General features: G+C 72.5%; 96 protein-coding genes and 3 pseudogenes (1 of these 99 only partly in view). 50 read left to right on the forward strand and 49 right to left on the reverse strand.

Annotation, left to right across the window (positions count from 1 at the left end; genetic code table 11):
• The coding region (locus tag ABT403_RS17975) for an adenosylcobinamide-GDP ribazoletransferase (RefSeq protein ID WP_351649275.1) at positions 1–593 on the reverse strand (593 nt) is incomplete at its 3' end.
• Positions 594–663: 70 nt separating this feature from the next.
• Here ABT403_RS17975 and ABT403_RS17980 point away from each other — a divergent pair.
• Positions 664–1,479, forward strand: coding sequence for a hypothetical protein (locus tag ABT403_RS17980; protein ID WP_344153734.1), 816 nt, complete (start codon positions 664–666; stop codon positions 1,477–1,479).
• A 70-nt stretch (positions 1,480–1,549) separates the two neighbouring features.
• Here ABT403_RS17980 and pspAA read toward each other — a convergent pair whose 3' ends face one another.
• The gene (gene pspAA / locus ABT403_RS17985) at positions 1,550–1,828 is read right to left on the reverse strand and encodes a PspA-associated protein PspAA (protein WP_045946913.1); all 279 of its coding nucleotides are present in this window, start codon (positions 1,826–1,828) and stop codon (positions 1,550–1,552) included.
• Between the two features lie 14 nt (positions 1,829–1,842).
• Entirely contained in the window at positions 1,843–2,637 is a 795-nt protein-coding gene (locus ABT403_RS17990) for a PspA/IM30 family protein (RefSeq protein WP_344153725.1), read from the reverse strand.
• A gap of 261 nt (positions 2,638–2,898) precedes the next feature.
• On the opposite strand from ABT403_RS17990, the gene ABT403_RS17995 reads away from it, so the two are divergent.
• Positions 2,899–3,498, forward strand: coding sequence for a DUF3043 domain-containing protein (locus ABT403_RS17995; protein WP_344153722.1), 600 nt, complete (start codon positions 2,899–2,901; stop codon positions 3,496–3,498).
• Between the two features lie 77 nt (positions 3,499–3,575).
• Positions 3,576–4,319 carry a class I SAM-dependent methyltransferase gene (locus tag ABT403_RS18000; protein WP_344154819.1) on the forward strand — a complete coding sequence of 248 codons (744 nt, stop codon included), beginning with the start codon at positions 3,576–3,578 and terminating at the stop codon, positions 4,317–4,319.
• Positions 4,320–4,373: 54 nt separating this feature from the next.
• Here the strand turns inward: ABT403_RS18000 and ABT403_RS18005 are convergent, their stop codons facing one another.
• Complete coding sequence (locus ABT403_RS18005; RefSeq protein ID WP_344153718.1) at positions 4,374–4,583, reverse strand: hypothetical protein; 210 nt, start codon at positions 4,581–4,583, stop codon at positions 4,374–4,376.
• Between the two features lie 93 nt (positions 4,584–4,676).
• Between ABT403_RS18005 and ABT403_RS18010 the strand changes: the two genes are divergently transcribed.
• From ABT403_RS18010 to ABT403_RS18030, 5 genes are all read left to right on the forward strand, one after another.
• On the forward strand, positions 4,677–5,891 hold the full coding sequence (locus ABT403_RS18010; RefSeq protein ID WP_344153715.1) for a bifunctional adenosylcobinamide kinase/adenosylcobinamide-phosphate guanylyltransferase: 1,215 nt from the start codon (positions 4,677–4,679) through the stop codon (positions 5,889–5,891).
• 54 nt (positions 5,892–5,945) lie between these two features.
• Positions 5,946–7,025, forward strand: a complete 1,080-nt coding sequence (gene cobT, locus ABT403_RS18015; protein ID WP_344153712.1) for a nicotinate-nucleotide--dimethylbenzimidazole phosphoribosyltransferase — start codon at positions 5,946–5,948, stop codon at positions 7,023–7,025.
• Positions 7,026–7,106: 81 nt separating this feature from the next.
• A complete protein-coding gene (locus ABT403_RS18020; protein WP_344153708.1) occupies positions 7,107–9,002 on the forward strand; it encodes a phosphatidylglycerol lysyltransferase domain-containing protein in 1,896 nt (631 codons plus the stop codon).
• A complete protein-coding gene (locus tag ABT403_RS18025) occupies positions 8,999–9,742 on the forward strand; it encodes a hypothetical protein (RefSeq protein WP_344153705.1) in 744 nt (247 codons plus the stop codon). The genes ABT403_RS18020 and ABT403_RS18025 overlap by 4 nt, the downstream gene beginning before the upstream one ends.
• 194 nt (positions 9,743–9,936) lie before the next feature.
• Complete coding sequence (locus ABT403_RS18030; RefSeq protein ID WP_344154816.1) at positions 9,937–11,112, forward strand: sensor histidine kinase; 1,176 nt, start codon at positions 9,937–9,939, stop codon at positions 11,110–11,112.
• A 473-nt stretch (positions 11,113–11,585) separates the two neighbouring features.
• Here ABT403_RS18030 and ABT403_RS18035 read toward each other — a convergent pair whose 3' ends face one another.
• Positions 11,586–11,843 (reverse strand): hypothetical protein, encoded by a 258-nt coding sequence (locus tag ABT403_RS18035; RefSeq protein WP_344153702.1) that lies wholly within the window; start codon positions 11,841–11,843, stop codon positions 11,586–11,588.
• Positions 11,844–12,137: 294 nt separating this feature from the next.
• On the opposite strand from ABT403_RS18035, the gene ABT403_RS18040 reads away from it, so the two are divergent.
• The gene (locus ABT403_RS18040) at positions 12,138–13,412 is read left to right on the forward strand and encodes an NsdA family TPR-like regulatory protein (RefSeq protein WP_344153699.1); all 1,275 of its coding nucleotides are present in this window, start codon (positions 12,138–12,140) and stop codon (positions 13,410–13,412) included.
• On the opposite strand, the gene ABT403_RS18045 is transcribed toward ABT403_RS18040, so the two are convergent.
• The 6 genes from ABT403_RS18045 to ABT403_RS18070 all read right to left on the reverse strand — a co-directional run bounded on the left by ABT403_RS18045 (position 13,409) and on the right by ABT403_RS18070 (position 21,630).
• Positions 13,409–14,227, reverse strand: a complete 819-nt coding sequence (locus ABT403_RS18045; protein ID WP_344153697.1) for an alpha/beta hydrolase — start codon at positions 14,225–14,227, stop codon at positions 13,409–13,411. The two genes, ABT403_RS18040 and ABT403_RS18045, sit on opposite strands and share 4 nt — an antisense overlap.
• Before the next feature lie 648 nt (positions 14,228–14,875).
• A complete protein-coding gene (locus tag ABT403_RS18050) occupies positions 14,876–15,700 on the reverse strand; it encodes an endo alpha-1,4 polygalactosaminidase (RefSeq protein ID WP_344153695.1) in 825 nt (274 codons plus the stop codon).
• Positions 15,697–16,377 carry a spherulation-specific family 4 protein gene (locus ABT403_RS18055; protein WP_344153692.1) on the reverse strand — a complete coding sequence of 227 codons (681 nt, stop codon included), beginning with the start codon at positions 16,375–16,377 and terminating at the stop codon, positions 15,697–15,699. The genes ABT403_RS18050 and ABT403_RS18055 overlap by 4 nt, the downstream gene beginning before the upstream one ends.
• Positions 16,374–17,966 (reverse strand): hypothetical protein, encoded by a 1,593-nt coding sequence (locus ABT403_RS18060; RefSeq protein WP_344153689.1) that lies wholly within the window; start codon positions 17,964–17,966, stop codon positions 16,374–16,376. The genes ABT403_RS18055 and ABT403_RS18060 overlap by 4 nt, the downstream gene beginning before the upstream one ends.
• Positions 17,963–19,492: a GT4 family glycosyltransferase PelF gene (gene pelF / locus ABT403_RS18065; protein WP_344153686.1), complete on the reverse strand. Its 1,530-nt coding sequence runs from the start codon at positions 19,490–19,492 to the stop codon at positions 17,963–17,965. Before pelF ends, ABT403_RS18060 begins: the two co-directional genes overlap by 4 nt.
• 110 nt (positions 19,493–19,602) lie before the next feature.
• Positions 19,603–21,630, reverse strand: coding sequence for a hypothetical protein (locus ABT403_RS18070; RefSeq protein ID WP_425580128.1), 2,028 nt, complete (start codon positions 21,628–21,630; stop codon positions 19,603–19,605).
• 357 nt (positions 21,631–21,987) lie between these two features.
• On the opposite strand from ABT403_RS18070, the gene ABT403_RS18075 reads away from it, so the two are divergent.
• From ABT403_RS18075 to aceE, 5 genes are all read left to right on the forward strand, one after another.
• The gene (locus ABT403_RS18075) at positions 21,988–23,517 is read left to right on the forward strand and encodes a leucyl aminopeptidase (RefSeq protein WP_344153680.1); all 1,530 of its coding nucleotides are present in this window, start codon (positions 21,988–21,990) and stop codon (positions 23,515–23,517) included.
• Between the two features lie 341 nt (positions 23,518–23,858).
• Positions 23,859–25,247: a dihydrolipoyl dehydrogenase gene (gene lpdA, locus ABT403_RS18080; protein ID WP_344153677.1), complete on the forward strand. Its 1,389-nt coding sequence runs from the start codon at positions 23,859–23,861 to the stop codon at positions 25,245–25,247.
• Between the two features lie 53 nt (positions 25,248–25,300).
• Positions 25,301–27,097 (forward strand): 2-oxoglutarate dehydrogenase, E2 component, dihydrolipoamide succinyltransferase, encoded by a 1,797-nt coding sequence (sucB, locus tag ABT403_RS18085; RefSeq protein ID WP_344153674.1) that lies wholly within the window; start codon positions 25,301–25,303, stop codon positions 27,095–27,097.
• A 188-nt stretch (positions 27,098–27,285) separates the two neighbouring features.
• A complete protein-coding gene (locus tag ABT403_RS18090) occupies positions 27,286–27,912 on the forward strand; it encodes a GntR family transcriptional regulator (RefSeq protein WP_344154813.1) in 627 nt (208 codons plus the stop codon).
• Between the two features lie 291 nt (positions 27,913–28,203).
• Positions 28,204–30,885: a pyruvate dehydrogenase (acetyl-transferring), homodimeric type gene (gene aceE / locus ABT403_RS18095; protein WP_344153671.1), complete on the forward strand. Its 2,682-nt coding sequence runs from the start codon at positions 28,204–28,206 to the stop codon at positions 30,883–30,885.
• A 61-nt stretch (positions 30,886–30,946) separates the two neighbouring features.
• Here aceE and ABT403_RS18100 read toward each other — a convergent pair whose 3' ends face one another.
• On the reverse strand, positions 30,947–32,416 hold the full coding sequence (locus tag ABT403_RS18100; RefSeq protein WP_344153668.1) for a serine/threonine-protein kinase: 1,470 nt from the start codon (positions 32,414–32,416) through the stop codon (positions 30,947–30,949).
• Positions 32,417–32,543: 127 nt separating this feature from the next.
• Here ABT403_RS18100 and ABT403_RS18105 point away from each other — a divergent pair, with 127 nt between their 5' ends.
• Positions 32,544–33,062 (forward strand): DUF4240 domain-containing protein, encoded by a 519-nt coding sequence (locus ABT403_RS18105; protein WP_344154810.1) that lies wholly within the window; start codon positions 32,544–32,546, stop codon positions 33,060–33,062.
• A 6-nt stretch (positions 33,063–33,068) separates the two neighbouring features.
• On the opposite strand, the gene ABT403_RS18110 is transcribed toward ABT403_RS18105, so the two are convergent.
• Positions 33,069–33,839 carry an SDR family NAD(P)-dependent oxidoreductase gene (locus ABT403_RS18110; RefSeq protein ID WP_344153665.1) on the reverse strand — a complete coding sequence of 257 codons (771 nt, stop codon included), beginning with the start codon at positions 33,837–33,839 and terminating at the stop codon, positions 33,069–33,071.
• 87 nt (positions 33,840–33,926) lie between these two features.
• Here ABT403_RS18110 and ABT403_RS18115 point away from each other — a divergent pair, with 87 nt between their 5' ends.
• Positions 33,927–34,580 carry a TetR family transcriptional regulator gene (locus ABT403_RS18115; protein ID WP_344153663.1) on the forward strand — a complete coding sequence of 218 codons (654 nt, stop codon included), beginning with the start codon at positions 33,927–33,929 and terminating at the stop codon, positions 34,578–34,580.
• Between the two features lie 45 nt (positions 34,581–34,625).
• Here ABT403_RS18115 and ABT403_RS18120 read toward each other — a convergent pair whose 3' ends face one another.
• Together ABT403_RS18120 and glnA are read right to left on the reverse strand one after the other, a co-directional pair.
• A complete protein-coding gene (locus ABT403_RS18120; RefSeq protein ID WP_344153660.1) occupies positions 34,626–34,892 on the reverse strand; it encodes a hypothetical protein in 267 nt (88 codons plus the stop codon).
• 183 nt (positions 34,893–35,075) lie between these two features.
• Positions 35,076–36,485, reverse strand: a complete 1,410-nt coding sequence (gene glnA, locus ABT403_RS18125) for a type I glutamate--ammonia ligase (RefSeq protein WP_344153657.1) — start codon at positions 36,483–36,485, stop codon at positions 35,076–35,078.
• 186 nt (positions 36,486–36,671) lie between these two features.
• On the opposite strand from glnA, the gene ABT403_RS18130 reads away from it, so the two are divergent.
• Positions 36,672–37,139, forward strand: a complete 468-nt coding sequence (locus ABT403_RS18130; protein ID WP_344153654.1) for an RDD family protein — start codon at positions 36,672–36,674, stop codon at positions 37,137–37,139.
• Between the two features lie 79 nt (positions 37,140–37,218).
• Here the strand turns inward: ABT403_RS18130 and ABT403_RS18135 are convergent, their stop codons facing one another.
• The 5 genes from ABT403_RS18135 to ABT403_RS18155 all read right to left on the reverse strand — a co-directional run bounded on the left by ABT403_RS18135 (position 37,219) and on the right by ABT403_RS18155 (position 40,677).
• A complete protein-coding gene (locus ABT403_RS18135) occupies positions 37,219–37,911 on the reverse strand; it encodes a DUF4191 domain-containing protein (RefSeq protein WP_344153651.1) in 693 nt (230 codons plus the stop codon).
• Between the two features lie 10 nt (positions 37,912–37,921).
• Positions 37,922–38,119, reverse strand: coding sequence for an SCO2195 family GlnR-regulated protein (locus tag ABT403_RS18140; RefSeq protein ID WP_030233071.1), 198 nt, complete (start codon positions 38,117–38,119; stop codon positions 37,922–37,924).
• A 223-nt stretch (positions 38,120–38,342) separates the two neighbouring features.
• Positions 38,343–39,290, reverse strand: a complete 948-nt coding sequence (gene lipA, locus ABT403_RS18145) for a lipoyl synthase (protein ID WP_344153645.1) — start codon at positions 39,288–39,290, stop codon at positions 38,343–38,345.
• A gap of 110 nt (positions 39,291–39,400) precedes the next feature.
• Positions 39,401–40,210, reverse strand: coding sequence for a lipoyl(octanoyl) transferase LipB (gene lipB / locus ABT403_RS18150; RefSeq protein ID WP_344153642.1), 810 nt, complete (start codon positions 40,208–40,210; stop codon positions 39,401–39,403).
• 77 nt (positions 40,211–40,287) lie between these two features.
• Positions 40,288–40,677 carry a hypothetical protein gene (locus ABT403_RS18155; RefSeq protein ID WP_344153639.1) on the reverse strand — a complete coding sequence of 130 codons (390 nt, stop codon included), beginning with the start codon at positions 40,675–40,677 and terminating at the stop codon, positions 40,288–40,290.
• A gap of 174 nt (positions 40,678–40,851) precedes the next feature.
• Here ABT403_RS18155 and ABT403_RS18160 point away from each other — a divergent pair, with 174 nt between their 5' ends.
• Positions 40,852–42,291, forward strand: a complete 1,440-nt coding sequence (locus tag ABT403_RS18160) for an NsdA family TPR-like regulatory protein (RefSeq protein ID WP_344153636.1) — start codon at positions 40,852–40,854, stop codon at positions 42,289–42,291.
• Between the two features lie 173 nt (positions 42,292–42,464).
• On the opposite strand, the gene ABT403_RS18165 is transcribed toward ABT403_RS18160, so the two are convergent.
• From ABT403_RS18165 to ABT403_RS18175, 3 genes are all read right to left on the reverse strand, one after another.
• A complete protein-coding gene (locus tag ABT403_RS18165; protein ID WP_344153633.1) occupies positions 42,465–43,691 on the reverse strand; it encodes an FAD-dependent oxidoreductase in 1,227 nt (408 codons plus the stop codon).
• Positions 43,692–43,903: 212 nt separating this feature from the next.
• Positions 43,904–44,794, reverse strand: a complete 891-nt coding sequence (locus ABT403_RS18170) for a TIGR01777 family oxidoreductase (RefSeq protein ID WP_344153630.1) — start codon at positions 44,792–44,794, stop codon at positions 43,904–43,906.
• An 85-nt stretch (positions 44,795–44,879) separates the two neighbouring features.
• A complete protein-coding gene (locus ABT403_RS18175) occupies positions 44,880–45,569 on the reverse strand; it encodes a VIT1/CCC1 transporter family protein (protein ID WP_344153627.1) in 690 nt (229 codons plus the stop codon).
• A gap of 198 nt (positions 45,570–45,767) precedes the next feature.
• On the opposite strand from ABT403_RS18175, the gene ABT403_RS18180 reads away from it, so the two are divergent.
• The gene (locus ABT403_RS18180; protein WP_344153625.1) at positions 45,768–46,787 is read left to right on the forward strand and encodes a PP2C family protein-serine/threonine phosphatase; all 1,020 of its coding nucleotides are present in this window, start codon (positions 45,768–45,770) and stop codon (positions 46,785–46,787) included.
• 52 nt (positions 46,788–46,839) lie between these two features.
• Entirely contained in the window at positions 46,840–47,802 is a 963-nt protein-coding gene (locus ABT403_RS18185; RefSeq protein ID WP_344153623.1) for a nuclease, read from the forward strand.
• 42 nt (positions 47,803–47,844) lie between these two features.
• Here the strand turns inward: ABT403_RS18185 and ABT403_RS18190 are convergent, their stop codons facing one another.
• Positions 47,845–48,102, reverse strand: coding sequence for a hypothetical protein (locus ABT403_RS18190; protein WP_344153621.1), 258 nt, complete (start codon positions 48,100–48,102; stop codon positions 47,845–47,847).
• A 106-nt stretch (positions 48,103–48,208) separates the two neighbouring features.
• Here ABT403_RS18190 and ABT403_RS18195 point away from each other — a divergent pair, with 106 nt between their 5' ends.
• On the forward strand, positions 48,209–48,580 hold the full coding sequence (locus ABT403_RS18195) for an ArsC/Spx/MgsR family protein (RefSeq protein WP_344153618.1): 372 nt from the start codon (positions 48,209–48,211) through the stop codon (positions 48,578–48,580).
• A 10-nt stretch (positions 48,581–48,590) separates the two neighbouring features.
• Here the strand turns inward: ABT403_RS18195 and ABT403_RS18200 are convergent, their stop codons facing one another.
• The 3 genes from ABT403_RS18200 to ABT403_RS18210 form a co-directional block, all read right to left on the reverse strand.
• Entirely contained in the window at positions 48,591–49,454 is an 864-nt protein-coding gene (locus tag ABT403_RS18200) for an alpha/beta fold hydrolase (protein WP_344153615.1), read from the reverse strand.
• Between the two features lie 211 nt (positions 49,455–49,665).
• Complete coding sequence (locus tag ABT403_RS18205; RefSeq protein WP_344153612.1) at positions 49,666–50,790, reverse strand: Fic family protein; 1,125 nt, start codon at positions 50,788–50,790, stop codon at positions 49,666–49,668.
• The gene (locus ABT403_RS18210) at positions 50,790–51,536 is read right to left on the reverse strand and encodes a DUF6426 family protein (protein ID WP_344153609.1); all 747 of its coding nucleotides are present in this window, start codon (positions 51,534–51,536) and stop codon (positions 50,790–50,792) included. The genes ABT403_RS18205 and ABT403_RS18210 overlap by 1 nt, the downstream gene beginning before the upstream one ends.
• A gap of 327 nt (positions 51,537–51,863) precedes the next feature.
• On the opposite strand from ABT403_RS18210, the gene ABT403_RS18215 reads away from it, so the two are divergent.
• Positions 51,864–52,391 carry a hypothetical protein gene (locus ABT403_RS18215; protein WP_344153607.1) on the forward strand — a complete coding sequence of 176 codons (528 nt, stop codon included), beginning with the start codon at positions 51,864–51,866 and terminating at the stop codon, positions 52,389–52,391.
• On the opposite strand, the gene ABT403_RS18220 is transcribed toward ABT403_RS18215, so the two are convergent.
• Positions 52,384–53,340, reverse strand: coding sequence for a Gfo/Idh/MocA family protein (locus ABT403_RS18220; RefSeq protein ID WP_425580140.1), 957 nt, complete (start codon positions 53,338–53,340; stop codon positions 52,384–52,386). The two genes, ABT403_RS18215 and ABT403_RS18220, sit on opposite strands and share 8 nt — an antisense overlap.
• A gap of 186 nt (positions 53,341–53,526) precedes the next feature.
• Between ABT403_RS18220 and glnII the strand changes: the two genes are divergently transcribed.
• Positions 53,527–54,546: a glutamine synthetase gene (gene glnII, locus ABT403_RS18225; RefSeq protein ID WP_344153604.1), complete on the forward strand. Its 1,020-nt coding sequence runs from the start codon at positions 53,527–53,529 to the stop codon at positions 54,544–54,546.
• Between the two features lie 453 nt (positions 54,547–54,999).
• Positions 55,000–55,614, forward strand: coding sequence for a winged helix-turn-helix domain-containing protein (locus tag ABT403_RS18230; RefSeq protein WP_344153601.1), 615 nt, complete (start codon positions 55,000–55,002; stop codon positions 55,612–55,614).
• 58 nt (positions 55,615–55,672) lie between these two features.
• Here the strand turns inward: ABT403_RS18230 and ABT403_RS18235 are convergent, their stop codons facing one another.
• On the reverse strand, positions 55,673–57,187 hold the full coding sequence (locus ABT403_RS18235) for a PepSY-associated TM helix domain-containing protein (protein WP_344153598.1): 1,515 nt from the start codon (positions 57,185–57,187) through the stop codon (positions 55,673–55,675).
• A gap of 79 nt (positions 57,188–57,266) precedes the next feature.
• Entirely contained in the window at positions 57,267–58,430 is a 1,164-nt protein-coding gene (locus ABT403_RS18240; RefSeq protein ID WP_344153595.1) for a TrbL/VirB6 family protein, read from the reverse strand.
• Positions 58,431–58,495: 65 nt separating this feature from the next.
• Here ABT403_RS18240 and ABT403_RS18245 point away from each other — a divergent pair, with 65 nt between their 5' ends.
• From ABT403_RS18245 to ABT403_RS18280, 8 genes are all read left to right on the forward strand, one after another.
• Positions 58,496–59,119 (forward strand): rhomboid-like protein, encoded by a 624-nt coding sequence (locus tag ABT403_RS18245; RefSeq protein ID WP_344153592.1) that lies wholly within the window; start codon positions 58,496–58,498, stop codon positions 59,117–59,119.
• Between the two features lie 121 nt (positions 59,120–59,240).
• Entirely contained in the window at positions 59,241–60,035 is a 795-nt protein-coding gene (locus tag ABT403_RS18250) for a tyrosine-protein phosphatase (RefSeq protein ID WP_344153589.1), read from the forward strand.
• Positions 60,036–60,145: 110 nt separating this feature from the next.
• A complete protein-coding gene (locus ABT403_RS18255) occupies positions 60,146–62,068 on the forward strand; it encodes a hypothetical protein (protein WP_344153586.1) in 1,923 nt (640 codons plus the stop codon).
• A gap of 105 nt (positions 62,069–62,173) precedes the next feature.
• The gene (locus tag ABT403_RS18260; RefSeq protein WP_344153583.1) at positions 62,174–63,070 is read left to right on the forward strand and encodes a metal-dependent hydrolase; all 897 of its coding nucleotides are present in this window, start codon (positions 62,174–62,176) and stop codon (positions 63,068–63,070) included.
• A complete protein-coding gene (locus ABT403_RS18265; RefSeq protein WP_344153580.1) occupies positions 63,067–64,110 on the forward strand; it encodes a PDR/VanB family oxidoreductase in 1,044 nt (347 codons plus the stop codon). Before ABT403_RS18260 ends, ABT403_RS18265 begins: the two co-directional genes overlap by 4 nt.
• Before the next feature lie 38 nt (positions 64,111–64,148).
• Entirely contained in the window at positions 64,149–64,865 is a 717-nt protein-coding gene (locus tag ABT403_RS18270; RefSeq protein WP_344153577.1) for a TetR/AcrR family transcriptional regulator, read from the forward strand.
• 54 nt (positions 64,866–64,919) lie between these two features.
• Entirely contained in the window at positions 64,920–65,444 is a 525-nt protein-coding gene (locus ABT403_RS18275; protein WP_344153574.1) for a GNAT family N-acetyltransferase, read from the forward strand.
• A 160-nt stretch (positions 65,445–65,604) separates the two neighbouring features.
• Entirely contained in the window at positions 65,605–66,204 is a 600-nt protein-coding gene (locus ABT403_RS18280; RefSeq protein ID WP_344153571.1) for a polysaccharide deacetylase, read from the forward strand.
• Positions 66,205–66,270: 66 nt separating this feature from the next.
• On the opposite strand, the gene pulA is transcribed toward ABT403_RS18280, so the two are convergent.
• Complete coding sequence (gene pulA / locus ABT403_RS18285; RefSeq protein ID WP_344153568.1) at positions 66,271–71,661, reverse strand: pullulanase-type alpha-1,6-glucosidase; 5,391 nt, start codon at positions 71,659–71,661, stop codon at positions 66,271–66,273.
• An 83-nt stretch (positions 71,662–71,744) separates the two neighbouring features.
• Positions 71,745–73,451, reverse strand: coding sequence for a carbohydrate-binding module family 20 domain-containing protein (locus ABT403_RS18290; RefSeq protein WP_344153565.1), 1,707 nt, complete (start codon positions 73,449–73,451; stop codon positions 71,745–71,747).
• A gap of 354 nt (positions 73,452–73,805) precedes the next feature.
• On the opposite strand from ABT403_RS18290, the gene ABT403_RS18295 reads away from it, so the two are divergent.
• Positions 73,806–74,525, forward strand: a complete 720-nt coding sequence (locus ABT403_RS18295) for a hypothetical protein (protein WP_344153562.1) — start codon at positions 73,806–73,808, stop codon at positions 74,523–74,525.
• A gap of 56 nt (positions 74,526–74,581) precedes the next feature.
• Here the strand turns inward: ABT403_RS18295 and ABT403_RS18300 are convergent, their stop codons facing one another.
• Positions 74,582–76,147, reverse strand: a complete 1,566-nt coding sequence (locus ABT403_RS18300; RefSeq protein ID WP_344153559.1) for a M4 family metallopeptidase — start codon at positions 76,145–76,147, stop codon at positions 74,582–74,584.
• Between the two features lie 254 nt (positions 76,148–76,401).
• On the opposite strand from ABT403_RS18300, the gene ABT403_RS18305 reads away from it, so the two are divergent.
• The 3 genes from ABT403_RS18305 to ABT403_RS18315 all read left to right on the forward strand — a co-directional run bounded on the left by ABT403_RS18305 (position 76,402) and on the right by ABT403_RS18315 (position 78,120).
• On the forward strand, positions 76,402–77,586 hold the full coding sequence (locus tag ABT403_RS18305; RefSeq protein WP_344153556.1) for a helix-turn-helix domain-containing protein: 1,185 nt from the start codon (positions 76,402–76,404) through the stop codon (positions 77,584–77,586).
• 110 nt (positions 77,587–77,696) lie between these two features.
• On the forward strand, positions 77,697–77,870 hold the full coding sequence (locus ABT403_RS18310) for a hypothetical protein (RefSeq protein ID WP_344153553.1): 174 nt from the start codon (positions 77,697–77,699) through the stop codon (positions 77,868–77,870).
• On the forward strand, positions 77,863–78,120 hold the full coding sequence (locus tag ABT403_RS18315) for a hypothetical protein (protein ID WP_344153550.1): 258 nt from the start codon (positions 77,863–77,865) through the stop codon (positions 78,118–78,120). Before ABT403_RS18310 ends, ABT403_RS18315 begins: the two co-directional genes overlap by 8 nt.
• 487 nt (positions 78,121–78,607) lie before the next feature.
• Here the strand turns inward: ABT403_RS18315 and ABT403_RS18320 are convergent, their stop codons facing one another.
• From ABT403_RS18320 to ABT403_RS18340, 5 genes are all read right to left on the reverse strand, one after another.
• Positions 78,608–79,615: a LacI family DNA-binding transcriptional regulator gene (locus tag ABT403_RS18320; protein WP_344153547.1), complete on the reverse strand. Its 1,008-nt coding sequence runs from the start codon at positions 79,613–79,615 to the stop codon at positions 78,608–78,610.
• Entirely contained in the window at positions 79,603–81,225 is a 1,623-nt protein-coding gene (locus ABT403_RS18325; RefSeq protein ID WP_344153544.1) for a glycoside hydrolase family 13 protein, read from the reverse strand. Before ABT403_RS18325 ends, ABT403_RS18320 begins: the two co-directional genes overlap by 13 nt.
• A gap of 74 nt (positions 81,226–81,299) precedes the next feature.
• Complete coding sequence (locus tag ABT403_RS18330) at positions 81,300–82,169, reverse strand: sugar ABC transporter permease (RefSeq protein ID WP_344153541.1); 870 nt, start codon at positions 82,167–82,169, stop codon at positions 81,300–81,302.
• 2 nt (positions 82,170–82,171) lie between these two features.
• A complete protein-coding gene (locus tag ABT403_RS18335; protein WP_344153537.1) occupies positions 82,172–83,239 on the reverse strand; it encodes a carbohydrate ABC transporter permease in 1,068 nt (355 codons plus the stop codon).
• Positions 83,240–83,247: 8 nt separating this feature from the next.
• The gene (locus ABT403_RS18340) at positions 83,248–84,522 is read right to left on the reverse strand and encodes an extracellular solute-binding protein (protein ID WP_344153534.1); all 1,275 of its coding nucleotides are present in this window, start codon (positions 84,520–84,522) and stop codon (positions 83,248–83,250) included.
• Positions 84,523–84,755: 233 nt separating this feature from the next.
• Between ABT403_RS18340 and ABT403_RS18345 the strand changes: the two genes are divergently transcribed.
• From ABT403_RS18345 to ABT403_RS18355, 3 genes are all read left to right on the forward strand, one after another.
• Positions 84,756–86,462: a glycoside hydrolase family 13 protein gene (locus tag ABT403_RS18345; protein ID WP_344153531.1), complete on the forward strand. Its 1,707-nt coding sequence runs from the start codon at positions 84,756–84,758 to the stop codon at positions 86,460–86,462.
• 26 nt (positions 86,463–86,488) lie between these two features.
• The gene (locus ABT403_RS18350) at positions 86,489–87,523 is read left to right on the forward strand and encodes a LacI family DNA-binding transcriptional regulator (RefSeq protein WP_344153528.1); all 1,035 of its coding nucleotides are present in this window, start codon (positions 86,489–86,491) and stop codon (positions 87,521–87,523) included.
• A 102-nt stretch (positions 87,524–87,625) separates the two neighbouring features.
• Positions 87,626–88,540, forward strand: a complete 915-nt coding sequence (locus tag ABT403_RS18355; RefSeq protein WP_344153525.1) for a phosphatase PAP2 family protein — start codon at positions 87,626–87,628, stop codon at positions 88,538–88,540.
• Here the strand turns inward: ABT403_RS18355 and ABT403_RS18360 are convergent, their stop codons facing one another.
• Positions 88,541–91,528 (reverse strand): bifunctional [glutamine synthetase] adenylyltransferase/[glutamine synthetase]-adenylyl-L-tyrosine phosphorylase, encoded by a 2,988-nt coding sequence (locus tag ABT403_RS18360; RefSeq protein WP_344153522.1) that lies wholly within the window; start codon positions 91,526–91,528, stop codon positions 88,541–88,543. It abuts the gene before it with no gap.
• Between the two features lie 198 nt (positions 91,529–91,726).
• Here ABT403_RS18360 and ABT403_RS18365 point away from each other — a divergent pair, with 198 nt between their 5' ends.
• Both ABT403_RS18365 and ABT403_RS18370 read left to right on the forward strand, forming a co-directional pair.
• Positions 91,727–94,174: a PIG-L family deacetylase gene (locus ABT403_RS18365; RefSeq protein ID WP_344153519.1), complete on the forward strand. Its 2,448-nt coding sequence runs from the start codon at positions 91,727–91,729 to the stop codon at positions 94,172–94,174.
• A 341-nt stretch (positions 94,175–94,515) separates the two neighbouring features.
• Positions 94,516–96,594, forward strand: coding sequence for a PIG-L family deacetylase (locus tag ABT403_RS18370; protein WP_344153516.1), 2,079 nt, complete (start codon positions 94,516–94,518; stop codon positions 96,592–96,594).
• Positions 96,595–96,659: 65 nt separating this feature from the next.
• Here ABT403_RS18370 and ABT403_RS39045 read toward each other — a convergent pair.
• Positions 96,660–96,746, reverse strand: a pseudogene (locus ABT403_RS39045) (glutamine synthetase); the annotation flags it as partial.
• A gap of 136 nt (positions 96,747–96,882) precedes the next feature.
• Positions 96,883–97,248, reverse strand: coding sequence for a DUF6009 family protein (locus ABT403_RS18375; RefSeq protein WP_344153513.1), 366 nt, complete (start codon positions 97,246–97,248; stop codon positions 96,883–96,885).
• A 473-nt stretch (positions 97,249–97,721) separates the two neighbouring features.
• Here ABT403_RS18375 and ABT403_RS18380 point away from each other — a divergent pair, with 473 nt between their 5' ends.
• Together ABT403_RS18380 and ABT403_RS18385 are read left to right on the forward strand one after the other, a co-directional pair.
• Entirely contained in the window at positions 97,722–98,894 is a 1,173-nt protein-coding gene (locus tag ABT403_RS18380; protein ID WP_344153511.1) for a hypothetical protein, read from the forward strand.
• Between the two features lie 1,671 nt (positions 98,895–100,565).
• Entirely contained in the window at positions 100,566–101,012 is a 447-nt protein-coding gene (locus ABT403_RS18385; protein WP_344154804.1) for a DUF4231 domain-containing protein, read from the forward strand.
• Between the two features lie 20 nt (positions 101,013–101,032).
• On the opposite strand, the gene ABT403_RS18390 is transcribed toward ABT403_RS18385, so the two are convergent.
• The 4 genes and pseudogenes from ABT403_RS18390 to ABT403_RS18405 all read right to left on the reverse strand — a co-directional run bounded on the left by ABT403_RS18390 (position 101,033) and on the right by ABT403_RS18405 (position 103,031).
• Positions 101,033–101,485, reverse strand: coding sequence for a cytidine/deoxycytidylate deaminase family protein (locus tag ABT403_RS18390; protein ID WP_344153507.1), 453 nt, complete (start codon positions 101,483–101,485; stop codon positions 101,033–101,035).
• Positions 101,482–101,628, reverse strand: coding sequence for a hypothetical protein (locus ABT403_RS18395; RefSeq protein WP_344154918.1), 147 nt, complete (start codon positions 101,626–101,628; stop codon positions 101,482–101,484). Before ABT403_RS18395 ends, ABT403_RS18390 begins: the two co-directional genes overlap by 4 nt.
• Before the next feature lie 62 nt (positions 101,629–101,690).
• Positions 101,691–102,163: pseudogene (locus ABT403_RS18400) on the reverse strand (RibD family protein); the annotation flags it as partial.
• 43 nt (positions 102,164–102,206) lie between these two features.
• Positions 102,207–103,031: an NsdA family TPR-like regulatory protein gene (locus tag ABT403_RS18405; protein ID WP_486388778.1), complete on the reverse strand. Its 825-nt coding sequence runs from the start codon at positions 103,029–103,031 to the stop codon at positions 102,207–102,209.
• On the opposite strand from ABT403_RS18405, the pseudogene ABT403_RS18410 reads away from it, so the two are divergent.
• Positions 102,933–103,466 (forward strand): annotated as a pseudogene (locus ABT403_RS18410) (tyrosine-type recombinase/integrase); the annotation flags it as partial. The gene ABT403_RS18405 and the pseudogene ABT403_RS18410 overlap by 99 nt on opposite strands.
• Positions 103,467–103,541: 75 nt before the next feature.
• Here the strand turns inward: ABT403_RS18410 and glnA2 are convergent.
• On the reverse strand, positions 103,542–104,903 hold the full coding sequence (gene glnA2 / locus ABT403_RS18415) for a gamma-glutamylpolyamine synthetase GlnA2 (RefSeq protein WP_344153501.1): 1,362 nt from the start codon (positions 104,901–104,903) through the stop codon (positions 103,542–103,544).
• 174 nt (positions 104,904–105,077) lie between these two features.
• Between glnA2 and ABT403_RS18420 the strand changes: the two genes are divergently transcribed.
• From ABT403_RS18420 to ABT403_RS18430, 3 genes are all read left to right on the forward strand, one after another.
• Entirely contained in the window at positions 105,078–105,485 is a 408-nt protein-coding gene (locus tag ABT403_RS18420; protein ID WP_344153498.1) for a hypothetical protein, read from the forward strand.
• 70 nt (positions 105,486–105,555) lie between these two features.
• Positions 105,556–106,218 carry a thioredoxin-like domain-containing protein gene (locus ABT403_RS18425; RefSeq protein WP_344153495.1) on the forward strand — a complete coding sequence of 221 codons (663 nt, stop codon included), beginning with the start codon at positions 105,556–105,558 and terminating at the stop codon, positions 106,216–106,218.
• Positions 106,215–106,931 carry a DUF305 domain-containing protein gene (locus tag ABT403_RS18430; RefSeq protein ID WP_344153493.1) on the forward strand — a complete coding sequence of 239 codons (717 nt, stop codon included), beginning with the start codon at positions 106,215–106,217 and terminating at the stop codon, positions 106,929–106,931. The genes ABT403_RS18425 and ABT403_RS18430 overlap by 4 nt, the downstream gene beginning before the upstream one ends.
• On the opposite strand, the gene ABT403_RS18435 is transcribed toward ABT403_RS18430, so the two are convergent.
• Together ABT403_RS18435 and ABT403_RS18440 are read right to left on the reverse strand one after the other, a co-directional pair.
• Positions 106,900–107,835 carry an alpha/beta fold hydrolase gene (locus tag ABT403_RS18435; RefSeq protein ID WP_344153491.1) on the reverse strand — a complete coding sequence of 312 codons (936 nt, stop codon included), beginning with the start codon at positions 107,833–107,835 and terminating at the stop codon, positions 106,900–106,902. The two genes, ABT403_RS18430 and ABT403_RS18435, sit on opposite strands and share 32 nt — an antisense overlap.
• Complete coding sequence (locus tag ABT403_RS18440; RefSeq protein WP_344153488.1) at positions 107,832–108,551, reverse strand: DUF998 domain-containing protein; 720 nt, start codon at positions 108,549–108,551, stop codon at positions 107,832–107,834. Before ABT403_RS18440 ends, ABT403_RS18435 begins: the two co-directional genes overlap by 4 nt.
• A 288-nt stretch (positions 108,552–108,839) precedes the next feature.
• On the opposite strand from ABT403_RS18440, the gene ABT403_RS18445 reads away from it, so the two are divergent.
• Together ABT403_RS18445 and ABT403_RS18450 are read left to right on the forward strand one after the other, a co-directional pair.
• A complete protein-coding gene (locus ABT403_RS18445) occupies positions 108,840–110,513 on the forward strand; it encodes a DUF4352 domain-containing protein (protein WP_344153485.1) in 1,674 nt (557 codons plus the stop codon).
• Between the two features lie 80 nt (positions 110,514–110,593).
• Complete coding sequence (locus ABT403_RS18450; protein WP_344153482.1) at positions 110,594–112,348, forward strand: NAD+ synthase; 1,755 nt, start codon at positions 110,594–110,596, stop codon at positions 112,346–112,348.
• A gap of 58 nt (positions 112,349–112,406) precedes the next feature.
• Here the strand turns inward: ABT403_RS18450 and ABT403_RS18455 are convergent, their stop codons facing one another.
• A complete protein-coding gene (locus ABT403_RS18455) occupies positions 112,407–113,456 on the reverse strand; it encodes an endonuclease/exonuclease/phosphatase family protein (protein WP_344153479.1) in 1,050 nt (349 codons plus the stop codon).
• A 306-nt stretch (positions 113,457–113,762) separates the two neighbouring features.
• On the opposite strand from ABT403_RS18455, the gene panB reads away from it, so the two are divergent.
• Positions 113,763–114,012, forward strand: partial view of a 3-methyl-2-oxobutanoate hydroxymethyltransferase gene (gene panB / locus ABT403_RS18460; protein WP_344153476.1) — the start only. 611 nt of this gene lie beyond the right edge of the window; the window shows 250 of its 861 coding nt (coding positions 1–250); its start codon is at positions 113,763–113,765; its stop codon lies off the right edge, out of view.

The following is a 114,012-nucleotide window of genomic DNA, read 5'->3' on the forward strand; positions in this document are numbered from 1 at the left end:
GCGCGGCGCGGGACCACGCCCGCGACCGCCGCGCCGAGCCCTCCGGGGCGGGCGGCGGGGACGCCCTCGCGGGAGGCGAGGGTCATCGCGAGCCGGGCGGTGACGGCGGCGGTGACGGCGGCGAGCGCGCCCCGGGCCCAGGAGTCGGCGTAGGCGTTCGCGAGGGCGGCGGCCTGGACGAGGAGGACGAGGAGCAGGGAGATGACGCCGAAGGGGCCGATGTCGGACTGCTTCATGATCCGCAGGGCGTCTTCGGCGGGCTTGGCGCTGCCGAGTCCGTCGGCGGTGTCGGCGAGCCCGTCGAGGTGGAGGCCGCGGGTCAGGGCGGCGGGGACGGCGACGGTGACGGCGGCGGCGAGCAGGGGCCCGCCGCCGAGCAGGAGCAGCAGGGTGGCGGGTACGGTGGCGAGCAGGCCGACGGCGAGGCCGGCGAGCGGGGCGCAGGCCATGCCGGTGCGGGCGGCGGGCCGGTCCCAGCGGGTGATGCGCGCGGGCAGGACGGTCAGCGTGCCGAAGGCGAAGCGGATCCCGTCGGCCAGCGTGGCGCGCTCCTCGGGCGGGAGCGGCGGTCGATCATCGGTCGAATCTGTCATCGGCGCGAACGCTACCCGCTTACGGTGGACGGTAAATTGCTCATTACGTGTCATATCGGGAGCGGGTGTCGTGGGTCACTGGTGGGAGCGGAACATCGTCGATCCGGGGAAGCTCCCGCTGCTGCTCGCCCTGTTGTCGTTCGTGTTCTCGTTCCTGGTCACACGGGTGATCACCCGGCTGATCCGGGCGGGGCGGGGGCCCTTCAAGAACATCACCCCGGGCGGTCTGCACGTCCACCACGTGGTGCCCGGCGTGGTCCTGGTGATCATCGGCGGGTTCGGGGCGGTGGGCAGCGGCGGGCACACGTTCGGCGCGGGCCTGTCGGCCGTGCTCTTCGGGCTGGGCGCGGGGCTGGTGCTGGACGAGTTCGCGCTGATCCTGCACCTGGACGACGTCTACTGGAGCGAGCAGGGCCGCAAGAGCGTGGAGGTCGTCGTACTGACGGCCGCGATGGTCGCCCTGGTGCTGGGCGGCTTCCTGCCCTTCGGGGTGAACGAGCTGTCGCCCGGGGAGCGGCACAGCCGGGGACTCGTCGTCATGAACACCGCCACCAACTTCTTCCTGGCGCTGATCGCCCTGTGGAAGGGCAAACCGCGCACGGCCGTCTTCGGGACGGTCATCCCCTTCGTCGCGCTGATCGGCGCGATCCGGCTGGCCCGGCCCGGGTCCCCCTACGCGAAGCGGTTCTACGCGCACCGGCCGCGCGCCCGCGCCAAGGCGGGGCTGCGGGCCTTCCACCACGACCGGCGCTGGGCCCGGCCGCGCCGCCGGTTCGAGAACTTCATCAGCGGCCTGTCCGATCCCGACCGCGAGCGGGAACGGGAACGGGAACGGGACCGGCAGCGGAGCGGCGGCGGGGGCGGTCCGGGGCACGGCTGCGGATGACACGAAGGGTCCGCCCCCTGTGACGGGGGCGGACCCTTCGCGTGGATCGGTGTCCTGTGCGCGGGCGCGGTCAGCCCGGGATGAGGCCGTCGTCGCTGAGCATGTCCCGGACCTCGTCGAGGGTCGCGTCCGGGGCGGGCAGGATCAGCTCGGAGGGCTCCAGGGCGTCGTCGGGCAGGGGGGTGCCCAGCCGCCGTACGGCGTCGAGCAGGGCGCCCAGCGTGCGCCGGAAGCCCGCCTCGTCGCCCGACTCCATCTCCTCCAGGAGTTCGTCGTCCAGCTTGTTGAGCTCGGCGAAGTGACCGTCGGCCACCTTCACCTGACCTTCCCCCATGATGCGGACAATCATGACGGGCCCCTGTCCTACTGCTTGTCGAACCGGTGCTGGGTCTGCTGCGGCTGGGCGGTGCCCGGGGCGCCGCCCTCGATGGCCTGCTGCTGCGCGGACGGGCCGCCGGCCAGCTCCGCCTTCATCCGCTGGAGCTCCAGCTCGACGTCGTTGCCGCCGGAGAGGCGGTCGAGCTCGGCCTGGATGTCGTCCTTGGAGCCGAGGCCGCTCTGGTCGTCCAGGGCGCCGGAGGCCAGCAGCTCGTCGATCGCGCCGGCGCGGGCCTGGAGCTGGGCGGTCTTGTCCTCGGCCCGCTGGATCGCCAGGCCGACGTCGCTCATCTCCTCGGAGATGCCGGAGAAGGACTCCGCGATCCGCGTCTGCGCCTGGGCGGCGGTGTAGGTGGCCTTGATGGTCTCCTTCTTCGTCCGGAAGGCGTCCACCTTGGCCTGGAGGCGCTGGGCGGCCAGCGTCAGCTTCTCCTCCTCGCCCTGGAGGGTCTGGTGCTGCACCTCCAGGTCGCTGACCTGCTGCTGGAGCGAGGAGCGGCGGGACAGGGCCTCGCGGGCCAGGTCCTCACGGCCCAGGGCGAGGGCCTTGCGGCCCTGGTCCTCCAGCTTGGCGGACTGGCTCTGCAGCTGGTTGAGCTGGAGCTCCAGCCGCTTGCGGGAGGTCGCCACGTCGGCGACGCCTCGGCGCACCTTCTGCAGCAGCTCCAGCTGCTTCTGGTAGGAGTAGTCGAGGGTCTCGCGCGGGTCCTCGGCCCGGTCAAGGGCCTTGTTCGCCTTCGCGCGGAAGATCATCCCCATACGCTTCATGACACCGCTCATGGGCTGCGCGCGCCCCCTTCTAGACGGACTGTGCTCCAGGTCACCGACAGGACCCACAGTACGGGCCCTGCTTCCATTACCGCACTGTTCGAGTACGGATGCGCTCCTCCTCCAGGACGAGTACCCCCGCGCCGTATCAGGCGTAAGGAGTAGGTGATCCCCGAGGACCTCAGGAGCCTCGTACGGGGAAGACGCCCGCCGTTGCCGGATCGTTCCCCGCCGAGGTGGGCCGCCCGCCCTCGACCACGTAGGGTTGTGTCTGTGTTTGGTAGCCGCTCCTCCAAGGAAGAGAAGGCCTCCGCCACCGAAAAGGTGAGCGCCGGCCCCTCGCAGCCCCGTGACCCGCAGGCCCCCAAGGGCCGCCCGACGCCGAAGCGTGCTGTGGCCCAGTCGCAGCGCAAGGCCGTCGTGGCCTCGACCGGCAACCGCAAGGAGGACGCCCGCCGGGCCCGCGAGCGCCGCCGGGAAGAGATGGCCCGGCAGCGCGAGGCGCTGGCCAACGGCGACGAGCGCTATCTGCCGGCCCGTGACAAGGGTCCCGTCCGCCGGTTCGTCCGCGACTTCGTGGACTCCCGCTTCTCCGTCGCCGAGATGTTCCTGCCGCTGGCCGTGATCATCCTGGTGCTGAGCATGATCCGGGTCCCCTCGATCCAGAACGTCGCCCTGCTGCTGTGGCTCGGCGTGATCGTCCTGATCGTCCTGGACTCGATCGGCCTCGTCTTCCGCCTCCGCAAGGCCCTGAACGAGCGCTTCAAGGACGAGCCCCGCCGCGGCGCCATCGCCTACGGCCTGATGCGCACCCTCCAGATGCGCCGCCTGCGCCTCCCCAAGCCGCAGGTCAAGCGCGGGGAACGGCCCTGACCGGAGCGACGCCCGGTTCAACTGGGGCGTCGAAGGGGGAGGGCTTCGCGGGGGGAGCCAGGCTCTGGCTGGAGGGCCTGGGCGGACTGCGCAACGCGGTCCGCCAGGAACTCGTCGGCCGGCAGGTCGAGGAACAGATCACGCAGCGCTTCCCGGTCGGGCAGCGGCTGCGCGTCCTCGACGTCGGCATGGGCCAGGGGACCCAGGCACTGCGCCTGGCCCGCGCCGGGCACATGGTCACCGGTCTCGAACAGGACGCCGCCATGCTGGCCGTCGCGCACGCCGCGCTGGCCGCCGAGCCCGCCGGGATCCGCGACCGGGTCGAGCTGATCGAGGGCGACGGCCGGGAGACGGGCGCGCACTTCGGGCCCGGCAGCTTCGACGTGGTGCTGTGCCACGGAGTACTGATGTACGTGTCCGAGGCCGACGCCATGCTCGCCGGGCTGGCCCGGATGCTGGCCCCGGGCGGACTGCTGTCCCTGCTCGTGCGCAACGGCGACGCCCTCGCCCTGCGGCCGGGGCTGTCCGGGGACTGGACGGGGGCGCTGGCCGCCTTCGACACCGTCGACTACACGAACCGGCTGGGCCTGGAGGTACGGGCCGACCGGCTCGCCGACCTGACGGCCACCCTGTCGGGGATCGGCGCGCCGCTGCACGCCTGGTACGGGGTCCGCGTCTTCACCGACGGGACCGAGGCCGCGGCCGAGCTCCCGCCCGAGGAGGAGCTGGAGCGGCTGCTGGCCGCCGAGGAACGGGCCGGGCGCACCGACCCCTACCGCTCGGTCGCCGCGCTGCTGCACCTGTGCGGGGTGCGGGGCTGAGGAAGCCCGCGGAACGGAAAACCCCCGGGGATCCGCCCCCGGGGGTTTCGTACGTCAGGCCTCCGCTGCCGCGCTGAGGCTCATCGTGTAGATCTCCGTCGAGTCCTCGAACAGGGTGACCCGTTCCGCGCCGCCGTCCAGGAGCTCCTTCCAGACCTCGCCGATCCAGGACTCCGCGTCCCCCTGCGTGGTGAACTCCTCCGGTTCCACCGCCGGGGCCACCTCCGCGCCGTCGGCCGCCTCGAACCGCCACGTCCACGCCATGTCCGCCTCCGTTGCTCGTCCGCTACTCGCCTTGAGTGTGCCCAGAGAGTAACCGGGCGCGCACCAGTACCGGCGAAGCGAGAGGATCTCCGTGTGGAACTCACTCTCCTCGGCACCGGTACCCCCGAAGGACTGCCCCGCCCCGGCTGTCCCTGCGCGGTCTGCGCGGTCTGCGTCGGCACCCGGGCGCGCGCCGCGACCTCCGTCCTCGTCGACGGCGCGCTCCTCCTCGACCTCACCCCCGGGGCGGTCCTGGCCGGGGCCCGCGCCGGGCATTCGCTGGCGGGCGTACGGCAGGTGCTGCTGACCCACCCGCACGACGGGCCCCCCGTCGAGCTGCCGCCCGGGCTGCCCGCCGCCGGACGAGTCCCCGACGGGCGGGAACTCGCCGTGATCAGCGGGCACCGGGTGCGGGCCGTACCGATGGACGCGCCCGGCACCGGGTACGAGGTCACCGGCCCCGACGGGGCCCGGATGCTGTACCTGCCGCCCGGCGGGGCACCGGCCGGCACCGAGGCGACGCCCGCCCGCCGCCCCTACGACGTGGTCCTCGCCGACGTGCTCGGCCGGCCCGAGGCCCTGGCCCGGCTCCGGTCGACCGGAGCCGTCGGCCCCGCCACCGACGTGATCGCCGTCCACCTCGACCACGACACCCCGCCCGGCCGGGAACTGGACCGCCGCTGCGCCGCCGCCGGGGCCCGCGCCGTACCCGACGGCACCACGCTCACCGCGGGCGACTACCACGCGGTGCCCGACGTACCGCGCCGCACCCTGGTGCTCGGCGGCGCCCGCTCCGGCAAGTCCGTCGAGGCGGAACGGCGCCTGGAGGCCTTCCCCGAGGTGACCTACGTCGCCACCGGCGGCACCCGCGACGGCGACGCGGAATGGGCCCAGCGCGTCGGCCTCCACCGCGAGCGGCGGCCCGCCCACTGGAGGACGGCCGAGACCTGCGACCTGGTACCGCTGCTGGAACTGCCCGGGGCACCCCTGCTGATCGACTGCCTCGCCCTGTGGCTCACCGACGCCATGGACCGCGCCGGGGCCTGGGACGACGCCGTCTGGGCGGCCGGCGGGCAGAAGGAGCTCCGCGCCCGGATCGCGGACCTGGTGGCGGCCGTCCGCGCCACCCGCCGCACGGTGGTGCTCGTGAGCAACGAGGTGGGCTCCGGGGTGGTCCCCGCGACCGCCTCCGGACGGCGGTTCCGCGACGAGCTGGGCCGCCTCAACAACGCGGTCGCGGGCGAGTGCGAGCACGTCCTCCTGGTCGTCGCCGGGCAGGCCCTCGTACTCAAGGAGCAGCCTTCCTGACGGATCGGCGGCCGCCCCCCGAAGGAGGCTCCCGGCGGCTGTAATCTCTGGCAGATGACCACGCTGAATCTCGACGACTTCTCCGATCTGATCGAACGCCCCGACGGGGGCGTCCGTCGTGACGCCGAGGAGCGCCGTGGACGGCTCGGCGTGCCGCCCGGTGCCCTGGGCCGGCTCGACGAGCTCGCCGAATGGCTGGCCGCCGCGCAGGGCCGGGTACCGGTCAAGCCCATCGAGCGGCCGCGGGTCGTCCTGTTCGCTGCCGACCACGGCATCGCCGCCGGCGGGGTCTCCGCCCGGCCCGCGGGCGGCGCCCACGAGCTGGTGCGCGCCGTCCTCGACGGGACCAGCCCGGTCTCGATCCTCGCCGAGCGCTTCGGCGCGGGCGTCCGCGTCATCGACGCCGGCCTCGACTGCGACCCGCAGCTGCTGCCCGAGGAGGTCGTCCGCCACCGCGTACGACGCGGCAGCGGACGCATCGACGTCGAGGACGCGCTCACGGCCGAGGAGGCCGAGGCCGCGCTGAGGCTCGGCATCCGGATCGCCGACGAGGAGGCCGACTCCGGGACGGACCTCGTCGTCCTCGGCGACCTCAGCGTGGGCGGCACCACCGTCGCCGCCACCCTCGTCGCCGCCCTGTGCGGCACCGACGCCTCCGTGGTCACCGGCCGAGGCGGACGGCCCATCGACGACCTGGCCTGGATGCGCAAGTGTGCCGCCATCCGCGACTCGCTGCGCCGCGCCCGCCCCGTGCTCGGCGACCAGACGGCGCTCCTGGCGGCGGTCGGCGGCGCCGACGTCGCCGCCATCACCGGCTTCCTGCTCCAGTCCGCGGTACGCCGTACGCCCGTCATCCTCGACGGGATCGTCTCGGCCGCCTGCGGGCTCGTCGCCCAGCGGGCCGCCTTCCGCGCCCCGGACTGGTGGCTCGCCGGACAGAGCAGCGGGGAACCGGGCCAGGCCAAGGCACTGGACCGGATGGCACTCAACCCCGTGCTCGACCACGGCGTCACAGTGGGAGAGGGAACCGGTGCCCTGCTGGCGCTCCCCCTCGTCCAGGCGGCCGCCGCGCTCGCCGCGGAACTCCCGGAGACGTCCTCCGGAGAGACCCCGACGGACCAGAAGACGGACTGAAAGTACCGGGCACCAAGGGCCTGGCCGGTCCGCAGTGCCCGTACGGCCTGCGGACCGGTGACGCCCATATCATCGCGTTTCATGGGAGAGGTCCGCTTGACCAGCGTAGAAAACCGGAACAGCCTCGATCAGGCTTCCGGCAAGGGTTCCAGCAACAAGAAGGAGAAGGAGAAGGAGCAGGGAGGGGAGGCCGCGGCCAAGCCGGAGACCCGCAGGGGAAGCCCGGGTTCGCGGCGCAGCGCCGCCTTCGCGGTCTGGTACCTGCGGGCCGTCACCTTCGTCAACTTCCTCAGCGCGGTGTGGCTCTCGCTCGGGCAGGACCTGCGCAGGCACAACACCGCCGACTTCTACACCCCGTACCTGCTGACGGCCGGCTTCGCCTCCGGCCTGTTCTCGCTGCTGCTCGCCGTCACCATGGGCCGCCGCAAGCGCGCCGCCTGGATCCTCAACCTGGTCGTCAGCGGACTGCTGCTGATGGCGTTCGCCGTCGCCGCCTTCGCCCCGTGCACCGGCGGCGAGTTCAGCCTGTGCTACCCGGAGTTCCGCGACCACGCCCAGAACTGGGTCTCGCTCGCCCTCACCGCCGCGTTCGTCGGCGCCCTCCTGATGGGCCGCCACGAGTTCTACGCCAAGGGTGACCGCTCCAACCCCGCGCTGGCCACCGTCGTCGGCGCCGCCGGCCTGCTGCTCACCTCGCTCGTCGCCGCCCTCCTCGTCGGCGCCACCAACACCGACCCCGACCGGGCCGACGCCACGTTCCTCGCCCGCTGGCGCTACGGCGTGATGCGGCTGATCACCCTCGCCCCCGACGACAAGGCGTACAACGCGATCACCACCCCCGCCTGGGTGGACGTCTTCATCAACGTCATGTCGATGCTGCTGCTGCTCGCCGTGCTGTTCGCCGCCTTCCGCTCGCGCCGCGCCGTCGACCCGATCACCCCCGAGGACGAGGAGAGGCTGCGCGCGCTCCTCGCCAAGCAGGGCGACCGCGACTCCCTCGGCTACTTCGCGCTGCGCCGCGAGAAGTCCGTCATCTGGTCCCCCACCGGCAAGGCCGCCGTCACCTACCGCGTCGTCGGCGGGGTCTCGCTGGCCTCCGGCGACCCCATCGGCGACCCCGAGGCCTGGCCCGGCGCCATCGAGCCCTGGCTGGCCGAGGCCCGCGAGCACGGCTGGGTGCCCGCCGTGATGGGCGCCTCCGAGGAAGCCGGACAGATCTACGCCCGCCACGGGCTGGACGCCCTGGAGCTGGGCGACGAGGCCATCGTCGAGACCGACGAGTTCACGCTGGAGGGCCGCGCCATGCGCACCGTCCGGCAGGCCTACAACCGCGTCAAGCGCGCCGGCTACACCGTCCGCATCCGCCGCCACGCCGACATCCCCGCCGACGAGATGGCCGTCCTCCTCCAGCGCGCCGACGACTGGCGCGACGGCGCCACCGAACGCGGCTTCTCCATGGCCCTGGGACGCCTCGGCGACCCCGACGACGGCCAGTGCGTGATGCTGGAGTGCACCGACGGCAACGGCGACCTGCGCGCCGTGCTGTCCTTCGTACCGTGGGGCCCCAAGGGGCTCTCCCTCGACCTGATGCGCCGTGACCGGGACTCCGAGAACGGCCTGATGGAGTTCATGGTCATCGAACTCCTGGAACGCTCGAAGGAGATCGGCGTCACACAGGTCTCACTGAACTTCGCGATGTTCCGTTCCGTCTTCGAGCGGGGGTCCAAGCTCGGGGCGGGTCCGGTGCTGCGCATGTGGCGCTCGCTGCTGAGCTTCTTCTCCCGCTGGTGGCAGATCGAGTCCCTCTACCGGGCCAACGCCAAATACCGTCCGATCTGGGAGCCGCGGTTCATGCTCTTCGAGAAGAGTTCCGACCTGCTGCGCATCGGAATCGCGGCGGGCCGGGCCGAGGGCTTCCTGGAGGCGCCCGGCCTGCCGAAGTGGCTGCACCGCAGACATCTGGAGACGATTCGTTGACGTCGTGGACGACGGCCTCACCGCGGCGGTTCGCCCGCCGCGAGTGGGGCCCCCTGTTCTGGACCCTCGGGGACGCCCTCGTCCGTGACAAGTGGCGCGCGATCCCGATGACCATCGGCGCCGTCTGCCTCACCTCGGTCTTCCAGATCGTGCAGAACACGTCGTGGGGCTTCCAGCCCGTCCAGAACCTCGGGTCCGTCAAGGCCGTCGACCCCCTGTGGCTCGCGCTGCTGCGCACGCCGCTCTCCCTCTTCGTCCCCGCCCTCGACCTGCCCGTGTGGGGGGCGCTCGCGCAGATCCTGCTGGTCTTCGGGATCGCCGAGATCTGCATCGGCTGGTGGCGCACCCTGCTGATCGGGTACATCGCCACCCTCGCCGGCACCACCTACGCCCGCATCGGGCTCTCCCTGGGCCCCGACCACCCCTTCGGCCTGCCGGTGACCGACCGCGTCGTCAACGACACCGGCCCGTCGGCGGCGGTGGTGGGCCTGGCCATCTACGTGTGCTGGCGCTACCGGGCCTACCTCACCGGGACCCTGGTGATCCTCGTGATGACCGGGGAGGTCCTGATCAAGGACAACCTCGCCGGCAAGGAACACCTCGCGGCCATCGCCGCCGTCATGGCGGTGTGCGTGGTGCGGGCGAAGTGGGGCCCGCCCCGCTCCCGCGCCCCCCTGGGCCGCCGCACCCCACCCCCGCCCCGCCGCCTGCGCCTGCCCCGGCCCCCGGACGGGGCCTGAGGCCGGCGCCCGGCGTGGCGTGGCGTGGCGTGGCATGGACGCGGTGCCGGTTCGGGGGTGACCCTTCGCCTTCGCCTTCGCCGATCGCCCCGTACCGCCCGACGCCCTGCGGCGCCGTGCGCGCGAGCCCGTACCGTAGCCGGGTGACGACCACAGACCTCGGGCCCGGGCCCTTCCCCACCGGGCGGCAGTGGATGCGGGCCCATCCGCTCGCCACCGACGCCGTACTGGCGCTCGGGGCGCTGGTCTCCATGGTCCTCGGGTCCTTCGTCGACCCGCACGGCCCGCTCGGGCCCACCTTCCGCACCCGCGCCCCCGAGCCCGTCTCCCTGCTGCTGATGCTGCTCGGCGCGGCCGCCCTCGTCTTCCGCCGCCGCAGCCCGCGCACCGTCCTCGCCGTCACCTGCGGGCTCACCCTGATCGAGCTGGCCACCGGCGAGCCCCGGGCACCCGTCGCGATGAGCGCCGTCATCGCCCTGTACACGGTCGCCGCCCGCACCGACCGGCCCACCACCTGGCGCACCGGGCTGCTGACGATGGCCGGCCTGACCGGGGTGGCCATGCTCGCCGGGCCGCTCCCCTGGTACGCGCAGGAGAACATCGGCATCTTCGCCTGGACCGGAATGGCCGCGGCCGCCGGAGACGCCGTCCGCAGCCGGCGGGCCTTCGTCGACGCCATCCGCGAACGGGCCGAGCGCGCCGAACGGACCCGCGAGGAGGAGGCCCGGCGCCGGGTCGCCGAGGAACGGCTGCGCATCGCCCGGGACCTGCACGACGTGGTCGCCCACCACATCGCCCTGGTCAACGTGCAGGCGGGGGTGGCCGCGCACGTCATGGACAAGCGGCCCGACCAGGCCAAGGAGGCCCTGGCCCACGTACGGGACGCGAGCCGGTCCGCCCTGAACGAGCTGCGGGCGACGGTCGGTCTGCTCCGCCAGTCCGGCGACCCGGAGGCCCCGACGGAACCGGCGCCGGGGCTGGCCGTACTGGACGAGCTCCTCGACACCTTCCGGCACGCGGGCCTGCCGGTGGAGGCCACCGTCCAGCTGGGGACGGGCACCGGGCCGCTGCCGGCGGCCGTGGACCTGGCGGCGTACCGGGTGATCCAGGAGGCCCTGACCAACGTGCGCAAGCACGCGGGCCCGGGAGCGCAGGCCGAGGTCAGCGTGGTCCGGGTCGGCGCCTCGGTGGAGGTGACCGTCCTGGACGACGGCGGCGACTCCGCCGACTCCGCTCCCGCCCCCGGCCCCCCGGGCGGCGGCCACGGCCACCTCGGCATGCGCGAACGCGCCACGGCCCTGGGCGGCACCTGCTTCACGGGCCCGCGCTACGGGGGCGGGTACAGGGTGCACGCGATCCTGCCGGTGTAGCGCTCACGGCGCGGGCCCGCTTTTGCCCCCGCGAGGGGTCGGGGGCGGGGGATGGTCGGGGTCCCGGTGGGGCGGTCTCAGAGAGGGCTTGGGGGTTTCCCGTCAGTCTCATCGTCCTTCCGCGTCGGGCCGCCCTGTCAAGGGCGCTCCTTCGTCGCGTCGCTCCGCGATGGCCTTCGGCCACCCTTGACAGACCGTCCCGCCACGGAAAAACGAAGACTGCCGGGAACCCCCCAAAGGAACGGGACGGATGGAAGGCGGGCATGCGGCGGGATCAGCGCCCAGCCGGGCAGACCGGGCCACGGCAGACCACACATCCGGCCCCCGACAACGCCAAACGGCAATCCGGGCCAGCCCACGCACCAGATCGCTACGCGCTTCTCGCATCTCAGCGTCCGGCGGCCGTCTGGGGCCGCTACCCGCGCCAAAGGCCGAACAGGACGGCATCGGGCCCTGTCCGGCGCATCAGATCGCTACGCGCTGCCCATATCTCGGCGTCCGGCGGCTGTCTTGGGCTGGTCATGGGCGGGGACGATGTTCTCGACGGCGGTGGTGAACTCTCGGCCGGATGCGCCCCGGATATAGGCGAGTTCCATCCAGCGTTCGTAGGTGGGGCAGTCGGAGACGTTCTCGTTGATGACGGCCATCAGCTCGCCCTCGGTGCCGGAGGCGAGGTCGTGGACCCGGCGGCGCAGGAGGCGGTGGGGGACGTACTCGTACTGCTCACTCATCGGACGGCCCTTCGGCCGTGCCGACGCCGCAGATGCCATCGCTCGGCTGGGGCCAGTGGATGAGGAATCGCATGAGACCCCGCTCCGCGCGGGCCAGCAGTTCCGGGGATGGCTGGCCGTGGCCGGATGGCCCGGGGGCGGGCTCTTGTACGTCAACGGTCATTCAGGTGTCCTCCCTTGCTCTCTCTGCGACCGTAGGCGTGGGCACGAGATGCAACGAGGACACATCAGAGGACATCTCGCCGGAGTAGCGTCATCCCCGGACAAGTGGCTCTCGTCGCACTGGGGAGATTGATGTCCCAGATTCCTGGAAATCCCGCCTTCCGTGCCGCGCGGCTGGAACGTGGTTGGCACAGCCAGGCCGACGTGGCCCGGGCCTATGCCGTACACGCGGCAGCCCTGGGTGAGACGGGCGAGATCGATGTACGGCAGGTGCGGCGCTGGGAGTCGGCGAAGCCGGGCTGGCCCAACACCCAGGCGCGACGAGTACTGCGGGCCATGTTCGGGATGCCGTTGGAGCAACTGGGCTTCGTGCCGCCCCACAGCGCACGGACGGAACCGGCTGAGGAGGGCGCGGTGCGTAGGCGGTCGTTCCTTCAGGGGGTGCTCGGAATCGCTCCGTTGCTCGGCCCGTCAGGCCTTGACCGGTTGAACCATGCACGCCGCTACCAAGACCAGGCTCTGGTCGGGTACCTGCGCAGCGCTCTGGACGAGTTGGCCCGGGCTGACGGAAGTGCCGGGCCTCGGCAGGCGCTTCCAGCGGCGTCCGAGCTCCTGGCCGTCATCGAGCACCTGGCTCATGAAGCCTCTCCGTCCATCCGTCGCGAACTGCTCGGCGTGGGCGCACGGGCAGCGGAGTTCACCGCCTGGCTGCATCGGGACGCGGGCGCCCCGGCACACGTCACGGTCTTCCTTCACGACCGAGCCGTCGAGTGGGCGACCGTCACGGGCGACGCCCCCATGCACGCCTATGTCCTCCTGCGGAAGGCGCAGGCAACCGATCGCCATGACGCAGGTCGCATGCTCGACCTCGCGCACGCCGCCGCCCACGGCCCCTGGACGCTCCCGCCGCGCGCCCAGGCTGAGGCCCTCCAGCAGGAAGCGCGCGCCCTCGCCCTCACCGGAGCCCCGCCCGACACCGTCGCCCGCACCCTGGACCAAGCCCACCATGCCCTTGGCCGGGCCGGGAATCCCGAACCCGCCAGCTGCACCGGGCCCCTGTGCGCCGGATACACCATCGATCGACTGATGGCACAGAGCGCGATCAGCCACCGCGAGGCCGGCCAGGCCTCCCGCGCCGTGGACCTCCTCCGACAACACCTGGCCCAGGGCACCTTCGCCCCTCGCGACCGTGCGTTCTTCACCGCCCACCTCTCGGGAGCGCTGGCGGCAGCGGATGAACCCGACCATGCCGCCACCACCGGCATGGCCGCACTCCGTCTCGCCGCCACGCCCGGCTTCGGCCAAGCACTGGGCGAGCTGCGCAGAACGGCCGCGGAGCTGCGCGTCCACGCACGACGTCCTGCCGTCCGCGAGCTGCGCCAGGCCCTTGCGGAGCTGCCGGTCTAGGCCGCCAGGAACCCGCTCACCCGGTCGATGACCTGCGCCTGCCAGATCTGCGTCTGCGGATCGGCGTAGCCAGGGTCCTCGTGTACGGCGAATCCGTGCTGGGCGCCGTCCAGTTCCAACAGCTCGGCAGGACCGGTGAAGGCGGGAAGGTACCGGCGTGAGGACTCCACCGGCACGAACGTGTCCTTCGTCCCGTGCACGACCAGGACCGGCGCCCGAACCGCTCGCAGGTAGACCTCCGGGTCCAGATAGAACACCTCGTTGTGCAGAGCCCGGCCCAGTTCGAAGGGCGACTTCTCGGTGAAGCCGACCTCGTTCAGATCCCGCGCGGCCGTGCTGGAGATGTAGTCGCCCTCGAAGTACGGGCGGCTGTCCACGTAACGGTCCCGATAGTCCAGGCGCGGGTTCAACAGCACCAGCCGTCCCACGTCCTGAGGCCGGTAGCCGGCGTGCAACGCGGCGGCACCCCCGGAGAACGAGGCCGCGATCACATGAGGCGCCACGTCGATCCCCCTCTCCCGGCGCACCTGGTCCACGGCGGCCCGGATGTCGTTGGCGATCCCGGCGATGGTGATGTCCCGCGCTCGCCCCCCGCTCGCCCCGTGCGCCCGCAGATCGAACCGCAACGAGAGCAAGCCGGCCTCAGCGAGCCCTCCAGCCAGCCGGCTGAAGAAGCCCCCCTCCTCCCTGGTGACGCCGGCACCGTGTACCAGGACGGCGCACCCCTTCGCCGCCACCTCAGTCGGCGCCATGACCGTCCCCGCCAGCTCTGTACCGTCGAGCGACCGGAACCGAACTTCCCACTCAGAGGCCATGCCCCCGATGGTAGGGAGCAGAAGCCGAATCCGGCTGCCGGACGCCGAGAAACGAGGAGCGTAGAGCAATCTCACGCGCCCACCACTCCCGGATGCCGCCCGAATTGGCATGTCGTGCAGGTACCAGCCCCAGACGGCCGCCGGACGCTAAGCGATGAGGAGCGCGTAGCGATTTGATGCGTGGGGTGGCCCCAGGCTCCGGCTTCGCCGGTCGGGGGCCGGGTCTCTGGTCTGCCGACCCCCGACCTCCCGGCTCATCGCTGATTCGGCCGCATGCCCCATGAACGTCCGTCCCGTTCCTTTGGGGGGTTCCCGGCAGTCTTCGGCATTTCGCGGCGGGACGGTCTGTCAAGGGTGGCCGAAGGCCATCGCGAAGCGACGCGACGAAGGAGCGCCCTTGACAGGGCGGCCCGACGCGGAAGGACGATGAGACTGACGGGAAACCCCCAACCCTCCCTGAGACCGCTGAGTGGGGTCCCGACCTCCCCCGGTCCCGGTCAGCAGGTCAGTCCCGCCCCGGCGGCCTTCCGCCCCCGCCCCGCCCACCCGCACCCGGGGAGGCGGGTGGGCAAGCTCCGACCCGCCCCCGGCACCTCGAGGGGGAGATGGCGGGCCCGAACGAGAAGGGGTGCACTGTCTCCCCGCCCGTCAGCAGGGCTTGCGCCAGGGGCCCAGGCCGTATTTCTTTTCCATCGAGCTCAGTTTCAGTTCGCGTGAGCGGTCGCAGAACTCGCTCGTCGAGCGTTCGTATTCGACGTGGAAGACCGCCTTGCCCGCCTTGATGAAGGGGGTCAGGCTGTCGCATTCCTCGTACTGGGCGCACTGTTCGTTGACCGCGAAGTCGAAGTCGCCGACCAGTTGCGGGATCTGGTCCAGGTCGTTCTTCAGGCCCACCGCCATCCCCCGGTCGTGGGCGAGCCGGGCGATCAGGCGGTTGTAGGTGAGCTGGTGGTCGGCCGTCAGCGGGAAGCCCGTCTGGTTCTTGTAGCCGTCCATGTTGTCCGGCTCCACCGCGTCGAAGCCCTTCTCCCGGCACATGTCGAAGCGCTTCGCCATCAGGGGTTCCAGGGCGGCCGTCTGCCGGATGTCGAGCCAGCGTTCGCCCTCCCAGCCGTTGCCCTCGCCGAGGAGGGGCTTGGGGAAGGCGTCGGCGTCGGAGCGGAAGTCCTCCCAGGCGCCCGTGGAGATGTAGCAGATGGTCCGCCGGCCGGCCGCCCGCAACCCCGCCACCTGCTCCTTCGTCGTGTTGAACCCGTCCACGTCGTACACCAGCACCTTCACCGACGTGTCCAGCTTTTCCGTGAGCTGCCACTGCCAGGCCGTCCCCGGCCGGGGTTGCCAGCGTCCGCCCGGGGCCTGGGAGGGTTCCGGGGCCGGGGTCTGCCCGTCGTCGTCCCCGTCGTCCGGGCCCGCCGTGCAGGCGGCGGTGAGCAGCAGCAGGGCGGCCAGCGCGGCGGTGGCGAAACGCTTCATCCGACGGTCTCCAGGGCGTACGGGAGGGTCCCCCACGGGTGGGCGCCGGTGCCGGGGACGGCGCAGTGGACGGCCGCGTGCCGCTCGGCGGCGAGCTGGGCGGCCGGGGCGTGCGGCGGGACGGCGTAGACGAGGTGGCAGAACCGGTCGGCCGGGTGGTCGGCGGTCCAGGGGGGCGGTGCGGAGGCCCCGTCGCGGTAGGCGTCCCAGGGGCCCTCGAAGGTGACGAGGAGGTCGGCGAGGGCGGCGTACCCGGGGTGCGGGTGGACGCCGTGGTTGAGGACGAGCATACGGGCTCCGGCGGCCCGGGCGGCGACGGTGAGACGGCCGTAGTGGGGCAGGAGTTCGGGACCGGAGGCGGCCTGGTCGAGGAAGGCACCGTCGGCGTCGTACCAGTCGCGGTGGCGTAGCAGGTCCTGGACGACGTCGGCGTGGGGGCGGCGTCCGTAGTCGGTGTCGGTGTAGCCGAGGACGGGGACGCCGGCCTCCCGGAGCCGGGCGGCGACGGCGGCGAACCGTGCGTCGGGGGCCTCGCCCGGCCCGCTGGCGGGGTTGAGGACCACCGAGTGCAGCCGGCCGGCGGAGGCGATGAGCTGTTCCCAGGCCTCGGGCCGGTCGGCGGGATGCTCGTAGAGCGGGACCAGGAGCATGGGGGCCTTCTCGGGGTACGGGGTCATCGGTGTGCCGTCGCGCGGCCGAGGAGCAGGCAGACCAGGACGGACAGGACGGCCGCCGCCACGCCCGCCACGGCCGGCTGGAGCAGCCGGGGCGCCGCGGCGCCGGCCAGCAGGGCCAGGCTCTGGGCGGCGGCCGCGGCGGCGCAGATCGCGGCGGCGGGGCGGACGGCGCCGAAGGACTGCAGGAGCAGCCCGGTCCACATCACGGCGCCGAGCAGCAGCAGGGTGGCGACGCGGTCCCAGGTCAGGCCGGGGGCCTGCGGCCACAGCAGGGTGCCGGCGGTGCCGAGCAGGAGCAGCACCGCGAGGTAGAGGGCGAGGCACTGGCCGAGGGTGGCGAGCATGCGCCGCCGGAAGGACCGGGGGGAGCGGGCGGCGCGCAGCCCGGCCAGGCTGCCGCTGCGGAAGCGGTGCAGGAGCCATTCGGCGGGCCCCATGCTGAGGGTGAGGGCCACCGCCGAGGGGGCGGCGACGGCTTCGGCGGGGCCGCCGGTGAGCACCTCCCCGAGGGCGGCGTACAGCACGAGCAGGCCGGTGCCGAGGCCGAAGACCCCGTACGGCACCGAGTCCCCGATGCGGGGCCCGTGGCGGCGGTGCTCCTCTTCGGCGCCGCGCAGCATCCGCCAGCGCACGGCGCCCTCTTCGCCGGGGTGGCGCCGCGCCGAACCGCGGATCTTGCGTACGGCGGCCCGTACCCCCTGCGCCACCGGGAGTTCCCGCAGGGCCAGGGCGCAGGCGGCGGCCAGGGAGGTGAGCAGCAGGGCGACGCGTACGGGTACGGGCGGGTCGGTGAAGAGGGCGAGGACCGACCCGGCGGCCATCGGGGCGAGCGCGGCGAGCAGCAGCCGTTCCCGGCCGAGGACGAGCAGGACGGTGGCGGCGCCCACGTACAGGGCCTGCCCGGCGGCGAAGGCGTACGAGAACGGGGGCCCGCCGGGTACGGCGAGGGCTGCGGCGGTGCCGAGGAGGGCGCCGACGGGGGCGCCGACGAGCAGGGTGCGTCCGGCGGCGGCGCGGTCGCCGAGGCCGAGCCAGGTGTAGGCGCGGTGGGAGAGGGTCTGGTCCCAGACCCAGCCGATGAGGGCGCCGGCGAGCAGGGTGAGGGTGCCGGCGGGCAGGCCGAGCCGGTCGGGCGGGCCTTCGAGGAGGGGTTCGCCGAGGAGGTAGGCGAGGCCGGGGAGGGCGAAGATCAGCCCGCGCAGGAGGCAGGCAATGAGGGAGACCTTCCAGGGGTCGGGGAGGGCGTCGGGTTCGGGGAAGGAGCGGGGGACGCGGTGGTAGAGCTCCTCGGCGAGGGTGAAGGAGTCGGGGCGTCCGTAGGTGAGGCGGATGTACTCGTCGGTCATGCCGTCGGATTCGAGGACGGCGGCGATCTCGTCGGGGTGGACGGCGGCGGCGACGAACGCGCCGAGCCGCTCGGCGAGTTCGTCCATCGGGTCGGCGCCCGGGTCTCCGGCCCGGCCGGGCCGGGGCAGGTCGGGCAGGGTGTCGGTGGCCGCGGCCGCGCCGGGGCGCGGGCGGACGGAGTGGCCGACGTGCGTCCAGGGGCCGTCGGGGCCCGGGGGCCGCAGCCAGAGGGATCCGCTCACCACAGGCTCCCGTCGGCGGCGAGTTCGCGGTACCAGGGGTCGGCGAGGCGCTGCGTCCACCGGTCGCCGGGGTGGACGGGCAGGACGGGCTGGCCGGCCAGCTCCCGGTAGATGTGGCGGAAGCCGTCCACGGACTGGTGGAGGGTGAACTTCTCGACGACCCGTTTGCGGGACAGGCGGCCGAGTTCGGCGCGGCGTTCGTCGTCGCGCAGGAGGGCGAGGGTGGCGCGGGCCATGGTCTCGGGCTCGCGGGGCGGGACGACGAGGCCGGTGTCGGCGACGGCCTCGCGGACGCCGCCGACGTCGGTGGAGACGGTGGTGCGGCCGCAGGACATGGCTTCGATGATGCTGAAGGGGAAGCCCTCGCTGATGCTGGAGAGCATGACGACGCTGCCGGCGGCGTAGGCCTGGGCGACCTCGCTGATCCGGCCCTCCCAGGTGATGCCGTCGGCGACGCCGAGTTCGGCGGCGAGCTTCTCCAGGCGGAGCTTGTACTCCTCGCAGCCGGCCGGGACCGGGCCGAAGAGGCGCAGGCGCAGGGCGGGCAGTTCCTCGCGCATGAACGCGTAGGCGCGGATGAGGGTTTCGAGGTCCTTGATCGGGTCGATGCGGCCGCACCAGCTGAGGGTGGGGACGTCCGGTTCGGGGCCGGCGTCGGGGAAGACGTGCGGGTCGACGCCGTTGTAGACGGTGCGGATCCGTTCGGAGTCGGCGCCTCCGCGTTCCTCCCAGCGCCGGTTGTACTGGTTGCACGGGGTGATCAGGTCGGCCTGCCGGTAGCCCTCGGAGTTCAGCTCGCGGTAGAAGCCCAGCATCAGGGCCTTGACGGGCCAGCGCTGGGCGGCGGTGCGGTAGCCGAGGTAGCGCTCGCGCAGGTAGATGCCGTGTTCGGTGAGGAGGAAGGGGACCCCGTCGAGGCGTTTGGCGGCGAGGGCGGGGAGGGTGGCGAGGCCGCTGCTGACGGCGTGGGCGACGCTGTCGGGCGGGATCCGCACGGACAGCGGGCGCAGGGCGTGTTCCAGCAGGTCGGTGGCGGTGAGTGCGTCGTGGACGGTGGGCTCGGCGGCGGCGGTGGTCAGGCCGGGGCGGGTCCATACGGCCATCAGCAGGCGCAGTACCGGTTCGGAGCGCAGGGCCGGGGCGAGCCGGCCGGCGCGGGCGAGGCGGGCGAGTTCGCCCAGGGCCTCGGAGAAGCCCCTGTCCCCGCCGGTGGCCGGGTCGGGGTCGATCAGGGAGAGCAGGAAGGTTTCGTAGACCTCGGTGAAGCGGCGGTGGGCCTTGCCGCGCAGGGCGGTGCGGCGGGCCTTCGGGGGCGGCGGGCCCCACAGCGGGACGGCGGTGTGCCGGTAGACGTTGCGCGGCAGCTCCCAGGTGACCGGCTCGCGTCCGGAGCCGGTCAGGGCTATGACGTTGAAGTCGACCTCCGGCATACCGCGAACCAGCTGGTCGCACCAGGTGCTGACGCCCCCGTGGACGTGCGGGTAGGTGCCTTCGGTGAGCATGGTGACGTGACGCCCATGGCTCATGTGCTGAGTCCCCCCAGGACTGAAAAGGGGCCGGCGCCCGTGGTTGGCGGAGCGCCGGCACTGGGTACTACGCGGTGGTGCGTGCGGTGTCGGGGCGCTGGGCCCCGCGCTCAGAGGAGCCGGAGGGTGACCGCCGACTGGAGCAGTTCGGGGCCGGTCCAGGCGGAGCGGGTGCCGGCGTAGGCGGTGCCGAAGTCGGCGGTGCCGAGCAGGAGCTGCTTCTTCGTCCCGTTCGGCGCGGTGACCGGGGCGAGGACTCCGGAGGGCGCCTTGACGGTGACGTCCTTGCCGATGCGGTAGGCGGTGACCTGGCCGGCGGCGATGGCCTTGTCCCAGGCGGCGCGGCGCTGGAGCTCGACGCCGGTGGCCTTCATGCTCTGGTTGACGATCGGCGCGCTGGGCGCGTAGAGGGAGCGGTAGGTGTCGAGGACCTGGTTGAGCACCGGGTACAAGGTGCGGTCCTCGGCGAGGTTGGACTGGTGGACGTAGTGCGGCTTGGGGTCGTTGTTCAGGACGTGGCGCATGGCGATGCGCGCCTCGGCGGGAACGATGTGGTCGAGGTAGCCGGTGGTGGCGTCCAGCGGGGCCGGCAGGCAGGTGGAGGTCGCGGGGTTGTCCTCGCAGAGGCCGCTGCCGCCGTCGGCACGGCTGGTGTAGATCCAGTTGTACTCGTCGGCCATCTCCGCGTTGGTGCCCGTGTTGTAGTACACGTTCATCGGGTAGCGGGGGACGGTCAGGGCCGCGCCGACCGCCCGCTGGTCGGGTTCGCGGGAGTTGTCGCTGCCGGCCCACTTGACGCCGTTGTCGGCGAGGGCGCCGGCCAGGTTGGGGTTGTCCTGCGGCTGCTGCGGGAGGGTCTTGAGACCGGAGTGCTCGCCGGTGACGAGCTCGGAGCGGTCGGTGGTGAGGCCCTTGGAGGCGGCCCAGTTGTTGTTGTCGCGGATCTGCGCCGAGATGTCGGCGCGGCTCATCCACAGGGTCTGGCCCTGGGCGTCCTTGGTGCAGGTCCAGGGGCTGACGCTGACGTCCTGGGTGCAGCCGAGGAAGAGGTGGGTGTAGGTGTGGTTCATCCAGCGGTACTTGGCCTTGTCGGCCAGGAGCTGGGTGGTGAGGGCGTCGGTGCCGCCGTTCTCGGTCTTCCACTCCTCGCCGGCGCCCGCGTTGAAGAGCAGGTCCAGCTTGAAGTCCTTGGAGGTCTGCCACTGCGCCAGGTACTGGGCGTCGGCGGCGGTCATGCGGATCGTCGACTCCTTGCCCTCGCCGCCCGCGCAGGCGTAGTCGCCGGGGGTGCAGTTGAGGGACTTGTCCCAGCGGGCGTCCGGGGCGAAGACGTCGTCGACGTGGACGGCGAAGTAGTTGCGCTCCTGGCCGAGGTGGACGCCCTGGGTGAGCCATTCGACGATGCCGCGCGCCAGCAGCCGGAACTGCTGCTGGTACTGGTTGTAGCCGAAGGTGACGACGAGCTCGCTGCGCCCGTCGTGGGCGTACTCGCCGACGAGCGAGCCCCGTCCGGAGCCCACGGGGGCGTCGACGTAGCTGGTGAAGCCGGCCATCGGCTTGGCGATGAACCCGTAACTCTCCGGAATGAGAGGGGAGTTGTCCTCGAAGGTCACTTGACCGCCGAGGTAGCCGAAGGGGCCCGACTTGCCGGCGGCGGTGACGGCGGCCTGCGTGCCGTCGAGGGTGCCGGTGTAGCCGCCGTTGTCCGTGTACTCCAGGCCGACCTCGGGGTGCGCCCAGGTGTAGGCGTCCACCTGGCGGATCCCGTACGCGCTCTCGTACGCGGTGAGCGCGGCCATCTCGGCGGAGCCCGCGCCGAAGGGGTTCTCGTTCGGCAGGACCACGCCCTGGTACTTGGCGCGCGGGCGGCCGCTGACGGTGTCGCTGAGGAAGGCGGCGTCGATCACCGGGCGGCTCGCGCTGCCCAGGTCGATCCGCGTGAACGGGACCCCGGTGTCGCGGAGTTCCGCGGTGATCGCGCCGACCGAGCTGCCGCCGTCGTCGACGACCAGCACCTTCAGGTCGATGCGCGGTGCCACGGTCGCCGCGTGGACGGTCGTGGCGGGTACGGCTACGGAGATCAGCGCCGCTACGCCCATGGCTGCGGCGGCCCTGTTCATCCGGTTCTTTTTGACCATTTCGGCCTTTCCCCCCGCAGGCGTCCCTCGGCGCGGCCCTTGGCGGACGGCCGGGCCGGGGAGGCTCTGTGGAAATCATGCAAAAGGACCCCGCGTCCCCTTGCGAGAGTGGCTCGATCCTCTCGGACCTCGTCAGGTCTAGGCGGCAAACCTGGAGCAGAGTCCACAGATGGGTGAACCTGACGGCCCAGCCGTCGAACAACTTGACAAACCTTCGAGTGACGTACGGATCACGCTCTGCGCGTAGGCTCGTTTCCGGCGGCCGTCGGGCCCGAATACGATCGCTGCGGAGCGGCCGGCGACCCCGACGCGACAGAAGCGCCCATATAACACAAACGGAAGCGAGACTTCACCACCGTGACTGCTCTGACTCTCAGCACTGCCGGCGCGGCGACGCTGCGCGCCGACGCCCTCGTGGTCGGCGTGGCGAAGGGCCCGAAGGGGCTCGTCGTGGCCGCCGGCGCGGAGGCCGTGGACACGGCGTTCGACGGAAAGCTCGCCGCCGTACTCGACGCGCTCGGCGCCTCCGGCGGCGAAGGCGAGATCACCAAGCTGCCCTCCCCCGCCGGCCTCAAGGCCCCGGTCGTGCTGGCGGTCGGCCTGGGCCCCGCGCCCGAGCAGGACGAGTCCTTCGACGAGGAGGCCCTGCGCCGCGCCGCCGGTGCCGCCGCCCGCGCCCTGCACGGCGCCAAGAAGGCCGCCTTCGCCCTCCCGCTGGAGGACGCCTCCGCCGTCACCGCCGTGGCCGAGGGCGCGCTGCTGGGCGCGTACGCCTTCACGTCCTACCAGGGCGGGGAGAAGAAGGCCGCCAAGAACGGCGGCCCCAAGCAGCCGCTGGCCGAGGTGGCCCTGCTCGGCGCCAAGCCGCGTGACAAGGAGCACAAGGCGGCCGCCGAGCGCGCGGCCGTCGTCGCGGCCGAGGTCAACGTCGCGCGCGACCTGATCAACACCCCGCCGAACGACCTCACCCCCGCCGCCTTCGCCGCGATCGCCGCGGCGACCGCCAAGGAGCTCGGCCTCAAGGCCCAGGTCCTGGACGAGAAGGCGCTGATCAAGGGCGGCTACGGCGGCATCATGGGCGTCGGCAAGGGCTCCGAGAACCCGCCGCGCCTGGTGAAGATCGCCTACACCCACCCCGAGGCGGAGAAGCACCTCGCCTACGTCGGCAAGGGCATCACGTACGACTCGGGCGGCATCTCCCTGAAGCCGGCCGGTCACAACGAGACCATGAAGTGCGACATGTCCGGTGCCGCCGCCGTGTTCTCCTCGGTCGTCGCCGCCGCGAAGCTGGGCCTGAAGGTCAACGTCACCGGCTGGCTCGCCCTCGCCGAGAACATGCCGTCCGGCTCCGCCACCCGCCCCGGTGACGTCCTGCGCATGTACAGCGGCAAGACCGTCGAGGTCCTGAACACGGACGCCGAGGGCCGTCTGGTCCTGGGCGACGCCCTGACCAAGGCCTCCGAGGAGAACCCGGACGCGATCGTCGACGTGGCCACCCTGACCGGCGCCATGGTGCTGGCGCTGGGCGACCGCACCTTCGGCATCATGGCCAACGACGACGCCTTCCGCACCTCGATCCACGAGATCGCGGAGGAGGTCGGCGAGTCCTCCTGGCCGATGCCGCTGCCCGAGGACCTGCGCAAGACCATGGACTCCCCGACGGCCGACATCGCCAACATGGGCGTCCGGATGGGCGGCGGCCTGGTGGCCGGCCTCTTCCTCCAGGAGTTCGTCGGCGAGGACATCACCTGGGCCCACCTCGACATCGCGGGCCCCGCCTTCCACGAGGGCGCCCCGTACGGCTACACCCCGAAGGGCGGCACCGGCTCCGCCGTCCGCACCCTGGTGCGCCTCGCCGAGCGCACCGCCACCGGCGACCTGGGCTGACCCGCCCGCTCCGCCCCCTGCCGCGGGGCCCGTACCACCTGGTGGGACGGGTTCTGTGACGTGCGCCGCGCCCCGGGACCGACACTTCGGTCCCGGGGCGTGTTCGCTCTGGAAGAAATCTTGAGTATCGGTAGGTTTCTACGCCCGGGTAACCCGGACTTCGGGCAGAACGACGGTGCACACCCGGGGCCCGGCGTCCCGCGTTCCCCCGACAAATGCGAAGATGGGTTCTCGGCAGGACAGGGCCCCCACCACAGGGCCGAAGAAACAAGCGGCCGATTACCAGCCGCCGCCCGGTCACAGAGGACCGGTGCCCGGCGCACATGCATGGAGGACGTGACGTGGCGAACGACGCCAGCACCGTTTTCGACCTAGTGATCCTCGGCGGTGGCAGTGGCGGCTACGCCGCGGCGCTCCGCGCATCCCAGCTGGGTCTCGACGTTGCGCTGATCGAGAAGAACAAGCTCGGCGGCACCTGCCTGCACAACGGCTGCATCCCCACGAAGGCTCTGCTGCACGCCGGTGAGGTCGCCGACCAGGCGCGCGAAGCCGCACAGTTCGGTGTCAAGGCCTCTTTCGAGGGCATCGACATCGCCGGTGTGCACAAGTACAAGGACGACGTCATCGCCGGCCTGTACAAGGGTCTGCAGGGCCTGGTCGCCTCGCGCAAGGTGACCTACATCGAGGGTGAGGGCCGCCTCTCCTCCCCGACTTCCGTCGACGTCAACGGCCAGCGCATCCAGGGCCGCCACGTCCTGCTGGCGACCGGCTCCGTGCCGAAGTCCCTGCCCGGCCTGGACATCGACGGCAACCGCATCATCTCCTCGGACCACGCGCTGGTCCTGGACCGCGTGCCGCAGTCCGCGATCATCCTGGGCGGCGGCGTCATCGGCGTCGAGTTCGCCTCGGCGTGGAAGTCCTTCGGCACCGAGGTCACCGTCATCGAGGGCCTCAAGCACCTCGTCCCGGTCGAGGACGAGAACAGCTCCAAGCTCCTGGAGCGCGCGTTCCGCAAGCGCGGCATCAAGTTCAACCTCGGCACCTTCTTCCAGAAGGCCGAGTACACCGAGTCCGGCGTCCGCGTCACCCTCGCCGACGGCAAGACCTTCGAGGCCGAGGTGCTGCTGGTCGCCATCGGCCGCGGCCCGGTCTCGCAGGGCCTGGGCTACGAGGAGCAGGGCGTCGCGATGGACCGCGGCTACGTCCTGGTCGACGAGTACATGCGCACCAACGTGCCGACCATCTCCGCCGTCGGCGACCTCGTCCCGACCCTCCAGCTCGCGCACGTCGGCTTCGCCGAGGGCATCCTGGTCGCGGAGCGCCTGGCCGGCCTGAAGACCGTCCCGATCGACTACGACGGTGTTCCGCGCGTCACGTACTGCCACCCCGAGGTCGCTTCCGTCGGCATCACCGAGGCCAAGGCCAAGGAGATCTACGGTGCGGACAAGGTCATCGCCGCGAAGTTCAACCTCGCGGGCAACGGCAAGAGCAAGATCCTGAAGACCGCGGGCGAGATCAAGCTCGTCCAGGTCAAGGATGGTGCCGTGGTCGGTATCCACATGGTCGGTGACCGGATGGGCGAGCAGGTGGGCGAGGCCCAGCTGATCTACAACTGGGAAGCCCTGCCGGCCGAGGTCGCGCAGCTCATCCACGCGCACCCGACCCAGAACGAAGCGCTCGGCGAGGCCCACCTGGCCCTGGCCGGCAAGCCGCTGCACAACCACGACTAATCGTCACGGGCGCGACGACCACTTCCGCACTTTCGTTAGGAGCAACAGAAACCATGCCGGTTTCCGTAACCCTTCCGGCGCTCGGTGAGAGCGTCACCGAGGGCACTGTCACCCGTTGGCTGAAGGCCGAGGGCGAGCGCGTCGAGGCCGACGAGCCGCTGCTCGAGGTCTCGACCGACAAGGTCGACACCGAGATCCCCTCCCCCGTCTCCGGCATCCTCGCGTCCATCAAGGTCGCCGAGGACGAGACGGTCGAGGTCGGCGCCGAGCTGGCCATCATCGACGACGGCACGGGCGCCGCCGCCCCGGCCGCCGCTCCGGCCGCCGAGCCCGCCGCCGCCCCGGCGCCGGTCGCCGAGGCCCCGGCCGCCCCCGCACCGGCCGAGACCCCGGCCGCCCCGGCCCCCGCCGCCGCCGCGCCTGCCGCGTCCGGCACCGACGTCGTGCTCCCCGCCCTGGGCGAGTCCGTCACCGAGGGCACCGTCACCCGCTGGCTGAAGGAGGTCGGCGAGTCCGTCGAGGCCGACGAGCCGCTGCTCGAGGTCTCCACGGACAAGGTCGACACCGAGATCCCCGCCCCGGTCTCCGGCACCCTGCTGGAGATCCGGATCAACGAGGACGAGACCGCCGAGGTCGGCACCGTCCTGGCCGTCATCGGCGTCGCGGGCGCGGCTCCGGCCGCCGCCCCGGCCGCCGCGGCTCCGGCTCCGGCCGCCCCGGCCGCTCCGGTCGCCGCCCCGGCTCCGGTCGCCCCCGCGGCTCCGGTCGCCGCTCCGGCCCCGGTGGCTCCGGCCGCTCCGGTCGCCGCCCCGGCTCCGGTGGCCCCGGCCGCTCCGGTGGCCCCGGCCGCTCCGGCGCCGGTCGCCGCTCCGGCTCCGGTCGCCCCGGCCGCCCCCGCCGCCCCGGTCTCGGCCGGTGACGAGGGCGCCTACGTGACCCCGCTGGTGCGCAAGCTCGCCTCGGAGTCCGGCGTCAACCTGGCCACGGTCACGGGCACCGGTGTCGGTGGCCGTATCCGCAAGCAGGACGTCCTGGCCGCCGCCGAGGCCGCCAAGGCCGCCGCCGCCCCGGCTCCGGCCGCCGCCGCTGCCGCCCCGGCCGCCGCGAAGGCTCCGGCCGCGGTGTCCGAGCTGCGCGGTCAGACGGTCAAGATGACCCGCATGCGCAAGGTCATCGGCGACAACATGATGAAGGCCCTGCACTCGCAGGCGCAGCTCAGCTCCGTGGTCGAGGTGGACATCACCAAGATCATGAAGCTGCGCGAGAAGGCCAAGGCCGGCTTCCTCGCCCGCGAGGGCGTCAAGCTGTCCCCGATGCCGTTCTTCGTCAAGGCCGCCGCCCAGGCGCTGAAGGCCCACGCGGTCGTCAACGCCCGGATCAACGACGACGAGGGCACCATCACCTACTTCGACTCGGAGAACATCGGCATCGCCGTGGACTCCGAGAAGGGCCTGATGACCCCGGTCATCAAGGGTGCCGGTGACCTCAACCTGGCGGGCATCTCCAAGGCGACCGCCGACCTGGCCGCCAAGGTCCGCGGCAACAAGATCACCCCGGACGAGCTGTCCGGCGCGACCTTCACCATCAGCAACACCGGCTCGCGCGGTGCGCTGTTCGACACGGTGATCGTCCCGCCGAACCAGGTCGCGATCCTGGGCATCGGTGCCACGGTCAAGCGCCCCGTGGTCATCGAGACCGAGGAGGGCACCGTCATCGGCGTCCGCGACATGACGTACCTGACCCTGTCCTACGACCACCGCCTGGTGGACGGTGCGGACGCGGCCCGGTACCTCACGGCCGTGAAGGCGATCCTCGAGGCCGGCGAGTTCGAGGTCGAGCTCGGTCTGTAAGGCCAGAGCGCGCAGGTACCTGCCGCTTACGGCGCCCCCGCCCGGATTCGTCCGGGCGGGGGCGCCGTCCTTGTAACGAGCCTCACCCTGCGTCCCTGACCACGAACGCATCGGAGCAGGCCATGGCGGCCTTATTGTCTAGGCATCAGGCCCCGCGTGTCCGCACACACAGGAGTTGAAACCCGATGATCACCCCACCCGTCGTGCACTCGCTGCGCGAGCAGATCCGCGAGCACATCGTGGAGGGGATCGTCAGCGGCCGCTGGAAGCCCGGCGAGCGGATCGTCGAGCGGCGGATCGCGGTCGAGCTGGAGGTCAGCCAGACGCCCGTACGGGAGGCCCTGCGCGAGCTGGAGACCCTGCGGCTGATCGAGTCGGCGCCGAACAAGGGCGTGCGCGTGCGCAACCTCTCGGCGACCGACCTGGAGGAGATCTACCCGGTCCGGGCCGGTCTGGAGCAGATCGCGGCCGAGCTGGCCGCGCCGCGGCTGGCGGCCGACTGCTCGGCGCTGGAGCCCCACGTGGCGGCCCTGTGGGAGGCCGACCGGATCCAGGACGGCACGGCGCAGGTGCGGCACACGGTGGGCTTCCACCGGGAGCTGGTGCGGGCGGCCGGGAACAGCGTGCTGCTGCACACCTGGGAGAGTCTGGGCATCGAGGTCTTCACCGCCCTGTCGATCCGCTGGCTGGGAACCGTCCAGAAGTCGTACGCCGAGGAGCACGAGGCCCTCGTCGCGGCCTTCCGGAGCCAGGACCCGGATATCGGGGTGCTGGTGAAGCGGCACGTCCTGGGCTGCGCGCCGCGGAGCGCCTGACCGTTTGCAGGGGCGCCCCGGCACCCGTCTGACCTGCGGTTTTGAGCGATCCTCCAGGGGCTCGCCAGCGTTTTCGCGTCTACTGATGAAACCGGCACGGCGTGCCTGCGTTCATGGCACCCGGTGCCGACTTTTGCCCGAGCGTCGAATATTCGTCACTTTTATTTGATCGATCATCGATCAGGGATTTACAGTCACTCCGGGCCCCAACCGGGCCCATCGGCCCTGTCCTGCCCGTCAGGGTTTTTCTTCACCACCTCCTCTCCTTTGTCCGGAAGGCGGCGCACACCGATGTCCGACCCCGTAGGAAAGCTTCCGAGCGAGCTCGACCAGCTCCCGGACCGCGACACCGAAGAGACCGCCGAATGGGCGGCCTCCCTCGACGCCGTCGCCAAGGCCGCCGGTACGCGCCGCGCCGAATACCTGCTCCGCCGCACGCTCCAGCACGCCGAGGCCGCCGGCCTGGCCCTGCCGAAGCTGCTGGAGACGGACTACGTCAACACCATCCCCACCTCCGCCGAGCCCGAGTTCCCGGGTGACGAGGAGATGGAAGCCAAGATCACCGCATGGAACCGCTGGAACGCGGCCGCCATGGTGACCCGCGGCTCCAAGTACGGCGTCGGCGGCCACATCGCCACCTTCGCCTCGGCGGCCTGGCTCTACGAGACCGGCTTCCAGCACTTCTTCCGCGGGAAGGAGGCCGACGGATCGGGCGACCAGCTCTACATCCAGGGCCACGCCTCCCCCGGCATCTACGCCCGCGCCTTCCTCGACGGGCGCGTCTCCGAGCAGCAGCTCGACAACTTCCGCCAGGAGTCCGGCGGCAACGGCCTGCCGTCCTACCCGCACCCGCGGCGCCTGCCGTGGCTGTGGGAGTTCCCCACGGTCTCCATGGGCCTCGGCCCGCTCTCCGCGATCTACCAGGCGCGCTTCAACCGCTACCTGCAGAACCGGAACATCAAGGACACCTCCAACTCGCACGTCTGGGCCTTCCTCGGCGACGGCGAGATGGACGAGCCCGAGTCGACCGCCGCCCTGGCCCTGGCCTCCCGCGAGCAGCTCGACAACCTGACGTTCGTCATCAACTGCAACCTGCAGCGCCTCGACGGCCCGGTCCGCGCGAACTTCCGCGTGGTCCAGGAGCTGGAGGCCCAGTTCCGCGGTGCCGGCTGGAACGTCATCAAGACCCTGTGGGGCTCCGCCTGGGACGAGCTGTTCCAGCTCGACACCACGGGCGCCCTGGTCCGCCGCATCCGCGAGGTACCGGACGCGCAGTTCCAGACGTACGCGACCCGTGACGTCGCCTACATCCGCCAGCACTTCTTCGGCGCCAGCGCCGAGCTCGTCCAGCTGGCCGGCGTCCTGTCCGACGCGAAGATCGCCGAGTGCTTCCACACCTCGCGCGGCGGCCACGAGCCCCGCAAGGTCTACGCCGCGTACAAGGCCGCCCTGGCGCACAAGGGCGCGCCGACGGTCATCCTGGCGCAGACGGTCAAGGGCCACACGCTGGGTGCCGGGTTCGAGTCGAAGAACGCGAACCACCAGATGAAGAAGCTGACGATCGACGAGTTCAAGGACATGCGTGACCTCCTTGGCCTCCCGATCCCGGACAGCGCCTTCGCCGACGGCAAGGTCCCGTACGGCCACCCGGGCGCGAACAGCCCCGAGGTGCGGTACCTGCACGAGCGCCGCGCGGCCCTCGGCGGCCCCGCCCCGGCCCGCAAGGTCCACCACGTGGCCCTGCCGGCTCCGGCCGACCGCTCCTTCGCCCCGCTCATCAAGGGTTCCGGCAAGCAGGAGATGGCCACCACCATGGCCTTCGTCCGCCTCGTCAAGGACCTGATGCGGGACAAGGAGACCGGCAAGCGCTGGGTGCCGATCGTCCCCGACGAGGCCCGTACCTTCGGTATGGAGTCCCTCTTCCCGTCGGCCGGCATCTACTCGCCGCTGGGCCAGACGTACGAGCCGGTCGACCGCGACCAGCTGATGTACTACAAGGAGGCCAAGGACGGCCAGATCCTCAACGAGGGGATCACCGAGGCCGGCGCCATGGCCGACTTCATCGCCGCCTGCACGTCGTACGCGACGCACGGCGAGCCGATGATCCCGTTCTACATCTTCTACTCGATGTTCGGCTGGCAGCGCACCGCCGACCAGATGTGGCAGCTCGCCGACCAGCTCGGCAAGGGCTTCATCGTCGGCGCCACGGCCGGCCGCACCACCCTGACGGGTGAGGGCCTCCAGCACGCGGACGGCCACTCGCACCTGATCGCGTCCACGAACCCGGCGTCGCTCAACTACGACCCGGCCTTCGCGTACGAGATCGCGGTGATCGTCAAGGACGGTCTGCGCCGGATGTACGGCGAGCAGCCCGAGGACGTCTTCTACTACCTGACGGTCTACAACGAGCCGAAGGTCCAGCCGGCCATGCCCGAGGGCGTGGAGGAGGGCATCCTCAAGGGCCTGTACCGCTTCAACACGGCCGCCGCCCTGGAGGCCGCCCCGGCCGCCGACGCCCCGAAGATCCAGCTCATGGCCTCGGGTACGGCGATCCACTGGGTCCTGGAGGCGCAGCGGCTGCTGGCCGCCGACTGGAACGTGGCCGCCGACGTCTGGTCCGCCACCTCGTGGGGCGAGCTGCGCCGCGACGCGCTGGAGTGCGACGAGGCCCTGCTGCGCGGCGAGGAGCGCACCCCGTACGTCACCCGCGTACTGGAGGGCGCCCCGGGCCCGGTCCTGGCCGTCTCCGACTGGATGCGCCAGGTCCCGGACCAGATCAGCCAGTGGGTCCCGCAGGACTACACCTCGCTGGGCACGGACGGCTTCGGCCTCTCCGACACCCGCGAGGGCGCCCGCCGCCACTTCGGCGTCGACGCGCAGTCGATCACGGTCGCGGCCCTGGCCCAGCTCGCCCGCCGGGGCGAGGTCCCGGCGTCCGCGGTCAAGGAGGCCCGGGAGCGCTACGGCCTGTAGGCCCGATCCCGTCCGGCGGTGAGGCGGCCCGTCCCTTCGGGGGCGGGCCGCCTCACCGCGTTCAGCGCCCTTCCTCCGCGTCGGAGCCGTAGAGGCCGCGCCACCACGGGGCCGGGTCGAACGCGGGCCGGTCGATCCCGGGCAGGACGGACAGGCCGGAGAGGATCTTGGCGATGGCGTCGAGGTTCTCGGCCGCGAACCGGAACTCCACCCGGGACGGCGGGACCAGCACCGGAAGCGGTCCCGGCAGGGCCGCGGTCAGCGCCCTGCGCGCGGCCCCCGGCCCGGGCGGCAGGGCCGCCCGCCCGGGGGCGGCGGTCAGCATCAGAGGCACCCGGACGGGGGCGGCGGGGCCGGGGGTGCCCGTGGGGCCGGCCTGGCGGGTGCCCGCAGCTGCCCGGGGTTCCTGGGCGGGGCCGCCGGGACCGGACGGTGTCACCGCGCTCCGGCCGGGGGCCGCGGCCCGGGCGCCCGCGCGCGGGGTGCGGGCCCGCCTGTGCGCCTCCCGGAGGATCCGCTCCGCCTCGCGGCGGGCCTCGTCCAGGACCCCGTCCGCTCCCGCCCGCACCGCGGCGGCGTACCGCTCGGCTTCCTCGTGCAGCGCCCGCGCGTGCCCCTCCGCCCGGGCCCGCAGGTCCGCCGCCTCGCGCCGGGCCTCCCGGCGGAGGGCTTCGGCGGCTTCCCCGGGGCGGTGGGCCTCGAGTGCGGCGGCGAGCAGGTACGCCACCTCGGCCGCGCTCTGCGGCCGGTCGGCCGGCCTCTTGGCGAGCAGGCGCATGACGAGATCGCCGACGGCCGCCGGCACCTCGGGTGCCCGTTCGGCCAGCGGGGGAGGCGCCTCCTCGGTGTGCTTGCGCAGCACCGTCTGACGGTCGGCCCCCGGGAACGGGAGCGTCCCGGTCAGCCCCTCGTAGAGCAGGCAGCCCAGGCCGTAGAGGTCGGAGCGGAAGTCCACGGCCTCCCCCCATGCCTGCTCGGGCGACATGTACGAGGGCGTTCCGAGCACCGTGCCGGGGTGGCTCCGGCCCGCCCGGGCCAGCTCGTCGAGCATCTTCGCGACGCCGAAGTCGGCCAGCTTGATCACGCCGGTGCGCGTGCGCAGTACGTTGGCCGGCTTGACGTCGCGGTGGACGATGTTGCGCCCGTGTGCGGCGGCGAGGGCCTGGGCGACCTGGGCGGACCAGTGCACCACGTCGTACCAGGGCAGCGGGCCCGGCTCGGCGAAGACCCGGGCCAGGTCCGTGCCGTCGACGCGTTCCATGACCAGGAACAGCAGCCGTTGGCCTCCCCCCGTCCGGTGCTCGCCGCAGTCGTGCACGGTGACCACGTGGGCGTGGTCGAGGCCCGCGGCGGCGCGGATCTCGTCCGTGAAGCGCCATTCGGCTTCGGACGGCTCGTCCGCCTCCCGGACCAGTTTGACGGCGACGGGCCGCCGCATCCTCAGGTCGAAGGCCTCCCAGACCTCCCCCATGGCGCCCACGCCGATCAGGCTCATCAGCTGGTACCGGCCGTCCAGTTCCAACCCCTGCATGGGGCGCCCTCCCGCCGCGCGTGCCGTCGCTCTCCCGAGTATGCGGCCGGGCGGGGGATCGGGCATCGGCCTTTGGCCGTATGCGCGGTGGCGGCGCGGGGGTGGAGCCGTGATGCTGGATCGCGTGATGGACGAGACGGAGTTCTGGGAGATCATCGACCGTACCCGCGAGGCCGCCGAGGGCGACCCCGAGGAGCATGCCGAGCTGCTCGTGGAACGGCTGACCCAGCTGGATCCCGACTCCGTGCTGGACTTCGCCCGGCACTTCGAGTCCCGGTACAACCGGGCGTACACCTGGGACCTGTGGGGCGCGGCGTGGGTGCTGCTCGACGGGGCCAGCGACGACGCGTTCGACTACTTCCGGTGCTGGCTGATCGGGCAGGGCCGGGAGGTCTTCGAGGGCGCGGTGCACGATCCGGACCAGCTGGCCGAGCTGCTGGGCGAGTTCGACGAGGAGATCGACGGGGACGGCGAGGAGCTGGGGTACGCCGCCGACGAGGCGTACGAGCAGCTGACCGGGGCGGTGGCCCCGGACCTGGGGATCCCGCTCCAGGCGGAGGAGCCGGAGGGCGCCCCGCTGGACTTCGAGAACGAAGCCGTGCTCGCGGAGCGCTTCCCCCGGCTCTGGGACCGCTTCAGGGGATGAGCCCCGTCAGTAGTGGGTGCCGCCGTCGATGCGGATCTCGGTGCCGGTGATGAAGGCTCCGTCCTCGGAGCCCAGCATCGCGACGACGCCGGCGACGGTCTGCGGGCCGGCGAAGCCCTGGCCGAGGGCCGGGGCCAGCTTGGTGAAGAGGGACCAGTCGGTGTCCTCCGGCAGGCCGGGGCCGTTGCCCGTGGTCATGCCGCTCTCGATGGAGCCGGGGGCGACGGAGACGAAGCGCAGGCCCTGCTTGCTGTACTCCGCGGCCAGGGCGTGGGTCATCGACTGGATGCCGCCCTTGCTGGCCGCGTAGGCGGACATGTAGGGGTGCGCGAAGCTCGCCGAGGTGGAGCTGAAGTTCACGACGACCGGCTGGTCACCCGCCAGCAGCGCGGGGAGGGACTCGCGGATCATCAGGAAGGTGCCGGTCAGGTTGACCGCGATGACCTTGTTCCAGAAGTCCAGGGTGGTCTGGTGGGTGTGCGCGGAGCGCAGGATGCCCGCCGCGTTGACCAGCACGTCCAGGCCGCCGAGGGCGTCGACGGCGGCGGCGACGCCCTCCTTGACCGAGGCCTCGTCGGATATGTCCAGCACGGCGGTGGTCAGCCGGCCGGCGTGGCCGTCGGCGGCCGCCCGTTCGGCGGTGGCCTTGAGGCCGGCTTCGTTCACGTCGACGGTGTGGACGCGGCCGCCCTCGGAGAGAATGCGGTGGACGGTGGCCTGGCCGATGCCCGAGCCGCCGCCGGTGATGAGGACGCGACGTCCTTCGTAACGGTTCATGCGGTGCAGCGTACCGAGAAGATGGCACGTTTTGCCAGGCTGGCATCAAATGCATCCATCTGATCCGACGGGCGGTACTCTTCACCCGTGAGATCTCCCCGCCCGTACGCCCCCCAGAGCGGCTCCGCAACCCAGTCGCTGACGGAGCGCCGCAAGGCCGCCACCCAGCTCGACATCGCCCGTGCCGCCTGCGAGCTCTTCGCCGCGCACGGCCCCGACGGAACCACCGCCGAGGACATCGCCCACCGGGCGGGGGTCGCACTGCGCACGTTCTACCGCTACTTCCGCAACAAGCAGGAGGCCGTGGCCCCGCTGCTCGCGGGCGGCGGTGACGCGTGGCGCGCGCTGCTGGCCGAGGAGGACCCCGCCACCCCGCTGGCGCAGGCCCTGGAGCGGGCCGTGACCCGGGCCCTCAGCGACTCCAAGGCCGTCGAGGAGGGCCTGGAGGTCACCCGCGGCCTGCTGCGCGCGGCCGCCACCGACGAGGCCCTGCGGGCCGTCTGGTACCGGGTGAACCAGGAGTCGGAGGAGCGGCTGGTCCCGATCGTGGCCCGGCTGGCGGGCCCGGAGGCCGGGGAGATGTCCGTACGCCTGGTGTCGGCGGCCGCCACCGACGCGATCCGGGTCGCCCTGGAACTGTGGTCCGCCGGCGACGCCCCGGTCTCCGGCCCCGGCTCCCCCGCCGACCTGGCGGTGCGCTGCCTGCGCGAGCTGACCGGCGCGATGCCCCTGCTCCGCTGACGCGGGGCAGGGGCACCGGAAGGGAGTGACGCGGTGCGGGCGGGGTCAGCGCCAGCCGCCCCAGTCGTCGTGCCAGTTGGCGTTGTCCCAGCGGCCCCAGTCACGGTTGCCCCAGTCGTGGTGGTGCCAGCCGCTGCGCCAGTTGCCGTTGCCGCAGTCGTCGTCATCGTCCCAGTTGTTGGCCCAGCGGGAGTGACTCGAGCGGTTCCAGTTCCCGTCGTGGTCGTGGGCGGACGCGCTGCTCAGCGGCAGCAGGGCCAGGGTGACCCCTGCGGCACCCGCGACGGCGGCACCGATGATCCTACGGCGCATCTTCATGCACCTCCGAACATGTATCGCTTATCGGGCTTATCGGGCTTTTAGGTCCCAATCAACCGTTACTCCGGTCGGGCGGCCTGTCAAAAGCAAGAGGCCCCCCGCCGCTCTCCGAAAAGAGCGGCGGGGGGCCTCCCAGCAGGCACGATCCCGTGTCAGCGGGTCGCCCACCCGACTTTTTTACAGGTCGAAGTAGAGCTCGAACTCGTGCGGGTGCGGACGCTGGGCGATCGGGGCGATCTCGTGCGTGCGCTTGTAGTCGATCCAGGTCTCGATCAGGTCCGGGGTGAAGACACCGCCGGCCAGGAGGTACTCGTGGTCCTCCTCCAGAGCCTTGAGGACGTCCTCGAGGCTGGTCGGGACCTGCGGGACGTTCGCGTGCTCGTCCGGGGAGAGCTCGTAGAGGTCCTTGTCGATCGGCTCCATCGGCTCGATCTTGTTCTTGATGCCGTCGAGGCCCGCGAGGAGCAGCGCCGAGAAGGCGAGGTACGGGTTCGAGGACGGGTCCGGCGCGCGGAACTCGACGCGCTTGGCCTTCGGGTTCGAGCCCGTGATCGGGATGCGCATGGCGGCGGAGCGGTTGCGCTGCGAGTACACCATGTTGACCGGGGCCTCGAAGCCCGGGACCAGACGGTGGTACGAGTTCACCGTCGGGTTGGTGAAGGCGAGCAGCGACGGGGCGTGCTTGAGGATGCCGCCGATGTAGTAGCGGGCGGTGTCCGACAGGCCCGCGTAGCCGGCCTCGTCGTAGAAGAGCGGCTCGCCGCCGGCCCACAGGGACTGGTGGACGTGCATGCCCGAGCCGTTGTCACCGAAGATCGGCTTCGGCATGAAGGTCGCGGTCTTGCCGTTGCGCCAGGCGACGTTCTTCACGATGTACTTGAAGAGCATCAGGTCGTCGGCCGCGGCCAGCAGCGTGTTGAACTTGTAGTTGATCTCGGCCTGGCCACCGGTGCCGACCTCGTGGTGCTGGCGCTCGACCTGGAGGCCCTGGGCGTCCAGCTCCAGGGAGATCTCGGCGCGCAGGTCGGCGAAGTGGTCGACCGGGGCGACCGGGAAGTAACCGCCCTTGTAGCGGACCTTGTAGCCGCGGTTGTTCTCCTCGGAACCGGTGTTCCAGGCGCCGGCCTCGGAGTCGATGTGGTAGAAGCCCTCGTTCGCGGAGGTCGCGAAGCGCACGCTGTCGAACACGTAGAACTCGGCCTCGGGGCCGAAGAACGCGGTGTCGGCGATGCCGGTGGAGGCGAGGTAGGCCTCGGCCTTCTTGGCGATGTTGCGCGGGTCGCGGCTGTAGGCCTCACCCGTGATCGGGTCGTGGATGAAGAAGTTGATGTTCAGCGTCTTGTCGCGGCGGAACGGGTCCAGGCGCGCGGTCGTGATGTCGGCGCGCAGCGCCATGTCCGACTCGTGGATGGCCTGGAAGCCGCGGATCGAGGAACCGTCGAAGGCGAGCTCCTCCGCCGGGTCGAACGCTCGCGCCGGAATGGTGAAGTGCTGCATCACACCAGGCAGGTCGCAGAAGCGGACGTCAACGAACTTGACGTCGTTCTCCTCGATGTACTGCTTCACTTCGTCGGCGTTCTTGAACATCCAACTCCTCCTACTCCCGGTCCCCGGGGCAGGGACGGGCTGTATAGCTCGTGGTGCGTCAGTGCGGTGCCGCACGCTGACCCGACCATAAGCAGACGGGATTTCCCAAGCATGACCCATTTGTTTCGCACAAGTTAACCAGGGTCCCGTCCAGGTCCCGTCGAAGCGCACCGGTACCGTGGTGGAGTGGACAACAGGCAAGCAATCGGTTCCTGGCTCTCCGGCCCCCGCGCGGCCGCCGAGGACATGGGCGTCGACTTCGGCTATCCGGGCCAGCAGCTCGGCCTGCCGCAGTCGGGGCCCGGGTCCGTGGCCCGCTTCGGGCGCCGGCTGGGCGCTGTGGCCATCGACTGGATCGGCTGTCAGCTGATCGCATACGGGCTCATCACCCATGGCGACCTGACCTCGGCGGGCAACTGGACGCTGGGGCTCTTCGTGGTCCTGTCCGTCCTGACCGTGGGCACGGTGGGATTCACCCCCGGCAAGCGGATTCTCGGCCTCCGGGTGATTTCGCAGAACGGCGGCCGTCTCGGCCTCCCGCGCGTCATGCTCCGTACGGTCCTGCTGGCCCTGGTCATCCCGGCGCTGGTCTGGGACCGGGACGGCCGCGGACTGCACGACCGGCTCTCGGGCGCGGTCCAGGTCCGGATCTGACCCGGAGGAACGCGACACGAAAAGGGAGCGCCCCGCGAGCCGACGGCTCGCGGGGCGCTCCCTTTTCGTATACGTGCGGTCAGCGCGGGCGCTGGCCGCGCATGCCGCGCCCGGGGACCGGGCCCTTCGGGATGGGCATGTTGCTCATGAGGTCACCCATGGCCCGCAGCTTGTCGTTGACCTCGGTGATCTGGTTGCCCGCCAGGACGCGCGGCAGCTTCAGCAGCGTCGTGCGGACCTTCTTGAGGGGCACCTCGCCCTCGCCGGTGCCGACGATGAAGTCGTGGACCGGGACGTCGGGCATGATCCGGGCCAGCTTCTTCTTCTCTGCCGCGAGCAGGGACTTCACCCGGTTCGGGTTGCCCTCCGCGATCAGGACCACGCCCGCCTTGCCGACGGCCCGGTGGACGATGTCCTGGTTCCGGTTCATCGCGACGGCCGGGGTGGTCGTCCAGCCCCGTCCCACGTTGTCCAGTACGGCCGCGGCAGCGCCCGGCTGCCCCTCCATCTGCCCGAAGGCAGCCCGCTCGGCCCGCCGCCCGAAGACGATCGCCATCGCGAGGAACGCCACCAGGAAGCCCAGGATGCCCAGGTAGACCGGGTGGCCGATCAGGAAGCCGATCGCAAGAAAGACACCGAAGGTGACGATTCCCACGCCCGCGACGATCAGACCGACCTTCGGGTCGGCCTTGCGCGTCATCTTGTACGTCAGGGCGATCTGCTTCAGTCGCCCGGGGTTCGCAGCAGTCTCTGCGTTTGACTTCCTCGCCATAAGGCGAAGTTTACGTGGCCTGCGGGGTACGGGTCGCCGCGGCCTCGAGTACGTGCTCGGTTTCCACCCGGTCCTTGGCCCTGCGGCGGTCCTCCAGGACGGCCGTCCAGGCGTTGCGCCGGGCACCGCTCATGAGCAGCGATTCGATGCCGCGGAAGGCCTCGGTGAAGGACGGAATGGCGATGGCGCGGACGGGCGCGGCCTGCATGATGTCGGTCCCTACTCTCGGTACTCGCATCGGGGCGTGTGCGGTGCGTGGATCCAGCGTCACTGATTGGTGTTACCAGGGCATGACCGGTCGGTCAAACGTGATGAAACATTGACGCGGCCCGCCGGGCTCCTCCAAGAAAAGAGCCTAGGGGCCGCGTCATCGCGCATTACCGGTTAGTAAGTTTTTGTGCCCGACTTCACACGGAGCGTGACGAAGTGGATCACGCGCCGGCGCGCTTCTCCATCGCCTGACCGTAGAGGCGGCCGGCGCGGTAGGAGGACCGGACCAGCGGGCCGGACATCACGCCGGAGAAGCCGATCTCCTCGGCCTCCTTCGCCAGCTCGACGAACTCGGCCGGCTTCACCCAGCGCTCCACGGGGTGGTGGCGCGGCGAGGGCCGCAGGTACTGGGTGATGGTGATGAGCTCGCAGCCCGCCTCGTGCAGCTCCTTGAGCGCCTCCGAGACCTCCTCGCGCTCCTCGCCCATGCCCAGGATCAGGTTGGACTTGGTGACGAGGCCGTAGGCGCGGGCCTGGCGGATCACGTCGAGGGAGCGCTCGTAGCGGAAGCCGGGGCGGATCCGCTTGAAGATCCGGGGCACGGTCTCGACGTTGTGCGCGAAGACCTCGGGGCGGGAGGCGAAGACCTCCTCCAGCAGCTCCGGGACCGCGTTGAAGTCGGGGGCCAGCAGCTCGACCTTGGTGTGGCCGCCCTCGCGGCCGGCGGTCTGCTGGTGGATCTGGCGCACGGTCTCCGCGTACAGCCAGGCGCCGCCGTCGGCCAGGTCGTCGCGGGCGACGCCGGTGATGGTGGCGTAGTTCAGGTCCATCGTGACCACGGACTCGCCGACGCGGCGGGGCTCGTCCCGGTCCAGGGCCTCGGGCTTGCCGGTGTCGATCTGGCAGAAGTCACAGCGCCGCGTGCACTGGTCACCGCCGATGAGGAACGTGGCCTCGCGGTCTTCCCAGCACTCGTAGATGTTCGGACAGCCGGCTTCCTGGCACACCGTGTGCAGCCCCTCGCCCTTCACGAGGTTCTGCATCTTCGTGTACTCGGGACCCATCTTCGCCCGGGTCTTGATCCACTCGGGCTTGCGCTCGATGGGGGTCTGGGCATTACGGACCTCGAGGCGCAGCATCTTGCGTCCGTCGGGTGCGACTGCGGACACGACCGGCTCCCTGTGACTTCGATTCTTCGGCGCCCACCAGGGTACGCCCGTAATTCGTACGCTCTTACGTCCGGCCAACCCGGGGACGGCAGGACGCATTCCCGCCGGCGTCAGCCGGCGGCCGGCTCCGTCTCCCGCTCGATCTCGCGCGGCTTCAGCTCGGCGTGCTCCAGCACGTCCTTCAGGTGCCTCTCGACCACCGGCAGCACCTCGGCGATGGTGATCTCGCGGCCCAGTTCGTACGAGAGCGAGGTCACACCGGCGTCCCGGATCCCGCAGGGGATGATCCGGTCGAACCAGGTGCTGTCCGGGTTCACGTTGAAGGAGAAGCCGTGCATCGTGACGCCCTTGGCGACGCGGATGCCGATCGCGGCGAGCTTGCGGTCCTCGCGGCGCTGGCCGGCGTTGGACGGGGCGTACTCGGGGCCGTTGAGGCGGGCGTCGAACTCGTCGTCGCCTATCCGGGGGTCGAAGTCCAGGGAGAGGCCGCCGATCTTCGGGCGCTCCTCCACCGGGTCGCCGAGGACCCACACGCCGGAGCGGCCCTCGACCCGGGTGGTCTCGACGCCGAACTCGGCCGCGGTGCGGATGAGTGCCTCCTCCAGCCGGCGCACGTGGGCGACCACGTCGACCGGGCGGGGCAGCTTCATGATCGGGTAGCCGACGAGCTGGCCCGGGCCGTGCCAGGTGATCTTGCCGCCGCGGTCCACGTCGATGACGGGGGTGCCGTCGAGCGGGCGCTCGCTGGGGTCGGTGCGGCGTCCGGCGGTGTAGACCGGGTGGTGCTCCAGCAGCAGGCAGGTGTCGCCGGTCTCGTCGGCGAAGCGGGCCGCGTGGACGCGCCGCTGCTCCTCCCAGGCCTCGGTGTACTCGACGGATTCCGGCCCGAAGCCCAGATGGACAAACCGAAGCTCAGTCACCGCAGCGCCTCCTCGTTGAACCTGCTGTGTGCACGTATCCGCACCGGTCCAGGGTACGGCGGCCCGCGCGCGGCTCTTCAGGGCCCCGGGCGGGGGCCCTCCCCGGGCCCTGCCCCGGACTCCGGCCCCGAGGCGGCGCCGGGCTCCGGACCGGGCTCCGGGCCCGGCTGCGGGCCCGGCTGCGGACCCGGCTCCGGGCCGGGCAGCGGGGACGGGAGCGGGCGGGGGCGGCGGCCGGCGGGCGGGCGGTCCGGGTCCTCGTCGGCGGTCGGCAGCCGGCGGTGGCCCTCGGAATGGTCGTTGACCCAGCCGCACACCCCGCACGCGTAGCGCCCGTCCAGTCCCGCGATGTGGGTGCCGCAACGGCGGCACTGCCCCTCGGTGAGCTGGGGGGCGGGGAGGGGGGCGCCGGTCTGCGGGTTCGCGTGCGCGTCGGGCGGATGCGCCCCGTGTGATCGGCGGCTCATGGGGGCGCAGCTTACGCGGAGGGAGTGGGACGGTCCGTAAAGAGCCCTACCCATTCTGCACACGATCGGATGAATGTGGGGCAGAGAGGGCGGCGGAGGCGGAGTTGGCCGCTACATTCACGCCGTTCACAGGGCCGGGACTCCGGTCCGTCACGTACGGGAACCGTGGAGCCGATGACGGAACGACCTGCCCAGCGCGTCCCCAACCGGCAGCTCGCGGCGCTGATCGCGGAAGCCGGGTTCTCCAACGCCGGGCTCGCCCGCCGCGTCGACCAGCTGGGGCTGGAGCACGGGCTGGATCTGCGGTACGACAAGACCTCGGTGACCCGGTGGCTGCGCGGCCAGCAGCCCCGCGGCACCACGCCGGCGCTGATCGCGGAGGTCTTCACCCGGCGCCTCGGGCGGCGGCTGTCGGCACAGGACCTGGGCCTGGACGCGTGCGCCCCCGTGTACGCGGGGCTGGAGTTCGCGGCCACCCCGGAGGAGGCCGTGGACATCGCGAGCGGGCTGTGGCGCAAGGACTCCGGCTCGCACGCCGAGCTGCGGAAGATCGCCTTCACCCCGGCCGGGCTGGTGGTGCCCAGCCGGGACTGGCTGATCGGGCGGCCCGACGAGCGGGTGGGGCGCGGCGCGGACCCCGCCGCGAGCCGGGTCCCCGCCCAGGGCCGCACCACCGTGCCCCGGCAGCGGCAGATCGACCGGGGGCCCGGGCAGCGGGTCACCAGCGGGGACATCGCGGCGCTGCGGTCGGTGAGCGAACTGTTCCGCACCCTGGACCACGCCTACGGCGGCGGGCACGCCCGCCAGGCCCTGGTGCGCTACCTGGAGCACGAGGCCGAGCCGATGCTCCGCGGCACCTACGGGGAGACCACCGGGCGCCGGCTGTTCTCGGCCGCCGCCGACCTGACCCGGCTCGCGGGCTGGACCTCGTACGACATCGCCGCGCACGGGCTGGCCCAGCGGTACTTCGTCCAGGCGCTGCGGCTGGCGCAGGCCGCCGGGGACCGGCCGTACGGGTCGTACGTGCTGGTGACGATGAGCCGCCAGGCGGTCTACCTCGGGCACGGCCGGGAGGCGGTGCAGCTGGCCCGGGTCGCCCAGCAGGGCGTGGGCTCGGGCCCGCCGCCGGTCGTCCAGTCGCTGCTGCACGCGGCCGAGGCGCGGGGGCACGCGGTGCTGGGCGAGGTCCGGGCGGCGACGGCCTCGCTGGTGCGGGCCGAGCGGTCGCTGGGCGCGGCCCGGCCGGGGGACGACGTACCGCACTGGGCGCGGGCCTTCGACGAGGGGCAGCTGGCGGACGAGTTCGGGCACTGCCACCGCGACCTCCAGCAGTACCGGGCCTCCGCCCAGCACGCGGAGCGCTCGCTCCAGCTGCGCTCGCCGGGGTACGCGCGCTCGCGGCTGTTCTGCCGGGTGGTGCTGGCGACGGCCCGGCTGGGGCTGGGCGAGCTGGACCAGGCGTGCGCGCTGGGGGCGGAGGCGGCGCAGCAGGCGAACGAGATGCGGTCGGTGCGGGCGGTGGAGTACGTGCGCGACTTCGAGCGGCGCCTGGAGCCGTACCGGGACGCGTCGGCGGTCCGGACGTACCGGGACCGGGTGGCGGCGCTGTCCTGATTCTCGACGCGCCCCTCGCACCGCTCGGCCGTGGCCGGCCTCCCGGGCTTCGGGCCGCTGCGCCGGACTCCGTCCGTCGGGCCGGCCCCGGCCGGAGCGCGCTCAGCGCAGCGGCCCGGTCCCGGGCGGGACCGGGCCGCGTGCCTGCGTCAGGCCGCTGCCGGGAGGACCGGTTACGGGTGGCTCTGGAGGGGGATGCCGAAGTCGCGGAGCAGGGCCGTGGCCGCGCGGCGGGCGGAGTGCAGGGCGCCCTGGACCGTGTTGGAGTCGCGGTGGTCGCCGCAGACGTAGAGCCCGGCCAGGACCCGTACGGGGCGCCGGCGGTCGTGCGGCGGGGGCATGGCCGGGACGGCCTCGGGGGTGTGGTGGACGGCCAGCAGCTCCCAGTCCCGGGTGGGGGTCTCGTAGAGCCGGGCCAGGCGGGCGGCGACGGTGCGGGCGGGCGGCGGGGGGCCGTGGACGGTGGTGGTGACCAGGCTGCGGCCGGCCGGGGCCCGGGTGGGGTCGACGGCGCTCATCACGGTGGTGTGGGCGACGGGCCACCGGGGGTCGGCGTCCAGCAGCAGCGAGCCGTCCCAGGGCAGGGGCTCGGGGGTCGCGTGGTGGATGACGGTGACCTGGTGGAAGGCGGGCACCCGCAGCCCCGGGAGCAGTTCGGCGGCGGCGCGGGCGCCGGTGGCGAGGAGGACGGAGCGACAGCCGAAGTCGCCGTGCTCCTCGGTGGTGACGAGGTTGGTCGCCACCGACCGCACCCGTATCCCGGTCCGTACGGTGCCGGGCGGCAGGCCGGCGGCGAGGAGGTCGGGCAGGGTCGCCGCGCCGCCCTCGGGTACGGCGAGGCGGCCGCGGGCGAAGGTGCGCAGGGCGAGGTCGGCGACGCGGCTGGAGGTGGTGAGGTCCGGGTCGCGCAGCAGGGCGGAGAGCAGGGGCCGCAGGATGCCGTTGACGGTGCGCGGCGGCAGGCCGCGGGAGCCGAGGGCGGCGTCGGCGGTGCGTTCGGGCCGGGCGAGGACGCGGTCCGGGGACAGCGCGGCGAGCCGGGCGAGGGCCGCGCTGAGCCGGGCCTGGTCCAGGGAGCCGCTGGCCAGCGCGCGGGCGGGGGTCATGGCCCCGGCCCGCTGCCGCTTTCCGTCGGCGCCGTGGACCAGGACCCCGGGCGCGAAGGGGCGCAGGTTCAGGCCCGCGAGGCCCGGGGTGCGGGCGGGTTCGGTGTACGCGGTGTTGAGGAGCTGGCCGACCCGGTCGAGGCGGAAGCCGTCGGCCGATGCGGTGGCCATGCGGCCGCCGGGGTCGTCGGCGGTCTCCAGGACGCTGACGCTGACCCCGGCGGCGATCAGGTGGTGCGCTGCCGCGAGTCCTGAGACTCCGGCTCCTACGATGACGACGTCGCTGCTGAGCACGTGCCCCTCCCCGAGGTCGGCGCGGCGGCTGTGTGGGGATCCTCCTTCCCCCAACGGACTCCAGGAGAACCCGAGTCCGGCGCGGTATTGCGCACAAGTCCGGTCGCACGGCGGTCGCATGAGGGTCACGAACGGTCGCACGTGGACGGCGGGTGCGCCGGACCAACGCCGGACCAACGCCCGGACCAAGCCGGACCGACCTTCTGGGCCGGCTAGGCGAGGGCGGCCCTGAGTGCCTGCTCGATGCCGGGGTGGGCGAAGGTGAACCCCGCGTCCAGCAGCCGGGCCGGCAGCGCCCGCTGACTGCCCAGCACGTCCTGGGAGAACTCCCCGAGCGCGACGCGCAGCACGGGCGCGGGGACGGCGAACAGCGTCGGCCGGTGCAGGACGCGGCCCATGGCGGCGGTGACCTCACGGTTGGTCAGCGGCTCGGGGGCGGTGAGGTTGAACGGGCCGGACAGCCCGGGGGTGTCGATCAGGAAGCGCAGGGCGGCGACCTCGTCCCGCATCGAGATGTACGGCCAGTACTGTCGCCCGTCGCCGAGCCGGCCGCCGAGCCCGGCCCGGAAGAGGGGGAACAGCCGCCCCCAGGCCCCGCCCTCGGCGGAGACCACCAGCCCGGTACGGGCGAACACGGTCCGGATCCCCGCGTCCCGCGCGGGCGCGGCCGCGGCCTCCCACTCGACGCAGACGGAGGGCAGGAACCCCTGTCCCGCGGGGGCGGACTCGTCGACGGCCCTGCTCCCCGTGTCGCCGTAGTAGCCGACGGCGGACCCGCACACGAGCACGGGCGGCGGGGCGTCCAGCGCGGCGAGCGCCCGCGCGACGGCGGCGGTGCCGAGGACCCGGCTGTCGCGGATCTCCCTCTTGTAGGCGTCGGTCCAGCGGTGGTCCCCGACCCCGGCCCCGGCGAGGTGCACGACGGCGTCGCACCCGCGCAGCCCGTCGGGGTCGACGAACCCGCTCCCGGGGTCCCACCGCGCCTCGCCCGCGGCGGCGGGGGCGCGGCGGACGAAGCGGACGGTGTCGTGGCCGTCGGCGTGGAGGGAACGGACGAGGGCCCTGCCGATGAGTCCGGAGGCTCCGGTGATGGCGATGCGCATGCCCGTAGTCTCCCGGCCCGGCGCCCCCTGACGCGGGAGCCCTGCGGGGCCGGCCCCCTCCCCTTCCCCGGACTCCGTCCGGGCGTCAGCCGCTGCCCAGCCAGGTGCCCACCGCATAGGTGACCGCCATGGCCAGCCCCCCGCCCAGCACGTTCCGCAGCACCGCCCGCCCTGCCGGCGCCCCGCCCAGCCGCGCGCTCACCACCCCGCACAGCGCCAGCGCCGCCAGCACCGCCCCCACGGTCACCGGCACCCGTCCCGACGCCCCCGGCAGGACGATGGCCAGCAGCGGCAGCAGCGCCCCCGCCGTGAAGGCGATCAGGCTGGCGAACGCGGCGTGCCACGGGTTCGCCAGTTCGTCCGGCTCGATCCCCAGCTCCACCCGCGCGTGCGCCCGCAGCGCGTCCCGTTCCGTCAGCTGCTCGGCGGCCTCCCGGGCCACGTCCCGGCTCAGTCCCCGCGCGGCCAGCAGCTCCGTCAGCTCGGCCAGTTCCGCCTCGGGCTCCTCCGCCAGCTCGCGCCGTTCCAGTTCCAGCGCCGCCCGCTCCGAGTCCCGCTGCGAGCTGACCGAGACGTACTCCCCCACCGCCATCGACAGCGAGCCGGCGAGCAGCCCGGCCACCCCGGCCGTGAGGATCTCCGCCCGCGAGGTGGTGGCGCCGGCCACGCCCACCACCAGGCCGGCCGTGGAGATGATCCCGTCGTTGGCACCGAGCACCCCGGCCCGCAGCCAGTTCAGCCGGGTGCTGATCGCCGCGCTCTGCGTCTGCGTCACGGCACCACTTTCGCGGCCCCCGTCCGCTGCGGCCAGCCCGACGGGGCCACCCGGCGTGCGCCGCCCCGTACCGCGTACCAGGGTGGAGGGGTGAGAGCCGGAGCGAGACGGAGGGCGAGGGACGGACGGGACGAGCCCGGCTGGCTACACGGGGCGCCGCCGCCGCTCTGGGCCAGGATCGCGCCCGCGGCGGCGCTGGTGGCGCTCTGCGCCGCACAGTGGAGCACCGCCACCGCCGAGCTCGGCTACTTCCTGGCGGCCCTGCCGGCCGTGGCCGCCTTCTCGTACGGGGCCGTCGGCTCCGCCTTCTTCGCCGTCCTGGTGCTGATCCTCCTCGGCGTCCCCCAGCTCGGCGTCGGCCACGCGCGCGGCGCCGACCTGGCCACCGTGGCCACCGTCGGCCTGCTCAGCGTGGTCATCGCCTGGGTGCGGCGGCGCCGGGACGCCCAGCTGGTCAGCGTCCGGACCGTCGCCGAGGCCGCCCAGCTGGCGGTGCTGCCGCCGGTTCCGGCGCGGGTGGGCGGGGTGAACTGCTCGGGCCTGTACCGGGCGGCCCAGCGGGGCACGCTGGTCGGCGGCGACCTGTACGACGTACGGGCCGGCCCGTACGGGGTGCGGGCGGTGGTCGGGGACGTCCAGGGGCACGGGCTGGCCGCCGTCGGCACGGTGGCCTCGCTGCTCGGCGCCTTCCGGGAGGCGGTGCTGGACGACCCGGGGCTGGCGGCGGTCGCGGCCCGGCTGGACCGGCGGCTGGCGGCCGACGCGGCGGCGGACTCGGTGGCGCACCCGGAGCTGTTCGCGACGGCCGTGCTGCTGGAGTTCCCGCCCGGCCTGGACCTCGTACGGGTCGTGTCGTGCGGGCATCCGCCGGTGCTGCTGCTGCGGGACGCCGAGGTCACGGAGGTGGCCGTGGAGCCGGGCCCGCCGCTGGGCCTGGGCCTGGCCGGGCCGGCGCTCCCCGTGGTCGCCGAGGTGGCGCTGCTGCCGGGCGACCGGCTGCTCGCGCACACCGACGGGGTGACGGAGGCGCGCGACGCGGCGGGCTCCTTCTACCCGCTGACCGCCCGGGTCCCGGCCCTGGCGGGCGACCCGGCGGGCCTGCCGTCGGCGCTGTGGCAGGACCTCGCGGCCTTCAGCGGGGGCGGGCCGCGCGACGACGTGGCGCTGCTGGTGCTGTCGCCCGATCAGCGGCTGTCCGGCGGGCCGGGGCGTCCGTAAATTCAGGGGGCATGCACTGCGCGTCCTCGTGCCGACACCCGTAGGAGCCGCCATGTCCATGCCGATGCTGGTCCTCACCGGAACCTTCCGGGCCAAGGGCTTCCGGCCCGACGGCGACACCGTCGACTTCACCCCTGACGACCCGGCCGACTGGAAGCTCGTGCCCGGCGCCCGACCGGTCGTACCGAGGTCGGACGGCAACGCCCCGATCCGGCTGGAGGGCGTCGACGCACTGGAGACCCACTACGGCGACAAGACCTCACCCTCGGGCATCCAGCACCAGCCCCTGGGGCTCGCGCACGCCGCCGCGGACGAGCTCCTGACAGCGCTCGCGTTCACCGACTTCCACCGGGTGGAGCCCGAACCCGGCGCCCCGCCGAACCCGGACGCCGAGAAGATCATCAGCACCATCCCCGAGGCCACCCACGGCTACGTCCTCACCCGGGGCGCCGACATCTTCGGCCGCTGCGTCGGCCTGGTCGGCAAGGGCTTCCCGCCGGCCCCCAACGGCTACCTGATCGACGTCGACGAGCACGCGCTGCAGAACACCGCCAATTACCAGCTGGTCAAGGCCGGCCTGGTCTACCCCACCTACTACAGCGAGTTCCCGGAGCTGCTGCGCGCCTCCCTCACCGCCGCCGCGGCGGTCGCGGTGGCCGCGGCGGCGGCGCCGGAACCGGCCCCGGCACCGGGCTCGAAGCCGAAGCCGAACCTGTGGAGGAAGGACACGACCACCACCGGCACGGAGGTCACCGGCCTGGACTCCCTCACGACCGCCAACGGCGCGGTGATCCTCCCGAAACTCTTCCGCCGGCTGAAGGACTACCTGGACCTGAACCCCTCGGACCCCTCCCTGTCCTGCTTCCGCGCCTACCTGGCCGGGGCCGCGGAGGACCGGTTCTACCTCCAGGGGAAGCCGGAGGTGTTCAGCGGCATGCACCACATCGTCGAGGTCAAGGACCACACCGTGCGGATGACCCACGGGCCGACGGAGATCGTCTTCGTGGAGAAGTGAGCGGACGGGCCGGCCGGCGCGTCGACCGGCCGGCCCGCCCCCTCAGCCGGCGTTCGCGATGATGAAGGCGCGGACCATCCGGCAGGTGAGGTTCGACGGCCGGTGGATCCCGACCCGGACGGCCATCGTCCGTATCTTGCGGTTGGTGGCGCGCTTGGCGTCGTACGTCCCCGTGTCGAGCAGGGAGATCGCCAGCCGCATGGCCTTCAGACGGCGGTTGTGGTTCTCGTACCACTCGCGGGGCAGCCCCGCCGGCAAGGGCTTCTTCCTGGGCATCACAATGCTCGCGGCAGCGGCCATCTACAGCCTCCCAAACGGTAGTTGGCTTCCTGTCGTTCTCCCTCGATTTTACCGGGGGGCACTGACAAAAGCCCTGGCCGGACGGGACGCGACTAGGCTTCCGCGCATGGAGATCTGGATCAACCCCGCCTGCTCGAAGTGCCGCAGCGCGCTGACCCTGCTGGACGCGGAGGGCGCCGAGTACACCGTGCGCCGCTACCTGGAGGACGTCCCGTCCGAGGCCGAGATCCGCGAGGTGCTCGGCCGCCTCGGCCTCGAACCCTGGGACATCACGCGCACCTCCGACCCCCTGGCGAAGGAGACCGGCGTACGGGACCTCCCGCGCGAGGCGACGGACGAGGCCCGCGCCCGCTGGATCGCCCACCTGGCCACCCACCCGAAGCTGATCCAGCGCCCGATCATCACCGCCGAGGACGGCACGGCGGTCGTGGCCCGCTCGGAGGAAGCCGTCCGCGAGGCCCTGTCCCGCAAGGCGTAGCGCGGGCCGGTCAGGGGGCGAGGAGGCGCGCGACCTCGTCGGCCGCCGTCAGCGGCAGGGCGTGGTGCGAGGTCCCGCGCAGCAGCCGGACCCGCGCCCCCGGCAGCGTGCGCGTGGCGGAGGCCAGTGCCTGGAGGGAGTCGTGGCAGCGGGCGCGTCCGGCGAAGACGACGTCGAGGGTGAAGGGGGCGAGCCCCGTAAGGTCCGGGCGGGGCCCGGTGACGGGCCGGGCGGTGGGGAAGCCCGCCGTCTCCTCCTGGAGCCGCAACCAGGCCGGGTCGAGCGCGGCCCCACCGGTCTCCCAGGCGAGGAAGGAGCGGATCCGCCCCGGGGTGGGCCGCACCAGCACGGGCAGCGCGCGGAGCACGTAGCGGGGGCTCAGCCCGGCGAAGACCCGGGTGGGGTCGAGCAGCACGAGCCGGTCGAGCCTCTGGCGCGGGGCGTACCAGCCCGCCCGGCGGGCGGCGTACTGGGCGGCGATCCAGGCCCCGTAGGAGTGGCCTGCGAGGGTGATCCGCCCCTCGGGCACGAGCCCGTCCAGGACGGCGTCCAGCCATACGGCGAGCTCCTCGGGCGTCCGCATCCCCCGCCCGGGCCCGGCCGCCGGGACGCTCAACCCCGGCTCCCCGACCAGGTCCACGGCGTACACCCGCCGCTCCCGGGCGAGCCCGGCTGCGACGCAGGCACCCCACACGGTGGAGGTGGCCCCGCCGCCCGGGAGCAGCACCAGCGTGGGCGCGCCGACGGGACCGCAGCCGTTGACCCGGGTAACCCCGTAGGGCGTGGGAACGTCGAGGACCTCGACGGGCACGGGCCACTGCCCGAGGGCTTCGTCGTAGGCGGCGCGGAAGGACTCCCGGATCGCTTTCCCCACTCCGCCCCACCCTCTCCATATCCCTCGCTGAGCGATGATCCCGCTCAGCGAGGGATCTTAGGCGGAGCCTGAACTCGGCCGGCACGACGGCGGTTCAGCGGGGCCTGAGACCACTCACCTCGCACACTCCGCCCCCACGGTCTTCCCGATCGGCGACCGCCCAAGCCCCGGCAACCGCCCCGACCAGCCGCCACCCGTAGCCACGAGGAGCTCAAGGCCGCCGACCCGAGCCCGGCCCGGTCAGCGCTTCGGCGGACTCCCTCGCCGGGTCGGGCCGGTAGGGGGTGTCGAGCAGTTCGAGGAGTCGCGGGTGGACGAGGGCTCCCGGGAGGCGGGGGTGGTCGGTGAGGATGCCCGCCGCGCGCAGGCGGTCCAGCGCCGGCTGCGGCTCATGCGCGATGCGGTCGCGCAGCCAGGCGGCTGAGACCGCCGGTGCGGCGCGGAGCCGGCCGAGGACGGCCACGGCGGCGGGATCGTCGGCGACCTGCGCGAGGGCGGCGTCGAGCAGTCGGCCGTGGACGGTGAGGGTGCCGGTCCGGTGCCGGGCGGTGTCGGTCACCGCGCGGGCGAACAGCGCTCCCCAGCGCGTGAGGTCGCCGTCGGCCGCGGCGACCAGGGCCGTGTCGTGCTCGGCCCGGTGCTCTTCGACCCAGGCGTCCAGGTCGAGCAGCAGGCCGGGAATCAGGCCCGCCGCCACGAGGTCGCACTGGCCGAGCAGGCGGGCCGTGCGGCCGTTGGCGTCCGGGAACGGATGGATCGTCAGCAGTGCCGCCATGGACAGTGCGGCGGCGTCCAGGGGATGTGCGGTGGTGCGGGTGCCCCAGTGGTGCCAGTTCTGGATCCGCTCCCGCAGCTGCGCGCCCGCCGCGGTCGCGATCGAGAAGGTCTGCCCGTCGGGCCAGGTGATGGTCATGGGTGCGCGGCGGAACCCGCCCGGGGCGGCGATGTTCGGGTCTCCCGCGACCAGCAGCCCGTGCAGCTCGGCGAGCGCGTCCGGGGTGAAGCACGGGCGTCGGCCGGGGTGTTCGAGCAGCTCGGCGCGGGTGGAGTGGACGGCCAGCAGGCCGGCCGAGCTGCGGTTCTCGGCGGCGGCGGCCAACTGCTCGGCCAGCTGCGCCGGTTCGATTCCGGCGACGCGGCGCAGGTGGAGCTTGGGGCGCCAGCGGGGGCGGTGGAAGAGGTCGGGGTCGTCCAGGTGCACGTCGGCGGCGGTGGCCAGTTCGGCGAGCGCGCCGAGTGCCTCGCGACGGGCGGCGGGCGGGACGGCCGCGGCGCCGAGCGGCGGTGCGACGGGGAGTACCCGTCGCACCGCCGCCGTGGTGGAGCGGTCGGTCATCAGCAGGAGACGGAGTTGACCGTGCCGGTCGGCATGACGACGTTCACCCAGTCGGTGGTGGTCTGGCCGAGCCAGTTCGTCGTCGTGACCGCGAATTCCACGGTCTGGTAATCCACCGCCAGCGCCCAGCTCTGGCCCGGTGCGATCGTGACCTCGTAACCGACGCTCTTTTCGATCGACGTGTTGAGCTCGGCACCGAGCTTGAGGCTGAGCGCCTTCTCCACCGTGGCCGTGATGTCCGTGTTGACCTTGTAGCTCACCGTGTACTTGGCGCTCGAAAGCACCTTCAGGGTCGCGTCGCTGGTGTTCCTGACGCAGCCCGTCTTCATCTGCGCGATCGGGCCCTCACGGAAGCGGACGACGGAGTCCCCGCCGCCACCGCCGCCGCCACCGCCGACACCGCCCGACTCCACGGTTACGGTCGGCTCGTCCGGGTCGCGGGGAACGGAGGGCAGCGTGTCGCCCCGGTCGATCGAACCCTCGATGACGACCACTTCGCCGCCGCCGCCGTCACCGCCGCCGCCGCTGCCGTCATCACCGCCGCCGCTGCCGTCGTCACCGCCGCCGTTCCCCGAGCCACCGTCATCCCAGCCACCGCCGCCGCTCTCGTCGCCGGTGGTGTTTCCGCATTCGGACAGCTGGTCGCAGGCGGAGGCGGCGGCCTCGTGCGGGGCGACCAGTGCGGGTACGGCGGTGAGCACGGTGGCGCCGAGTGCTGTGGCGACCACGAATTTCCTGAGGTTCATTGCCTTCATTCCGATGGGAGGGACGTGCGCAACAGTGGCAGGACTGCCGGGTGTTGGCCGGGATGAACTTCCGCAAACGAGGCGAAGCGGGAGTGCCACGCGTCAGGGCGGGCGTCTTCACTCTCCGGCGCCGGCGGCTGCGGCGGCAATGCACAGATCGGCACCCAATCCTTGCCGCAGACGCAAAACCGCAGTTCAGGAGAGATCCGGACCCGGCGCGGGTCTTCATCTCGCCCCCACCTCTCGGCTCGTAAGGTGAGGGCGATGCCAAAAGGAACAAACCACAGCAAATCTCTACGCGAGCCGAGCCCAGGGACGACCGCCACCATGACCGAAGAGCAGCAGCCCGCCGCCGCAGGCCACCCCCTGCCCCCGCCCCGGCGCGGGGCCGACTGGATGTTCGGCGGGGTGTACGGGACCGTGCTGGCCAGCGGGCTGCTGGCCGCGCTCGACCAGAAGGGCGGGGAGTACACCCCCTTCTACGACGCCAGCTGGGTCCTCGTCACCGCCGCCACGGCCGGGCTCGCGCACGGGTACTCGCACCATATGACCACCCACCAGGCCGGCTCGGCCGCGCACCGGTGGCGGCTGCTCGTGCGGGCGCTGTGGCACGAGTGGCCGATGATCGCGGCCACCCTGCCCACCGTGCTGCTGCTCGTCGTCGCCGGGATCGCGCACTGGGAGTCGTACGGGGTGACGGCCGTCGGACTCGGGCTGAACACCGCGCTGCTCTTCGCCTGGGGGGCCTTCGTGGCGATCCGGGTCGGCTACCGGCTCGGCTCGGCGCTGCTGATCGGCCTGGCCGACGCCACGATCGGCCTGGCCATCATCGTCGCCAACGCCCTCATCAAGTGACGGGACCGGCGGCGGCCAGCTGGGCCTCCGCCTCCGCCAGGATCTCCGTCAGCCGGGCCCCGAACTCCGCCCCGCGCGGGTCCGGGACCCCCGTGCGGGCCGCGGTGAGGACGGCGTCCAGGGCGCGCCCGTAGGCACCGGGCACGTCGCTCCAGTCGGGCAGGCGGAACACGCCCTGGGCCCCGCGCAGCTCCAGTCCGACCCCGGCCGCCGCGCGGGGCGCGCTCAGGCTGAGGACGGCCGTGCTGGCCGCGCCCGAGGCGTGCCGCAGGGCGAGCTGGACCAGGTCGGACGGGCCCCGGGCGGCGGTGACGGCGGTGACCTCGCCGAGGACCGGGATGAGGACGGACAGGGCGTGCGGGCCGACGTCCCACAGCCCGCCCTTGGCCTTGCGCCAGGGCGACTCCGCGTAGGCGCTGGGCTCGCCGTCGGGCGGGTAGACCGCGCCGAGCCAGTGGGCGGAGGCGGTGAACCAGCCGCTGCGCCCGGCCTGTTCGCGGACCCACCCGGCGGTGGGTTCGGCGAAGCGCAGGGTCAGGAAGACGACGGAGGCGACGCCGTGCGCGGTGGCGGCGTCGGCGACGGCGCGGGCGTCCGCGACGGTCGTGGCGAGGGGCTTGTCGAGGAGGAGGTGGCAGCCGGCGGCGGCCGCCCGTACGGCGAGGGGGGCCTGGACGTCCGGCGGGAGGGCGAAGGCGGCCACGTGGCAGTCGGCGAACAGCGCGTCGGGGTCTTCGTACACCTTCACCCCGTACGCGGCCGCCAGCTCGGCCGCCGCTTCGGGCCTGCGGCCCCAGACGCCGGCGAAGTCGGAGCCGGCGTGTGCGGCGAGGGCGGGGGCGTGGGTGCGGCGGGCCCAGGGCCCGGTGCCCAGCAGGCCGACGCGGGGGCGGGGCCGGCCGGGGGGCCGCTCGGTGGCGGCGCCGGAGGAGTTCAAATCGTACGAAATGCTCACCTGCTCAGTCTGCCCCACCCGGACGGATGCACGGCCGCCAACCCGCACAACCCGCCCGACCTGCGGCTTAAACCCCGGTAACAAGGCATTCACACACGGGCAACGGGTGAGAAATCGCCGAGGGGGACGCTTTCGGCCAAGACGCAGCACCCGCCCCGCAGAGTCAGGATGGATGGGCCCGTGAGCTACAAGGCTGAGTACATCTGGATCGACGGCACCGAGCCGACGGCGAAGCTCCGCTCCAAGACGAAGATCCTGGCCGACGGGGCGGAGCTGCCGGTCTGGGGCTTCGACGGCTCCAGCACCAACCAGGCGGAGGGGCACGCCTCGGACCGCGTGCTCCAGCCCGTCTTCTCCTGCCCGGACCCGATCCGCGGCGGGAGGAACATCCTGGTGCTGTGCGAGGTCCTGAACATCGACATGACCCCGCACGAGTCGAACACCCGCGCGCTGCTGCGTCCGGTCGCCGAGCGGTTCGCCGCGCAGGAGCCGGTCTTCGGCATCGAGCAGGAGTACACCTTCTTCGACGGGGCCCGCCCGCTCGGCTTCCCGGTCGGCGGGTTCCCGGCGGCGCAGGGCGGCTACTACTGCGGCGTCGGGGCGGACGAGATCTTCGGCCGCGAGATCGTCGAGAAGCACCTGGACCACTGTCTCGCCGCCGGGCTGGAGATCTCGGGCATCAACGCCGAGGTGATGCCCGGCCAGTGGGAGTTCCAGGTCGGCCCGGTGGGCCCGGTGGAGGTCTCCGACCAGCTGTGGATCGCGCGCTGGCTGCTGTACCGCACGGCGGAGGAGTTCAACGTGTCGGCGACGCTGAACCCGAAGCCCGTCAAGGGCGACTGGAACGGGGCGGGCGCGCACACCAACTTCTCGACGAAGGCGATGCGCGAGGACTACCGGGCGATCATCTCCGCGTGCGAGGCCCTGGGCGAGGGCAGCAAGCCGCTGGACCACGTCAAGAACTACGGCGCCGGCATCGACGAGCGGCTGACGGGCCTGCACGAGACGGCCCCCTGGAACGAGTTCAGCTACGGGGTCTCGGACCGCGGCGCGTCGGTGCGCATCCCCTGGCAGGTGGAGAAGGACGGCAAGGGCTACATCGAGGACCGCCGCCCGAACGCGAACGTGGACCCGTACGTGGTGACCCGCCTGATCGTGGACACCTGCTGCACCGGACTGGAGCGCGACGGCCTGGTCTGACGCCGGGGGCGTGGGACGGAACGGCCCAGGATCCGATACGGGGGGTCGGGGCGGAGTGGCGGGAGCAACATTTCTGCTGGCGGTTTGTCGGGATTATGACAGCCTGACGAAGACTTGACGACAGAATATGAGATTGCGTTCCACCAAGTGAGACACGGCCTGCCCCGGGCCCCCGGTTTCTGCTTCAATGACGCCCATGGCCAGCCATCCGTACACCCCGACAGGTCGCAGCGACCTGGAGCCGTTCTGGCCGTCCCGTCAGGACCACGACTTCGACCGGGTGTGTTGCCGCGCCGAGAACGCGCCGGCCCTCTAAAGCCTTCCGGGACCTCTCACCAGACCCGCCCGAGGCCTTCGGTCTGCGCGGTACGCAACGACTACGTGCATCCGCACACGTGCCCATGCACACGTACGTCTTCTGCCGACCACTCCGCGTGAAAGAGCTGACCACTCATGGCGAACACCCGCTCCATCGCTTCCGCCGCCTCCGCTGCGACCTCCGCCCCCCTGCCCTTCTCGCCGTTCCAGACCGGACCGCGCCACCGGCTGCGGGCCGTGGACCGCGACGAGGTGGCCCGGGTGGTGGACCTGCTCCCGCCGGGCGCCACCTGGCTGCCCGCGCCCCAGCACTCCGTGCCCGCCCTGCCGGGCCAGCCGCCGATGGTCGGCTACCTGGTCCTCGTACCGGCCGACCAGCAGCCGATCGCCTTCGCCCCGCAGTCCGTTCCCGTCCCGGCGCCGGCCGCTCCCGTCCAGCCTGCGGCGCAGGCCTCGACGGTGACCGGAGACGCGCTCGTGCGGATCGACACCGCCCAGCGCACGGCGGAGGTCGACGGCGAGGTACTGGACCTGACCTACCTGGAGTTCGAGCTCCTCGCCCACCTGGTGGCGCACCCGCACCGGGTCCACAGCCGGGACCAGCTGGTGACCACGGTGTGGGGCTACGGCCACGTCGGCGACGGCCGGACCGTCGACGTCCACATCGCCCGCCTGCGCCGCAAGCTGGGCGCGGCGCACCGGGGCGCCATCCAGACCGTCCGCCGCGTGGGGTACAAGTACACGCCGTGACGCCCGGTACGACGGCGGGCCCGTACGCGACCGAGCGCGTACGGGCCCGCCGTCGCCGTTACGCGGCCGGGGCCGCCAGCGCCCGCCTGCGGGCGACGAGGCCGAGGACCGCGTCCACCACGAGGAAGACCAGCAGGCTGATCCCCAGCAGCGGGACGAACCAGCCGACCAGCGCGATCACGCAGGCGAACGGCAGCAGCACGGTCACCGGCAGCCTGCGCCAGGCGCCGCGCGGCTGGGCGCGGCCGACGGAGAGGGTGCGGTCCTTGGTGGGCCGGCGCATCCACCACATCCGGTAGCCCCAGACGATCAGGAACATCACCGCGACGGCGAGCGCGGCCAGCGCGATCTGGTTGGCGATCCCGAAGGTCAGACCCATGTGCAGGTCGATCCCGAACCGGGTCAGCTGCGCGAGCAGCGGGTAGTCCGCGAAGCGGAGCTCGTCCATGACCCGGCCGTCGGCGGGGTCGACGGCGACCGAGTCCAGGTGGACGGGGAAGGTCTTGTCGGTCTCCTTGATGACGTAGCCCTTGCCCTTGGCGGGCAGGGTGACGCGCAGGCTCTCGGTGACCCCGGCCGCGCGGGCGGCGGCGACGGCCTTGTCGACGCCGATGTCGGCGGGGGGCATCGGCATGGTCATCTCGGTGCCGTCGGGCATGACGTGGTGGCCCTCGTGCTCTCCGCCTTCGGCCCCGGAGCCGGGCGTCAGCTTCGCGGCGACGGAGGGGGTGGCCCCGCCGAGCCGGTCCTGGAGCTGCCCGATGTTCTCACCGGCGTACTTCGACCAGGTCAGGCCGGTCGCGGAGAGGCCGACGAGGCCCACGGCGGCCCAGAGGCCGACGCTGCCGTGCCAGGAGAGGGTCTTGCGGCGGCCGGTGGCCTTCCGGTCGGGTACGAGGAGGGCGGCCTTGCGGGTGCGGCGGCGGCCGATCCACAGGGCGAGGCCGCCGAGGGTGACCACCCAGAGCCAGCTGGCGGCGAGTTCGCTGTAGTTCCGGCCGAACTCGCCGAGCTGGAGGCTGGCGTGGAACTCGCTGAGCCAGGCGCGCAGCGGGAGGGCGTCACCGCTGGTGGTGAGCTGCCCGCGGACCTCGGCGGTGTAGGGGTCGACGAAGACGGTGAGGGTCTTGCCCTCCTCCAGCTCCGGGTCCTCCATGATCACCCGGGTGGTGGCGTCGGGCTCGGGCGCGGGCCACACGCCGACGACCTTGCCCCGGGGTTCGGCGGCCTTGGCGGCCTTGACCTGGGTACCGAGGGGGACGGCGGCCTCGCCGACCCGGTCGACGGTCAGTTCGTGGGAGTAGAGGATCCGCTCGGCCTGCCAGGAACCGGCGTACAGCAGGCCGGTGGCGGCGGCGAGGAAGAGCACCGGGGCTATGAGGAGCCCGGCGTAGAAGTGCATCCGCAGGAGCAGCGGCCGCACGGCGGCCCAGCCGGTGGCTCCGCCGGTCGCGCGGGTGGGGGCGGCGTCGGTGTCGGGGGCGGCGCCGGGTGCGGTGTCGGGGGTGGGTGTGGGCTCGGGGTCGGCCTCGGTGGCCCGTGCGGGGGCGCCCGTGAGGTCGTCAAGGGACATGTCGGTCCTAGGGTTCGGCGAAACGGGGGAATCGGCCCCCGGTCTCGCCGCCCCCTCGCCGTGGCGGAGGGTGCGCCGGTCAGGCGCGGGCGGGAAGCGGCCGGAGGGCCGTGGTGCGCGTGTTCCACCGACGGGGCGGGCCCCGGCGGACGGCCGTATGCGCGTGTACGGCTCCGCGCAGGCGGCGCGGCCGTTCGTACGGGGGCCGGTGCGCGGGCGGGCGCGGCACGGGGGCGATCCGGGCGCGCAGCAGCGCGAGGACGCGGGCGAGCGGCCGGGCGGCCAGCAGGGCGGTGGCCCCGAGGGCCCCGGCCAGCCGGAACACGGCGGCTTCGCCCCAGGCGAGCCAGACGGCGCAGAAGAGCCCGGCGATCAGGTGCACGGCGAGCATCCCGAAGCCGCCGTGCCCGGCCATCTGGAGCAGATCGGCGAGCCCGCCGCCCATGCCGTCGGCCATCCCGGCCAGGGAACCCGTGCCGTCGGCCATCCCGGCGGCGGAACCCATGCCGTCGGCGACGCCGGAGGCATGGGCCGCGCCGGAATGGGCCATCCCGGACGCGGAGGCCATCCCGTCCGCCAGACCGGCCGCATGGGCCGCGCCGGAATGGGCCATGCCGGAGGCCGAAGCCAGCCCGTCCCCCAGACCGGAGGCGTGGGCCATGCCCGCGTGGGCCGTCCCGGCGACGGAAGCCATCCCGTCGGCCATGCCCGATCCGGCCGCATGCGCCGTCCCGGCGACCGAGCCCAGCCCGTCAGCCAGACCCGAAGCATGGGCCGCGCCCGAGTGCGCCGTCCCGGCGGCCGGGCCCAGCCCGTCCGCCAGACCCGAGCCATGGGCCGCGCCCGCGTGGGCCGTCCCGGCGGCGGAAGCCGTTCCTTCGGTCAGGCCGGACGCGGGGCCCGGTCCGTCCGCCGGGGTGGTTGTCGGCGGGCGGAGCCGGCCCGGCATCGGGTGGTGGCCCGCCATCGGGGCGGAGCCGTGGCCCTGGGCGGTGGAGAACGTCGTGTGCAGCGCCGCCTGGACCGCCAGCAGGGACGCGGTGATGCCCAGCGGGCCACGGCGGCGGCCGGCGGCCGTCCAGGCGAGGGCGGCGGTGGCGGCGAAGGCTCCGAGGAGCCATCCGAGGGGGATGTCCTCCCCCGACATGTGGACGTGGCCCACGGCGGCCAGCGCCACGCACACCGCCGCGAACATCGCGGCGCGCGGGGCGCGCATCGGCACGCGGGGGCGGGGATCAGACATGTCCCGGTCATGCTCTCACGGGGCCCGCCGCCGCACGCGCGGGACCCGTATCCGATCATGGACGGGTGAATCCACAGCCATGGTCATGGTCGAAGCCGCGCCTGGGGCCGCTGGGCGCGCTCTACACCGGCGGGGTCCAGCTCGGGGCCCACGCCCTGGAGCGGCTGGCCCCGGCCGAGCGGGAGCGGATGCTGCGCGACTGCTCGACGAACGTCGACAACCTCGACGGCGGCCGCTGGGAGACCCTGCTGAGCAGCGCGCTCGTCGTCGAGGAGCCCATGCCGCTGCCGTACGCCCTGCTGCTGGTCGCGGTGCTGGGCTACGCGGAGTACGCGTACGGGGCCTGGTGGACGGCAGCCGTCTTCCTCTTCGGGCACGCCTCGGCGACGCTCCTCGTCTACGGGGTGCTGCGCCGCACGGCCGACCGTGAGACCCGCCGCGCCGTGGACGTCGGCACGAGCTACGGGTTCAACGCCGTCCTCGGCGCGCTGACCTCGGCCCTGCCGCGCGGCGCCGTACGCACGACGGTGCGGGCCGGGCTGCTGGCGCTCGCCATACGCCCGGTGCTGCGGCGCGAACGCACCTTCACCGACGCCGGCCACCTGGTGGCGCTGGGGCTCGGTATGGGGGTCTCCTTCGCCGTCGATTGTCTTTCCGGATCAAACCATCGGAAAATCACTCATATCTGAGCACCCCGGTGCGACAGCGGCCGCCACCGCTGCGCGACCACGCTTGACACGAGTCACCTCACCCCGCGCGGCCGGGCCCTCCCCGACCGCGCGCTGACCGCAGAACGCTGGAGCCGCCACGATGACCGCCAAGCCCTCCACCACCGTCGCCAACCTCCGCGACCTCGGTGGCACCCCGCTGACCGGCGGCCGCACCGTCCGCTCCGGCCTCCTGCTGCGGTCGGGCGCCCTCGACCGGCTCGACCCCGCCGCCGACCCGGCGGTGGCCGCGCTGGGCCTGCGCACCGTCATCGACCTGCGCAGCGACGCCGAGCGCGCCGACCACCCGGACCGGATACCGGACGGCGTCCGCCTGCTGGTGCGCGACGTCCTGGCGGACAAGATGAGCGAGTCCCGGACGCCCGCCGCGGCCCAGCTCAAGGACCTCCTCGTGGACCCGGTGGTGGCGGAGGAGCACCTGGGTGGCGGCAAGGCGCAGGCCCTGTTCGGGTCCGTCTACCGGTCCTTCGTCAGCACCGCCTCCGCGCACTCGGCGTACCGGACGCTGCTGACCGAGGCCGCCGACCCGCAGGCCGGCCCGCTGCTGTTCCACTGCACCGCCGGCAAGGACCGTACGGGCTGGGGCGCGACGGTGGTGCTGTCGCTGCTCGGCGCCGACGACGACACCCTGATGGCCGAGTACCTGTCGGTGAACCCGGCGGTGAAGGCGGCCTTCGCCCCGCTGATCGAGGGCTTCACCGCCGCCGGCGGGGACCCGGACATCGCGCTGGCGCTGATCGGCGTGTTCCCCTCGTACCTGGAGGCGGGCCTGGACGAGGTCCGGATCCGCTACGGGTCGATGGAGAAGTACGTCCGCGAGGGCCTCGGCGTCCCGGACGAGACGGTCGAGGCGCTGCGCGCCCGCCTCGTCGCCTGACCGGCCGGGTCCGGCCGCTCCCGCCGGACGTCACGCCCGGGGCGTCCGGTTCGTCCGAACGTGTGCGCCGGTGCGGGTGACCATCCCACGATTCGCTCGTTCTGCTGAACGTGACTGCGCCGGATACCGCCACCCGCCCCCTGCCCCCCGACGTCGAGCAGGCCGAGGCCGCCATCGTCGAGCACTACCCGCGGCTGGTGCGGCTCGCCTATCTGGTGCTGCCGCCCGCACTCGGCCGCAACCGGCGGGTGCTCACCGCCCACTCGCTGACCCAGCGGGCGCTGCCGCGCGGGCGGCGGGCCGCCGACCCCGGGGCGGTGCAGGGCGGGGTGCCGGCGCAGCGGGGCGGGCTGGGCGGGCCTGAGTCCGGGTACGCGTACGTGCGGCTGCGGGTGCTGCGGTCCGCCCTGGAGGCCGGGATCCCGCTGACCTTCAAGGCGCTCCCGCTGCGCGGGCAGCTGCCGGCGCTGCTCCCGCAGGTGTGGGGACTGCGGCTGTTCCCCCGGGCGGGCGGGGCCGAGGAGCTGGCCCTGGACCAGTGGCTGGCGACCCTGAACGGCCCGGGCCGGGCGGCGTGCGTCCTGCGGGCGCTGGAGGGGCTGGCGGAGCCGGACGTGCTGCGGGTGCTGGCGGAGGCCGGGGTGGCCGACCCGGCGGCGGCGGTCGCGGAGTCGGGTGACCCGGCGCACGACGCCCTGTTCGCCTCCCCCGAGTTCGACCCCTGCGTGCTCCAGGCCCGGCCCACCGACCTGCTGCGCCGCCGCCGGTTCGCGCGGGCGGCCGTGGCCGGGGCGGCCGCCCTCGCGGTGTGCGGGGCGCTGCTGGCGCTGCCGGGCGGCGGCTGGGGCGCGGACGGCCCCGCCGCCCCGCCGTACGCGCGCAACGCGGCGGCGGAGCAGGCCCTCGACCCGGGCCAGCTGGTGCGGGTCGCGCCCGCCGCGTGGCGCACGTCCTCCCGTACGGACTACTCCGCCTGGCCCGCGCGCGGCGACCGGGCCGGGGACACCGAACTGCTGCGGCGGGCACTGGCGGTGTGGGCCCGGCCCGGGAAGGCGGTGGTGGTGTCGGCCACCCCGGGGACCCCGTCGGGGCCGCCGATGGGACCGCCGCAGCTGCTGTTCGCGGGTACGGTCGACCAGGCGGTGGTGGTGCTGCTGTACGACGGGCTGCGGGTGGTGCGGTACGCCGAGCCGCGCAGCGGGACGGCCGGCGCGGCCCTGGACTTCGCCCGGACCGACGGGGCGACGGCGGACACGGCGACGGCCCTGGTGCTGAGCCGGGTCGACGGCAACGTCCGCTATCTGACGGCCCCCTGGGTCAGCGGGGCGGCGGTGCGCGACCTGCTGAAGCCGGGTGAGGAGCCGGCCGCGCTGAAGCTCACCCCGGACGGGCTGACCCCGCCGGTGCTGGGGCCGGCGGCGAACGGCGAGTGCACCGGCTGGAACGCGCTGGCCCTGACCGGTGACGGGGCCACCCGGCTGGTCACCGACCTGGGCGAGCTGACCCCGGCCCGGCTGACCTCGGGCGCGCCGGGCGCCGCGCGGGACGTGACGGAGGCGGCGGAGCTCGGCGAGTGGTCGAAGACGGCGTGCCTGCTGGCGTCGGTGCGCTCGCACGGGGTGCGGTCCGTCAACGCGTGGACGTACGCGAAGCAGCCGCTGCCGGAGGGCGACGGGGCGGCGACCTGGCTGTGCAGCCGGGCGGAGACCTGGCAGGGGGCGGCGGACCGGGTCCAGGTGCAGTTCCTGGCTCCGGGGGCTCCGCTGGCGGCGCAGGCGGCCAAGGCGGAGGGGTCGCCGGCGTGCGGGCCGCGGGAGCCGAGGGTGCTGGCCGGGGTGCTGTGGAAGTCCCGGGCGGGGCAGTGGTACGTCCTGGCGGCGGGGAGCGCGCAGTTCACCTCCCTGACGGCGACGGGCAGCGGGGTGAACGGCAGCGCGAACGGGAACCGGCTGGCGGTGAAGGCGCCGGAGGGGGCGCAGGTGGACCTCTCGGGGAAGCTGACGGACGGGAGCAAGGCCGGGGCGCTCCGCTAGGGGGTGGGCGTGTCGCGTGGCTGAGCGCGCGGTTCCCCGTGCTCCTGGGGGATTCGGCCGTGCCGAGGGGTTTTCCTCGGGCGTACCCCTCAGTACATTGACGCCATGTCTAATACGCCGCTCGCGCCCGCCCCCGTGGCGTCGGAACACATAGACCTCCAGGCGCGGAACGTCTCCTTCTCCTGGGAGGACACTCCGCTGCACTGGCTGCCCGGCGAGCCCTTCGCCGGGCACACCATCAACGTGCTGCACCTGCTGCTGCCCGCCGGTGAGCGCTGGTTCGTGCACGTCTACAAGCAGGTGCTCCCGTACATCACGGACGAGCGGCTGCGGGCGGACGTCGTCGGGTTCATCGGGCAGGAGGCCATGCACGCCGCCGCGCACGACGACGTGCTCCCTCACCTCAAGCGCCTCGGCCTCGACCCCACCCCGTACACCGCGCAGGTCGACTGGCTCTTCGAGAAGCTCCTCGGCGACCGCACCCTGCCGCCCGGCCGGGCCCGGAAGTGGTGGCTGATGGAGCGCGTCGCGATGATCGCGGCGATCGAGCACTACACGGCCTTCCTCGGCGACTGGGTGCTCAACGCCCGGGAGCTGGACCGGCGCGGCGCCGATCCGATGATGCTGGACCTGCTGCGCTGGCACGGCGCGGAGGAGGTCGAGCACCGCTCGGTCGCCTTCGACCTGTTCATGCACGTGGACGGCAACTACCGCCGCCGGGCCCGGACCTGGGCCACCGCCTTCGCCGCCCTGGTGTTCCTGTGGCAGCGCGGCGCCCGCTTCTTCATGGAGAACGACCCCCAGCGCCCCGGCGGCAAGGCCTCCTTCGGCCAGTTCCACCGGGCGGGGCGGAAGGGGGTCTTGCCTTCGACGGGGGCGATGGTGAGGTCCATCCCGACCTACCTCTCGCGGACGTACCACCCCTCGCAGGAAGGTTCCACCGCCCAGGCGGTGGCCTACCTGGCCTCCTCTCCCGGCGCCAACGGCGGGGTGCGGCCGTGAGGCGGGCCCTGGCCGTCACGGCGGTGGCGGGGGCCGCCGTCCTCACCCGGCGCGCGCTGCGCAGGCGCATCGGCCGCTCCCCCCTGTGGCCCCTCCCCGCACTGGAGACCCCCGTATCGGGCCACTCCCCGCGCCGCTGGCTGCGCACCCTGATCGTCTCGCGCACCGAGCCCGCCGAGGGGGTGCTGCGGCTGGTGCTGGAGTCCGACGAGCTGCCGGGCTGGACCCCCGGCTCGCACGTGGACGTACGGCTGCCGTCGGGGCTGGTGCGCCAGTACTCGCTGTGCGGGGACCCGGCCGACGCGGGCCGCTACACGATCGCGGTCCGGCTGGTCGAGGACGGGCGCGGGGGCTCCCGCGAGGCGCACGCCCGGCTGGTGGAGGGCGCCGGGCTGGACGTACGGGCGCCGCGCAACCGGTTCGAGCTGCTGCCCGCCGCCTCGTACGCCTTCGTCGCGGGCGGCATCGGCATCACCCCGGTGCTGCCCATGCTCCGCGCGGCCACCGCCGCCGGCGCCGACTGGACCCTGCTGTACGGGGGCCGTTCGCGCGCCTCGATGCCGTTCCTGCCCGAACTCGCCGCCTACGGGGACCGGGTCACGGTCGTCGCGCAGGACAAGGACGGCCTGCCCGACCTGGCCCCGCTGGCCGCGCTCCGGCCGGGCACCCTGGTGTACTGCTGCGGCCCGGACCCGCTGATGGAGGCCGTCGCGGCGGCCGCCCCGGACCCGTCGGCGGTGCACCTGGAGCGGTTCGGCGCGGCGGCGACCGGACCGGCGCGGCCCTTCACCGTCGAACTCGCCCGCACGGGCGGCGCGGTGGAGGTCGGGGCCGGCGAGTCGGCGCTGAGCGCGGTCCGCCGGGTCCTGCCGGACACCCCGTACTCCTGTGAGCAGGGCTTCTGCGGGACCTGCCGGCACCGGGTGCTGGCGGGCGCGGTCGACCACCGCGACGAGCTCCTGACCGACGGGGAACGCGCGGACTCCATGCTGCTGTGCGTCTCCCGGGCCGCCTCGGACCGGCTCACGCTGGACCTCTGAGCAAGTGGGCCGCCCGCCCTCGAAGTAGGGTGTTCGGCATGACGACCGGGGTGCGGCGCAGGATGGGTGTCGAGGAGCGGCGGCAGCAGCTGATCGGGGTTGCCCTGGAGCTGTTCAGCCACCGCTCCCCCGACGACGTGTCGATCGACGAGATCGCGGCGGCGGCCGGCATATCCCGGCCGCTCGTCTACCACTACTTCCCCGGCAAGCTGAGCCTGTACGAGGCCGCGCTGCGGCGGGCCGCCGACGAGCTGGCCGAGCGGTTCGTCGAACCGCACGACGGGCCGCTCGGGGCGCGGCTGCTGCGGGTGATGGGCCGGTACTTCGCGTTCGTCGACGAACACGGGCCCGGCTTCTCGGCGTTGCTGCGCGGCGGTCCGGCCGCGGGCAGCAGCCGGGCCAACGCGATGATCGACGAGGTGCGGCAGGCCGCGTACGAGCAGATCCTCCTGCACATCGGCGTCGAGGAGCCCCCGGCCCGGCTGGAGCTGGTGGTGCGCTCCTGGGTGTCGCTGGCCGAGTCGACGGCGCTGCTGTGGCTGGACGGGCGGCGGATCCCGCGGGCCGAGCTGGAGCTCCAGCTGGTGCACGACTTCGCCGCGCTGGCCGCCGTGAGCGCGGCGTACGACGCGGAGATGGCGGGGATCCTCGTACGGATCCTGGCGGGCGAGCCGGCCGACGGCCCGTTCGGGGAACTGGTGGGGCGGCTGGCGGCGCTGGTGCCGGGGCCGCGCGAGGGCGCACCGGCGATGTGACGGCGGGGCGCGGGCCGGGTGGGACCCGGCCGCGCGGCTGGCGATAATGCCCGCGTGATCATTGACGACGGGATCGTGTTCCGGGCGGCCGAGGAGAAGGACGCCGGAATCCTGGTGAAGCTGTACGACCAGGCCGCCCGGTGGATGCGCAAGCAGGGCATCGACCAGTGGAAGCCGGGCGAGAAGGACGCCGCGCACTTCCGGGCGAAGATGCGCGAGGGGGAGGTGTGGCTCGCCGCCGACGGCGACGGGCAGGTGGTCGGGGCGTACGAGCTGTGGTGGTCCGACGAGGAGGCGTGGGGGGTCCAGCCGCCGGTCGCGGGCTACGTGCACCGGCTGATGGTGGACCGTGAGACGGCCCCGCCGGGGGCCGGGCTGCGGATCCTGGAGCACGCCGAGCGGCGGATCGCGCGGACCGGGCGGGAGCGGGCGCGGCTGGACTGCGTGTCGACGAACCCGCGGCTGCTGGCGTACTACCAGGGCGCGGGCTACCGGGTGGTGGGCGAGTTCCCGTCGAAGCAGGGCAAGGACGGGCGGGTGTACGGGGTGATCCTGCTGGAGCGGCGCCTCGACGTCTGAGGCGTGCGGGGCGGCGGGCACGGTGCGGCGCCGGGGCGCAAGCCCGCCGCGCGCGCCATGCCGGGGTGGCTCTCGGCCGTCCGCGCGGGGACGGGTTGCCCGGGTTCCCGGCCCGCCGGTACTGATGGTCTCGACCAGTCGGTACCAGGAGGGGAACACCATGAGCATGTCGTTGAGCAGGTCCGCGGGCGCCGTCTTAGGGCTGGCGCTGACGGCCGTACTGGGGGCCACGGGCGTGGCCGGGGCCCAGCCGCTGCCGTCGGCGCCGGCGCCGGCGAAGGACCGGGCGGTGGCCGAGGCGCCGGCCTCGGTGATCGCGGACGTCCAGGCGGCGGCCGCCCGCCACCACGCGCTCGCGCCGGCCGCGCGGGTGGTCTGCTACGCCGCCCACGTCCAGGACGTCGGCTGGCAGGCCGCGGTGTGCGACGGCGCCGTGGCCGGCACCACCGGGCAGTCGCGCCGGATGGAGGCCCTCACCGTCGCGACCAGCGGGACCGGCGGGGTCTGTGCGGACGCCCATCTGGCCGACGTCGGCTGGCAGGGCTGGCGGTGCGCGGCCGACGGCCAGGCGGTGACGGTCGGGACCACCGGGCAGTCGCGCCGGATGGAGGCGCTGGGCCTGCGGGTCGGCAGCGGGAGCGTGACGGCGCAGGCGCACGTGGCGGACTACGGCTGGCTGAACGCCCTGGGCGGGAACCCGGTGTACGTGGGCACGACCGGGCAGTCGCGGCGGATGGAAGCCGTCCGCGTCTGGGTCTGAGCCGAAACGGTGTGACGGGGTGGTGCCGGACCGCGGCCGGCACCACCCCGTCTTCGTGCGGGTGCGTCAGGAGCGCTTGAACACCGCGACCGTGCGCGCCGGGACGGTGAACTCCCCCGTCGCCCGGTCGTACGCCGACGCCTTGACCGCCGGGTCGGAGCCGCCCGCCTGGACCGGGTGCAGGGCGTAGCCGGTGCCGGCGAGGGCGGGGAGGCGCTGCGCCCGGGCGGTGGGGGTGGCGTTGAAGACCACCACGAGGTCACCGAGGGCCATGGTGAGGACGCCCGGGGTCTCGTCCGGGCCCGACAGCGGGAAGGACAGCCGGTCCTGGACCGCCTGGGCCGTGGTCAGGGCGAAGGCGGGTTCGCTCGTACGGATCCGCAGCAGGTCGCGGTAGGCGGCCGAGGTTCCGTCGATGTCCGCGCAGCCGGGGACCGGGCCGGTCAGCAGGGGCTTGGCGTAGGGCCATTTGGCACGGTTGTCGGCGGCGGGCGGCAGGCCCCGGCCGAAGCCGTTGCCGCTGCGGCAGTCCCAGTGCAGGGCGTTGAACCAGTCGCCGCTGTCGAAGGAGTTGCGGTCCAGGGACTTGGAGCGCAGCAGGTCGCTGCCCGCCTGGGAGAGGGCCGGTCCCTGCGAGAGGGCGGCCGTGGCCAGGGCGAGGACCTGCATCCGGGCCCGGTCGGCGGTGGAGGTGCCGGCGGGGAGCTTGTAGGCGAGGGCGTCGTACAGGGACTCGTTGTCGTGGGCGTCCGCGTAGGCGAGGGCGTCGCCGGGGGCGGCCGCGTAGCCGGCCGGGGCGCCGTTGTAGTCGAGCTCGGATCCCTTGGTGCGCCGGCCGGTGGAGTCGGTGAAGACGTACGGGGCCAGGTTGCCGGTGAGGCCGACCTTGAGCAGGTCCTGGTCGTGGAGGAGGCGGGCGCGCTGCTGCTCGGGCGTGCCGTTGGCCGGGGAGCCGTTGGGATCGGTGAACAGGCCGGTGGCGAAGCCCTGGACGCGGGGGTCCTCGTCGAAGGGGCCGCCGCCGCGCACGGCGTCGCGGGCGCGGTCGGAGAAGGTGGCGATGCCGGTGCCGGCCATGTTCTTCTGCGTGGCCTGGACGAAGCGGGCGTCGTCGGCGACCTCGCCGAAGTTCCAGCCCTCCCCGTAGAGGATGATCTTCTTCCCGTCGACCCCGTCCTTGGCGACGGTCAGTTCGTCGAGGGCCTTGCGGACGGCGAGGATGTTGGCCTTCGGGTGGTGGCCCATGAGGTCGAAGCGGAAGCCGTCGACCTTGTACTGCTTGGCCCAGGTGACGACGGAGTCCACGACGAGGCGGCCCATCATGGCGTTCTCGGGGGCGGTGTTGGAGCAGCAGCTGGAGGTGGCGACGCTGCCGTCGGCGAGGAGGCGCTGGTAGTAGCCGGGGACGATGCGGTCGAGGACGGACTGGTCGGCCTGCCCGGAGGCGACGGTGTGGTTGTAGACCACGTCCATGACGGTGCGCAGCCCGGCGCCGTTCAGCGACTGGACCATCCTGCGGAACTCGACGGTGCGGGCGGTGCCGTTCGGGTCGCTCGCGTACGAGCCCTCGGGGACGGTGTAGTGCAGCGGGTCGTAGCCCCAGTTGAAGCCGTCCTTGGCGGCGGCGGCCGTCACGCAGGCCTGCTGGGCTTCGGAGTCGGGGGCGTGGGCCTTGAGGTCGCAGGCGGGCGCGGTGCGGTTCTTCGGGTCCTCGGGGACGCTGCCGAAGTCGAAGGCCGGCAGGAGGTGGACGTAGGAGGTTCCGGCGGCGGCCAGTTCGCGCAGGTGGCGCATGCCGGCGGAGTCGGTGTCGGTGAAGGCCAGGTACTGGCCGGGGTGCTTGCTCGTCGGGTCCGCGACGGAGAAGTCGCGGATGTGGAGTTCCTGGATCTGGGCGCTGGTGAAGGGGACGGCGGCGGGCTTGCGCAGGTCGCGCCAGCCGGCCGGGGCGAGCTTCGGGTCGGCGAGGTCGACGGCGAGGCTGCGGGCGGAGTCGGTGGTCAGGGCGGTGGAGTAGGGGTCGGTGACGAGGTTGCGGACGATCTGCCGGGTGCTGGGGGCCCAGACGGTGACGGCGTAGCGGTAGGGCTTGCCGGTCCAGGAGCGTTCGCCGCGCACGGACCAGACGCCGCTGGTGTCGTCGCGGTGCATGGGGACGGTGCGGCCGTCGAGTTCGAGGGCGACCTGCTGGGCGGTGGGGGCCCAGACGGAGAGGGTGGGGCGGCCGTCCTTGAAGACGGGGCCGAGGGGGGTGCTCTTCGCGCTGCCGGCGTAGAGGTCGTCGAGGACGCCGGCGAGCTGGACGCCGGTGGCGGCGAGGACGGCGCCGTTCGCGGCGCGGGCGCTGGCGACGAGCTGGCCGCGCAGGGCGTCGCGGACCCGGTCGCGGTCGCGGGGGTCGACGGTGAAGGCGGTGTACGCGGCCAGGTGCGGGAACTTCTGCTTCTGGGCGGGGGTGAGGGTGGTCCGGTTCAGGCGCAGCCACGGGGCGCCGGCTTCGTGCAGGACGCCGCCGTCGGCGGTGATCCGGCCGTCGTGGGAGGCGAGGAGCTGGGCGGAGGCGGCGGCCGCGGGGGCGTTCCAGGCGACGGTGTCGCGGTCGATCCAGACGGCCTCGGCCTTGGTGAGGTCGAGGGCGGCGCCGGATCCGGCGGCCTGCGGGAGGAGGTACTTCTCGCGGCCGCCGAGCATCCACACCTCGTGGCCGGTGGCCCTGAGGTCGAGGGACTGGTCGGCGGGGAGGTCCTTCTCGTCGCCCTTGTGGAGGATGTAGCTCAGGCTGGTGGCGCCGGGGGCGAGGGGGACCTCGTAGACGGCCCCGTAGGAGTCGGTGCGGACGGGGAGCAGGGGCCTGGACCAGTCGGTGGGGGTGGCGGCGCCGGTCCACACGTGCAGGCCCCAGCCGTCGTAGGCGCCGTCGGGGCGCTGGTAGTGGAGGACGGCCTTGGCCTGGTCCTGGGGCGGGTAGGCGGGGCGGTCGGTGCGGGCGGCCTCCTTGCCCTGTTCCAGCCAGACCTCGCCGGTGCGGGTGAGGTCGAGGGTGCGGTCGGCGGCGACGTCCTTGGTGCCGTCCTTGTCGATGACGAGGTAGCCGAGGGTGGAGGCGCCGGGCTTCAGGCGGACGTACGCGAAGGCCCCGTAGGCGTCGCGGCCGGTGAAGGGGTGCCCCTGCGGCCAGGGGGTGGCTTCGCCGTCGGCGAGGTCGCCCCAGGCGTACAGCCGCCAGTCGGTGTAGTTCCCGTCGGGGCGGTTGTAGTGGACGACGGCGTAGTCCCGCTGGGTGGCGGTGGGGGGTGTGGGCGGCGGGGTCTGTCCGGCGGTGGTCGCGGCGAGCGCGGAGGCGGTGCGGCCGGTCGCGTCGACGGCCACGGCCTTGTAGCGCAGGGCGGTGCCGGCGGGGGTGGTGGCGTCGAGGGACTGGGTGACCTTGTAGGGGGCGTGGTCGGCGGAGCCGAGGACCTTCCAGGGGCCGGCGCCCGTCTGCGCGGCGAACACGACGCGGTTCAGCGGGCCGCCCGAGACTCCGGCGGACAGCTCCACGGTGCCGGTGGCGCCGGGGGCCGGGGGCGTGAGGGTGAGGGCGGGTCCGGTGGCGGGAGTGGGGAGGGGGGTGGTGGCCCGCAGGACGGTGGTGGCGAGGGCGGGGACGGTGACGGTGAGCTTGCCCGACGGGGAGGCGGTGGTCAGGCCGGTGGAGTAGAGGGAGGCCGGTGTGCCGGGGCCGCCGTAGAGGGTGCGGTAGCCGGCGCCGGCGGGGGCGTCGAGCTGGACGGTGCGCGGCTCGGCGGCGTTGTTGGCGGCGACCAGGTACTCGGTGCGGGTCTTGGGGTCGGTGCGGGCGAAGGCGTAGACGCCGCCGTCGGAGAGGCGCTCGCTCTGGACGCCGTCGCGCAGGGCCGGGTGGTCCTTGACCAGCTTCGAGAGAGCACTGATCTGCCGGTAGAGCGGGTGCTCCGTGTCGTAGGCGTCGCTCGCGGCGGTGCGGGTGGTGCCCAGCTCGTCGTCGTCGAGGTAGTCGGCGATCCGGGTCGCGAAGAGGGGCTGGCGGGCGTCCTTGTCGCCGCCGGAGCCGGTGAAGCCCTGCTCGTCGCCGGAGTACACGACCGGGTTGCCGCGGGAGAGGAACATCAGCTCGTTGGCGAGCCGGTAGCGGTCCAGCAGCTCGGGCTCTCCGGCGCCGGGCCGGTCCTGCTTGAGGAAGGAGCCGAAGCGGCCCATGTCGTGGTTGCCGAGGAAGGTCACCTGCTCGTAGGCGTTGGCCTTGTCGGTCGTGTACCGGTAGTCGTCGCCGAGGACGGAGGCGAGGCGTCCGGCGGGGGCGCCCTGGGAGGCGTAGGCGCGGATCGCGTCCTGGAGCGGGAAGTCGAGGGTGGCGTCGAGACGGCCGCGGGTCACGTAGGGGGAGGTGACGGCGGTGTCGGCGGAGTAGACCTCGCCGAACATGAAGAAGTCCTTGCGGCCGTGCCTGGCCGCGTACTGGTCGAGGGCGGTGGCCCACTGGGTCCAGAAGTCCATGTTCACGTGCTTGACGGTGTCGATGCGGAAGCCGTCGACGGCGAAGTCGCGGACCCACTTCTCGTAGATCTTCTCCATGCCGCTGACGACCTCGGGGCGCTCGGTCCACAGGTCGTCGAGCCCGGCGAAGTCCCCCTGCCCGGCCGACTCCCCGGCGAAGGTGGAGTCGCCCCTGTTGTGGTACATCGCCGGGTCGTTGAGCCAGGCCGGGGACTTGAGGTCCTTCTTCGCGGCGGGGACGAAGGGCGTACGGGGGAAGGTGCGGGCGGCGTCGACGGCGGGGAACTTCTGCTTCCCGTCGGCGTAGTCCGCGTCGTCGAAGGGGACCCCGTCCTTGGTCAGGTAGGGGAAGGCGCCCTTCGACAGGTAGTCGTGCGAGCCCTCCTCGTAGTCGACGACGTCGGCGGTGTGGTTGGTGATGACGTCGAAGAAGACCTTCATCCCCTTGCCGTGCGCCTTGTCGATGAGGCGGGCCAGGTCGGCGTTGGTGCCGAAGTGCGGGTCGACCTGGGTGAAGTCGGTGATCCAGTAGCCGTGGTAGCCGGCCGAGGAGTTCGCCCCCTCACCCTGCACGGGCTGGTTCTTGAAGATCGGGGCCAGCCAGATGGCCGTGGTCCCGAGCCCCTTGATGTAGTCGAGCCGGTCGGTGATCCCCTTGAGGTCCCCGCCCTGGTAGAAGCCCTTGTCGGTCGGGTCCAGGCCGGTCTGGAGCCGGGTGCCGGTCAGGCCGCCGGTGTCGTTGCGCGGGTCGCCGTTCGCGAAGCGGTCCGGGAGGACGAAGTAGAACTGCTCGCGGGTCAGGTCGTGCCGGGCGGGCTCGGCGGCGAGCTTCGCGTCCGAGGGCGGGGCCGGGGGCGTGGCGGCGGCCGCGCCGGGGGGCAGGGCCGTCAGGACGGTCGCGGCCAGGGCGGCGGCGACGGTCCCCGCTGCGGGGCGTATCAAGGGGTGTCTCCTCGGGGAGGGTGAGGGCCGCCCGGCGCGGCAGGGTCAGGGGTGCCGGGCGGCCCTGGTCGGGGGGCGCGGGGTCAGTTGCGCCAGGTGTCGGTCAGGGTGACCTTGCCGTTGGCCGGGACGGTGGCGGAGCGGTTGGCCCCGCTCTCCCAGGTGACGTTCCCGGAGGCGTCCTTGCGGACGTACTTGTAGGAGAACGCGGTCCCGGCGGGGAGGGTGACGTCGAGCTTCCAGACGGGGTAGGAGGCCGGGTCGAGCTTGAGGGCTGCGCCGGTGTTCCAGTTGCCGAGCTCCGCCCGGTCGCCGGTGACGTAGACGTTCTGGCCGGGGACGGTGGTGGCGTTGACGGCGAACGAGGCCCCGGCGGGGGCGGCGGGGTTCCCGGCGCAGGTGCGGGCGCCGGTGTGCAGGGCGAGGGCGGTCTGCGGGGCGAGCGTGGCGGTGAACCGGCCGCCGGAGTCGACGCTGACCGCGCGGCCGCTCTGGACGTCGCAGTAGTCCCCGCCGGGCAGGGAGGTCTGGAAGGTCCGGGTCAGCGGCGCGCCCTCGTGGTTGAGGGCCACGTACGCCTTGGTCCCGCGTCCGAAGGCGATCTGGTTCCCGCCGTTGTCCCACCAGTCGGTGACGGCCTGCCCCCGGGCGGTGTTGCGCAGGCCCACCATGGAGGAGATCTCCGGCCAGGCGTGCTGGCACTTCCACCCGTCGCTGTAACAGGCGTTGACGGTGCCCCCGTTGGGCGGGCCGGCGTCCTTGTCGGTCCACTCGTAGCCGGAGTGCACGTCCGGGGAGCCGTAGGGCCAGGCCAGCATGAAGACGGAGGCGAGGGTGTAGTTCGCGCCGTCCTTGTAGTTGAGGGTGTCGCCGACGCGCTCGGTGTCGTGGTTGTCGACGAAGACGGCGGACCGGCCACTCGGCATGTACCCCCACGCCTCGCCGAAGTTCTTCAGGTAGGCGAGCTTCTCCCCCTGGAAGACCCGCTTCAGGTCGCGGGCGTACCGGAACTCCTGCACGTCCCCGTTGCCGAGGTACTCGCTCGGCTGCACGGCCTCGCCGGCCCCGTATATCGCCTCCTGCTTCCAGTAGGCGTTCGGGTCGGTGAGCCGGGACTTGATGTCGGCGAGATCGGCGGCGGGCATGTGCTTGGCGGCGTCGACGCGGAAGCCGTCGACGCCCAGCGACAGCAGGTCGTTGAGGTAGGCGGCGATCCGCCCCCGCACGTGCTCCTCGCCGGTGTCGAGGTCGGCGAGCTGGACGAGCTCGCAGTTCTGGACGTTGGCCCGGTCCTGGTAGGTGGAGATCGTCGCCCGGCAGTCGTCCATGTCGGCGCCCGAGTAGAGGCCCGGATAGTCGTACTTCGTGTAGGAGGACCCGCCGGTCCCGACGCCGTCACCGGCGGCCATGTGGTTGATGACGGAGTCGGCGACGACCTTGACCCCGGCGGCGTGGCAGGTGCCGACCATCCGCTGGAAGGCGGCCCGGTCCCCGAGCCGTCCGGCGATCTTGTAGCTGACGGGCTGGTACGAGGTCCACCACTGGGGCCCCTGGACGTGCTCCTGCGGCGGCGAGACCTGGACGTACCCGTACCCGGCGGGGCCGAGGCTCTCGGTGCACGCCTTGGCGACGGAGTCGAACCGCCACTCGAACAGCACGGCGGTGACGTCCTTGTCCCCGGGCGGGGCGGCGGAGGCGGGCGGGGCCGAGGCGGTGAGGGCCGAGGCGGCGAAGACGGCGGCCGCGAACGCGACTCTGCCGCTCCGCGCCCCTCTCTCGGATCGGGACATGCGGGGAACCTCCTGGCGGGAGAGGTGTGGGGGGTTGCAGGCGACCGTAGGGGGCGCCCCGAAGTGTTGCAAGACCTTGCGCAAGAGATTGCAGAATTGTTTCCGACATACCCGCCCAAGCCGATCCCCCGACCCCGCGCAGTGCCGTTTTCGCAGGTGAACCCGAGGTCCAGACGGCCTAGCCGTGTTGTCCCGGGACGTGCCGCTGTCACTACACCCCGTGATGTGATCAAGCACCACCGAACGCCCGAAGCTCATCGAGATGCTCAACACCTGCGACTGAGGCGACGACCCCCAGGCGATGTCCAGGTCCTCGCGCTGTGGCTGTGGTGGTCCGACGAGGAGTACTGCTGGATGCCGTTCAGCCCGGAGAAGCCCGTCTCCCTGGCCAAGGGCGGAGGGCCCGGCGTCCTACGACGGCTCGCGGACCGCGAGTACGAGAGCGCGGCGTGGGTCTTCCTGCGCCAGAGCGCGGTCTGGTCGCTGGTCGTCCTGGCGATCGCGGCGATGAACGTCCTGGGCACCTCCCACGGCTCGCCGTACGTCCGCTCCCTCCTCCAGGCGGGAGCCGCGTACACGACGGCGACCGTGGCGCAGGTCTCTGACGTCCGCGAGCTGCTGAACGGCGAAGAGGAACGGGTGGGCTATCACACCACCCTCGTCGTCACCACGCCCCAGGGCAGCCGGGTCCGCTCCGAGCGGGCCTTCACCCCGCACCGGCCCGAGCCGGGCAACCAGGTCCGCATCCTCTGGGCCCCCACCGCCCCGGAGCTGGGCGGCCTGGTGGGCACCGACGAGCCGCTCGACCGCTACGTCAAGCGCGACTGGGGCCCCACCCTGCGCGGGGTGGCGCCGGCGGCCTTCGGGCTGCTCCTGGTCCTGACCTGCATGCTGCCCGTATCCGTAGCGGCGGAGGCGGACGGCCTCCAGGAACAGGCATGGTCCCCGTTCGCCCAGACGGTGCACGCCGCCGCCATCACGGCGGTCCTGGCGGCCGTCCTCCCGTACCTCACGGGCACGGTGGACGGCGGCCACCTCGGCTGGCAGCCGTCGGCCTCCTCGCCCTCTACATAGCGATGCCGGTCCGGGCCCTCATGACCTGAGGACCCGGACCGGCATCAACACTCACCTCACTTGACGTTGACGGCCGTCCACGCGGCCGCCACCTGCTGGTACTCCACGCCCGTCGCGCCGTACAGGTCGGCCGTCGCCTTCAGGGTCGCCGCACGGGCGCCCGCGTAGTCGGTGGTCGAGGTCATGTAGGTCGAGAGGGCCTTGTACCAGATCTTGTACGCCTTGGTCCGGCCGATGCCCGCGACGGTGGAACCGTCGTAGGTGGGCGAGTTGTACGCCACACCGTTCACGGTCTTCGCCCCGCTGCCCTCCGACAGAAGGTAGAAGAAGTGGTTGGCGACACCGGACGAGTTGTGGACGTCGAGCCGGCCCACCGTCTTGGACCAGTAGTCGGCGGAGGCGCCGTCCTTGCTGGGCTTGTCCATGTAGCGCAGCGGGGAGCCGTCGCCCCGGATGTCGATCTTCTCGCCGATGAGGTAGTCACCGGGGTCGGAGGCGTTGTTGGCGAAGAACTCCACCGACGTGCCGAAGATGTCGCTGGTGGCCTCGTTCAGACCGCCCGACTCGCGGCTGTAGTTGAGCTTGGCCGTGGCGGCGGTCAGGCCGTGGCTCATCTCGTGGCCGGCCACGTCCAGCGCGGTCAGCGGCTTCTGGTTGTTCTGGCCGTCGCCGTAGGTCATGCAGAAGCAGCTGTCGGACCAGAACGCGTTGACGTAGGCGTTGCCGTAGTGGACGCGGGAGTAGGCGGCCTTGCCGTCGCCGGCGATACCGTTGCGGCCGAGCTCCGACTTGTAGAAGTCCCAGGTGACGGCCGCGCCGTAGTGGGCGTCGACGGCGGCGGTCTGGCGGTTCGACGGGGTGCCGTCGCCCCACTTGTCGTCCGCGTCGGTGAACAGGGTGCCCGTCGCGGTGGAGGTGGCGCCGTTCAGGTCGTAGGTCTTGTGCCCGCCGCGCGCGGTGTCGGTCAGGCTGAACGCCGAACCGCTGGGCGCGGTGCCGAGGGTGACGGAGCCGGAGTACTCGCTGGTCCCGACGCCGGTGTCGATGGCCTCGTAGGAGTACAGCTCGGCACCGGTCGCGGCATCCGTGATGACGTGCCGCTCGCTGGGCGTGCCGTCGGCCTGCTTACCGGTGACGACGGCCTCGTAGGCGAAGACCGGCTTGCCGGTCGCGGCCCACACGACCTGACGCGCACCGGCGGGCGCCGCGCGCAGCGCGGAACGCGCACCGGCCGGGGCTATCTTCGCCTCGACGGCCTTGTCGGTCTTGCGGCTGCCGTCCTTCTTCTGGTGGACGACGAGGTCACCGCCGAGGACGGGCAGGCCCCCGTAGGTGCGCTCGTAGCGGGTGTGGACCGTACCGTCGGCGTCCTTGACGACGTCCCGCGCCACGAGGCGCTCGTCGCCGCCGAGCCCGATGGCGCGCGCGGTGTCGGCGGCGCCGTTCTGCGCCTCACCGATCGCCTGGGCACGCGCCCCGGCGGACAGCGTGAGCGCGGTGGCCCCGGCCTCCCGCTCGGCGGACGCACTGGCGGAACCGGTCTGGACGGCGATGGCGACCATGGCCGCGGAGGCGACGATCGCGGCGGCACGCATGGTGCGGGGGGTGCGGAATGAGGACATGGGGAAGGTCACTCCTTGATAGCCGTGGGGGGACTGGCTGAGAGAGTGCCAGCAGATTGGCCGAAGTGACAGGTACGCAACAAGGATTTGACCTGCCGTTGTCCGTTGAGCGGCACACAACCTCCGCTCAACGAACGAAAACCCCCCATTCCGCTTCCCCCACCGAGCAGTTGCGCGGCTTACTTTCGCGGCCGAAAGGAGGCCCGTCGCACCCGGATACTGTTGCCGGTGTCGAGTCAGAACGGAGCAACAGCATGCACGCTCTCCCGCACGACCACACCGGCGCACGCATCAAGCGGCTTCGCCTGCAGCACGGCCTGACCCAGAAGGCCCTCTCCGATCTCTCCCAAGTCCCCTACTCCACCCTGACGAAGGCGGAGCAGGGCGTGAAGCCGGCATCCCCATACGTCATCGCCCAGGTGGCCCGCGCACTCCGTGTCGACGTAGCCACGGTCCTCGGCCAGCCGTACGCCGCCGAACTCCGCGAGGACCAACTGGACGTCCTCGTCCAGCCGATCCGCGAAGCCCTGGACGTCTACGATCTCGGCGCCGATCCGGAGATCACCCCCCGCCCCCATCAACTCCTTGCCGCCGACGCCGAATCGCTTCTCGTCGCCGTCCGCGCCGGGGAGATCAAGCAGGCAGCCGCCGCCGTTCCCGGCCTCGTCCTGGAGGCCACCACCTCCGCTCACGCGGCACCCGGGCACGAACGCTGGCTCCTGCTGGCCAGCACCTACCGAACCGCCTACGACATCGCCACCAAACTCGGCTACGGCGACCTGGCCACCATCGCCCTGGCCCGCATGGACTGGGCCGCCGAACGCGCTTCCAGCGCCGCCCTCGGCGGCATCTACCGGTACATGCGCGCCCTCACGTACCTCCGCGACGGCCAGTACCGCACCGGCCAGCGTCTCACCGCCCTCGGCCTGAGCCTTCTGGAACAGGCCGACCCAGGACAGGAACGCGAGGTCGTGACCGGCCAGCTGCACCTCGGCGCATCGGTCATGGCCGGTCGCTCGAAAGACAAGACGACCGCCGAGATCCACCTGTCCGAGGCCGAACGGATCGCCACCCGCACCGGTGAAGCGCCCACCGTGCACTACCTGTCCTTCGGCCCCACCAACGTGAAGGTCCACCGGGTGAGCGTCCTGGCCGAACTGGACGAGTACGGGGACGCCGCACGGACCGGACGCAGCGTCGAGATCCCGCAGGACTGGCCCAAGTCGCGAAAGGCCCACCACTACGCGGAACTCGCGCGAGCGCATCTCTGGACCGGCGACCTGGACGCGTCGTTCGACAACCTCCTCCGCGCCCGGAAGGCCGCCCCGCAGCAGGCGCGCTACCACCAGACGGTGAGGGACACCTACACCGGCCTGGAGGCCGCCCGCCGCCAGCTGCCCGACAGCTTCCTCTCCTACGGCACCTGGCTGGGCGTCTGACAGCACCTCGTAAGGCCCTGGCCCCGGCTATCACCAACTCGTGTCAGTCGGGGCCTTGCGGCACCCCCACTCTGGTCACCTCATCCGCTGACAACGGCAGGGAGTGGCCTGTGACCAGCCACATCACACACAGCGGCACCCACAAGGCGCCCAGCTTCGCTATCTCGGACGAACCCTCGACCCGTGTGACGGTCATAGACACCCCCGGCACCGACCTGCTCGACCGCGCCCACGCGGGGTGGCAGCGCTTCCTCGAGACCCTTGAGGAGCGGCCCCATGAATGACCACTACGAGTACGTCCCCCACCGCCTCCTCCACCGCCGCGTCCGCGACATCGCCTCCGGGGCCGAGGGCGTATTGATGGCCGTCATCAACGAGAACGTCTCGGACTCGGACACCTACGACCACTGGATGGAACTGGCCTACATCCGGGGCGCCTCCGGCCGCGAGTTCACGACGGCCGTCGCCAACGTCCAGCCCGCCTATGACCAGCCCCAGACGGCCGGCAGCCGCCGGGACCTGGGCAGCGCGTAGCGATCTGATGCGCCCGCCAGCCCCGGATGCCCCTCAGGTCGGCATCCGGTGCGGGTATCAGCCCCAGACGGGCCGCGGACGCCGAGACGACGGGAGCGCGTAGCGATCTGATGCGTGCTTTGGTCCGGCCCCCGACGGCCCGGCTCATCGCTGATCCCGCCGCATGCCCCACCACGACCCGTGCCGTCCTTTTGGGGGTTTCCCGGCAGTCCTTGTCTTTCCGGGGCGGGACGGTCTGTCAAGGGTCGCCGCAGGCGATCGCGAAGCGACGCGACGAAGGAGCGCCCTTGACAGGGCGGCCCGAACCGGAAGGACAGTGGGACTGACGGGAAACCCCCAACCCCTCCCTGAGACCGCCCCACCGGCACCCCGCCCCCACACCACCGCCCCGCAGACGGGGAGGCGGGTGGGCAACCACCGCCCGGCCCCCGGCCCCTCGCGGGGGAGATAGCGGGCCCGCACCGCGAGGGCGCGTAACACCACCCCCCTACCCCGGTCCCGTGGACCCCCGGACCACCAGCTCCGGCTGGAACACGTACTCCGTCCTCTGCACCGGCGTCCCCGCCACCGCCTCCAGCAGGGCCCCCACCGCCGCCGTCGCCATCGCGCGCACCGGCTGGCGGACCGTCGTCAGCGGCGGGTCCGTGAAGGCGATCAGCGGCGAGTCGTCGAACCCGACCACCGAGACGTCCTCCGGGACCCGCAGCCCCCGTTCCCGGGCGGCGCGGATGACGCCGAGCGCCATCATGTCGCTCGCGCACACCACCCCCGTGCACCCCCGCTCCAGCAGCGCGATGCCCGCCGCGTGGCCGCCCTCGACCGTGAACAGGGTGCGCTGGACCAGCCCCTCCGCATCGGCCCCCGGCCTCGCGGCCAGGAACCCCTGCTCCTTCCGGGCCGACGGCACGTACCGCGTCGGCCCGATGGCCAGCCCTATCCTCCGGTGCCCCAGCTCCTCCAGGTGCCGTACGGCCATCTCCGCCGCGGCCCGGTCGTCCGGGGAGACGAACGGGGCCTGCACGTGCTCGTTGAACCCGTTCACCATCACGAACGGAACCCCCCGCGCCGCCAGCCGCTGGTACCGCGCCGGGTCAGCCGTGGCATCGGCGTGCAGCCCGGACAGGAAGACGATCCCGGTGACCCCCCGCTCCTCCAGCTGCTCGACCAGCTCGTCCTCGGTCGCCCCGCCCGGCGTCTGCGTACACAGCACGGGCGTGTACCCGTGCCCGGCCAGCGCCTGCTCGATGACCTGCGCGAACGCCGGAAAAATGGGGTTGGTCAACTCAGGAATGAGCAACCCCACCAACCCGTTGCTCCGCCGCTTGAGCCGCACCGGCCGCTCGTAGCCCAGCAGGTCCATGGCGGCCAGCACCCGGTGCCGGGTGCCGGCCGCCACGCCCGCCTTGCCGTTGAGCACACGGCTGACGGTCGCCTCGCTGACCTGGGCCTGCGAGGCGATGTCCGTCAGCCGCAACGGGGAACTCACCCCTGCCACCACACCGTGGTGTCACCCGGCAGGACATCGGGGTCCTCCCCCAGCTCGCCACTGGCGAGGAGCACCGAACCCGGCACCCCTGCTGTCCGCGCTATCCGCGCTATCCGCACGTCCTCCCCCGTCGTGTTGACGGCGCACACAAAGCGCCCCCGCCGGAAGGCCAGCACCCCTTCGGGCATCTGCGGCCACTCCAGCCACTCCACGGCGTCCCCCGCCCCCAGGTCCGCGTTCTCCCGCCGGATCCGCAGCGCGGCACGGTAGAGCTCCAGCGTCGACCCGGCGTCCCCGGTCTGCGCCTCCACGCTCAGCTCCGCCCACTCCGCCGGCTGCGGCAGCCAGCTGCCGCCCTCCCCGAAGCCGTACGGCGCGGCCTCCCCCGACCACGGGATCGGTACCCGGCAGCCGTCCCGCAGCCCGTCCTGCCCGTTCGCCTTGAAGAACGACGGATCCTGGCGCACCTCGTCCGGCAGCTCGGTCACCTCCGGCAGCCCGAGCTCCTCCCCCTGGTACACGTACGCCGACCCCGGCAGCGCCAGCATCAGCAGCGCGGCCGCACGCGCCCGCGCCAGGCTGCCGAACCGCGTCCGGTGCCGGACCACGTCGTGGTTGGACAGCACCCAGGTGGTCGGCGCGCCCACGGGCCGCATGGCGTCCAGCGACTCGTCCACCGCGGCCCGCAGCGCTGCCGCGTCCCAGCCGGTCGTCAGGTAGTGGAAGTTGAACGCCTGGTGCAGCTCATCGCTCCGCACGTACAGGGCGGTACGCGCCACGCTCGGCGCCCACGCCTCCGCGACCCCGATCCGCTCGCCCGCGTACTCGTCCAGGACCTTGCGCCACGACCGGTAGATCTCGTGGACCCCGTCCTGGTCGAAGAAGGGCAGCACCTGGTTGCCCAGCAGCTTGAGCTGCTCGTCACGGCCCAGATCGGGCAGCCCGTCCGCCTTCACCAGCCCGTGCGCGACGTCGATCCGGAACCCGTCCACGCCCAGGTCCAGCCAGAACCTGAGCACCGAGCGGAACTCGTCCTGCACCGCAGGGTGTTCCCAGTTGAAGTCGGGCTGCTCGGGCGCGAAGAGGTGCAGGTACCACTCCCCGTCCTCGACCCGCGTCCACGCGGGCCCGCCGAAGATGGACTCCCAGTCGTTCGGCGGCTCCTCGCCCGACTCCCCCTTCCCCGGCCGGAAGTGGAAGCGTTCGCGCAGCGGGGTCCCCGGGCCCTCCCGCAGCGCCTGCTTGAACCATTCGTGCTGGTCGGAGCAGTGGTTGGGGACGAGGTCGACGATGATGCGCAGGCCCAGCCCATGGGCCTCGCGGATGACGGCGTCGGCGTCGTGCAGGGTGCCGAACATGGGGTCGATGGCCCGGTAGTCGGCGACGTCGTAGCCGGCGTCGGCCTGCGGGGAGGCGTAGAAGGGGCTCAGCCAGACGGCGTCCACGCCCAGCTCCTTGAGGTAGGGCAGTCTGCTCCGGATGCCCTCGAGGTCCCCCATGCCGTCCCCGTCGGAGTCGGCGAAGCTGCGCGGATAGACCTGGTAGATCACCGCGTCTCTCCACCAGCCGGACCGGGTCCCGGTCGGGGTGGGGAGAGCGTCGGCGAGGTGCTGGGTCATGGTGTCCTTGGAGAGATCGGGCCGGTCGTGCGGAAGGCGGGGCGCGGAACGCGGAGCGCGTGACTCGGGGTCGGTCAGCCCTTGGTGGCGCCCGCCGTCATACCGGCGACGAGGTGACGCTGTGCGAACAGGAAGAAGACGGCCGCGGGGATGGCGATCAGCACGGAAGCCGCGCTCATGGCACCCCAGTTGGACGTGTACTGCGTGACGAAGGTCTGCAGCCCGCCCGCGAGGGTGAGGTTCTCCTCGCCGACCATGAAGGCCGAGGCGTAGGCGACTTCGCCCCATGCGGTGATGAAGGCGTAGAAGCCGGTGACGGCGAGGCCGGGCTTGGCGAGCGGGAGGATCAGGCGCCAGAAGGTGCCGAAGGGGTTGAGCCCGTCGACCCGGCCGGATTCGTCGATCTCGACCGGGATGGTGTCGAAGAAGCCCTTCATCATCCACGCACAGAAGGGCACGGCGATGGTGAGGTAGGTGATGATCAGGCCGAGCGGCTGGTTCAGCAGCCCGAACTCTCCCATCATGTTGTAGAGCGGGACGATGAGGATGGCCATCGGGAACATCTGCGTGATGAGCAGGGTCCACATCAGCGGCTTCATGCCCGGGAACCTGAAGCGGCTGACCGCGTACCCGGTGGTGGCGGCGATGAACACGCCGAGCACCGTCGTGACGCCCGCCACCAGCACGGAGTTCCAGAACCAGCTCAGGAAGTGGCTGGACTCCAGCAGGTAGGAGTAGTTGTCGAGCGAGGGCTCCTTCACGAAGTCCGTGCTGATGGCGTACTTCGCGGGCTTCAGGGAGGTCAGCAGGATCCACAGCACCGGGAAGACGGCGATGACGGACGCGACCAGGAGCGTGGCGTGCAGCCCGAAGGAGGCCAGCGGCGACCGCGCCCCGCGCGGACGGACGCCCTTCGGACGGATCTCGGTCCCGACGTCGGACATGGTCACCACACCTCTCCCTGCTTGCGCAGCGAGCGCCGGTAGACCAGCGCGAAGATCATGAGCAGGCCGAGGATCAGCACGCCCCAGGTCGCGGAGCCGGCGAAGTCGCGCGGGCTGGCGATGAAGGCCTGGCGGAAGGCCTGGGTCACGAGGATCTCGGTGGAGTCGCCGGGGCCGCCCCGCGTGAGCAGGAAGATCACCGGGAACATGTTGAAGGTCCAGATGGTGGAGAGCAGGATCACCGTCATGCTGACGGCGCGCAGCCCCGGCAGGGTGATGTGCCGGAACCGCTGCCAGGGTCCGGCGCCGTCCATCTCGGCGGCCTCGTACAGCTCGCCGGGGATCGACTGGAGGCCGCCGAGCAGGGCGACCATCATGAAGGGCACGCCGAGCCAGACGTTGACGGCGATGACGGAGAGCTTGGCCCAGGTCGGGTCGTCCAGCCACGGGACGGCGGAGATGCCCCCGCCGTCGAGGATCTTGTTGAGGATGCCGTTGTCGCGGTTGAAGAGGAACCGCCAGGCGAAGACGGAGACGAAGCCGGGCACGGCCCAGGGCAGGATGAGCGCCATCCGGTAGGCGGCGCGGCCCCGGAACTGCCGGTTGAGCACGGTGGCCAGTCCGAGGCCGAGGGCGAAGGTGACGGAGACGCAGGCGACGGTCCACATCACCGTCCACACCAGCCGCTGCCAGAAGACGGGGTCACCGAGGACCGCCGCGTAGTTGTCGAACCCGACGAACTCGTACGTGGCCTCGATGTGCCGCACGCCGATCGTACGGGCGACGTTGCGCTCGCTGGCGTTCGTCAGCGACAGGTAGACGCCGCGGACGAGCGGCCAGCCGACGATCACGCCGAGGACGAGGACGACGGGGGCGACCATGGCCCAGGCGTACCAGTGCGTGGCGAGGGCCCGGCCGATACGGCCGCGCGGGCTTCCGGTGGTCCCGGCGCCCCCGGAACCGGCGGCGTTCCCGGCGGTCTTGGCGGTCGTGCGGCCGGGGCCGCGGCCGGCGAGGGTCGTCTCGCCGGCCGCGGCCTCCGTCACGGACCGGCTGGTGTCAGCGGCCATCGTGTGTACTACTTCCAGCCCTTGAGGATCTTGCGGAACTCGGCCCCGGCGGCCTTGGCGGCGTCCTCCGGGCTGGAGGCGCCGGTGACGGCCTTGGTGTACTCGACCTTCAGCGGCTCGAAGAGGGAGCCGTTCTCCGGGATCCAGGCGCGCTGGACGGACTGGTCGACGGCCGGCTTGAAGAACTGGACCATCTCGCTGTTCTTGACGTCCGGCTGCTCGTAGGCGGCGGTGCGCGTCGGGAGCAGGCTGAGCTCCTTGGCGGACCGGACCTGGACCTCCTGGGAGGTCATGTACTCGACGAAGGCGTGCGCGGCGGCGGTGTTCTTGGAGCCGGCGTAGACGGCGAGGTCGTGGCCGCCCTGCGGGGCGCCGGCCTTGACGGAGCCGGCCGGGACGGTGGCGATGCCGAGGTTGGACTTGTCCTTGAACTGCTCGCCGGCGTAGCTGTCCTCGACGGCCCAGGGGCCGTTGATCATCATCGCGACCTCCCCGGACTTGAAGGCGGTCTGCATGTTGGTCCAGCCGTCGGTGGCGTTGGTGACCGCGGCGCCGGAGGCGACCAGGTCGCGGGCGGCCTTGAAGCCCTTGACGCCGGCGGGGCCGTCGACGGTGACGGTCTTGTTCTTGGCGTCGACGAGGTCGCCGCCCTCGCCGTAGATGAACGGCAGGAACCAGTAGGAGTCGTCGCCGCGCAGGTAGAGGCCGGTCTTTCCGGTCTTGGCCTTGATCGCGGCGGCGGCGGTCTTCAGCTCCTCCAGGGTCTTGGGGGGCTGGACGCCGGCGTCGGCGAGCATCTTCTTGTTGTAGAAGAGGCCGAGGGTGTCGATGACCTGCGGGACGGCGAAGGTCTTGCCGTCGAACCTGCCGCTGGCGGCGGCCTGCGGCAGGAACTCGGCGTCGATCTTCTTGACGGTGTCGGCCGGGACCTCGTCGAGGTAGCCGAGGGAGGCGAAGTCGGCGACCCAGCCGACGTCGGCGCGGATCACGTCGGGGGCGTCGGCACCGCTGCTGAAGGCGTTCTTGACCTTGTTCTGGGCGTCGCCGTAGGGCACGTTGACGTACTTGACGGTGACCTTCGGGTGCTGCGCGGTGAAGCCCTCGGCGATCTTCTGGAAGCTCGCCTTCTCGGCCTCGTTCGAGGTGTCCCACCAGGTGACGGTGCCGGAGAGCTCGCCGCCCGCCTTGGTCTCGCCACCGTCGTCCTTGGTGTCACCGCCGCAAGCCGTCGCCGCGAGCGCCAGGGTCGCGACCAGCGCGGTGGCCGCTATGCCACGCCGCATATGAACTCCTTCGATGATCCCGGCCGCGCCCTCGCGGTCCCGAGTTGCAGGGAACGTAACAAGACTGAAAGCCGACCGAAAGACCTTGCGGCAATTTTCTGCAAGCGGAGGGGATCGTTACATCCGTGTGTCCGTACGGTTGCCGCAGCTTGCTGGTGCGTGTCCGCCAGTTCGAGGCCTCTCCCCTCCCACAGGCCCGCAACCACCGGGCGCGTGCGCGCGTTGACTGCGGTATGAACCACGAGTTGACGGCCCTCCCGCTTGCAAGCGCTTCCAGCGACCCCGCCGCGAGCCGCCGCTGGTGGCGCGATGCCGTCATCTACCAGGTGTACGTCCGCTCCTTCGCGGACAGCGACGGCGACGGGGTCGGGGACCTGCGCGGGGTGCGCGAGCGGCTCCCGCACCTGGCCCGGCTCGGGGTGGACGCCGTGTGGCTCACCCCCTTCTACGTGTCCCCGCAGGCGGACGGCGGCTACGACGTCGCCGACTACCGGGCCGTCGACCCCCTCTTCGGTGACCTCGCCGACGCCGACGACCTCGTCCGGGCCGCCCACGCGCTCGGGCTGCGGGTGATCGTGGACGTGGTGCCGAACCACACCTCCGAGCGGCACCCCTGGTTCCAGGAGGCCCTCGCCGGCGTCCCGGGCGCCCGGGAGCGGTACCTGTTCCGCCCGGGGCGCGGGGCCGACGGCTCACTGCCGCCGAACGACTGGGAGTCCGTCTTCGGCGGTCCCGCCTGGACCCGGGTCCCGGACGGGGACTGGTACCTGCACCTGTTCGCCCCCGAACAGCCCGACCTCGACTGGGAGCACCCGGAGGTGGCGGAGGAGTTCGCCTCGGTGCTGCGGTTCTGGCTGGACCTGGGGGTGGACGGCTTCCGGGTGGACGTGGCCCACGGCATGGTCAAGGCGCCGGGCCTGCCCGACATCGGCCGGGGCGCGCAGGCCACGCTGATCGGCACCGAGCCGCTCCCCTTCTTCGACCAGGACGGGGTGCACGCCATCCACCGCTCCTGGCGCCGGCTCCTCGACTCGTACGGGGGGCAGCGGATCGGGGTCGCCGAGGCCTGGGCGCCGACCTCGGAGCGGCTCGCCCTGTACGTCCGGCCCGACGAGCTGCACCAGGCCTTCAACTTCCGCTTCCTGAACTGCCCCTGGGACCCGGTGGCGATGCGGACCGTCATCGACGAGTCCCTGGCCGCGACCTCGGCGGTGGGGGCGCCGACGACGTGGGTGCTGTCCAACCACGACGTCGTACGCCATGTGACCCGGTACGGGGGCGGGGCGCAGGGGCTGGCCCGGGCGCGGGCGGCGGCGCTGCTGATGCTGGCGCTGCCCGGGTCCGCGTACGTCTACCAGGGTGAGGAGCTCGGCCTGCCGGAGGTCACGGACCTCCCGGCCGAGGCCCGCCGGGACCCGGCCTTCCGCCGCAGGCCCCCGGTGGGCGGCCCGGGGGCGGACGGGCAGGACGGGCTGCGGGACGGGTGCCGGGTCCCGATGCCGTGGTCCGGGCACGAGGCCCCGTACGGGTTCGGCGACGGCGGGACCTGGCTGCCGCAGCCCGAGGGGTGGGGCGGGCTCACCGTCGCCGCGCAGACCGGTGACCCGCACTCCACGCTGGAGCTCTACCGCGCGGCCCTGGAACTGCGCCGCGCGCTGCCGGGTCTGGGCGCGGTCGAGGCGGGCCAGGACGGGCCGGCGGAGGAGTGGCCGGGTACGGGGGCGGGCCCCGCCGTCTTCGCGCGGGGCATGCGCTGGCGTCCGGCGCCCGAGGGGGTGCTCCTCTTCACCCGTCCCGCCTTCGCCTGCACCCTCAACACCCTCCCCACGGCCGTGGAGATGCCGAGCCCCGGACGCCCGGTGCTGTCCAGCGCGCCCGTGGAGACGGACGGCCGCACGGTCCGGCTTCCCCCTGATTCCTGCACCTGGTGGGCGTTGTGAGCCGTCTGCCGGTACAGTCCAACTCCGTGACCGCACGGCTTGCCGACATCGCAGCCCAGGCGGGGGTCAGCGAAGCCACAGTCAGCCGCGTGCTCAACGGCAAGCCCGGTGTGGCCGCAGGCACCCGTGAGTCCGTGCTGGCCGCGCTCGACGTGCTCGGCTACGAGCGGCCCGTACGGCTGCGGCAGCGCAGTGCCGGTCTGGTCGGGCTGATAACCCCGGAGCTGGACAACCCGATCTTCCCGGCGCTCGCGCAGGTCATCGGGCAGGCGCTGACCCGGCAGGGGTACACGCCGGTGCTGGCCACGCAGACGCCCGGCGGGTCCACCGAGGACGAGCTGACCGAGATGCTGGTGGACCGGGGCGTCTCCGGGATCATCTTCGTCTCCGGGCTGCACGCCGACACCACCGCCGACATGGGCCGCTACGACCAGCTGCGCGCGCAGGGCGTCCCGTACGTCCTGATCAACGGCTTCTCCGACAAGGTGCGGGCCCCCTTCGTCTCCCCCGACGACCGGGCCGCCATGCAGCTCGCGGTGACCCACCTGACGGCGCTGGGGCACACCCGGATCGGGCTCGCGGTGGGGCCGAAGCGGTTCGTGCCGGTGCTGAGGAAGATCGAGGGCTTCCGGCTCGCGATGCGGGAGCGGCTCGGGCTCGGTGAGGCCGAGACGGAGGAGCTGATCCAGCACTCCCTGTACACCCTGGAGGGTGGTCAGGCGGCCGCGGCGGCGCTCATCGGGCGGGGCTGCACGGCCGTCGTCTGCGCCAGCGACATGATGGCGCTGGGCGCGATCCGGGCGGCGCGCCAGCAGGGGCTGCGGGTGCCGCAGGACGTCTCCGTGGTGGGCTTCGACGACTCCCCGCTCATAGCGTTCACCGATCCGCCGCTGACGACGATCCGCCAGCCCGTGCAGGCCATGGGGCAGGCGGCGGTGCGGACCCTGCTGGAGGAGATCGGCGGCACCCCGGCCCCGCACAGCGAGTTCGTGTTCCTGCCGGAGCTGGTGGTGCGCGGGTCGACGGCGTCGGGTCCCGGTCAGCGGCGCGGGGCAGGGTAACGGGTCTCCGGGACGGTGTCCTCCGCAGGGCGGAGCACGGGCGCGGAAGACCGTCCGGAGGGATGATCGGAGGCGAGGACGCATCTGGCAGACTCTCTCCCCATGGGTGAAGCGAGCGTGAAGACACTGGAAACTCCCCCGGCCGCTGCCGGGGGCACCCCCAGCACGGACGCCTCGGCACCCACGGCCTCCGGGGGCGAAGCCCGTGCGGGGCGGGAGCGCTCGCTCCTCACCCGGCTGCGGGCGCCGCGCCGGCCGCGGATCTGGTTCGAGGTCCTGCTGATCGGCATCAGCTACTGGACGTACTCGCTGATCCGCAACGCGGTCCCCGAGCAGAAGGCGGCCGCCCTCGCGAACGCCGACTGGATCTGGAGCCTGGAGCAGGGGCTCGGGATCGCCGTGGAGCACTCCGTCAACCACGCCGTCAACTCGGTGACGTGGCTGATCGTGGGCATGAACTACTACTACGCCACGCTCCACTTCATCGTGACCATCGGCGTGCTGGTGTGGATCTACCGTTTCCATCCGGGCCGTTACGCGGCCACCCGCCTCGTGCTGTTCGCCACCACGGGCGTCGCCCTGCTCGGCTACTTCTTCTTCCCGCTCGCGCCGCCCCGGCTGATGAACGGGGGGCATTTCGTCGACACCGTGCTGGTGCACCACACCTGGGGCTCGATGGCCTCGGGGAACCTCAAGCACATGTCGAACCAGTACGCGGCGATGCCCTCCATGCACATAGGGTGGTCGCTCTGGTGCGGCCTGACGATCTTCGCGGTCGCCTCGGCCCCCTGGGCCCGGATCCTGGGCCTGCTGTACCCGGCGGCGACGCTGGTCGTCATCGTGTCCACGGCGAACCACTTCTGGCTGGACGCCCTGGGCGGCATGCTCTGCCTGGTCTTCGGCTACACGGTCTCCCGCACCTGGTACGGCGCGCTCCCGCACCGCCTGCCCCGCAGCCCCCTGGAGACCTCCCCGCATCCGGCGACGGCGGCGGTGCTGAACCGCTTCCGCCGGTAGTCAGGCCCCGTAGAAGAGGTCGTCGACGACCGCGCGGGCGCGGCGGGTGGTGCGGCGGTAGTCGTCCAGCATCTCGCCGACCCTTCCCTCCGGGTAGCCGAGGTAGCGGCCGACGGCCGCCAGCTCCCGCGCGTCGGTGGGGAAGGTGTCCCCGGCGCGGCCGCGCACCAGCATCACGGCGTTGCGGACCCGGGTCGCCAGCACCCAGGCCTCGTCGAGGATCTGGGCCTCCTCGGTCGGGATCAGTCCGGCGGCGTGGGCGGCGGCCAGGGCCTGGCGGGTGCGGGTGGTGCGCAGGCCCGGTTCGGCCCAGGCGTGCCGCATCTGGAGGAGCTGGACGGTCCACTCGACGTCGCTGAGTCCGCCCCGGCCGAGCTTGGTGTGCAGGGTGGGGTCGGCGCCGCGCGGGAGGCGTTCGGCCTCCATGCGCGCCTTGAGCCGGCGGATCTCGCGGACGGCGTCCTCGCCGAGGCCTTCGGCGGGGTAGCGCAGCGGGTCGATCAGGTCGATGAAGGTGCGTCCCAGGTCGAAGTCGCCCGCGACGGGTTCGGCGCGCAGCAGGGCCTGGCTCTCCCAGGTCAGGGACCAGCGCCGGTAGTAGGCGGCGTAGGAGGCCAGGGTGCGCACGAGGGGGCCGGAGCGGCCTTCGGGGCGCAGGTCGGCGTCGATGATGAGCGGCGGGTCGGCGGTGGGCAGCTGAAGGAGCCTGCGCATCTCGGCGATGACGGTCTGGGCGGCCTTGGCGGCCTCCTGTTCGTCGACGCCCTCGCGGGGGTCGTGGACGAAGAGGACGTCGGCGTCGGAGCCGTAGCCGAGCTCGTGTCCGCCGAAGCGGCCGACGCCGATGACGGCGAAGCGGGTGGGGAGGGTCTCGCCCCAGTGGTCGCGCACGGCGGCGCGCAGGGCTCCGGCGATGGTGGCGGCGGTGAGCTCGGAGACGGCGTCGCCGACCCGGTCGACGAGGGCCCCGCAGTCCTTCTCGGCGGGGTTCTCCTCGGTGCCGTAGGAGGCGATGATGTCGGCGGCGGCGGTGCGGAAGAGCTCGCGGCGGCGGACCCCGCGGGCGGCGGCGACGGCGGCTTCCCCGCTGTCGGCGCGGCCGACGGCGGCGAGCACCTCCTGTTCGAGGGCCTCGGCCGTACGGGGCTGGAGGCCTTCGGGGTCGCCGAGGAGGGCGACGGCCTCGGGGGCGCGCATGAGCAGGTCGGGGGCGAGCCGGCCGGCGGACAGGACGCGGGCGAGGTTCTCGGCGGCGGCGCCCTCGTCGCGGAGCAGGCGCAGGTACCAGGGGGTCTTGCCGAGGGCGTCGGAGACCTTGCGGAAGCCGAGGAGTCCGGCGTCCGGGTCGGCGGAGTCGGCGAACCAGCCGAGGAGGACGGGCAGCAGGGTGCGCTGGATGGCGGCCTTGCGGCTGACTCCGGAGGCGAGGGCTTCGAGGTGGCGCAGGGCGGAGGCGGGGTCGGCGTAGCCGAGGGCTTCGAGGCGCTGGCCGGCGGCGGCCGGGGAGAGCCGGGTCTCGCCGGGGGCGAGCTGGGCGACGGCGTCGAGGAGGGGCCGGTAGAAGAGCTTCTCGTGGAGGCGGCGGACGACGGAGGCGTGCCGGCGCCAGGCCTTGTTGAGTCCGGCGACGGGTTCGGTGCGCAGGCCCATGGAGCGGCCGAGGCGGCGCAGGTCGGCCTCGTCCTCGGGGACGAGGTGGGTGCGGCGCAGCCGGTAGAGCTGGATGCGGTGCTCCATGGCGCGCAGGAACCGGTACGCGTCGTGGAGCTGGGCGGCGTCGGCACGGCCGACGTAGCCGCCGGCGGCGAGGGCGTGGAGGGCGTCGAGGGTGGTGCCGGAGCGCAGGGTGGTGTCGCTGCGGCCGTGGACGAGCTGGAGGAGCTGGACGGCGAACTCGACGTCGCGCAGGCCGCCGGGGCCGAGCTTGAGTTCGCGGTCGATCTGGGAGGCGGGGATGTTGTCGACGACGCGGCGGCGCATCTTCTGGACGTCGGCGACGAAGTTCTCGCGTTCGGCGGCCTGCCAGACGAGCGGCGTTATGGCCTCGACGTACTGGGCGCCGAGTTCGGGGTCGCCGGCGACGGCGCGGGCCTTGAGCAGGGCCTGGAACTCCCAGGTCTTGGCCCAGCGCTGGTAGTAGGCCAGGTGGGAGGCGAGGGTGCGGACCAGGGGGCCGTTGCGGCCCTCGGGGCGGAGGTTGGCGTCGACGGGCCAGATGGTGCCCTCGACGGTGGTCTCGGAGCAGATCCGCATGAGGTGGGAGGCGAGGCGGGTGGCGGCCTGGATGCCCTTGCCCTCGTCGGTGCCGGGCGCGGCCTCGCCGACGAAGATCACGTCCACGTCGGAGACGTAGTTGAGTTCGTTGCCGCCGCACTTGCCCATGGCGATGACGGCGAGGCGGCAGGCGTCGGCGTCCTGGGGGGCGGCCGCCGAGGCGATGCGCAGGGCGGCGCGGAGGGTGGCGGTGGCGAGGTCGGCGAGCTCGGCGGCGGTCTGGGCGACGTCTATGGTCGCGCAGACGTCGCGGGCGGCGATGGAGAGCAGGCAGCGGCGGTAGGCGACGCGCAGGGCGACGGGGTCGTGGGCGTCGGCGAGGCCCGCTTCGAACTCGGGCAGGCCCGGGTGCAGGTCGGCGGCCTCGTAGGTGACCAGGGCCTGCCAGTCGCGGGGGTGGCGGGCGAGGTGGTCGGCGAGGGCCTCGGAGGCGCCGAGCACACCGAGGAGGCGGTCGCGCAGGGGCTTGGCGCTGACGAGGGTGTCGAGGAGGAGGGGGAGGTCCTCGGCCGGCTGGGCCTCGGCGAGGCGGACGAGGCCGAGGAGGGCGAGGTCGGGGTCGGCGGTGGCGCCGAGGGCGTCGAGGAGCACCGGGTCGGCGCGTACGGCGGCCAGTGCTTCGGCGTCGAGGAGCCGGGCCGCGGTGGTGGGGTCGGTGAACCCGCTCCGCAGCAGCCGGATGAAGGTACTGCTCCTGCGCCCCGGGACTGTCATCCCGCCGCCTCCCGAGTCTGTCGCCGCCGGTGGTCCGGTCCTCTCCGGGAGCGAGCCTAGCCGGAGCAGGCGTTCGACTCACCGGGCGCCGTGGCCTATATCATGAGGCGGATTATCGGATTATCTGCTTACTTATAGCTCTCTAGATCTCTGCGTCACAGGGGCCCGGTCCCCGCCCGACCGGCCGCGAGGAGCCCCATGTCCGACGGACCCCCGTCCTCGCGCCCTGCCCCCGCGTCCGCGTCCGAGCCCGCCCCGACCGCACCTGGAACGTCCCCCGAGGCCCCCACGACCACCCGGCCGAGCGGTGCCGCGCCGAAACGGCCGACCGGTACGGCGACCGTACGGCCCGGCCACGGGACGACCGTACGGCACGAGGACGCCGCGGTCGCGCTCCACGACGGCGACGTGCCCGTGAGCCACGGCCGCGACGGTGCCGCCCGGCATGACGGCGAAGCCACCGCCCGCCCCGACCACAACACGGCCGCCCGGCACGACGAAACGCCCGCCGCCCCCCACGAGCGCGGCGCAGCCGTCCCGCACGGACGCGACCACGTCGGGCACCCGCGCGCACGCGCGGTCGTCAAGGCCGTCGCCCTCCTCGCCGCCACCGCCGCCGGCGGCATGCTCGTCCTGCGCGGGAACGAGGCCCTCGCCGGCCTCGACGCGCCCACCGCGCCCGATTCCAGGGCCACCACCGCCACCGCCGCGGACGCCCCCGACCCCGGCCGGGCGCTCCAGATCGTCGCCCACCCCGACGACGACCTGTACTTCATGAACCCCGACCTCGCCTACTCCATCACCGCCGGCCACCCGGTGACCTCCGTCTACCTGACCTCCGGCGAGGCCGACGGCGTCAACGCCGGCACCGGCAAGGCCGCCTCCACCCCGCCCGACAAGCCCGCCTACGCCGAAGCCCGGCAGAACGGCATCCGCGCCGCCTACGCCAAGATGGCCACCGGCGACCGCAGCAGCGCCTGGAAGCGCAGCGTCATCCCGACCAAGGGCGGCGGCCACGCCGAGGTCGACGTCCTCGTCGCCCGGCCCCAGATCAACCTGGTCTGGCTCCAGCTGCGCGAAGCGGGCAACGTCTACCAGGACGTACCCGACAGCCTCCACGGCCTGTGGGACGGAAGGGTGCCCCGGCTGGAGTCGGTGCTCGCCTCCGGCAGCCCCGTCCGGCAGGGGTTCTCGTACACCAAGGAACAGGTCGTCCAGACGATCGTCGGCATCCTGGAGCGGTACCGGCCCACCACCATCCGCACCCAGGACCCGACCCCCGGCCGCTTCCACGACGCCGCCAAGCGCTACACCGACCACCAGGACCACTTCTACGGCGCCCGGTTCGTACAGATGGCCGCCGCCGACTACGCGGAGCGGTTCAAGGAGCGCCCGCACTTCGCCGTCCAGAACTACGTCGGCTACTTCAACGGCTCCCTGCCCCGCGCCCTCGGCCCGGACGAGGCCAAGGAGAAGCTGGACATCCTGGACACGTACGCCTGGCTGGACAAGGAGAACCACTGCGGCAGCGAGGCCGGCTGCGGGGACCTCAAGGTCGCCGAACACCCCTCGGGCAACGGCTGGACCCAGTCCATCAACTACGCGCGCGGCACCGGCACCTCCTGGCTGACCTCCGACGCCGAACACGGCCTGTGGGCCTTCAAGGTCCTCGACGGGCAGGTCGCCCTCTGGCACCGCAGCGGCCTCATAGGCCGCTGGAGCGGCCCCCGCCTCCTCCCCGGAACCGGGATGGACCAGGGCATATCCACCGTCACCCTGAAGGACGGCCGGATAGCCGCCTTCGGCACCCGCACCTCCTTCGGCGACAAGCCCGCCGACTACCGGCGCGAGGTCGTCTACGCCGTCCAGCGGGCCCCCGGCTCCGAGGAGTTCGGCCCCTGGGACTCGCTCGGCACCCCCGAGGTCTCCGACGCCGACTGGACCTCCGACATCAGCGCCCCCGCCGTGTCCGCCGACGGCACCGGCGCCCTCGCCGTGTACGTCCGCGACGGCGCCTCCACCCTGCGCGGCCGCGTCCAGGGCCCGGACGGCACCTGGGGCCCGTGGGAGGCCCACGGCGGCACCGACCTGCACGGCGCCCCGGTCACCGCCACCGACGGCGCCGGGCGGCGGATGGTCTTCGCCGCCACCACCCGGTCGGTGACGGGCTGGCTCCAGCCCGGACCCGGCGCCCCCCTGGGCCCGGCCACCCCCACCGGCCTGCCCGAGACCACCCTCCCGCTCACGGCGGAGGGCCGCGAGGGCGGCGTACGGGTCTGGTTCCGCAAGCCCGGCTCCGGCAACGTCCGCACCGCCCTGATGACGGACGAGGAGGGCCTGAAGGCCACCGGCCTCACCGACCTCGGCGGACTCCAGGGCTTCGGCTCGGTGACGGCGACCGGGCACCTCCTCGCCGGCCGCTCGGCGGGCGGGCTGCTCGGCTCGGACCTCGGCGAGGGGCAGCCCTGGCAGCGCTCGCCGCTGATGTTCGTGGGCGCCCCGTCCAGCACCATGACCGGCCGGAACCTGGTCAGCCTGGCGGTGGTGGGCCTGGACGCGCGGCTGTACGTCACCTCGGCGGCCGACGAACCCGACGCCTACCTCGCGCCGTGGCAGCCGGTGGGTCCGCGCAACACGGGCCCCTGACACGGCCCCGCCGTCACGCGACCCCGTGAAGCGGCCCCGTCACACGACCCGGCGATTCCGCTCCACCCACGCATAGGCGGCACATCGGCTGGACAGACACCATCCGTGCCACACCAGCTCCAACACCCCACACCAGGACCATCCTTACCCCTCCCGGGGGCGGGACGCGTCCACGATCCGGGCGGGGGCGCACACCGGCGCCGCCGGCGTGCACAATCACACCCGGTCGTTTTCGGAAAACGCGCGTCATCGGTGAAATCGGTGAACCAACTCGCCCGATTTCGCCTCTCAGTGACTGCACAGCGGTTCTTCCCGTCCGGAACGACCTCAAGGCGTAACCGATGCCCGTATCCCGCCGCCGCTTCCTCCTTGCGGCCGTCGTGCCCATGCTCACCCTGGGCGCCTCCGGCGTGCTCTCCATCGCCTCCGGCCAGCAGACGGCGGCCGAGGCCACCCAGGGCAAGGACCCCTCCGCCCTCCTCCCCGCCAGCGTCACCTCTGGCACGGTCGTCCAGGTCGTCGCCCACCCGGACGACGACCTGTTCTTCATGAACCCCGACCTCAGCCGCACCCTGCTGACCGGGCTCCCCGTCACCACCGTCTACCTCACCTCCGGCGAGGCCGACGGCCGCAACGAGGCCAACGGCGGCCAGGCCAAGGACCCGCAGCAGCCCGCCGACCGCGCCCGCTACGCGGAGGCCCGGCAGAACGGCATACGCTCCGCCTACGCCCAGATGGCCACCGGCGACCGCACGAGCGCGTGGAAGCGCACGGTCATACCCACCGCCGGCGGCGGCCAGGCCGAGCTCGACGTCCTCGTCGCCCGGCCCCAGGTCAACCTGGTCTGGCTCCAGCTGCGCGAGGCCCGCAACCCCGCCGCCGAGAACCCGGACAGCCTGCGCGGCCTGTGGAACGGGCAGATACCGGCGCTGGGCGCCCAGCTCACCACCGGGACCCCGGTCAAGCAGCCGTTCTCGTACACCAGGGACCAGCTGATCCAGTCCATATCGGGCATCCTGGAGCGGTACAGGCCGACGACGATACGGATGCAGGACCCGACGCCGAACCGCTACCCGACCACCGGCAAGTACACCGACCACCAGGACCACATGTACGGGGCCCGCTTCGTACAGGCCGCCACCGCCGCGTACGCGGAACGGGTCACCGACCGGCCCCGGTTCTCCGTGCAGAACTACCTCGGCTACCACAACGGCAACCTCCCCCACGCCCTGGACCCGCAGACCGCCGAGACGAAGATCGGCTACCTCAAGACGTACGCCTGGCAGGACCACGCCGACTACTGCGGCTCCCCCGACGGCTGCGGCGACCGCAAGGTGGCCGGCAGCCCCACCGGCCGCAACTGGGCCCAGTCCCTGCGCTACGCCCGCGCCGACAACGCCTCCTGGCTCACCGAGGGCACCCCCGGCCGGCTCTGGGCCTTCGCCGCGCTCGACGGCCGCATGGCCGTCTGGACCCGCGACCGCTCCGGCACCTGGACCGGCCCCGCCCTGCTCCCCGGCACCGGCATCGACTCCGGCGCCACCACAGCCCGCCTGCCCGACGGCCGGATCGTGGTCCTCGCCACCCGCACCGTCCTCGGGCCCCGGCCCGCCGACTACCGGCGCGAGGTGGTGTACGCCGTCCAGACCGGCCCCGACGGCCCGTTCGGCCCCTGGCAGTCCCTCGGCACCCCCGAACCCGGCGACGAACCCGGCACCTCCGCCATCAGCGCCCCCGCGGCCGCCGTCGACCCCGCGGGCCGCCTCACCGTCTACCTCCGCGACACCCGGCGCACCCTGCGCGCCCGCGTCCAGCAGCCCTCGGGGGCCTTCACCGACTGGCAGAAGCTGGGCGGCGAGGACCTCCAGAGCGACCCGGTGGCCCTCACGGACTCCGCGGGCCGCCGCCACGTCTACGCCACCACCGCCACTTCCGTCCTGGCCTGGACCCAGCCCGCCCCGAACGCCCCCCTCTCCGGCCCCCACCCCACGGGCCTGCCCGCCACCACGGTCCCCCTCACGGCGGCCCGGGACGGCGCGGGCGTCCGCCTCTACTTCCGCCGCCCCGACTCCGGCGTGGTCCGCAGCGCCCTGATCACCGCCGGCCCCGGCGCCCCGCAGGTCTCCAGCGTCTCGGAGTCCGGCGGCCGGGCGGGCTACGGCGCGATCGGCGTCGCGGGCCGCCTCCTGACGGGCCGCGCCGAAGCGGGCACGGCCGCCACGACCACCCTGGGCGGCCCCCCGGCGTGGACGGAGTCCCGCATGCTCTTCGCGGGCGCCCCCGCGGCGGCCCTCGACAGCACGGGCACCCCCACCACGGCGGCCCTGGGCCTGGACGCCCACCTCCACACGGCCACCCCCCACCCCACCACCCCGACCCCCACCTGGCACCCGGCAATCCCCCCGACCCCGCCCACCTGAGCCCGCCGACGCCGACGGCCCCGCCCCCTCATCGGGGGCGGGGCCGCGGTCATGCCGGCAGGGGCCTACAGCACGGGGAGGTTCTTGCGGAGTTCGAAGGCGGTGACCTCCGAGCGGTACTCCTCCCACTCCTGCTTCTTGTTGCGGAGGAACTCGTGCCCGGCTCCACATACCTACGCCTCACGCCGTCTGACCTGCACCCGGGAGCGTCATAGACGTCATTGTCGGTCGACGCTGGTCTCCATGGGCCGCCCTCCGACGGCCCAGACCATGCCCGCCTGATCTTGCCTACTCAGCAGGTAGCGGCCGTCCCCAAGCCCGCTCTGTCAGCTCACCCCAGACACCGGGCGCAACGGTCCGCGGGTCCACAGCCCCGCTCGGAGCCGAGGTGCGGTAGATACCGCGCGGCTGCTCGGAGCGATCGTGCGCCTTCACCCAGAACACCCGCCGGACGAACTTGCCCGGCACGGCGCCGCTCGGCGCGTGGTCCCTGAGAACGGCGTAGCCCACGCGCCGGCCCACCCTCCAAGCCACGGGCCCCCTCCGTGTCGAGGACGCCAGGTGCACAGACTGCCGGACATAGTCGAAATGATGGATCTCCTCAGTCCATACGATCTGCTCTTCATGCGCCAGCGCATCGTCCTTTTCTTGCAACGCCCCTCCCAGGCTCTACGGCACTCTGCGGTGCAGTCTCCCCAGCGCAGCCAGCTCACACAGCAGATTCAGCCAGCGGGGAGGGCCCAGTGCCTGACTCACTTCAACCATTCAAAGACACTTCTAACCAATCCGGAGCAAATGCCTCCGATCGCACTGAGCATCAGCTCCCAGGCCTTTCCTTTGCCGGCCTTGGACGTCCTCCGCTTCGCCTTGCGCACACCCATGCGCACCGCCCTTCGCAATAGACGTTGCTCTAACGCGAGCCGCAGAAGCGGCCCGCACATCCATTGAGCAACGCGACTTGAGGCACCTTGCGACTTCGGGACACAACCTCGACCGGACTGGCAGAAGAGGCTGTTCAGCACCCTTCTCCCCTCTAGACTGGCCACTTTGGGACACCTAGTGCCACTTAGTGACACTCAGATCCATCGGGGGCTGCTATGCCGCCACGCGGCGCACGGAGCGTTGACATGCCGGGACAAGAGGCTGTCCCGGCAGGGCCACACCGCGACCTACTGACTGCCTTGCACAGGCTGTACCGCCTCGCAGGCCCTCCTGGGCTGCGTAAGATCAGCGAGGAAATTCGAGACAGTGATGAATTCGACGCGACACTGAACAGGAACTTGATCTCTAGCATCCTCCAGGGCAAGAGACTTCCGACCGCCCTGCAACTAGATAGCCTGGCCAGATATTTCGCTTCACTAGCAGCTCACGCAGGTGACCCGAAAGAGGAGAGTAGGCAACTCACCGAGTTGTGGATGCGCACACAAGTCGACCCGAAAACCATCGCAGCCGCCTTCACTCCCGCGACCTCAGTGAACGAGGCGCTACGTGCTGCCAGCGCTACGGGAGACCCAGCCCCCCTAATAAAATTGTGCACCAACGCCGCACCCGATCGCGTATTGAAAGTCCTCGGCGCACTACACGAACGCCAATGGGTGGCTTTCGCGAAAGAAGTAAAAAACTCCTTCGCGGAGACCTTCGAACCCAGAGGAATCCCCCATCTCGTTTCGGAGATGCGACTGACAGAAAGGTATCGATGGTCTGGCGAAAACATTCTGACTCGGTTCGCAGCCACCCGGCGGGCGACAGAGAGTGCCGAGCTGGTCAGGCTCTTCTCGGCAACTGGCCAGCTTGGCGATGTGCTGACCATCATGCACGCATCCTTCATGCATGCGGAGATCGCTGAATCCGCCCGCCTTTATTGTGCAGTAATCGAAGCCGATTTAAGACCCTGGACCATTGAAGACAATCGGGGTAGATCTCCGATCTCCACCAAGAAGCTTGTAGGGTTCGCTGTCGCTCTGACAGAAATTGGGCATGAAGCTTCTCTAGCACCTGCCATTCTACAATGGACCCCAGCCCATCGAGGGTTTCAAGGTTTGACGGTCGCGGTGGAACTGAACCGACTCGGCTACAAGCGGCAAGCAGACGCCCTGCTAAAAGAAGCCCTGAGACGGGGCGGTGTGCGACAGGCGAAAGATTACCTCACCAGCGAAGATGTTACCTCTGAAGACAAAGAGCTTTTTCTCCAAGTCATGGAACGCAACGAGGAACCAGTAGAACCGGACGAGCGCATGCGCTCCTTCAACCCACAGTCTCGCGATTTCAAATCCTTCGATATCCCTACGGAATGGCGGTGAGGGCGTCGCTTGTGCAGGAGGTGGTCGTTTGCCGCCAGCACTGCGTCTGCCAGGTCGAGAGGCCACAAAACCTCGCCGCCAGATGTACGAAGCAGTCCTCACCCAGTCCCCCACGAGGAAGCAAGGCTCGCACTACAGTAAGCAATGACGACGCGGTGGATCGGGGAGTGGAGAGGATCGGCTGGGGGTACGCGAAAGGGTAGGAGCGGCATTCCGAGCAGGGCTCCAGAATGCTGTAAATGGCGGCACCGACCGAGAAGGCACCTTCCGCCGACGGGCATTTGCGGGAGAGCTCGATGCCCCGCTCCATCCAGGTCTCGTCGTCGGCGTCTGCGGGGTCGCGGCTCAGCGGCCTCGCTTGAGTCCGAGGCTGATGGCCGCACGGAGCTGGCGCTGTGGCTGCCCTTCACCGTGCGGGGCCCGCCCTCCGCGCATCGCCTGATCTTGTAAAGGATGTTCTCCTTGCGGCACGATGGCCGACACAACGTAAGGGGGCGCTAGTGGGAGATACCCGGGACGAGATCACCGATCCTCTCGATGAGGGCCGCGGGGTGGCAGCGGTCTCGATGGGGTGGCTGCGCGAATGCTATGACGCAGACTGGGGCCGGTTGAGCACTGCACGTGCCGCCAAGATCAGCGCATGGCTCACCCAGCGCGATATACGGCACCTACCTAGCCCTCTGCCCTCGCGCGAGACTGCGGAGGTCATGCTCTTCAAGCCTGACTCGCCGATAGGCGTATACATCAACGCGGCTCGGCTTGAGGGCCCGTTCACGAATCGTCCCGCAGGCGCGGTGGATCTCTTGAGCGCGCTAGCTGATCGCCTGTAAGGCGGTTTGACTCGTCGCGCAACGCCGATCCAGCCCGGCACGGTCCGGACGGCGCCGATGGGTTCCACCTTGGGTCGCACACAGCTGGACAACTGTGGCAGCAACGACGGAGGGCCGGACGCCAGATAACATCCGGCCCCCGTCGTACTTGCCGGCCGCCCTGGGCATCCCCTCCGCTGCTCGCAGTAGCTCGAACCGGGACCCGTGCACCGCCAACCAGGCGGTGTCTCGGGGTCGTCGCCGCCACCAAGCACCTACGCCCGCCGATCACACCTGGCCACATTCGGTGGATCACCATCCAACCCCCCGCGCGCGACAGCATCGGCTGGCAAGATTCAGCGAGCCCTCCTAAGAGTCCACGCTCCGGAGAGAGGCGCAGACGCCTCGACGTTGCGATCAGCGCATCATCGAGCCGCCGGGAATCTGGTCAGCCATTCACAGGGGGTTGCAAAAGCATGGCCGCATCAACCGCAAGAACGACCAGTGAATTAATCCAACATCGGCGCGACGTCGCGGATCTGAAACAGCGCATCAGAAACCGGCGACTACAAGTCGCCGGACTCTACGGGACCCCGATTGCCACACTCGCCATCATTGTCATTTGGATCGGGCTCAAAGTAATTAGATATCGACACTCCGAAATACCGGATGCGATCAACGGGGCATTCCTGGGGGGCGCGTTCTTCTTCCTCGTCGCCACCGTGACACAATTTATCCTGGAGTTTAATTCCAGCTCACCTTGGAGAGACGACGAAACGCCGGTCAGGGACCTTGTTCTCGAACTTGAGCTTGCGGAGGAGCGCCGCGTCCTTGAGGCCAGGCGGCTTACCCCCCTCCCACACTGGAGCGACAGGCGTCCTACAGAGAGCGCCTCCCCAGCGAGATCGCTCGACTGCGAAAAGATTCCCGCCACTACCGCCGCATTCATCTGTTTATGCAATGGACTCTGTTCATCACCTCGGCTGCGATTTCGGCGGTAACGGCGTGGTTCGATCCACCTCAGCCCGCGAAAGGGACGCTTATCGTCCTGGGCTTCACCGTTACCGTGGTGACGGCCGCAGCCGGATATTTCAAGCCGCGTGAACGGGCTTTCAATCTCCAACAGACCGCGGACAGCATCGAGCAGCATGCCACCGCAATCGAATTGGGCATCCCGCCGTACAGCGAGGATAACGAGACCGCCAATCTCAAGTCATTCGCCACCACGGTGGAGGCACTGCGTGCGGAGCAACGCATGCGCGAACAACAACTCGACCAACCCCAGCAAGGCCAGCAAGCAGTAATCTGAACGATGCCTTCGGAATCGGATTAGGTGAGCAGGTGTGCGTTGACGGCGCGGGCAGCGCTGGCCAGCGTCGCGAGCTCCACGACCTCGATGGCTTCGGCCTGCAGCATCTCCACACCAACGCAGTCAGCCACGAGGAGGCTGGGCTCGCGCCAGGCGATGACGACGCGGCCAATCGGCGAGCGGAGGATCAGTTGGGTGCAGGTGAGGGGGCGGCAGCGTCGTTCCGAGCAGGGCTCCAGGGTGCTGTAGATGGTGGCGCCGGCTAGGCGGGGGTCGTCCGCCGGGAGCTTGGCCAGGGCCGATTCCTCGGCGTGGACGTGGGCATCTGTCTCACGGGAGTAGCCATTGGCCAGCTCTTCGCCGCCGGCGCTCACGATGATGGCGCCGACCGAGAAAGCGCCTTCTGCCGGCGGGCATTTGCGGGAGAGCTCGATGGCCCGTTCCATCCAGGTCACGTCGGCGGCGTGTGTCACGCGGATCCCTCCTGCTTGGGCAGGTAGCGGAGCAGGACCACGTCGCCGATGGTGGTGGCCTCGGCGAGGTGCATCCGGCGGGTGGAGCCGCCCGGGTAGCTGGCGGGGTGCAGGAAGCGGGGGGCGCCCGGGTCGCCGAACACTGGGGGACGATGGCGAGGTGGATCTCATCGGCCAGGCCCTGGGAGAGGAACGCCGTGTGGATCTGGCCTCCGCCCTCCACCATCAGCCGATCTATGCCGCGGGCGCCGAGGTCATCCAGCAGAGCCCCGAAGTCGATGGTCGAGCCCGTGGAGACCACGTCCGCGAGGCCGGCGAGCCGGTCGCGGAGCTTCTCCTCCCCGGCGTCCGTGGTGTAGGCGAGCTTCTCCCCGCCGTGGTGCCAGAACTTCAGGTCGGCGTCCAGGTCTCCGCTCGCGGAGATGGTCACCTTGAGCGGGTAGGCCGGCTTCCCCGCGGCCACTCGGGCTTCACGCCGCTCCTCGCTGTTCACCAGCAGCCGGGGTTGTCGGAACGCATCGTGCCAGCGCCGATCAGGATGGCGTCGGACTCGGCGCGCACTTGGTCCACACGGTCGAAGTCCTCGCTGTTACTCAGCAGGAGCCGCGTGGTGCTGGTGTCGTAGATGTAGCCATCCACGGACGTGGCCACGCTCAGCAGGACGTACGGGCGGGGCATCGGGCTTCTCCTTCGATCCCTGGTCAGTGCAGAGGGAGTCAAGTCAGGCCTGGCGCAGTACGGCGTCCGTCAGGGCGTCCTTGAAGTCGGTCACGCCAGGGACCCGCGAGATCCGGTCCGAGCCGGTCTCCTTCGCGATGCTGAGCGCCTGCAGTCCGACCGCCGCCGTCTGCTCGGCCTCCCCCGCCCGCGCCAGGGAAACGGCCTCCCGCCCCAGGCACACTTCGCGGTCGCGGTGGAAGCCCGCGGGCAGCCGTCCGCTGGCGTTCCGGAATCCCTCGGCGGCGCCCCGGTGGTCGCCTAGTGCAGCGAGGCTATGCGCCCGCTGAACGTCGATGTACGCCACGTCCAGCCACACACCCCACGGGGAGCGCGGATCCGGGTCCATGCCGGCGTGGAGCTCCAGGGCGTGTTCGTACGCTCGCTGGGCTGACAAGGGATCGTTCCTCAGGGCGTGGCCGTGCGCCCCATACGTCGCGGCCACCGCGGCCAGGCGACTCCTCGGCGCCGCGCGGTCCTCCGCCGCCTCGGCTACGTCCACCGCCTCGATCGGGTCGTTCATGTCCCCGGCGAGCTGGCTTCGGCGCGCGAGGATGTAGGTGGTGAGTTCGTCGTCCCCCGCCATGTGCGAGGCCTCCAGCGCCTCCCGCATCCAGTGCTGCCCGGCGCGGAAATCCCCGAGATCCTGATAGAGCCAACCGCAGAGCTCGGAGTACTGGGTCTGGAGCTGGAGAAGCTGCCGACGGTCGGTTCCGCGTCGGTCCGCCCGGAGGTGGCGAACGGGCACCTCGTCTTCGGCCCGCCCAAGCGAGAGAAGGAACGGGACGTGCCGCTCCCTCGCCGCATCGCCCAGGTGCTGCGGGAGCATCGCGAGGAGTTCCCCCCGGTGGACGTGACGCTGCCCTGGCTGAAGCCGGACGGGCCGCTCGTCACCAAGCGGCTGCTGTTCTCCCTCCCCGGCGGGGGCGCGGTGCGGCGCACCGACTTCAACACCCGCGTGTGGAAGTTCGCCCTCGTGCAGGCCGGCATCATTCCGGAGCCGCGGCCGGGTGAGCGTCACCAGTCCGCGCGCGAGCACGGGATGCACGCGCTGCGGCACTTCTACGCGTCCGTGCTGCTGGACTCTGGGGAGAACATCAAGGCGCTGAGCACCTACCTCGGGCACGGCGACCCCGGGTTCACGCTCCGGGTCTACACGCACCTGATGCCGAGCAGCCATGAGCGGACCCTGAGGGCGGTGGACGACGTCTACAAGGCCGCCGATCCGACGGTCGACGGCCCACAGACGGCCCAGGAGGGGTGAAGCGACTCCGGGCCGGCGGCTGAGTGCCGCCGGCCCGGAGGGTCGTAATGCTGGGGTGCTGCCGCTGACCTGCGGTTACAGGACCGGGAGGTTCTTGCGGAGTTCGAAGGCGGTGACCTCCGAGCGGTACTCCTCCCACTCCTGCTTCTTGTTGCGGAGGAAGAAGTCGAAGACGTGCTCGCCGAGGGTTTCCGCGACCAGTTCGCTGCGTTCCATCAGGGAGATGGCCTCGCCGAGGTTCTGCGGGAGGGGTTCGATGCCCATCGCGCGGCGTTCGGCGTCGGAGAGGGCCCAGACGTCGTCGTCGGCGCCCGCCGGGAGTTCGTAGCCCTCCTCGATGCCCTTGAGGCCCGCCGCCAGGAGGACGGCGTACGTGAGGTAGGGGTTGGCGCCGGAGTCGATCGAGCGGACCTCGACCCGGGAGGAACCGGTCTTGCCCGGCTTGTACATCGGGACCCGGATCAGGGCCGAGCGGTTGTTGTGGCCCCAGCAGATGTACGAGGGGGCCTCGCCGCCGGAGCCGGCGGTGCGGGAGGAGCCGCCCCAGATGCGCTTGTACGAGTTGACCCACTGGTTGGTCACCGCGGCGGTCTCGGCGGCGTGCTTGAGGAGGCCGGCGATGAAGGAGCGGCCGACCTTCGAGAGCTGGTACTCGGCGCCCGACTCGTAGAAGGCGTTGCGGTCGCCCTCGAAGAGGGAGAGGTGGGTGTGCATGCCCGAGCCGGGGTACTCGGAGAAGGGCTTCGGCATGAACGTGGCCTGGACGCCCTGTTCGAGCGCCACCTGCTTCATGACCAGGCGGAACGTCATGATGTTGTCGGCCGTCGAGAGGGCGTCGGCGTAGCGGAGGTCGATCTCCTGCTGGCCCGGGGCGCCCTCGTGGTGGCTGAACTCGACCGAGATGCCCATGGATTCGAGCATGGTGATCGCCTGGCGGCGGAAGTCCATGCCCACGTTCTGCGGAGTGTGGTCGAAGTAGCCGGAGTTGTCCGCCGGGACCGGGCGCGTGCCGTCCAGCGGCTTGTCCTTCAGCAGGAAGAACTCGATCTCCGGGTGGGTGTAGAAGGTGAAGCCCAGGTCGGAGGTCTTGGCCAGGATGCGCTTGAGGACGTAGCGCGGGTCCGCGAAGGACGGGGAGCCGTCCGGCATCAGGATGTCGCAGAACATCCGGGCGGTCCCGGGGGCCTCGGCGCGCCACGGCAGTATCTGGAACGTGCCCGGGTCCGGCTTGGCGATCATGTCGGACTCGTAGACGCGGGCGAAGCCCTCGATCGCGGAGCCGTCGAAGCCGATGCCCTCGTCGAAGGCCTGCTCCAGCTCGGCCGGAGCGACCGCGACGGACTTCAGGAAGCCCAGCACATCGGTGAACCACAGGCGCACGAAGCGGATGTCGCGCTCCTCGAGCGTCCGGAGGACGAATTCCTGCTGCTTGTCCATGCCTTCATCCTCGCAGTTCAGACGACCTGTGCACCACCGACCCGGGGGGCCGGCGGCGCAGCCGGGCCCGTCCAGTATCCCTAGTGGTGGTTTCCGCCACATTACGCACCCCCCAAGGCCGATGGCACCCCCGCTCTGACCTCGGGCCCGTCATGAGCACTACCATCTGCGCCCATGGGGGGCTGGGAGCACACGCGGAGCGGGCGTCACGGACGTCCCGCCCGTCGCGGTGTCCTCCTGCTGCTGCTCGCCCTGGGCGTCGCCGCCGGGATGGGGTTCCTGTGCGCGCGGGGCGGGGCGGACGCGCCGGCCGCACGGACGGCGGAAGGGCCCGTTCGGGCGTATGCCGCGCACGGCTCCCACGGCGCGCACGCCGCCTGTGCGGCCCCGCACGAGCTGCCGGGCTGTTCCCCCCTCTCCCATGTGACCCCGGCCGTACTGCCCGCCCCGCCGCCCGCCGTCACCGCGGCGCGTCCGGGGCCCGCGCCCGGCGCCCTCCCGGCGGCCACGGGCCCGGTGCGGCCCCCGGGGACCCTCGCGCGCGCCCCCGACCTCCACGCCCTGCAAGTGCTGCGGACCTGACGGGTCCGGCGCGGTACACGACACCACCGGCACCACCCCACACCCCCCTCAGCAGAAGGAACCAGGGCACATGGCCAGCAGGACGTCCGAACAGAACTCCCGCCAGAACCGCATAGCCGAGATGCGCCGCGCCGAGAAGGCCCGCGACCGGCGCAACAAGATCATCGCGATCAGCGTCTCCACGGCGGTCGTCGCCGGCCTCATCGGTTTCGGCTCGTGGCTGATCATGGAGCAGAAGCAGAAGGACAAGGACGCCGCGGCGGCCACCGCCGCGGCCCGCAAGGCGCCGGTGAACGGCGAACAGAGCTGGGACGTGAAGAAGCTCGGCCGCAACCACGTCGAGACCCCGGTCACGTACGAGATGAACCCGCCCGTCGGCGGTGACCACAACCCCCGGTGGATGAACTGCAACGGCGACGTCTACAAGAACCCGGTCCCCGAGGTGAACGCCGTGCACTCGCTGGAGCACGGCGCGGTCTGGGTGACGTACAACGACAAGGCCGCCAAGGCCGACGTCGACGCGCTCGCCGGGAAGGTCGGCAAGACCCCCTACACGCTGATGAGCCCGGACAAGGAGCAGGCGGGCGCGATCATGCTCAGCGCCTGGGGCAAGCAGCTGACCGTCGACAAGGCGGACGACCCCCGGGTGGCGCAGTTCTTCACCAAGTACGTGCAGGGCCCGCAGACCCCCGAACCGGGCGCGGCCTGCACCAACGGGCTGGGCGAGAAGTGACCCGCAGCCGCACGAACCGTACGTACTGGGCCGCGGGGACGGCGGTGGTGCTGGCCGCGCTGTTCGCGGCCGGGGCGACCTTCGCCACGGCGGACGGCTCGGGCTCCGGGGACGGGGGCGGGTCCGCCGCCGTGCGGGCCCCGGCGCTGTACTCCCCCGACGCCGGCTTCGCCCGGGACATGGCGGTGCACCACCAGCAGGCGGTGGAGATGTCCTTCATCGTCCGCGACCGCACCCAGGACGAGCCGGTCCGCGGCCTCGCCTACGACATCGCCAACACGCAGGCCAACCAGCGCGGCATGCTGCTGGGCTGGCTGGACCTGTGGGGGCTGCCGAAGGTGGTGGCCGACGAGCCGCCGATGTCGTGGATGGACATGGGGTCCTCCGGGTCGGCGGACCACTCGGCGGGGCACGAGGGGCACGGGGCGCACGAGGGGCACGCCACGAAGCCGGGCGCGCTGATGCCCGGCATGGCCACCAAGGAGGAGCTCGACCGGCTCGGCACGAGCAGCGGCCGGGACGCCGAGGTGCTCTACCTCCAGCTGATGACCGACCACCACAAGGGCGGCGTCGCCATGGCCCAGGGGTGTGCCGCGCAGTGCCGGACCCCGGCGGAGCGGGCGCTGGCGCAGGGCATGGTCGAGGCCCAGCAGTCGGAGCTGAAGCTGATGGCGGACATGCTCAGGCAGCGGGGGGCCGCGCCGCGCGAGTGAGGCGGCGGCCGCCCGGCGGGACCGGGGCCGCCGCGTACCGGACCGCCCGCGCCACCTGGTGCGGGCGGTCCAGCATGACCAGGTGCCCCGCCGGCTCGGCCACCTCGAAGCGGGCCCCGAGCCGGTCGGCGAGGGCCGCCTGGCGGGCCGCCCAGCGCAGGGCGGCCCGGCCGCAGCCGCCGTCGTACCCGACGAGGACGGTGGCGGGGGCGTGCAGGGGGTGGCGGGCCCGCAGGGCGAGGAGCTCGGCGGCGGTGTCGGGGTAGCGGGCGTTCTCCAGCAGGATCCCGCGCCAGACCCGTCCGGTGCGGTAGCAGCGGCGTACGAGGTCCGGCGCGGCCGGGTCGGCGGCTGCGGCCCCCGCGCGGGAGGCCCGTACGGCGGCCCGCCGGGCGGCCGGTCCCAGCGCGGCGGGGAGCCCGGCGGCGGTGAGGGCCCGGCCGAGGGCGCGGGCGGCGCCGGTGCGCAGCGCGGCGGGCAGGAGCGTACGGGGGGCCGTCTCCTCGATGCTGGAGTCGAGGAGGACCAGGGCCGCGGTGCGGGCGGGGTGGAGGCGGGCGAAGGCCTCGGCGTGGAAGCCGGCGAGGGAGTGCCCGACGACGGTGACGGGCTCGGTGACGCCGAGCGCGTCCAGCAGGGCGGCGATCCGGTGGGCCTCCCCGGTGGCGGTCGGCGGGGCGGCGGCCGATGCGCTGAGGCCGTGGCCGGGGCGGTCGAAGCGGATGACGGTGCGGCCGGCGGCCACGAGCAGCGCGGCGACCTCGTCCCAGTCGAACCATGCCATCGCGAGGCCGGCGCTCAGCACGACGGGAGGGCCCTCGCCCTCCACGAGGGTGTGCAGGGGTACGCCGCCGGCCCGGAGGAAGCGGCCGGGTGGGGCGTACGGCGGGCAGGGCGGGGTCATGTGCGGCGCTCCCGGTGGACGGAGTGGGCCAGCAGGCCCAGCCAGAGCGCCACGAGCAGCACCTGGAGCCGCTGTCCGGCGCCCAGGGCCCAGGTGCCGTGCCCGGCGGTGAACAGGGAGATGGCCGTCAGGGTCCAGGCGGTGGCGAGCAGCTCCAGGGCGACGAGGGCGGGGCCGTAGCGGGCGAGCGGGGCGAGGCGGCGGTAGCGGCGGGCCGCGACGGTGAGGGCCACTATCCCGACGAGCGCGCCGGTCATGGCGAGGCTGCTGCTGACGGCGTGCGCCTGGTGGGTGGCCGGGACCAGCCCGGCGGTCTCGCGGGCGGCGCACTCGGGGTCGGCGGTGGGCCGGCAGCTGAGCGGCAGCCAGGCGTCGGCGGCGGTGGCCGCGCCGAAGAGGGTGACCCCGGCCCAGCCTGCGACGGCCCAGGGAAGGCGGGCCTCAAGGTGGCGGACGAGGCGCAGGAGGGCGAGGAGCCCGCCGAGGAAGACGAGCAGGCCGGCGGTGAAGTCGGTGGCCCGGAAGAGGCCGCCGAGGGGCTGGTCCTGGGCGGCGAGCTCGCTGACGTACGTCTCGATGGGGTTGAGGCCCGTGGAGAGGACGACTTCGAGCACCCAGGCGGTGTAGGCGGCCGCGCCGAGGCCGACGAGGCCGGCGACGGAGCCGCTGCCGGGGCGCTGGGCGCGGGCGGGGTCGGGGTCGGCTTGTGTACCCATGGGGTGAATGATCCTCAGCAGATCGGGCGTTGACGCGCGGCGGCACGCGGCGGCACGCGGGCGGCGGGCGCTACCGGGGATCGCCGGGGGCCGTCCGGCGGGATCCCTCACCGGGCAGAACGAGGCGGCGGCGTGCGGCGTTCCCCGTGGGGCGGACGGATTCCGACAGACCGGATGATTTCCGCCCCGGCGGGGAGGGCGGGGCGCGAATCGGGTTGGAGGGGGCGGGCGGGCGTGGCAGTCTGCCCGCATCTCCGTACGCCGCACTCTCCGAGGACGCCGCCAGGTATGAGCACGCCGCCGACCCCGCCCGACCGCCCGTCACCCGACCACGGGGGCACGCCGATACCCGAGGACGCGGCCCCGTCGACGGCACACCCCGCCCAGCCCCCTGCCGAGGCCCCCGCCCCCGCCCCGACGGCCGCCCCCGCTGCGGCCCCGGCCCCGACGGACGGCCCCGCCGACCCCACGCCGACGGACGGCCTCCCTGCCGCCCCCGCCCCGGCGGGCGGCCCCGCTGCGGCCACCGGCCCGGAGGCGCAGACCGCGCCGGACGTCACCGAGACCGTCCGCCTCCCGCGCGACGAGGCCCCCGCCGCAGACCCAGCGGCCGAGACCGCCCGGCTGTCCTTCGACAAGCCGGACGCCCCGGCCCCGGACGTCTCCGAGACCGTGCGGCTACCGCAGGACGAGGCCGCCGCCCGGACGTCGCTGGAGAAGACCCCGGAAGCCGAGCCGCAGGGCGCCTCCGCCGAGACCGCGCCGCCGTCCTTCGAGAAGGCCGCCCCGGAGGCAGCCGGCACGCCCACTCCGGCCGGGCCCGCCCCGGAGGCGGCCCCCGCTCCTGTGGCCGGACCCGCGCCGGTGGCGGCGCCGCCCGTGCCCGCCGCCGCGCCCACCGGCACGCCCGCGCCGGTGGCGGCGCCGCCCGTGCCCGCCGCCGTGCCCGTCGGCACCCCCGCCCCGGCGGGGCCGGCACCCGCACCCGCCCCCGGAGCCGAGGGGTTCAACCCGTGGGCGACGCCCGCCCCCGGGGCCTTCGCCGCACCCACCCCCGCCCCCGCCCCCGGCCCGTTCGCGCCGCCCGGCGGGTCCTGGGGTCCGCCCCCGCCGCCCGGGTACCCGGGTCACCCGGGTCACCCGGGATACCCCGGGTACTACCCCGCGCCGCCGCCCCGGACCAACGGGCTGGCCGTCGCCGGGCTCGTGCTCGGGCTGCTCTCCGTCCTGCTCGGGGTCATCCCGTTCCTCTTCTGGATCGGCACCTGCCTGGCCCTCACCGGGCTCGGGATCTCCATCGGCGCCATGGCCCGCGCCCGCCGTGGCGCCGGGCGCCGGGCGATGTCCATCGCCGGCGTCGTCCTCGGCATCGCCGGCCTCGGCGCCTCCGCCGGCGGCTGGTTCCTGACCTCCGCCATCCTCGACAAGGCCCGCGAGCGCATCGCGCACGAACGGCTGAACGACCGCGAGTGGGGCGAGGACCCGGAGGACTGGGAGGACGAGCCCTCCCCCGTCCCCTCCGTCCCGCGCTTCTCCCTCCCGCCCAAGGCGCCCAAGACGCCCCAGGGGCCCGGCATCGGCACGCCCGTCCCCTTCGGCCGGACGGTGTCGTACCCCGACGGCATCAAGGTGACCCTGGCGCCGCCGCGCAAGTACGTCAGCAAGGCCGACTGGACGGACGTGGGCAACGCGGTGGAGGTGTCGTTCACCATCACCAACGACTCCGGCAAGCCCCACAAGGTCATCTACGCCATGCCGACGGTGAAGGACGACAAGGGCGGCGCCGGCAAGCTCGTCTTCGACGGCGTCACCCCGAAGCGGATCGAGGGCGTGATCCAGCCCGGCCAGTCCGCGACCGGCGTCGCCGCGTTCGAGGTCCCGGAGGGGACGAAGAGCATCAGCGCCGAGCTCTCCCCCGGCATCCTGATGGACTCGGCGAAGTTCACCGGCCCCGTCGAATAGGGCGCCCGTCACGGCGGAACGCCCCAGCGAAACGGCACGGACCCAGGACATCGCGTCAGAAAGACGATTACACTGGGTCCGTGCCTCAACTTCGCCTCGCGCTGAATCAGATCGACTCGCACGTCGGCGACATCGCCGCCAACGCCGACTCGATCCTGCACTGGACCCGGCACTCCGCCGAGCAGGGCGCCCACCTCGTGGCGTTCCCCGAGATGGCGCTGACCGGGTACCCCGTCGAGGACCTCGCCCTGCGCGGGTCCTTCGTCGACGCCTCCCGGAGCGCGCTCACCGACCTCGCCCGGCGACTGGCCGACGAGGGCTTCGGCGAGCTGCCCGTCGTCGTCGGCTACCTCGACCGCACCGCGCGGGCCACCGAGCGGCTCGGCCGCCCGGCCGGCTCCCCGGAGAACGCGGCCGCCGTGCTGTACGGCGGCGAGGTGGTCCTGCGCTTCGCCAAGCACCACCTCCCCAACTACGGGGTCTTCGACGAGTTCCGCTACTTCGTGCCGGGCGGCACCCAGCCGGTGATCCGGGTGCGCGGCGTCGACGTGGCACTGGCGATCTGCGAGGACCTCTGGCAGGAGGGCGGCCGCGTCCCGGCCACCCGCGCCGCCGGGGCCGGGCTGCTGATCTCCGTCAACGCCTCCCCGTACGAGCGCAACAAGGACGACGTCCGGCTGGAACTGGTGCGCAAGCGCGCGCAGGAGGCCGGCTGCACCCTCGCCTACCTGGCGATGATCGGCGGCCAGGACGACCTGGTCTTCGACGGGGACTCCATCGTCGTGGACGCCGCCGGGGAGGTGATCGTCCGGGCCCCGCAGTTCTCCGAGGGCTGCGTCCTGGTGGACCTGGAGCTGCCCGCCGCGCGGCCCGACGCCCCCGAGGGCGTCGTGGAGGACGGCCTGCGCATCGACCGCGTCGTCCTCTCCGAGGAGCCGGTGGAACCGTACGAGCCCGTCGTGACCGGCGGCTACGCCGAGCGCCTCGACGACGACGAGGAGGTCTACGACGCGCTGGTCGTGGGCCTGCGCGCGTACGTGCGGAAGAACGGGTTCCGCTCCGTCCTGATCGGGCTCTCCGGCGGCATCGACTCCGCGCTCGTCGCCGCCCTCGCCTGCGACGCCATCGGCGCGCAGAACGTCTACGGCGTCTCGATGCCCTCGAAGTACTCCTCGGAGCACTCCAGGGGCGACGCCGCCGACCTGGCCGCGCGGACCGGGCTGAACTTCCGGACCGTCTCCATCGAGCCGATGTTCGACGCCTACATGGGCGCGCTGGGCCTGACGGGTCTGGCCGAGGAGAACCTCCAGTCCCGGCTGCGCGGCACGCTGCTGATGGCGCTGTCCAACCAGGAGGGGCACATCGTGCTGGCCCCGGGCAACAAGTCGGAGCTGGCCGTGGGCTACTCCACCCTCTACGGGGACTCGGTCGGCGCGTACGGGCCGATCAAGGACGTCTACAAGACGGACGTCTTCCGGCTCGCCCGCTACCGCAACCGGGCCGCCGCCGAACGGGGCGAGACCCCGCCGATCCCGGAGAACTCGATCGTGAAGCCGCCGAGCGCCGAGCTGCGCCCCGGGCAGGTGGACACGGACTCGCTGCCGGACTACCCGGTGCTCGACGCGGTCCTGGAGCTGTACGTGGACCGCGACCAGGGGCTGGAGGCGATCGTGGCGGCCGGCTTCGACCGGGAGGTGGTGGCGAAGACCATCCGGATGGTCGACACCGCCGAGTACAAGCGCCGCCAGTACCCGCCGGGCACGAAGATCTCCGCGAAGGGCTTCGGGAAGGACCGCCGGCTGCCGATCACCAACGGCTGGCGCGAGCACCCGTAGGACGGACGGAAGGGGCCCCGCCGCACCCTGCGGCGGGGCCCCTTCCGTAGGTCCGGCGCTACTTGCGGACCGTGAGCCGCGCCGCGACCGGGAGGTGGTCGCTGCCCGTGCGCGGCAGGGTCCAGGAGGCCTCCGGCTTCACCCCGCGGACCATGATCTGGTCGATGCGGGCCATCGGGAACTGGGCGGGCCAGCTGAAGCCGAAGCCGTTGCCGGCCGCGCCCTGGGTGGAGCGCATCTGCGAGGTGACCTCGGACAGCGAGCGGTCGTTCATCGTGCCGTTGAGGTCGCCGAGCAGGACGACGTTCTTCAGCGGTTCGGCGGCGAGGGCCGCGCCCAGCGCGTCGGCGCTGTTGTCGCGCTGGTTGGCGGTGAAGCCGGCGTTGAGCTTGACGCGCACCGAGGGCAGGTGGGCGATGTAGACGCCGAGCTCGCCGAAGGGGCCGGCGACGGTGGTGCGCATGGCCCGGGTCCAGCCGAGCCGGATGTCCACGGGCTTGCTGGAGGTCAGCGGGTACTTGCTCCACACGCCGACCGTGCCCTCGACCGCGTGGTACTTGTACGTGCCCCCGAGGGCCTCCTCGTAGACCGGGACGGCGCTCGCCTTCAGCTCGGTGAGGGCCAGGATGTCGGCTCCCGAGGTGGCGACCGAGCGGGCCGTGCCGCGCGGGTCGGGGTTGTCGGCGTCGACGTTGTGGGTGGCGACCACCAGGTTGCCGCCGGGGCCCGACTTGTCGGTGACCAGGCCGCCGAAGAGGTTCACCCAGACCGCGGCCGTCAGCAGTATCGCGATCAGGGCGGTGGCGGACTTGCGGACCACCGCGATGACCAGCAGGACCGGCACGAACACGCCGAGCCAGGGCAGGAAGGTCTCGGTGAGGCTGCCGAGGTTGCCGACGTCGTTGGGCAGGTCGGCGTGGAAGACCATGATCCCGGAGATCAGCAGCGCGAAGGCCGCCGTGACGATGCCCCGCTTCCAGACGCCCGGATCGCGGCGCAGCTCCTCCAGTTTGCGGCGCAGCGCGGCCCATCGGCGTCCCGGACCGGATCCGGAGGGCCCGGGCTCGGAGCCGCCGTTCCCCGTCTCCGTCACGTACGCCTGTGCCATGCCATGTCCTCGCTGCCGTGCTTGCGCTCCGTCCCCGCCCCTTGACCCTAGGCGATGTTCGGAGCCTTCCGTGCCGACCTCGCGGCCGTACAACCGGGAGGACGAACGGCCGTGCGGACAGGGTTCCGGTTGTCACGAAACGCGCACATTGGCTCCGGCGCGCCTGGAGGCGGGCCAGGAGTGTGACGGACCGGTCAGTGCGCCACGGCTGCGCCACTTCCGTCCACGGCCGGACGGGTGCCACCATGGTGGATGAGTCCGGGGACGCCGTGAGGGCGCCTCGAGATGACACAAGGAGCAGTTGCAATGACGCATGCCGTTTCGCCTGCCCGCGAAGCCGCCTCCCCCACCCTGTACGGAGGCTCGGGCACCCGGCGGATCACCGTCCGCGACCTCACCCTCGCCAAGGAGCGCGGCGAGAAGTGGCCCATGCTCACCGCCTACGACGCCATGACGGCGTCCGTCTTCGACGAGGCCGGCATCCCGGTCATCCTCGTCGGCGACTCGATGGGCAACTGTCACCTCGGCTACGAGACCACCGTCCCCGTGACGATGG

Source organism: Streptomyces sp. NPDC000075 (genome assembly GCF_040301925.1).
Lineage (GTDB): Bacteria > Actinomycetota > Actinomycetes > Streptomycetales > Streptomycetaceae > Streptomyces > Streptomyces polychromogenes.

Coding starts and splice junctions, on each gene's coding strand:
- pspAA (WP_045946913.1), bottom strand. CDS start 1,828: ATGATTGTCCGCATCATGGGGGAAGGTCAGGTGAAGGTGGCCGACGGT.
- ABT403_RS17990 (WP_344153725.1), bottom strand. CDS start 2,637: ATGAGCGGTGTCATGAAGCGTATGGGGATGATCTTCCGCGCGAAGGCG.
- ABT403_RS18005 (WP_344153718.1), bottom strand. CDS start 4,583: ATGGCGTGGACGTGGCGGTTCGAGGCGGCCGACGGCGCGGAGGTGGCC.
- cobT (WP_344153712.1), top strand. CDS start 5,946: ATGACCACGCTGAATCTCGACGACTTCTCCGATCTGATCGAACGCCCC.
- ABT403_RS18020 (WP_344153708.1), top strand. CDS start 7,107: ATGGGAGAGGTCCGCTTGACCAGCGTAGAAAACCGGAACAGCCTCGAT.
- ABT403_RS18030 (WP_344154816.1), top strand. CDS start 9,937: ATGCGGGCCCATCCGCTCGCCACCGACGCCGTACTGGCGCTCGGGGCG.
- ABT403_RS18035 (WP_344153702.1), bottom strand. CDS start 11,843: ATGAGTGAGCAGTACGAGTACGTCCCCCACCGCCTCCTGCGCCGCCGG.
- ABT403_RS18040 (WP_344153699.1), top strand. CDS start 12,138: ATGTCCCAGATTCCTGGAAATCCCGCCTTCCGTGCCGCGCGGCTGGAA.
- ABT403_RS18045 (WP_344153697.1), bottom strand. CDS start 14,227: ATGGCCTCTGAGTGGGAAGTTCGGTTCCGGTCGCTCGACGGTACAGAG.
- ABT403_RS18050 (WP_344153695.1), bottom strand. CDS start 15,700: ATGAAGCGTTTCGCCACCGCCGCGCTGGCCGCCCTGCTGCTGCTCACC.
- ABT403_RS18055 (WP_344153692.1), bottom strand. CDS start 16,377: ATGACCCCGTACCCCGAGAAGGCCCCCATGCTCCTGGTCCCGCTCTAC.
- pelF (WP_344153686.1), bottom strand. CDS start 19,492: ATGAGCCATGGGCGTCACGTCACCATGCTCACCGAAGGCACCTACCCG.
- ABT403_RS18070 (WP_425580128.1), bottom strand. CDS start 21,630: ATGGTCAAAAAGAACCGGATGAACAGGGCCGCCGCAGCCATGGGCGTA.
- sucB (WP_344153674.1), top strand. CDS start 25,301: ATGCCGGTTTCCGTAACCCTTCCGGCGCTCGGTGAGAGCGTCACCGAG.
- aceE (WP_344153671.1), top strand. CDS start 28,204: ATGTCCGACCCCGTAGGAAAGCTTCCGAGCGAGCTCGACCAGCTCCCG.
- ABT403_RS18100 (WP_344153668.1), bottom strand. CDS start 32,416: ATGCAGGGGTTGGAACTGGACGGCCGGTACCAGCTGATGAGCCTGATC.
- ABT403_RS18105 (WP_344154810.1), top strand. CDS start 32,544: ATGGACGAGACGGAGTTCTGGGAGATCATCGACCGTACCCGCGAGGCC.
- ABT403_RS18110 (WP_344153665.1), bottom strand. CDS start 33,839: ATGAACCGTTACGAAGGACGTCGCGTCCTCATCACCGGCGGCGGCTCG.
- ABT403_RS18120 (WP_344153660.1), bottom strand. CDS start 34,892: ATGCGCCGTAGGATCATCGGTGCCGCCGTCGCGGGTGCCGCAGGGGTC.
- glnA (WP_344153657.1), bottom strand. CDS start 36,485: ATGTTCAAGAACGCCGACGAAGTGAAGCAGTACATCGAGGAGAACGAC.
- ABT403_RS18135 (WP_344153651.1), bottom strand. CDS start 37,911: ATGGCGAGGAAGTCAAACGCAGAGACTGCTGCGAACCCCGGGCGACTG.
- ABT403_RS18140 (WP_030233071.1), bottom strand. CDS start 38,119: ATGCAGGCCGCGCCCGTCCGCGCCATCGCCATTCCGTCCTTCACCGAG.
- ABT403_RS18155 (WP_344153639.1), bottom strand. CDS start 40,677: ATGAGCCGCCGATCACACGGGGCGCATCCGCCCGACGCGCACGCGAAC.
- ABT403_RS18160 (WP_344153636.1), top strand. CDS start 40,852: ATGACGGAACGACCTGCCCAGCGCGTCCCCAACCGGCAGCTCGCGGCG.
- ABT403_RS18170 (WP_344153630.1), bottom strand. CDS start 44,794: ATGCGCATCGCCATCACCGGAGCCTCCGGACTCATCGGCAGGGCCCTC.
- ABT403_RS18185 (WP_344153623.1), top strand. CDS start 46,840: ATGTCCATGCCGATGCTGGTCCTCACCGGAACCTTCCGGGCCAAGGGC.
- ABT403_RS18190 (WP_344153621.1), bottom strand. CDS start 48,102: ATGGCCGCTGCCGCGAGCATTGTGATGCCCAGGAAGAAGCCCTTGCCG.
- ABT403_RS18195 (WP_344153618.1), top strand. CDS start 48,209: ATGGAGATCTGGATCAACCCCGCCTGCTCGAAGTGCCGCAGCGCGCTG.
- ABT403_RS18205 (WP_344153612.1), bottom strand. CDS start 50,790: ATGACCGACCGCTCCACCACGGCGGCGGTGCGACGGGTACTCCCCGTC.
- ABT403_RS18210 (WP_344153609.1), bottom strand. CDS start 51,536: ATGAACCTCAGGAAATTCGTGGTCGCCACAGCACTCGGCGCCACCGTG.
- ABT403_RS18215 (WP_344153607.1), top strand. CDS start 51,864: ATGACCGAAGAGCAGCAGCCCGCCGCCGCAGGCCACCCCCTGCCCCCG.
- ABT403_RS18230 (WP_344153601.1), top strand. CDS start 55,000: ATGGCGAACACCCGCTCCATCGCTTCCGCCGCCTCCGCTGCGACCTCC.
- ABT403_RS18235 (WP_344153598.1), bottom strand. CDS start 57,187: ATGTCCCTTGACGACCTCACGGGCGCCCCCGCACGGGCCACCGAGGCC.
- ABT403_RS18240 (WP_344153595.1), bottom strand. CDS start 58,430: ATGTCTGATCCCCGCCCCCGCGTGCCGATGCGCGCCCCGCGCGCCGCG.
- ABT403_RS18250 (WP_344153589.1), top strand. CDS start 59,241: ATGACCGCCAAGCCCTCCACCACCGTCGCCAACCTCCGCGACCTCGGT.
- ABT403_RS18260 (WP_344153583.1), top strand. CDS start 62,174: ATGTCTAATACGCCGCTCGCGCCCGCCCCCGTGGCGTCGGAACACATA.
- ABT403_RS18270 (WP_344153577.1), top strand. CDS start 64,149: ATGACGACCGGGGTGCGGCGCAGGATGGGTGTCGAGGAGCGGCGGCAG.
- ABT403_RS18280 (WP_344153571.1), top strand. CDS start 65,605: ATGAGCATGTCGTTGAGCAGGTCCGCGGGCGCCGTCTTAGGGCTGGCG.
- ABT403_RS18290 (WP_344153565.1), bottom strand. CDS start 73,451: ATGTCCCGATCCGAGAGAGGGGCGCGGAGCGGCAGAGTCGCGTTCGCG.
- ABT403_RS18295 (WP_344153562.1), top strand. CDS start 73,806: ATGCCGTTCAGCCCGGAGAAGCCCGTCTCCCTGGCCAAGGGCGGAGGG.
- ABT403_RS18300 (WP_344153559.1), bottom strand. CDS start 76,147: ATGTCCTCATTCCGCACCCCCCGCACCATGCGTGCCGCCGCGATCGTC.
- ABT403_RS18305 (WP_344153556.1), top strand. CDS start 76,402: ATGCACGCTCTCCCGCACGACCACACCGGCGCACGCATCAAGCGGCTT.
- ABT403_RS18315 (WP_344153550.1), top strand. CDS start 77,863: ATGAATGACCACTACGAGTACGTCCCCCACCGCCTCCTCCACCGCCGC.
- ABT403_RS18325 (WP_344153544.1), bottom strand. CDS start 81,225: ATGACCCAGCACCTCGCCGACGCTCTCCCCACCCCGACCGGGACCCGG.
- ABT403_RS18330 (WP_344153541.1), bottom strand. CDS start 82,169: ATGTCCGACGTCGGGACCGAGATCCGTCCGAAGGGCGTCCGTCCGCGC.
- ABT403_RS18335 (WP_344153537.1), bottom strand. CDS start 83,239: ATGGCCGCTGACACCAGCCGGTCCGTGACGGAGGCCGCGGCCGGCGAG.
- ABT403_RS18340 (WP_344153534.1), bottom strand. CDS start 84,522: ATGCGGCGTGGCATAGCGGCCACCGCGCTGGTCGCGACCCTGGCGCTC.
- ABT403_RS18345 (WP_344153531.1), top strand. CDS start 84,756: ATGAACCACGAGTTGACGGCCCTCCCGCTTGCAAGCGCTTCCAGCGAC.
- ABT403_RS18355 (WP_344153525.1), top strand. CDS start 87,626: ATGGGTGAAGCGAGCGTGAAGACACTGGAAACTCCCCCGGCCGCTGCC.
- ABT403_RS18360 (WP_344153522.1), bottom strand. CDS start 91,528: ATGACAGTCCCGGGGCGCAGGAGCAGTACCTTCATCCGGCTGCTGCGG.
- ABT403_RS18365 (WP_344153519.1), top strand. CDS start 91,727: ATGTCCGACGGACCCCCGTCCTCGCGCCCTGCCCCCGCGTCCGCGTCC.
- ABT403_RS18370 (WP_344153516.1), top strand. CDS start 94,516: ATGCCCGTATCCCGCCGCCGCTTCCTCCTTGCGGCCGTCGTGCCCATG.
- ABT403_RS18380 (WP_344153511.1), top strand. CDS start 97,722: ATGCCGGGACAAGAGGCTGTCCCGGCAGGGCCACACCGCGACCTACTG.
- ABT403_RS18405 (WP_486388778.1), bottom strand. CDS start 103,031: ATGCTCCCGCAGCACCTGGGCGATGCGGCGAGGGAGCGGCACGTCCCG.
- glnA2 (WP_344153501.1), bottom strand. CDS start 104,903: ATGGACAAGCAGCAGGAATTCGTCCTCCGGACGCTCGAGGAGCGCGAC.
- ABT403_RS18420 (WP_344153498.1), top strand. CDS start 105,078: ATGGGGGGCTGGGAGCACACGCGGAGCGGGCGTCACGGACGTCCCGCC.
- ABT403_RS18425 (WP_344153495.1), top strand. CDS start 105,556: ATGGCCAGCAGGACGTCCGAACAGAACTCCCGCCAGAACCGCATAGCC.
- ABT403_RS18435 (WP_344153491.1), bottom strand. CDS start 107,835: ATGACCCCGCCCTGCCCGCCGTACGCCCCACCCGGCCGCTTCCTCCGG.
- ABT403_RS18440 (WP_344153488.1), bottom strand. CDS start 108,551: ATGGGTACACAAGCCGACCCCGACCCCGCCCGCGCCCAGCGCCCCGGC.
- ABT403_RS18445 (WP_344153485.1), top strand. CDS start 108,840: ATGAGCACGCCGCCGACCCCGCCCGACCGCCCGTCACCCGACCACGGG.
- ABT403_RS18455 (WP_344153479.1), bottom strand. CDS start 113,456: ATGGCACAGGCGTACGTGACGGAGACGGGGAACGGCGGCTCCGAGCCC.